Below are 91,997 nucleotides of genomic sequence, written 5' to 3'. Positions count from 1 at the left end.
AACACGCGGCCCATGATCTGCACATCCTGCCTGGACGGCAGGTCGTCCGATCCCTCGCAAGGGCTCAATACGGTCAAAAATCCAACAAGGCCGAGCAGGATTTGTCGTCTCATACTGCCCGCGCGCCTGTTGCAGCTCAAGATGCTGTTGTCTGATAAATTCAGGCATCATATAGAGTTGCGTCCCTTAAGATTTTGTGAAAACATCATATTGTAAGTTGTTTTTCGACGAAATGTTGATGAGAACTCCCTCATTTATGTGACACACTTCGTCGTGGCGGTCCGACTCCGATTTGACCTACCGCTTCCGCGGCGGTCGAGAGAGCGTCCGGAAGTCGGCTCGATCGGCGTCATGGACCCGCCTCTCGGCCGTTGTTGGTCGACATCGGCTCGCGGGGTCGATCCGACGCCTCGTGAACGCCCTGCAGTCCGGACCTCCAGCCCGCCGAAACGCTCTGGACGCTGGTGGACGAGCCCGTCGTCGATACGCTCGTTCCGAACCCGCACAGGCTCATCGGCACCATCACCGAGCGGGGCGGCAATCTCATGAGGCGCCAAGCCGGAGATCGGCTTTCGCACCAACTTCGCCTGGTGGCCCAGAAAGCAAGGCACCGTCCCGATCTTGTGGATCGCGTATCGCTCGGGACCATGCACCTGACGCGGCCGCGGAATTTCCGCTCGGCAGCGGTGGCGGGCCGTGGGCGGCGCATCATCCCCGGTTCAGCGCCGACAAGCGTGTCATGCAGGAAATTCAGCAATCCTGAGATTTCTTTCAGTTCCTGGGATGCCATCGCTGATCTATCTGCCTGACACAGCGCGGTTCAGCGCGAGATCGCCGCCGACAGAAGCCGCGACCGACAATCGCCGAGCCTGCCTTGCCGATGGCGAGAGGTCGGCTGCATGCGGCCGCTCCGGTCGCGGGCACGATGGGAGGACGACGTGCGGGAACCTGTGCTGGACGTAGCCCATCTCGGCCACATCGAACTGCTGACACCCAAGCTCGAGGAGAGCCGCGCCTTCTTCGTCGACGTGCTCGGCATGACCGAGAGCGGCCGGCGCGGCGGTTCCGTTTATCTCCGGGCGTGGGACGACTACGAGCGATACTCGCTCCAGCTCACTGCCGCGACGGTGCCGGCCCTCGGCCACGCCGCCTTCCGGGCTCGGTCCCCCCAGGCGCTAGCGCGCCGCGTCGAGGCGATCGAGCGCACCGGCCTCGGCATCGGCTGGCACGAGGGCGAGCTCGGCCACGGCCCCGCCTACCGCTTCCACGATCCCGACGGCCACACGATCGAGATCTACTACGAGACGGAATGGTACGAGGCGCCCGAGGCGCTGCGGCCGGCCCTGAAAAACCAAGCCCAGCGCCATCCCGCGCGCGGCGTCGGCGTCCGTCGCCTCGACCATTTCAACTGCCTCGCCGTGGACATCGCGGCCAACCGCCGCTTCTTCGAGGACAACCTCGGCTTCCGCTTGACCGAGCAGATCGTGCTCGACTCCGGCGTCGAGGCCGGCATGTGGCTCACCGCCACCAACAAGAGCTACGATTTCGCCTACACCCGTGAAGCCCACGGCATCCGCGGTCGCTTCCACCACGTCACCTACGCGCTCGACAGCCGCGAAGCGGTGCTCCAGGCCGCCGACGTGTTCCTGGAGGCCGGCGTGCCGATCGAGACGGGGCCGCACAAGCATGCCGTGCAGCAAACCTTCTTCCTCTACGTTTTCGAGCCCGGCGGCCATCGCGTCGAGGTCGCCAACGCGGGGGCACGCCTCGTGCTCGCGCCGGACTGGAAGCCGATCCGCTGGACCGAGGCGGAGCGCCGGAAGGGCCAGGCCTGGGGCCTGAAGACCATCGACACCTTCCACACTCATGGCACGCCGCCGCTGCCACGCGAGCATGGCGGCCCGGCCGACGACGGGTCGGAGGACCTCGCGGGGGACGGCATCGCGTCCTGAACGCTTGAGCCGACAACAGCCGCGAAGACGGCGCAACATGGGGAGACGAAGCGTGGCACGCACGGTGGACATCGAAAGCTATATCGACCAGAGACCCATCTCGGCCTACCAATGGCTGCTGGTCGCGATCTGCTTCCTGGTCGTGGTGGCCGACGGCATGGACGTGGCCATCATGGGCTTCGTCACCCCTCCCATCCTGCAGGACTGGGGCGTGTCGCGCGCCGCCTTCGGCCTCGTGATCAGCGCCGCGCCCTTCGGCCTCGTCTTCGGCGCCCTGCTGGCCGGCCCTTCATCGGACCGCTTCGGCCGCAAGCCCGTGCTGGTGGTTTCGGTGCTGGCCTTCGCGGTGCTGACGCTGCTGGCGGCCTTCGCGGCGACGCCCGGCGAGATGGCCGGCCTGCGCTTCCTCGCCGGCATGGGCATGGGTGCGGCCATGCCCAACACCACCACGCTGCTCAGCGAATATGCCCCCCTGCGCCGCCGAGCGCTGATGATCACGGTGATGTTCACCGGGTTCAACCTCGGTTCAGCGCTGATCGGCTTCGCGGCCGGCGCCCTCGTCCCGATCTATGGCTGGCGCTCGGTGATGGTGCTGGGCGGGGCCGTGCCGCTCGCGCTCGTGCCGATTCTCGTGCTGGTCCTGCCCGAGTCGGCGCGGCTCCTGGCGCTGCGCGGCGCCCCCCCGTCGCGCATCGCGGCGACGCTGGGCCGGGTGACGGGCTCGCGCTTCGCGGGCGACGAGGCCTTCGTCTCGGCCGAGCCGCCGCTCGCCACCAGGACGCCCATCGGCGTGCTGTTCTCGCCGGGCTTCGGCGCCGTCACGGCCGCGCTGTGGCTCACCTACTTCATGGGGTTGCTCGTCATCTACCTGCTGACCGGCTGGCTTCCCACGCTGATGAAGGACGGGGGCGTGTCGATCTCGACCGCCGTCAACGTGACCGCGATGTTCCAGATCGGCGGCACCGTCGGGGCCGTCCTGGTCGGCTGGGTCATGGACCGCACGCGGCCGGCCCCGGTCATCGCCGCCGCCTACGCGGGCGGAGCTTTGTTCGTGCTCCTGGTCGCCGTTTCGGGCCTGCTGGCGCCCGCCCTGGCGGCGCTGGTCTTCGCGGCCGGCTTCTGCATGAGCGGCGCGCAGACGGGCCTCAACGCCTTCGCGCCCGGCTGCTACCCCACGGCGGCCCGCGCCACGGGGGTGAGCTGGATGCTCGGCATGGGCCGCTTCGGCTCCATCGTCGGCTCGCTGGTCGGCGGTACGCTGCTGAGCCTCGGCTGGGGCTTCTCGGCCATCCTGTCGCTGCTCGCCGTGCCGGCGCTCTGCGCCGCCGTCGCGATCCTGCTCACCCAGGCGCGCCGGGGCATCTCAGCCCCGGTCGAGGCCGCCGCCCACCGGACAGGGCACTGAACGGACGGAGTCAGCGTTCCATGATCATCGACTGCCACGGCCACTACACCACGGCACCGAAGGCGCTGCAGGACTGGCGCGATCGCCAGGTCGCCGCCATCAACGACCCTTCGGCCCGGCCCAGGGCGTCGGAGCTCCGCATCTCCGACGACGAACTGCGCGAGTCGATCGAGGCGAACCAGCTGAAGCTGATGCGCGAGCGGGGGCTCGACCTGACGATCTTCTCGCCCCGGGCGAGCTTCATGGCGCACCACATCGGCGACGTTTCCGTGTCGTCGGAATGGGCCGCCATCTGCAACGAGCTGTGCTTCCGCGTTTCGGAGTTGTTCCCGGACCACTTCGCCGGCGCCGCCATGCTGCCGCAGAGCCCCGGCGTGGACCCGAAGACCTGCATTCCCGAGCTCGAGCGATGCGTGCGCCATTACGGCTTCGTCGGCATCAACCTCAACCCGGACCCGTCGGGCGGCCACTGGCGCAGCCCGCCGCTGACCGACCGGCACTGGTATCCGATCTACGAGAAGATGGTCGAGTTCGACATCCCGGCGATGGTGCACGTGTCGACGAGCTGCAACGCGTGCTTCCATACCACGGGCGCTCACTACATCAACGCCGACACCACGGCGGTGATGCAGCTCATCGAGGGTGACCTGTTCCGGGACTTCCCGGGCCTGCGCCTGGTGATCCCGCACGGCGGCGGCGCCGCGCCTTATCACTGGGGTCGCTACCGCGGCCTCGCCCAGGCGCTGAAGAAGCCGCTGCTGACGGAGCACCTGTTCGACAACGTGTTCTTCGACACCTGCGTCTACCACCAGCCGGGCATCGACCTGCTGACGAAGGTGATCCCGGTCGACAACATCCTGTTCGCCAGCGAGATGATCGGCGCCGTGCGCGGGGTCGATCCCGAGACGGGGCACAACTTCGACGACACGAAACGCTACGTCGATGCCACGACGAACCTCGGCGAAGCCGACCGCCGCAAGGTTTTCGAGGGCAATGCGCGCCGGGTCTATCCGCGGCTCGACGCGGCCCTCAAGGCCCGCGGACATTGAAGGGGAGCACCATGACCGAACTCGGCATTGTCAGGCGCAACATCGCCCGCGCCGACCGCGGACACACCGACCGGCTGGCAGCCTTCGGCGCCACCACGGTGCACGAGGCCATCGGGCGCGTCGGGCTGATGAAGCCCTACATGCGGCCGATCCAGACCGGCGCTCGCATCTCCGGCACGGCCGTCACCGTGCTGCTGCAACCGGGCGACAACTGGATGATGCACGTCGCCGCCGAGCAGATCCGGCCCGGCGACATCGTCGTCGCGGGCGTCACGGCCGACTGCACGGACGGCTATTTCGGCGACCTGCTCGCCACGAGCTTCATGGCGCGCGGGGCGCGCGGACTCGTGATCGACGCCGGCGTGCGCGACGTGGCGACCCTGAAGGAGATGGGCTTCCCGGTGTGGAGCCGCTGCGTGTCGGCCAAGGGCACCATCAAGGCGACGCTGGGATCGGTCAACGTGCCGATTGTCTGCGCCGGGGCCGCCGTGCAGCCGGGCGACGCCATCGTGGCGGACGACGACGGGATCGTGGTGGTGCCCGCCGCCTGGGCGGCGCGGGCCGCCGAGGCCGCGGCGAAGCGCGAGGCCAACGAAGGCGACAAGCGTGCCACCTTCGCTTCCGGCGTGCTCGGCCTCGATTACTACAAGATGCGCGAACCGCTGGCCAAGGCGGGGCTCCGTTACATCGACTGATCGTCCGGACCGCCGCTGGCCGTTCGGCCCCGCGGCATCGACGGGACGGGAAACGCCGAGGCGGGGGACATCATGGCGGTGGATGGCGCGGCGATGGGACGACCGACCCTGAAGGACGGGCTGGCGACCGGGGAAGGTGCGGGCCCGGGACGGACGGTTTCGGCGGGGCTGCTCGGCGGCCTCATCGGCGCCGCCGCGATCTGGGTTTACGAGGGCGTGCGGGACGGGCTCGGGGCGATGGCCTATCCGCTCGGCACGGCCATCCACGTCGCCTTCGCGCTCGCCCGGGGCGGGCCCTTCGCGCTGATCTGGCCGGCCTTCCGCCGCCGCGGGGTCGAAGCCACCCTGGTCGCACTGTTCTACGCCGTCGCGGCCTGGGTCGTCACGCACCTTGCCGTCGCGGTCACGTCGTCGAGCCGCCCCGATGATCTCGCCCCCGACGTCGTCATCGGTGGGGCCCTGTCGCACATCGTCTTCACCGTCCCGCTCGCCTTGGGGGTGAAGCGCTGGCTCGGCTGAACCGGCCTTTCTGCCATCCCTTCGTCCGTATTCAGCTCGCCCGCTGCCCCAGCGGGATGGCACCGGAGCCTCCATGTCCGATCGTCTCACGGTCCTGTCCTCGATGGCGACGCGCAGCGTCTTGGCCGAACTCGCGCGGGACTTCGAACTGGCTGCGGGCGCGCCGGTCGCGCTCGAAGCGACGGGCGGCGTCGATGCCGCGAAGCGGGTCCGCGCCGGCGGAAGCGTCGACGTCGTGGTGCTGGCCGCGCCCGTGATGGAGCAGCTCGAGCGCGAGGGGCACCTGGTCGACGGGAGCCGGGCGGACGTGGCCCGGTCCGGCATGGCGATCGCCGTTCCCGCGGCCGGTCCGCGTGTCGACGTCGGCGATGCGGCCGCCGTGCGCCGGGCGATGCTGAGCGCCCGCCGGGTCTCCTATTCGACGGGGCCGAGCGGCGACCACGTCCGGGCGCTCTGGCGTTTCTGGGGCATCGACGACGCGATGGCGGCGAAGTCTCTGCAGGCGCCGCCCGGCGTGCCCGTCGCGGAGCTCCTCGCCCGGGGGGACGCCGACCTCGGCTTCCAGCAGCTCAGCGAATTCGTCGGCGCGCCCGGTATCGCCGTCCTCGGGCCGTTGCCGGCCGAGATCCAGGCCGTGACGACGTTCTCGGCGGCCGTTTCGCGCGCCTCCACACGCCCGGGAGCGGCCCGCGCCTTCGTCGGCCACCTCGCTTCGCCCGCTGCGGCCGCCGCCAAGCGCCGGCAGGGCCTGGAGCCGGCCTGAGGCCCCTCCCGCCCCTCCCCCATGCGTGCAGCGCCGACATTCAAGGCCGCTGCTTGCGGGCCCAGCCGGGCCCGAGTCCCGCGTCGACAGGATTTCAAATGCCCCTCCGATCCGATCCACCCCTTTCGACGCCCCCCGTGCCGGTGGAGGCGGAGGCCCTCCGCGCGACCGACGGACGTGATCGCCGCGGCGCCCTCGGCTGGTACTCGGAGCTCGACCGCGTCGAGCGGCGCACCTATTGGGCCTGCTTCGCGGGCTTCGGCCTCGACGCCATGGATTCGACGATCTATGCCCTCGTCATCCCGGCGTTGATCGCCACCATCGGTCTCACCAAGCCCCAGGCGGGCGCCCTGGCGACGGCGTCGCTGGCCGGCGCCGCCGTCGGAGGATGGGGCGCGGGGCTTCTCGCCGACCGGATCGGGCGCGTGCGCGTGCTCCAGCTCACCATCCTCGTCGTGGCGGCCTTCACGCTCGCGGCCGCTTTCGCGGGCGGCTTCGACACGCTGCTCGTCATCCGATTCCTCCAGGGCCTCGGCTATGGCGGCGAGGCGGCGGTGGGCGGCGTGCTGATCAGCGAGGTGGTGCGCCCCGCCCTGCGCGGGCGGGTGGCTGCCTCGGTGCAGAGCAGTTACGCGGTCGGCTACGCGGTGTCGGTCGGCCTCTTGCCGGTGATCTCGTCCCTGTTTCCGGAAGCCGTCGGCTGGCGCGTGTTCTTCGGCATCGGCATCGTGCCGGCCGTGCTGGTGCTGTTCATCCGTCGGCTCGTGCCCGAGTCGGGCCTCTACCAGGACGCGCGCCGCGCCGGCGCCGTCCCGCCCCCGTTCTGGGCCATCTTCGCGCCGGCGCACTTGCGCCGGACGCTCGCCGCCACCGTCATGTCGACGGGCATCTTCGGGGGCGCCTATGTGATGATCACCTGGTTGCCGACCTACCTGCGGACGGCGCTCGGCTTGTCGGTCGGCACCAGCGCCGGCTATCTCGCGATGAACATCCTCGGCTCGCTCGTGGGGCCGCTCGGTTTCGGCTGGCTGTCCGACCGCTTGGGCCGGCGGCCGGCCTTCATGATCTTCCTCGTCCTGCAGGCCGCCAACGTGGCGGTGCTCCTGCTCGCCCCGATCGGCCTCGGCGCCACCGTGGCACTGAGCTTCTTCCTCGGCGCCTTCCAGGGCGCGCTCGCCTCCGGCATGCTGCCGACATTCTCCGAACTGTTCCCGACGGAGGTCCGCGCCAGCGGCCAGGGCTTCTGCCTCGGGGGCGGGCGCGGCTTCGGCTCGGTCGTTCCGGCGACAGTCGGCGTGCTGGCTGCCGCGGGCCCGCTCGGGGCTGCCATGGGTGGCTGCGCCCTCGTGTCCTACGCCGTGGCCTTCGCTGCCGCCCTGCTCCTCCCCGAGACGGGCGGCGCAGACCTGCATGACGGCTCGAAGGCGTGAGCCTGCTTCCCGAGGCGGCCCCGACGGCGCGCCCGGTGAACCGGCTGGACGCGGCAGGGCGGGCATGCTCCCGTCGTGCCGACCATCGGAGCGACACGGATGAGGATCGACTTCCTCGGCTTGGAGGCTTTCCTCGGCATCGCGAACTGGGGCAGCTTCAACGCGGCTGCGGCGCACCTCAACCTGTCGCAGACGGCGCTGAGCCACCGGCTGAAGAAGCTCGAGGACGACCTCGGTGTCGCCCTGCTGGCGCGCAGCACCCGGAAGGTGACGCTCACGGCGGCTGGCGCCGAGCTGCTGCCGACGGCGCAGCGCCTCATCGAGGAGATGACGCGCTCGCTCGACATCCTGCGGACTGCGGGGCGAGACCGTCAGGAGCAGTTCGCGATCGGTTGCCTGCCGACCATCGCCAAGCATCACCTGCCACGCGTGCTGCGCGACTTCGCGCGGCTGCAGCCGGGCGTGGGCGTCAAGGTCTTCGACAACTCCGCTTCCGAGATCGTCGAGCGCGTCCGGAGCGGCGAGGCCGAATTCGGCGTCACCATCGCGTCGACCGGCCGCTGGGACCTGGAAGTCACGCCGCTCATCAAGGAGCCTTTCGTCCTCGTCTGCCCGTCGGCCCACCCGCTCGCGGGCCGCTCCAGCGTCGGTTGGTCCGAACTCGAGGGCGTGCCCCTGATCAGGATCAGCGCCCAGACGGGGAACCGGCTGCTGATCGACGACGCCCTCGGCGGCCGACGAGAGCGGATGATCTGGAAATACGAGGTCCAGCACGTCGGGACGGCCATCGGCATGGTGCAGGCCGGCGTAGGCCTCACGGTGGTGCCGCGGCTCGGCATCGACCTCGCCGACGACCCCGGCATCGCGGCCGTGCCGTTGAAGAACCCGAGCGTGGTGCGCTCGATCGGCCTTCTGGCCCGCCGCGAGCAGCCCTTGACGCCCGCGGCCGGCGCGCTCGCGCGCTTGTTGACGGCGAGCCTTCGCGCGGAACACTGAGCGTGGGGGGCGCTCCGTCGCGGCGTCCGGCTCCTCGGCCCATCGAGCGCCGTGAAGTCTGGGCGGGCGGGGCGCCGATCCCGTGACGGTGGCCGTCGACCTGGTCCTGGGATCGCTCAACCTCGCGCAGCTGCACGCCTTCACGGTCATCGCGGAGCGAGGCAGCGCGAGCCGTGCCGCGACGCATCTTCTCCGCGCCCAGTCGGCCGTGACGCGATCGCTGCGGGAACTCGAGGTCGCGCTCGGCGAGCCGTTGATGGAGCGATCCCCCTCCGGCATGCGTCCGACGTCCGTCGGCGAGGCGGTCCTGGAGCGCGCCGTCCGCGTGTTCGCCGAGTTGCGGGGGCTCGCTCCACGGCGCGCCCCGCAGCCGGTGCGCGAGATGCGCGTCCCGCCGGGAGCGATCCCGTCCTACCTCCTCAACACCCGCCGCCTGCAGTCGCTCGTCGCCCTGGTGCGCCACCGGCACATGCAGAGCGCCGCGCAAACCTTGGGCGTGAGCCAGCCGGCGGTCAGCAGCGCCATCAAGATCCTCGAAGCCGGCCTAGGCTCGCCCCTCTTCGACCGCACCGCGCGCGGCCTGCGGCTGACGAGCGATGGCGAGGCCTTCGTTTTCCGCGTCCGCCGGGCCCTGAACGAGCTGCGCCACATTCCCGAGGACGTCGCGGCGGTGCGGGGCAGCATTCGCGGTTCCGTCACGGTCGGCGCGCTGCCCTTCGCCCGCACTATGATCCTCCCGGAAGCCGTCGCGCATGTGCGGCGCGACTACCCGGGCGTCCATGTCGTGACGGACGAGAGCGCCTACGAAGCGCTGCTCGCCGGCTTGCGGGCCGGCGACGTCGATTTCATCATCGGGGCCCTGCGGCCCGCCGCCACGGGAGGAGATGTGCGGGCCGAGGCGCTGCTCGGGACAGGCATGGTCGCGCTGACCCGCCACGGTCACCCCCTGGCGGGCGAGCGCGGCCTGACGCCGGACCGGCTCGCCGGCGCGGACTGGATCCTGCCGCGCCGGCACACGCCCGCCCGCGCCATCCTCGACGCGCTGTTCACGCGCCTGCACCTACCTCCACCCCTGGCCGCCGTCGAGACGGGCGACCTTGCGATGATCCGCGGGCTCCTGATGCGCACCGACATGGTCGCCGTGCTGTCGGCGCAGCAGGTGCACTACGAGCTACGGGCCGGGCAGTTGGCGATCCTCGACGTGCCTCTCGCCCACACGGAACGCGAGATCGGCCTGACGATGCGCGCCGCCGGCGAGCCGTCGCCTGCCGCGCGCAGGCTGCTCGACGCCATCCGCGCCGTCGCCCGGCAGACCTGAACCTTGGATCGAGGTTTGCATCCGCGATAAGCAGAACAGGCGGCGCGTTCAACGCTCGGCATGGGGGCGCGGCGACCCGCCCTCCTATGGTCGACCCAACACGATGAAAATCGAGGCGGGGACGGATGGGCGCGCTGCGGAAGGTCTACGTCCAGGTGCTGGTCGCGATCGCCCTGGCGATCATGTTCGGCTTGGCGGCGCCGCACGAGGCCGTGGCGATGAAGCCCCTCGGCGACGGCTTCGTCGCGCTCCTGAAAATGATGCTCGGGCCGATCATCTTCTTCACGGTCGTCCACGGCATCGGTCACATCCGGGATTTCAGGCGGCTGGGCCGCCTCGGCTTCAAGACGTTCCTCTACTTCGAGGTGGTCAGCACGCTGGCGATGCTGACGGGCTTCGCCGTCGTCAACATCGTGCATCCCGGCGTGGGATTGCATGCGGGCGCCCTGAGCCCGACCGCGGGCGCCGAATCCGTGATCAAGGCGGCCACGTCGGGCGACTTCTCGCTCGTCGCCTTCCTGTCCTCGATCATCCCGCGCACGCTGGTCGCAGCCTTCGTTTCCGGCGACATCTTGCCCGTGCTGTTCGTTTCGCTGCTGGTCGGCTTCGCCCTGGCGGCCTGCGGCACGCCCGACTGGGCCCTGTTTCGGCTGATCGACGAGGCGCAGGCGGTCGTCTTCAAGATGCTCGGCTTCATCATGCACGTGTCGCCGCTCGGTGCCTTCGGCGCCATGGCTTTCGCGGTGGGCAGCTACGGCGGCGTTACCCTGCTCTACCTGCTGGGCTACATCCTGACCTATTACGCGAGTGCGCTGATCTTCGTCGTCGTCGTCCTGGGCTCCGTCGCGGCGCTGGCCGGCTTCTCGATCTTCAGGATCCTGTCCCTCATCAAGGAAGAGGCCGTCCTGGCGGCCGGCATGGCGGCGAGCGAGGTCGCCTTCCCGCGGCTCGTGGTCAAGCTCGCGGAGGCCGGCTGCGACGAGGTCGTGGTGGGGTTCGTCCTGCCGGCGGGCTACAGCTTCAACATCGATGGCGCGTGCCTGTACATGGCCTGCGGGATCGGCTTCATCTCCCAGGCGACCGATACGCCGCTCGCTCTCGAACAGCAGCTCGGCCTCCTGGCCGTCATGCTGCTGACGTCCAAAGGGGGCGCTGGCGCGGCGGGCGGCGCGCTCGTGAAACTCGCCGCGACGATCCAGTCCTCGCGCGCGCTCCCCATCTCGGGCGTGGGCCTGCTGTTCGGCATCGACCGTATCCTGGCCATCGCCACGTCCACCACCAACGTCATCGGCAACTCGGTCGCCGTGCTCGTGCTGTCGAAGTGGGAAGGCATGTTCGACATGCGCAAGTTCGACGCCTGCGTGGGGGCCCGCGCCCCGCGCCCTGCCGAGCCAGGGTCCGCCGAGCCGCGCGAGACCCGCATCTGACTCGGCGCGTCCGCATCCATCGTCGCGCGAGCCCGGCATGCCGCGCGACCCATCGAGGCAGCGGGCGGCCTGTTGCCGCTTCCGGAGATCAAACATGAAAATCGCATTCATCGGTTTCGGCGAAGCGGCACGCGCCTTCTCCGACACTCTCTCGCGGACGGCCGACGTCGACATCCTCGCGACCTACGACGTGCGCCAGGACGAGAGCGTGGCTTCTGCCGCGACCGGACGTGGACTGCGCTTCGAGCCCGACGTCGGGAGAGCCATCGCGGGGGCCGACTGGATCTTCAGCGCGGTGACGGCCGACCGGAGCCTCGATGCCGTGCAGAGCGCGCTGGACCACCTCGTGCCGGGCCAGTTGCTCATCGACATCAATTCCGTATCGCCCGGGCGCAAGCGGCGGTCGGCCGAGCTCGTGACGGGCTGCGGCGCGGCGTACCTCGACATGGCCGTCATGGCGCCGGTCCACCCGCGCGGCCATGCCACTCCCGTTCTGCTCGCTGGCGCGACCGCCGACGAGTCGCGCGGCACCTTCGAGCACCTGGGCTTCGCGTTCGAGGTCATCGGCGTCGACGCCGGGACGGCGACGGCCATCAAGATGGTCCGCTCGATGTTCGTGAAAGGACTCGAAGCCCTGACTGTCGAGACGCTGCTCGCGGCCGCGACGGCGGGCTGCTTCGATCGCGTGTTGGACTCGCTCGCCGCGACGTACCCGGGCCTCGGCTGGCCGGACAATGCCCGCTACATGTTCGAGCGGACGCTCCACCACGGCCTGCGCCGGGCGGCCGAGATGCGGGAAAGTGCGATCACCTACGACGAACTCGGTTACGTCGGCGCCCTCGCCGACAGGATCGCCGACGTTCAGGAGCGAATGGGCCGGGTTCCCGCAACGGATCTTCCTGCCGGCCCGCTTGAGGCTGCCGTCGCCCGGATCGCGACGCTCCGGCACGCCACGACGCATGATTGATCGCGACCGCGACGACCGCTTCAGGTGAAAGCCCCGACGCGACGATGGAAGCGGTCCTCACAGCATTGCCGGGCCTGAAGGGCCGCTTCCGAGAGGCCAGCATTCGACCGGCTGTGCTCCGGATGGGTCGGTTCCGGCCGACGGAGGGGGGATGCGACGCGAGCGGCGCTGCCCGGCGGAAAGCGGGGCCTTTGTGATGCTGCCGCGCTGCCGTGAAGGCGGCCGGAGGTGATCGGCGCAGGGGGGCGTCGTGCGGTCGGCGGCGGGCGAGCGAAGAAGCCGGGCGGCGGCGGGGGCCTTCCCGTCCCGGCCAAGTGTTTCCGCTCACCTTTTCGCCTTCGGGCAGTCTCGGTATCGAGCCGATACCGAGCGCCCTTCGACCCCGGCGTCCGCGCCGCGCCGCCGGCGGCCCGCCTGTCTGGAAGGCCCGTCGGGTCGGGACGGCCTCCGCGCGCGGACGGCGAGCGATGGGGACGGCGAAGTCGCGGAAGAAAAATCCCGTTGACGGATGCAGCAGAAAGCGTCGACACTCCTGTCGATCGCTCCCTGTAGACAGCGCTCGAAGCATCGGGCGGCCCGTGTCAGGTCCGGCACAAGTCTCTTCCGGCGCGGGAAGCTTGTCGGACCGGTCAGTCGTCGGCGGTTCGGAGGAACGGGCGGCGGTCCGATGCCGGTCGAGGCGCCGGAGTCGGCATGAGGTTTGCACAATGAGCTCGGTCGAAGCACCTTCACCTGGCGTCCCCCCGATCACGATCGTGAGAAGCGAACGTTCATGAAAACTGCAGAGCCGCCGTCACCCGGCCCGTCGGGCCTCATCGTCGACCGCCGACAGCTGCTGGCGGGCGCCGGCGCGCTCGGACTGGCCTTGGGTCCGATGGGTGGCCTCGCCCGCGCCGAGGACGCGCCCAAGAAGGGCGGCACGCTGCGCATGGGCATGGAGGGCGGCAGCGCCTCGGACAGCCTCGACTTCCGCACCTACACGGATTCCATCCACATCTCCTACGGCTACCAGATCTTCAACGGCATGGTGGAGATCGCCCAGGACGGCACCGCCACGGGCGAACTGCTGGAATCCTGGAGCACGAAGCCCGGCGCCACCGAATGGGTGTTCGACGTGCGCAAGGGCGTCACCTTCCATTCGGGCAAGACGCTCGACGCCGACGACATCATCTATTCGCTGAACCTGCACCGCGGCGAAACCAAGTCGCCCGCGAAGGACCTGCTCAGCGCCATCGCCGACATCCGGAAGCTCGGCCCGAACCAGGTCGGCATCACCCTCTCGTCCGGCAACGCCGACCTCCCCTACAACCTGTCCGACTACCACGTCCTCGTGGTGCCCAACGGCTTCTCCGACTGGTCGAAGCCCGACGGCACGGGCGCCTACGCGCTGGAAACCTTCCAGCCCGGCGTCAAGGTGGTGACCCGGAACACCGGCCGTTATTGGAAGCCGAACCGCGCCTGGTTCGACAGCATCGAGATCCGCTACATCCCGGACGTCGCCGCCCGCACGCAAGCGCTCATCTCGGGCCAGGTCGACGCCGTCAACCGCCTCGATCCGAAGACGGTCGGCTTCGTGCTGAAGTCCCCCAAGGTCGACGTCGTGCAGAGCAAGGGTTCGGGCAACCGCTTCGCCTTCGTGGCGCATTGCGACGACCCGAGCTTCGCGTCCAACGACACCCGCATGGCGCTGAAATACGGCATCGACCGGCAGAAGATCGTCGACACCGTCTACAAGGGCTACGCGTCGATCGGCAACGACACGCTGATCGCCCCCTCGAACCCTTATTTCGTGCCGAACACCCCGCCGCACAGCTACGACCCCGACCGGGCGGCCTCCCTCTACAAGAAGGCGGGCAGCCCGCCCCTGCAGCTCCAGGTGTCGGAGGGCGCCTTCTCGGGGGCGACCGATTCCGCGGTGCTGTTCCAGGAATCGCTGAAGAAGGCCGGCATCAACCTCGACCTCAAGCGCGTTTCAGCCGACGGCTATTGGGACAACGTGTGGCTCAAGGCGCCGTTCTGCGCCGTCTACTGGGGCGGGCGGCCCAGCGTCGACCTGCAGCTGTCGCAGACCTTCTTCTCGACCGCCAACTGGAACGACTCGCATTGGCGCGACCCGGGCTTCGACAAGCTGGTGGTGGCGGCCCGCATCGAGCTCGACCCCGCCAAGCGCAAGAGCATGTATGCCGAAGCCCAGCACATGATCGCCGACACCGGCGGCATGATCTGCTACGCGGTCGGCGACTACCTCGACGGCTATGCCAAGAAGGTGAAGGGCGTCGTCCCCCACCCGCGCTACGACATGGCCGACCAGCGCGCCGCCGAGAAGGCCTGGTTCGCCTGACCGGCCGCGAGCGGGCGCCGTCCGAGCGGGGAGCGGGATGAGGTTCCCCCGCTTGTCCCAGGGGCGTGCCGGGGCAGGCCCGAGGCTTCCACGCCCCTCGGGGGCGCCGGGCGGCCGGCCGTGCCGCCGCCGCGGTCCTTCCACGTCCGTGATCCGAAAGGCCCCTTCGTGATCCGCATGATCCTGTCGCGCATCGGTCTCGGGCTGCTCACGCTGCTCGTCGTGTCGATCGTGATCTTCGTGCTGACGCAGATCCTGCCGGGCGATACCGCCACATCGGTGCTGGGCCAGAACGCCACCCCCGAAACGCTCGCGGCCTTCCGCCACGAACTCGGGCTCGACCGGCCGGCGGCGCTGCGCTACCTCGCCTGGCTCGGCGGGGTGCTGCACGGCGACTTCGGCGTGGCGCTGACCAACAAGCAGGACATCGTGGAAGTGCTCGGGCCGCGCTTCAGGAACACGCTGTTCCTCGCCGGCTACGCGGCCCTGATGGCGCTGCCGCTGGCGGTGGGCTTCGGCATCCTGGCCGCCATCCGCGAAGGCCGCCTGACCGACCGGCTCGCCAACATCGTGGCGCTGCTGGCCATCTCGATGCCGGAGTTCTTCGTCGGCTACCTCTTGATCCTGAACCTGTCGGTGAACCACGAATGGTTCCCGTCGCTGGCGACGGTGGGCACCGACACGCCCTTCGGCGAGCGCGTCTGGGCCGTGACGCTTCCGGCCGTGACCCTCACCTTCCTGGTCACCGCCCACATGCTGCGCATGACGCGCAACTCCGTGCTGTCCACCATGTCGACCGCCTATGTCGAGATGGCGTTCCTGAAGGGGCTCAGCCGCGCCCGCGTGGTGACGCGCCACGCCCTGCCCAACGCCGCATCGCCCGTCATCTCGGTGATCGCGCTGAACCTCGCCTACCTCGTGGTGGGCGTGGTGGTGGTGGAGAACGTGTTCACCTACCCGGGCGTCGGCCAATACATGATCGACGCGGTGTCCAAGCGCGACGTGCCGGTGATCGAGGCCTGCGGCATCGTCTTCGCGGGCGTCTTCATCACGCTGAACACCTTCGCCGACGTGATGGCGATCGTGCTGAACCCCCGCCTGCGCCACCCCCGGTGAGGAGGATCGCCCGATGACCATCTTCGGCCACAAGGCGCCCCTCACCGCGGTGGTGGGCCTGGCCATCATCCTGCTGAACCTCCTCGTGGCGCTGGCCGGCCCCTACCTCGCCCCCTACGGCGAAACCCAGGTGGTGGGCGGGGGCTGGGACCCGGCTTCGGCCGCCGCCTGGTTCGGCACGGACCAGATCGGCCGGGACATGTTCACGCGGCTCGTCTACGGCGCCCGCATGACGATCGGCATCGCCTTCGTCACCACGATCCTGTCCTTCGCCATCGGCATCACGCTGGGGCTGGTGGCGGCCGTGGCGGGGCGCTGGGTCGACGCGCTGATCTCGCGCGCCGTCGACGTGGTGCTGTCGATCCCGCTGCTGATCTGGGCGCTGATGATCCTCAACGTGCTCGGGCAGTCGCTGTTCTCGCTGGTGTTCACCATCGGTTGCCTCGATTCCACCCGGGTGTTCCGCCTCGCCCGGGCGCTCGGCCTCAACCTCGTGTCCCTCGACTTCGTCGAGGTGGCGCGCATGCGCGGCGAGGGGCTGTGGTGGGTGATCAGCCGCGAAATCCTGCCCAACGCCGCCGCCCCGCTGATGAGCGAGTTCGGCCTGCGCTTCTGCTTCAACTTCCTGTTCATCGCGGCCCTGAGCTTCCTCGGGCTCGGCGTGCCGCTGCCCTATGCCGACTGGGGCGGCATGGTGAAGGACAACGTGGGCGGCATCTCCTTCGGCCTGCCCGCCGCCCTCTATCCCGCGGCCGCCATCGCGCTGCTGACGGTGGGCATCAACCTCGTGGTCGACTGGTTCCTGTCGATCGACGCGCGCCCGTCCGGCGCCCAGGCCGAGATGTGAGGGCATGGCGATGGCCGACGACCGGATCCTGTGCCTCGAAAAACTTCGGGTCGAAACCATCGCGGGCCGGGTGCTCGTCGACGACGTGGACGTCGAGCTGAAGCGCGGTGAGATCCTCGGGCTGATCGGCGAATCCGGGGCCGGCAAGTCGACGATCGGCTTGGCGTCGATGGCTTACGCGCGGGCCGGCATGCGGATCACCGGCGGCACCATCACGCTGGCCGGGACCGAGCTGCGCGCCTCCACCGCCCTCTACCGCCGCCACACGCGGGGCAAGAGCATCGCCTACATCGCGCAAAGCGCCGCGGCCTCGTTCAACCCCGGCATGACGCTGATGGACCAAGTGTGCGAGGCGCCGGTGGTGCACGGCGTGATGGGGCGCGCCGAAGCGGAAGTCTACGCGAAAAAGCTGTTCCGCACCCTGCAGCTGCCGAACCCGGACACGATCGGGGACCGCTATCCCCACCAGGTGTCGGGCGGGCAGCTCCAGCGCGTCATGGCCGCCATGGCGATGAGCTGCCGGCCGGACGTGATCGTGCTCGACGAGCCCACCACCGCGCTCGACGTGACGACGCAGATCGAGGTGCTGGCGCTGTTGCGCGACCTCATCGCGGAGTTCGGCACCGCCGGCCTCTACATCACCCACGACCTCGCCGTGGTGGCGCAGATCGCCCACCGCATCATGGTGCTGCGCCACGGCAAGACGATCGAATGCGGCGACACGGTGCAGATCCTGGAGCACCCGCGCACCGACTATTGCCGGGCGCTGGTCAACGAGCGGCGCGACGCCGAGCACCTGACGCTGTCGGTGCCCGATCGGGCGGCACCGCCGATCCTGCGGGTGCGGGACGTGACGGCGGGCTACGGCACGGCCGCGGCGGCCCGGAACGCCGTCGCGGTGGTGAAAAACGCCTCCTTCGACCTCGCCAAGGGGGAAACGCTGGCGATCGTCGGCGAGTCGGGCTCGGGCAAGAGCACGATGGCGCGGATCGTCACCGGCCTGCTGCCGCGCTGGAGCGGCGACATCGAGCTCGCGGGGAAGAGCCTGCCGCCGGCGCTGGGGCGTCGCCCGAACGACATCCTGCGCCGCCTGCAGATGGTGCACCAGATGCCCGACACGGCGCTGAACCCGCGCCAAACGCTGGCGCAGATCATCGGCCGGCCCGTGGCGCTGTTCTTCGGGCGGGGCCGCGCCGAGGTGCGGGCGCGGGTGCTGGAGCTGTTGCGCCTCGTCGGCCTGCCGGAGGAGTTCGCGGACCGCAAGCCCGGGCAGCTGTCCGGCGGGCAGAAGCAGCGGGTGTGCATCGCCCGCGCGCTGGCGGCCGAGCCCGAGGTGATCATCTGCGACGAGCCCACCTCCGCGCTCGACCCGCTGGTGGCCGAGGAGGTGCTGAAGCTGCTCAAAGGCCTGCAGGACCGGCTCGGCCTCGCCTACGTGTTCATCACCCACGACCTCGGCACGGTGCGGCGCATCGCGCACCGCACGGCCGTGATGCTGAAGGGCGAGATCATCGCGCAGGGCCCGACGGAGCAGATCTTCTCGCCGCCCTACCACCCCTACACGGAGAAGCTGATCCTGTCGGTGCCCGAGATGCACACGACCTGGCTCGACGAGATCCTGCAGAAGCGCGGCGGCGCGGCCGGGCTGGTGGCCGGCGCGGCGGAGCGCCCGGCCGAGGTGACGCCCGCGGCGCGGGCCGCCGCCGCGGATGCCGGCGCGGTGGCCGAAACCGAGCGGATGGCGGCGCGCGAGGTGCTGGGCGAGGGGCGCGGCGCGGCGGGGCTGGAGGCGCTGCAGACGGAGGTGCGGAACCTGAAGGGGATGATGGAGATCTGAGGGGGCGGGGCGCGACGGCGATGGTCGCAGGGTCGGTCGTCGACGGCGGTGGTCAGGCGGGAGTTCAGGCCTTCGCGAGCCGTTCTGCGGCGGTCGCATGGGGCACGCCCTCTCCCAACGTAGTTCCGATCAGCGCGGCGGCGGCTCGGGGCGACAGTTCGGACGTGTCCAGATCGAGATCGTAGATGCCCGGAGCATGGACCGCCTCCTGCCAGGCCAGGATGGGGGCGGGAATGGGCCGGTCGGCGCCGCCTCGCTCGTAGACGCCTTCCCGGCCTGTTTCAGGACGGCTACGACGCTCGAGGACCGTGGGAAGGGGGCAGCGCACTCCGACGATCGGAACTGGCAGGCCGTCCAGCCGGCGCATGCTGTCGCGGAGGAGGTGGAGGGGTTTCGAGTGGGCGTCGTGATGGCCGATGTCGACCACGACGTTCAGCCCCAGCCGGCTGTGGGCCGCGACCGAGTCGTAGAGCGCGGCGAAGAGGATCGGCAGATGCGCTTCGATGTCCGGTCTTTCGCCGCCGGGGCGTAGACCGATGGCCGGCCACAGCGCCGCCGGGACCGCTCGCAGATAGGTGTCCACCCCGAGGTTGATCCAGATGCCGTCGAGCTGCTCCTGGATCGCCGCCGCGATGCTGGATTTGCCGGACCGAGGCGCGCCGTTCAGCACGACGATCCATCCTGGAGCCCGCGCCGCTCCTGGATCGACCATCAGTGGGAGCTTCGGATTTTCGATGGCCACGTCCCGCCCCTGTCCCTCGTCGACTCCGTCTCGCCTGCGATGCGGGATGCGAACCCCTACGGCCGCCCTCCCGCGTCCACCGGGTAGAGCCGCGGGAACCAGCGCTCCACGGCATCGACGGGGAGCCCCAGCCGGAGCGGTGCTCGGCTGCTCTCTCCGACTAACATACCCCTCTGAACGAGCGCCGAGGTTATTTTCCGTGCCGCCCGCTCCTCGTAGTCGGTGAGGAGCGGAACGCGCGATCGCTCCACCTCGCCGGCTAACACCGCTTCGCGCAGAACCGTGAAACTGCCGCGAGGCAGGCGCTTCGCCCGTACCTCCTCCTCGATATGCACTTCGATCCGACGATCGAGCGCCTCCGGCTCCATGAGCCCGCCCATGAAGCCGACCTGGTCGACCGCGCGCTCCAAAAAGAAGCGGGCGAAGGCAATGAGGCCGCGTTGGGTGAGGTTGCCCCTCCCGTCTCGGTCGCCTTCACGAGGATTGTCGGCGCCCATCAGAAGTTGCTTGTATCGTACGTCCTCCCTGGCGAGGCCCCGTGCCACCGACCAAAGGCTGGTGCCGACCTCCAGCCTCTTCAGAAGAGCATGCGACATCAGCCGCGCGACACGTCCGTTCCCGTCCAGAAAGGGGTGGATCCACAGGAAGCGGTGATGCACGGCACCGACCGCCTGGATCTTGCGGATGCGCGATGAGCGGGCGCCATAGGCCTGATCGAACCGGGCCAGAAACCGCGGGAGGTCGCCGTGCGGTGGGGGGATGTGCCGACCCACCTGGACGTCCCGCTCCCGGAGCCGCCCCGGGATCACCGGCAGGCGCTCGCCCGTGGCGGGACTCTCGACCCATAGCAACTCGTCCGGCAGCCGGCTGCAGAACTCCTCGTGAAGCCAACAGGCGTAGGCGGACGTCGCGGGCCATACCGGCGGATCGCGCCCCTCGTCGATGAGCCTCTGCACATGGATATGCGCGAGAGCTTCGTGCTGGAGGTTTCGCTTGCGCGGCTCGTTCGAGAAATCGTTCGCCAGGGCCCGGTCGATGTCGCGAGGATGGGTGTCGTGACCCTCGATCAGGTTGGAATAATAGCAGTTCATCGACCGCACGAGCGTGCCGACCGACTCACGCAGGATCGGGTGCATGCGCTTGGCGAGACCGTTGGATTCGGCCAGCAGCGTGGCGGCAATGTCCTCGAGCGCGAGCTCGGACTCCTCCACCAGCATCGGCTCCATGGCGCTGACTTCCATGTGCCCATCATGCCGGTTTTCATGCCGGATGCACAGGTTTGATCTTTCTACGGAAACCATTGCATTCGCCGGCTCCTGTGCCGGCTTTCGTGCCGCCAACCGGCGCTTGTCGCACCCTGCGACGCTGCCTGCTGCTCGTCCGGACTGCGGCCCCGGAATCGGAAGCGCAGACAGGTCGTCTCCGCCCCGCCGCTCAGCGCACCCCCACGCTCCGCCCCGCCGCCTCTGGCCGCTCCATCCCCGCGTGCTCCCGCGCCAGCGCCGCCATCGCGTCCCGCACCGCCCCCTCGGCCGCGACGCTGCGCCCCGCCGCCGTGTCGACGTGGAGCAGCATCTGCTCGGCGCTGGCCAGCTCCGTCCCGTCGCCCGCGCGGCGCAGGCGGTGGAACAGGTGCAGCCGTTTGCCGTCGGCGCCGAGCACCTGCGTGTCGACCGCGAGCGCCTCGCCTTCGCGCGCTTCGCCGCGGTGCATGATGTGCGTTTCCACCGTGTAGAAGCTGCGGCGGGTCGCCAGATAGGCGGCGTCGACGCCGATGCGGCGGAGCAGCGCGTCCGTGGCCTCGCCGAAGCATTGCAGGAAGCGGTGCTCCGTCATGTGGCCGTTGTAGTCGATCCAGTCCGGCGGCACCGCCCCGGCCCAAGTCTGCGGGAGGGTGTCCTGCGGGAGGGTGTCCTGTGGGAGCGTGTCGCGGGCCGCGCCGCCGGCGGGCTCCCGCCCCCGCAGCGCCCGCTCGTGCGAAGCCACCACGGCGCCCGCCGCATAGTCCTGCCCGCGCAGGCCGGAGAGCACCGCCACGAGGCAGTCGTCGCGCTTGCGCTCCAGGTCGCGGATCGACGCGCCGGCCGCCTGCGCGTCCGACTGGTCCGACACGCGGTCGACCAGGGCGTCGGTCAGCTCCGGGGCCACGAGCTTCGTCCAGGGCAGCTTCAGCGCCGGGCCGAACTGCGCGAGGAAGTGGCGCATCCCGGCTTCCCCGCCCGCGAGCCGGTAGGTCAGGAACGTGCCCATGAAGCTCCAGCGCAGGCCGGCGCCGTAGCGGATGGCGTCGTCGATCTCCTCGGTGGTGGCGACGCCGTCCGCGACGAGCCACAGGGCTTCGCGCCACAGGGCTTCGAGCAGCCGGTCGGCCACGAAGCCGTCGACCTCCTTGCGCACGCGCAGCACCCGCAGGCCGACTTGTCCGTAGAGCGCCGCCGCGCGGTCCAGCGCGGCGGGGGCCGTGCGCTCGCCGCCGCAGACCTCGACGAGCGGCAGCAGGTAGACCGGGTTGAACGGGTGCCCGACGACGAGCCGCTCGGGGTGCGCCATGCCGGCGGCGAGCCGCGTCGGCAGCAGGCCCGAGGTCGAGGAGGCGACCACGACGTCGGGCGCCGCCGCGGCGTCGATCTCGGCGAGCACGCGGACCTTGAGGTCCTCGACCTCGGGCAGGCTTTCGACGACGAAGCTCGCGCCCGCCGCCGCGTCGGCCACCGAGGCGGCGATGCGCAGCCGCCCTTCCGGCACGGCCACGCCCGGCATCAGCTTCGCCCGCGCCCGGCGGGCGTTGGCCAGCACGGCGTCGAGCTTGCGGGCGAGGCCCGGGTCGGGGTCGAAGACCGCGCAATCGTGGCCGTCGAGCAGGAAGCGCGCCGCCCAGCCGGCGCCGATGACGCCGCCGCCGACGAGGCCGATGGAGTCGCGCGCGCTCATGCCGGCCCCCGCAGGTTCAACAGCCGGCGCACGGCGGCCGGGCCCATCACGCTCCCCCCCATGGCGGTGAGGACCGTGGCGGCGCGCTCCACCAGCGCGCCGTTGGTGGCGAGCACGCCCCGGTCGAGCCACAGGTTGTCCTCGAGCCCGACGCGGACGTTGCCGCCCGCGAGCGCCGCCATGGCGACGTAGGGGAGTTGCCGCCGCCCGATCGAGAAGGCGCTCCACACGGCCCCGGCCGGCAGGCGGTGGACGAGCGACATCAGCGTCAGCGGGTCGTCGGGCGCGCCGTAGGGGATGCCGAGGCAGAGCTGGACCATCGCGGGGCCGTCGACCAGCCCCTCCTTCACCAGGTCGTTGACGAAGACGAGGTGGCCGGCGTCGAACACTTCGAGCTCGGGGCGGACCCCCAGGGCCTGCACCTGCCGCGCCATGGCGCGCAGGGTGGCGGGCGTGTTGGTCATGACGTAGTCGCCGAGCGCGAAGTTCATCGTGCCGCAGTCGAGCGTGCAGATCTCGGGGCGGAGCGCCGCCACATGGGCCAGGCGCTCGGTCGGGCCGACCATGTCGGTCTGGGCCGGGTCGAGGGGCAGGGGGTGCTCGCCCGCGCCGAACACCACGTCGCCGCCCATGCCGGCGGTGAGGTTGAGGATCACGTCCGTGCCGGAGGTCCGCACGCGGTCCACCACCTCGCGGTACAGCGGCAGGGCGCGGGACGCGCGGCCGGTGTCGGGGTCGCGGACGTGGATGTGGGCGATCGCGGCGCCGGCGCCGGCCGCCTCGATGCAGGCGTCGGCGATCTGCTTCGGCGTGACGGGGACGTGGGGGCTGCGCCCCGCCGTGTCGCCCGCGCCCGTGACCGCGCAGGTGATGAAGGTGCTGGGGTTCATGGACGAGGCTCCGGGTCCCGATGCGGCAGGATCCCGCGGCCGGCGTGCCCCGGCTGCACGGCGCCCGACGCTTCGCCGTCCGGAATGCGACGCCGAGACGGTTTCGAAAAGCCCCCGGCCTTTCGCGGGGCGTGGGGCGGAGCCCCGCAGACGGCCGGTGCAGCAGAACCCCCCTCGACGCGCGCCGAAAAGGCCGCGATCTTGCACGGGCGCGGCGATGCGAGGGGGCCCCGTGGACGAGCCGGACGACGTCGACATCACCGAGAACCTGTGGATCCCGCTCGCCGACGGCACACGCCTCGCGGCGCGGATGTGGCGACCGCGCGGGGCAGGGCCCGTGCCGGCCGTGCTCGAATACATCCCCTACCGCAAGCGCGACGGCACCCGCGGCCGCGACGACCCGATGCACGGTTTCTTCGCCGCCGCCGGCTATGCGGCGCTGCGCGTCGACATGCGCGGCTCGGGCGATTCCGACGGGCTGCTCCACGACGAGTACCTGCTCCAGGAGCAGGACGACGCGCTGGAGGTCATCGCCTGGATGGCCGCCCAGCCCTGGTGCGACGGGTCCGTCGGGATGATGGGCAAGAGCTGGGGCGGCTTCAACGCGCTGCAGGTGGCGGCGCGGCGCCCGCCGGCGCTGAAGGCCATCGTCACGGTGTGCTCCACCGACGACCGCTTCGGCGACGACATCCACTTCAAGGGCGGCTGCCTGCTCAACGACAATCTGTGGTGGGGCGCCATCATGCTGGCCTACCAGGGCCGGCCGCCCGACCCCGCCATCCGCCCCGATTGGCGCGAGCGTTGGCTGGAGCGGCTCGACGCCATGCCGTTCTGGCCCGCCCTGTGGCTGGCGCACCAGGCGCGCGACGATTATTGGCGCCACGGCTCGGTCTGCGAGGATTGGGGCGCGATCCGCTGCCCGGTGCTGGCGGTCGGCGGCTGGGGCGACGCCTACACGGATGCGGTGCCGCGGCTGATGGAGCACCTGACGGTGCCGCGCAGGGCGCTCGTCGGCCCCTGGGCCCACGTGTACCCGCAGGACGGCAGCCCCGGCCCCGCCATCGACTTCCTGGGCGAATGCGTCCGCTGGTGGGACCAGTGGCTGAAGGGCCGCGACACGGGCGTCATGGACGAACCGGCGATGCGGGCCTTCATCGAGGACTGGCAGGCGCCCTCCTCGACGCGGCTCCACGCCCGAGGCCGCTTCGTCGGCGAGGCGGACTGGCCGAGCCGCGCCATCCACCCCCGCCGCTTCGGCCTCGCCCCGGGGCGGCTCGTCGACGGCCCCCCGCAGCCCGGCGCGCTGTCGGTCCGCTCGCCGCCGTGGACCGGCACCGGCGGGGGCGAGTGGATGGGCACCGGCGTGCCGGGCGAGCGGCCGACCGACCAGCGCATGGACGACGGATTGTCGCTCTGCTTCGACACGGAGCCGCTGGCCGAGCCGATCGAGATCCTCGGCAACCCTGCCGTCGACCTCGTGCTCGCCTCGGACCGGCCGCAGGCGCAGCTGGCCGTGCGGCTCTGCGACGTGGCGCCGGACGGATCCTCGCTGCGGATCTCCTACGCGGTGCTGAACCTCGCCCACCGCGACGGGTCGGAGGAGCCGCGCCCCCTCGTGCCGGGCGAGGCCGCGCGGGTGCGGATCGCGCTGAAGATGTGCGGCCACCGCGTGCCCGCCGGCCATCGGCTGAGGCTCGCCCTGTCGACCGCCTGCTGGCCGCTCGTGTGGCCGGCGCGCGACGCCGCGACCCTGACGGTCGCGTGCGGCGACGGCCTGCTCGCCCTGCCGGTCCGCGCGGACACCGGCGGCGAGGTGTCCTTCGGCCCGCCCCGCCACGGCCCCGCCGCGCCCACGACGGTCCTGGCGGAGGGCCGGGCGGCCCGGCGGGTCGCCTTGGACCTCCTCGCCGACACCGCCACGGTCGTCACCGAGGCCGAGGGGGGCCTCTTCGGCGAGGGCGCGATGCGCTTCGACGACATCGGCACGGAACTGTCGCACGACCTCACCCGCACCCTCACGGTCGGGCGCGACCCGCTTTCAGCCGAAACCCGCATCGTGCAACGCTACGCCATGGGGCGCGACGGCTGGCGCATCCGGATCGAGACCGAGACGGCGATGCGCGGCGACGCGGACAGTTTCACGATCGAGGGCGAGCTGCGCGCCTACGAGGGCGACGCGCTCGTCCGCACCCGGGCGTGGCATGAGCGCATCCCCAGGGGCGATCTTTGACGGCGCGATCTTTGACGGGAGGCCGCATGTCCGACGACCCGCTGCTCCAGCCGTACCGGCTCAAGCACCTCACCTTCCGCAACCGCCTGCTGTCCACCGCCCACGAGCCCGCCTACACGGAGGAGGGCATGCCGAAGGGGCGCTACCGCCTCTACCACGCCGAGAAGGCGAAGGGCGGCATCGCGCTGACGATGATCGGCGGCTCGGCCGTGGTGGCGCCGGACAGCCCGCAGGCCTTCGGCAACATCCTGCTCTACCGGGACGAGGTGGTGCGCTGGCTCGGCGAGCTCGCCGACGACGTGCATTCGCACGGCGCCGCCGTGATGATCCAGATCACCCATCTCGGCCGCCGCACCACCTGGGGCAAGGCGGACTGGCTCCCGGTGCTGGCGCCGTCGAGCGTCCGCGAGCCCGCCCACCGCGCGTCCCCCAAGGCCATGGAGGACTGGGACATCGCCCGCGTGGTGGCCGACTACGCCGATGCCGCCGAGCGCGTGAAGGCGGCCGGGCTCGACGGCATCGAGGTCGAGGCCTACGGCCACCTCCTCGACCAGTTCTGGTCGCCGCTCACCAACAAGCGCGACGACGGTTACGGCGGCAGCCTCGACAACCGCCTGCGCTTCGGCCTGGAAGTGCTCGGCGCCATCAGGAAGCGCGTCGGGCCGGACTTCGTCGTGGGCGTGCGCGCCGTGGCGGACGAGGACCAGGAGGGCGGCATCACCCGGGAAGAGGGGCTCGGCATCGCCGGGCGGCTGCAGGCGTCCGGGCTGATCGACTTCGTCAACGTCATCCGCGGCCACATCGACACCGAGGAGGGGCTGAGCCACGTCATCCCCAACATGGGCGCCCGCTCGGCGCCGCACCTCGACTTCGCCGGCGAGGTCCGGGCGGCCACGCGCCTGCCGACCTTCCACGCCGCCCGCATCCAGGACGTCGCCACGGCGCGCCACGCCATCGCGTCGGGCAAGCTCGACATGGTGGGCATGACGCGCGCCCACCTCGCCGACCCCCACATCGCCCGCAAGATCGCCGAAGGGCGCGAGCATACCATCCGCCCCTGCGTCGGCATGGGCTATTGCATCGATTCCATCTATTCCGGCCAGGCGGTGTGCATCCACAACGCCGCGACGGGCCGCGAAGCGGGCGTGCCCCACGTCGCGCCGCGGTCGCCCGGCCCGCGGCGGCGCGTCGTGGTGGTGGGCGCGGGGCCGGGCGGGCTGGAGGCGGCGCGGGTCGCGGGCGAGCGCGGCCACGAGGTGCTGGTGCTGGAAGCGGCGTCGCAGCCCGGCGGCCAGGTCCGCCTCGCCGCGGCCCTGAAGCGCCGCCGCGAGATCATGGGCATCGTCGACTGGCGGATGAGCGAGTGCGAGCGCCACGGCGTGGCGTTCCGCTTCGACACCTACGCCGAAGCCGGGGACGTGCTGGCGGAGGATCCCGACGTCGTCGTGGTGGCGACGGGCGGGCTGCCGGACACCGGGTTCCTCGACGCGGGCGCGGAGCTCGCCACGACGGGGTGGGACCTGCTGTCGGGGGCCGTGCGGCCCGCCGCCTCCGTGCTGGTCTACGACGAGGACGGCGCCCATCCCGGCATGACGGCGGCCGAGTTCGCCGCCGGCACCGCCGCGGCCCTCCAGGTGGTGACGCCCGAGCGCACGCTCGCCCCCGACGTCGGGGGGACGAGCTTCCCGGCCTATTTCAAGGCGCTGAGCGTGGCCGGCGCGGAGGTGACGCTGAACCTGCGCCTGAGGAGCCTGGAGCGGCGCGGCAACCGCATCGTGGCGCGCTTCTTCGACGACTACGGCCGGCGCTGGATCGAGAAGGAGGCCGACCAGGTCGTGGTGGAACACGGCACGGTGCCGCTCGACGAGCTGTATCTCGCCCTGAAGCCGGGCTCCGCCAACCTCGGCGAGGTCGACCACGCGGCCCTGCTCGACGGCCGCCCGCAGGGCGTGGTGCGCAACCCGGAGGGCCGGTACCGCCTGTTCCGCGTCGGCGACGCGGTCGCGGGCCGCAACATCCACGCGGCGGTCTACGACGCGATGCGGCTGATGAAGGACCTGTGACGCGCGGGCCGCCGGGCGCCCAGGCGCGGCCGGGATCGCGGGGCGAAGCCATCGGACGGATGTCGTGGCGTCGGGGTCGCGACGGCGCGGAGCGGGGAGACTGGGGCATGGCGGAGGGGCGGGGCGCGGGCATCGCCATGGTGTTGGCGGCGGGGCTGATCTACAGCACCGCCGGCCTGTTCACCCGCGCGCTGGCGCTCGACGCCTGGACCATCCTGGGCTGGCGGGCCGTCTTCGGCACCGCCTTCATGCTGGCCTGGATGGGGGTCGAGAACGGCCGCGGGACCCTGCGCGCCTTCGCGCTGCCGCCGGCCAGCCTGCTGCTCACCGTGCCGGTGGCGCTGTCGGGCCTGTGCTACATCGTGGCGCTGAAGCTCACCACGGTGGCCGACGTGATGGTGGTCTACGCCGCCATGCCCTTCGTGACGGCCCTCGTGGCCTGGGCCTGGGTGGGCGACGTGCCCGACAGGCGGCTGATGACGGCGGGCGCGATCGCGCTTCTCGGCATCGCCGCCATGGTGGGCGGCGGCGCGGCGCAAGGGTCGCGCCTCGCCGGCATGGCCTTCGCCTTCGGCATGGACGTCGGCATGGCGGTGATCCTGGTCAACGCCCGCCGGGGCGCCCGGGCCGGCAACGCCGTCTACACGCTCGGCACGGCGCTGAGCGGCGTCGTCGGCTTCGCGCTGGCGCCGCGGCCGGCCGTGAGCGCGGGCGACCTCGCCCTGCTGGCGCCCTTCGGGCTGCTGACGATCGGCCTCGCCATGGCGCTCTACATGGCGGGCGCGCGGCGCATTCCCGCCGCCGAGGTGGGGCTGATCAGCATGCTCGACGTCGCGTCCGGGCCCGCGCTCGTGTGGCTCGCCTTCGGCGAGGATCCCGGCCCGACGACGGTCGTTGGCGGCGCGGTCGTGGTCGGGGCGCTGCTGTGGCACCTCGCGCCCGACATGCGGCGGCTCCTGCGCCCCGCCTGACGGGGCGGCGGGCACCGTCGGCCGCGCCAAGGGTCGAGCAGGCCCTCAGGCCTGTCCCCGGATGGGGGTCATCCGCAGGTCGAAGGCGTTTCCGGCGTCGCCCAACGCGGCGCGCAGCCGCCCGACCAGCTCCGGCCCCCGCATCAGCGCCACCACCCGGTCGACGTCGGGGCCCGTTTCGCGGTCCTCGTCGAGCCGCGGGACCGCGTCGCGCATCGCCGCGTGCAGGATCCGCGTGACGGGGGCGAGGTGGGGCGGGGCGCGCAGGTCGACCGCCTGGGCGGCCACCAGCGCCTCGATGGCCACCAGCATCCGCAGCGGCTCCAGCTGCTCGCCGAGCTTGCGGATCGTCAGCGGCGTCTGCGGCGCGTGGTCCTCGACGCCGTCCGACACCGGCAGGGCGTCGAGGCTCGCCGGCATGGCCTTGAGGCGGACTTCCGCGTGCAGGGCCGCGGCCGTCTTGCCGAGCGCGTTCAACCCCGCCGAAGCGCCGCCGACCGGCGACAGGTAGCGGGGCAGGCCGGTCATCCGCGCGTCCAGCATCTTGGCAGCCCGCCAGGCGACGCCGGTGGCGAGCTGCGCGCCCGCGATGGCGAGCGCGTCGAAGGCCAGGGCGATGGCGGGGGTGTGGAAGTTGGCGGTCGACAGGATGAGGCCGTCGTCGGCGAGCACCAGCGGGTTGTCGGCGGCGGCGTTGACCTCGGTCTCGACGCTTTCGACCGCGGCCTCGAAGGCGGCGAGCGCGGTGCCGACCACGGGGGCGAGGGTGCGGAAGCTCAGGGCGTCCTGGACCGAGCGCGCGGCGCCGGGCGCGTGCAGCGCGCTCCCGTCGAGCGCGGCGCGGAACAGGGCGGCGGCGCGCTCCTGCCCCCGCGCGGGCCGGGCCGACGCGAGCCGGGGATCGAAGATGCGCGGGTTGGCGGCATAGCCCTCGCAGGACAGCGCCGCGACGGCGGCGGACAGGAGCGCGAGGTCGGCCCAGTCGCGCAGCACCGCGACGGCGTGGCCGCAGCTCACCGCGCTGGAGTTGAGGATCGCGAGCCCGTCCTTGGCGGCGAGGCGGGCCGGGGCGAGGCCGGCTTCGGCCAGCGCCTCGGCGGCGGGACGCCGGGCGCCGCCGACGAACACTTCGCCCCGCCCGATCGCCGCCAGGCCGATGTGGGCGCAGAGGCCGAGGTCGGCGGCGCCGATCGAGCCCCGGCCCGGGATCACGGGGGTGAGGCCGGCGTCGAACATCGCCACCAGGAGGTCGAGCACCGCCGGGCTGATCCCCGAGCCGCCGGCGGCCAGCCCGACGATGCGGCACAGCAGCATGAGCCGCGCGACCGGCTCCGGGAAGGGCTCGCCCACGCCGATCGAGCGCCCGCGGACGAGCTGCACCTGGAAGGCCTCGACCTCGCCGGGCGTCAGCCGATAGGCGAGGTTGCCGCCGAGCCCGGTGTTGAGGCCGTAGACGGGCTCGTCGCCGCCGGCATGGCGCTCGACGACCGCCCGCGCGGCGGCGACCCGCGCCCGCGCGGCCGCGGACAGCGTCACCCGTCGGCCCGGCCGCGCCGCGGCCTCGACCAGGCCCAGGCCGAAGGGGACATCGCCCAGGACATGCGTCGTCACGTCGGATCCTTCCCGCGGGCCCTCGCCCCGGGGCGGGTTCGTGCGCCCGGCGCGCCGTTCAGAACACCATCTGCCCGCTCCAGGCCGCGGCGTCGGGGACGGGGAAATCCCGCGCCCTGGCCAGGACGTCGACCAGGGCGTCGGCGATGTGGTGCAGGGCGGCGGCGGGGCCGTAGCCCAGCACCACCCCCACCGACACCGTCACGGCCAGCATGAAGGCGTTCCAGGTGATCCGGTCGAAGGCCGAAACCTCGCCGTTGTGCGATGCGACATGCGGGGTGGAGCGTCGGCGGATCATGGTCGGCCCTCGTGAGATGGGCCTCCTTCTACGCCATCGGCCCGCCTCGGGATGCCGGCGCGGGCGTGACGCTGCCATGCCGATGCTGCATCGCAACATGGCGCGTTCCCGCTCCGCCCGCCCGCGCGGGCGGAGCGGGAACGGCTCACAGGACGGTCTGGACCCAGCCGAACGGGTCGGGCGCGATGCCGCGCTGGATGTCGGTCAGGGCCGTGCGCAGGCGCTTGGTGATCTCGCCGGCGTTCTCGCCGCCGCCGATCGCGAAGCCGCCGTCGGGCGTCTTCACCGTGCCGATGGGGGTGATCACCGCGGCGGTGCCGCAGGCGAAGGCTTCGCGCAGGCGCCCGCTCGCGGCGTCGGCGCGCCACTGGTCGAGGGAATAGGGTTCCTCGCGCACCGGGATGCCGTCCCGCCGGGCCAGCGCCATGACGGAGTCGCGGGTGATGCCGGGCAGGATGGTGCCGAGCGGCGGGGTGGCGAGCGAGCCGTCGTCGAAGGCGAAGAAGATGTTCATGCCGCCGAGCTCCTCGACCCAGCGGCGCTCGGCCGCGTCGAGGAACACCACCTGGTCGCAGCCGTGGCGCGCGGCTTCGGCCTGGGCGACGAGGCTCGCCGCGTAGTTGCCGCCGCATTTGGCGGCGCCCGTGCCGCCCGGCGCCGCGCGGGTGTAGTCCTGCGACACCCACACCGACACGGTTTCGGCGCCGCCCTTGAAGTAGCGGCCCACCGGCGACGCGATCACCATGTAGAGGTATTCGGCGGACGGCTTGACGCCCAGGAACACCTCGCTGGCGAACATGAAGGGGCGAAGGTAGAGGCTCGCGCCGGCCGTCGTGGGGATCCAGTCGCGGTCCACCGCGACGAGCTGGCGGACGGATTCGACGAACAAATCTTCGGGCAGGGCCGGCATGGCGAGGCGCGCGGCCGATTCCGCGAAGCGCCGGGCGTTGGCTTCGGGCCGGAACAGCGACGCGCCGCCGTTGCCGGTCGCGTAGGCCTTCATGCCTTCGAAGATTTCCTGGGCGTAGTGGAGCACGGCGGCGGCGGGATCCATGGGGATCGGCGCGCGCGCTTCCACGCGGGCGTCGTGCCAGCCACGCCCTTCCGAATAGTTGATCACCACCATGTGGTCGGTGAAGACGCGGCCGAAGCCGGGGTTGGCCAGCAGTTCCGCCCGGCGTTCTGCGGGCACGGGCGACGGGTGCGGGTGCAGGGCGAAGCTCGGGCCTGGGCCGGGGATCTGTGACGACATGGGCTCCGCTCCGGGCTGGTGACCGCGGGAAGGGGGCGCCGGGGTCGGCGGCCCGGAGGGCCGGGCGTCGGCCCGTGCGCCGCGGTGGGTCGCGATGTAACGGGCCGGGGCGGCCCCGTCAAAGGGCGCGTGGCGCAGAGCGGTCGGGGCGTGCCGAGGCACCGGCCCGCGCCCCGGCGCCCTGCGGGGCCGCGGCGGGCGGTTTCCCCCGACCCCGGCCTTTCCCGCTCACGCCGGAGGCGATCCCCCGCCGATGGACATGCTTTGCCCGTCGCGGGCCGCGAACGTGCCGGCGCGGGCCGCGGCGGCCTCGGCTTCGATGCGCGCCATGACGGCGTCGTCGTGGGACGGGTCGTGGTGGAACAGGGCGAGCCGGCCCACGCCGGCGGCTTCGGCCAGCGCGACGGCCTGCCGCCAGGACGAGTGGCCCCAGCCGCGCCGGCCGCCGATCTCGGACGGCGTGTAGCTCGCGTCGAGCACCAGCAGGTCGAGCCCGCGCGCCAGGGCGACCAGCGCCGGGTCGGGCGCGTCGCCGGCCGCCTCGTGGTCGGTGAAATAGCCGAAGGAGCGGCCCCCGAAGTCCACCCGGTAGGCGGTGGCGCCGCCGGGGTGGTTCAGCGACGCGGTGCGGAGGGCCACGCCGTCGCCCATGTCGAAGCCGTCGCCGGCCTGGAAGTCGCGGTAGACCAGCGTCGCCGCGAAGGTTTCGGGCGTGATGGGAAAGAGCGGACGGGTCATCAGCTGGGCCACGGCGTCGTGCAGGTGCTCGTCGCTGTCGCGGTGGCCGGTCCACAGCCGGATGGTGGTGTCGCGCCGGAACGCGGGGGCGAAGAAGGGCAGGCCGATGAGGTGGTCGATGTGGCAATGGCTGACGAGCAGGTCGAGCGCGCCGGCGCGCCCGTCGTCGACGAGCCGGCGCCCGAGCGGGCGGATGCCGCTGCCGGCGTCGAACACCAGGGTGCGGCCCCCGCAGCGCAGCTCCACGCAGGCCGTGTTGCCGCCGTAGACCGCGAATTCCGGGTCGGGGCAGGGGATGCCGCCGCGAACGCCCCAGAACTTGACCCACATGTCGGCCGTCATCGCGGGAGTCCGGAGGGGCGCGTCGGCCGGAAGGCCCGGGGCGCGGTGGCGGCCATTGTGGCACGGATGGGCCCGGGACGCGAGGGCCGGCGAGCGGTCGGGCCGGCACCGCGTCCCCGCGTCGGCCACCTCGGCGGGGCCGGGGCGGGACCGCGCCACCGCGTCGCGCGGTCGACATCCGCCCGCATTCCGTGCTCCATTGGGCGGCCGCGACGCCGCACCGGCGGCCGCCGGATCGGATCCCCGGGTCGAGAGCGACGATGGCCGAAGGGCGTCACCATCCCTACAAGGACCAGCCGGCCCGCGCGTTCTGGCGCCGCAGCGTGGAGGGCGTCCACCCGCTGGAGATCGGCGGCTGGTACCGCAGGAAGTTCTCGCTGGAAGGGCGCCGCCTCGCCACCGGCGGGTCCTGCTTCGCGCAGCACATCGGCCGCGAGATGAGGCGCCGCGGCGCCGACTACCTCGACGTCGAGCCCGCCCCGGGCTTCCTGCCGCCCGCCCTGCACCTCGACCACGGTTACGGCATCTATTCGGCCCGCTACGGCAACCTGTACACGGCGCGCCAGCTGCTCCAGCTCCTGCAGCGCGCCGCGGGCGAGATCGACCCCGTCGACCGCGCCTGGGTGCGGGGCGACGGCTTCGTCGATCCCTTCCGTCCCAACATCGAGCCCGGCGCGGTCGGCACCGCCGAGGAAGTCGAGGTGCTGCGCCGCCACCACCTCGCCCGCGTGGTCGAGCTGTTCGAGCGGACGCAGGCCTTCGTGTTCACGCTGGGCATGACCGAAACCTGGATGTCGAAGGAGGACGGCACGGTGTTCCCCGTGGCGCCCGGCACGGGCGGCGGCGAATGGGACCCGTCCCGCTACAGCTTCCTGAACCTGTCCTTCACCGACATCCTGGCCGACATGGAGGCCGTGATCGCCCGGCTGCGCGCCATCAACGGGGACATGCACTTCCTGTTCACCGTCAGCCCGGTGTCCATCATGGCGACCGCCACGCCCGACCACGTCGTGGTGGCCAACACCTATTCGAAGTCGCTGTTGCGCGGCGTCGCCGGCGCCCTCGCCGACAAGTACCCCTTCGTGGACTATTTCCCCGGCTACGAGATCACCACCGCGCCGCCCATGCGGGCCATGTTCTACAACAGCGACATGCGCACCGTTTCGGCTGCCGGCGTGCGGCACGTCATGGAGCACTTCTTCGCCGAGCACGCGCCCGCGGCCCCGGGCCCCACGCGCGTCAAGGTCGGCGCCGCCGCCCCGGTGCCCCCGCGCCCGGCCGCCGCGGAGGATGCGGAGCGCGTGCTCTGCGACGAGGAGATCGCTTCGGTGTTCGGGCGCTACTGATGGCGGACGTCCTGGTCTTCGGCGACAGCCACACGGCCGCGCTGCGCCGCGGGCAGGTCGCCGTCGAGGCGGAGGGCGCCTGGCCCGCCGGGCTGCGCCTGTGCGTGCGCCCGCTCGGGGGCGGCCATCTCGCCACCGAGCCCTTCTTCGCCGACCGCGGCGACCACGCCGAGGTCACGCTGCCGGAATACCGCCGCCAGTTCGACCGGCTGCCGTGCGCGGACGACCCCCCCGACAGGATCTTCGGCGTGTCGGCCCTTCTGCACCCGGTGCGGTTGTGGCGCGGCGCGGCCTGGCAGGACTTCGCCCCGGCCGACATGGACCTGCCGGGCGCGGCACCCGTGTCGAGCGGCACCATCCGGCGCCTCGCCCTCGACGACCAGCGTCCGATGCTGGAGCTCGTGGCGCTGCTGCGGCGCATCGGCCGGCGCGTCTTCGCCATCGAGGCCCCCCGCCCGTTCCGCCACCACCCCGCGCTGCGCAGGACGCCGGCGGCCGTGGTGATGCGCGTCGACCGGCTGTACCGCGCGACGATCCGGGCCGAGCTCGACCGCCTCGGCGTGCCCGTGGTCGACGTTCCGGACCGCTGCCTCGACGCCGAAGGCTTCACCCTCGCGGAGTTCGGCCAGCCCGGCGACCCGCACCACGGCAACGAGGGCTACGGCGCGATCATGATGCGCGAGGTGCTGGCTCATCTCCGCGTCGACGGGCCGAGCCCGCCCCCCATGCTTCACGAAGGATGAGCCCCCCATGAGCCTCGTCGAAACCGATCCCGCGCCGAAGCCCGGCATGCGCGCCAAGGTGATCGAGGAATATGCCACGCTGTTCCGCACCCACGCGCTGGCCGGCCCCGTGCTGGAGATCGCGGGGGGCTCGCGCGATGGCGCGGTCGCCGGGGCGCCCTTCCTGGCGGGCTTCGAGCGCCATGTCGTGGTGGCGGACGGCGGCGGCGAAGCCGGCGGCGTCCATTTCCACAAGGGCGAGCCCAACGACCTCGCGCCGCTGTTCGACGACGGCTGCTTTTCGGCGGTGATCTGGGACCGGGCGCTGGAGCGCGACCCGCGCTTCTGGCTCACGGCCGCCGAGATCCGCCGCGTCCTGGCGCCGGGCGGTTCGCTGGTGGTCTGCACGCGGGGCTTCGGCAAGGCCAACAAGTTCGGCGTCAAGGTCGTGGGGGGCAGCGGCAACCCTATCTCCTTCATGACCGCCACGGCGGCCCTGTCGGCATCGGGGCCCGACCACCTGCGTTTCAGCCCGCAGGGGCTGCGCCGCGTCGTCCTCGACGGCTTCGACGTGAAGGAGCTGCGCTCCTCCTTCATGACGCCCCACCTATTCGCGGTGGCGCAGAAGCCGCGGTGAGGGCCTCGCGCGCCCTCGCGGCCGCGCTCGCCTGCGCGGCGGTCGGCCTTTCGGCCCCGGCGCGCGCCGGCGACTTCGCGGACCTCCGCTACGGGCCGGACCGGCTGCAAAGCCTCGACCTCCACGTGCCGGACGGCGGCGGCCCGGCCCCCCTCGTGGTGTATTTCCACGGCGGGGCCTTCGTGGGCGGCGACAAGCACCCCTGCGCGCCGCAGCTCGTCGCGATGCTGGCCGCCCGCGGCATCGCCTTCGCCTGCGCGGACTACCGGCTCGCGCCCGCGGTGCGCTTCCCCGCACCCATGCAGGACGGCGCGCGCGCCGTGCAGTGGCTGCGGGCGCATGCGGGCGACTACGGCCTCGACCCGTCCCGCGTGGCCCTGATGGGCCTGTCGGCCGGCGCCGGCGTGGCCTTCTGGGTCGCGTTCCATCCCGACGGCGCCGACCCGTTGTCGCCCGACCCGGTGCTGCGCCAGCCGACGGGCGTGTCGGCCGTGGTGACGGCCAACGCCCAGGCCACCTACGACCCGGCCGACATCGCGGCGCGCTTCCGCACCGACCGCCTGCCGCGGTGGCTGGCGCAGTTCTACGGCGCGGGTTCGACGGCCGAGCTCGGCGACGCGCGCTTCCGCGCCGCCGAAGCCGACGCGTCGCCGATCCACACGATCCACGCCGGCGCGCCGCCGGTCTACAGCTGGTACGGCAAGGCCGCCGAGCCGCTGCCGGCCGATGCGTCCCCCGCCGACTACGTCCACAGCCCGGCCCAGGGCGATCTGCTGGCCGAGGCGGCCCGCGAGCGCGGCGCGACGCTGACGCTGCGCACGGCCGCCGACACGGGCGGCTGGCGGGGCTTCCTCGGCGAAGCCGTGCCGTTCCTCGCCGACCACCTCGGCCGCTGATCCCGGCCGAACCCGGGCCGGCCGCATCGACCCCCGGGGTGAGCTGTGCTAAGCGGGCCTCCGCGAGGGCGGCCCACGGAGGCCCGCTTCTCCCCGCAAGGGGGAAGGGCGGGACGGCGTGGGGAAGCCCGCGCGGTCGCGCCGAGCGGTGGCCCCAGCCGGATCCGCGGGCGGGCGGCGACCCTTCGAACGGCACGGCATGACGGTTTCGGACCCTTCCGCCCGGGATGAAGCGCGCGACGCGGCATCGGCCGGCGTCGCGGCCTTCCGCCGCCGGGACTTCGCCGCCGCGGCGGCCCGCTTCGAGGCCGCGGTCGCGCTGGCGCCCGCCGAGGCTGCCCCCCGCCTGTGTTCCGCCCGCGCCCTCGCCCTCGCGGGCCGGCTCGCCGACGCCCGCCGCGCCTGCGACGAGGCCGCGCGCCTCGACGGCGCGGACGTCCGCGCGCCGCTGCTCGCCGCCCGCCTCGCCGCCCGCGCCGACGACGGCCGCGCCCGCATCGCCCATCTCAAGGCCGCCGCGGCGCTGCGCCCCGGCGCCGTGGCGCTGCGCCTGCAGCTCGCCGCGGCGCTCGGGCGCCGCCTCCAGCACCGGCCCGCCCTGGCGGCCGTCGCGGAAGCGCTGGCGCTGGCGCCCGCCGACCCGGCCGTGCGGCTCGCCGCGGCGCGCTGCCACCTCGCCCTGAACGCCCTCGACGCCGCCGCCGGGGAACTCGCGCTTTCGGGCACCGGGGGGCCGCTCGAGCCCGAGCGCGAGCGGCTGCGCGCCGACCTCGCGCTGCGTCGCGAGCGCGCCGGGGGGCCGGCGGCCGGCGTCGCCCCGGTCGCGGCGGCGGGATCGCCGCCGCCCGCGGTCGCCCCGCCCGCCCCGCCCCGCCCGGCCGTCGCCCTGGCGGACGTGGAAGCGTCGGTGACGGCCGCCACGCTGCGCCGGATCGACCGCGCCCGCCGCCGGCCGCGGCTGACGGACCACCTGCTGATCCTGCGCGCCCTGGTGCTGCGCGACCTGCGGGCCCACCACCGCAACGGCGTGCTCGGCGCGCTGGTCGAGCTCGTGCGGCCCGCCGTGGTGGTCTTCGTGCATTATTGGCTGTTCTATTTCCTCAAGAGGCCCATGCCGGGGCAGATCCCGATCGAGGTCTACGTGCTGGCGGGCTTCTCCACCTGGTTCGCCTTCCAGGCGACCTGGGCCGGCGCCGCGACGGGCGGCAGGTGGCCGGCCGGCGCCACGGCGTGGCCGGGCATCACCGACATGCACCTGCGCGTCGCCAAGGCGGCCTGGGGGCTCATGCTCAACCTGTCGTTCTGCCTGCTGGCGCTGCTGCCGCTGGAACTGTTCGGCCTCGACATGCCCCTGCCCGACGTGCCGGAAACATGCCTCGTCTTCGCCATGGCGGGCGGCTCGGGCTTCGGGCTCGGCCTCACCCTGGAAGGGCTCGGGCGCCGGCTGTCCTTCGTCAAGACATTCGAGAAGCTGCTCACCTGGGCGCTGTTCATCAGCTCGGGCCTGTATTTCTCCATCGCCACCACCCCCGCCCTGGTGGCACGCTATTACTGGTACGACCCGCTGCTCCACCTCCTCGAGCACGAGCGCCACGCCTTCGACCCCGGCTATCCGGTGGCGCTGCTCGACCTGCGCTATCCGGCGCTCTTCACCGTGGGGCTGCTGGTCACGGGCCTCCTCGTCTACCGGAGCGCGGGTTGCCCGGATCACGACTGATCCACCTCATCGACGCGGCGAAGAGCTTCCCGCGCGTCGGCGCGTCGCCGCACGTCGTGCTGCTCCCCGGCACCATCAGCCTGCCGACCGACGGGCGGCTCGGCGTGCTGGCGGGGCGCAAGGCGGGCAAGACCACGCTGCTGCAGCTCCTGGCCGGAACCGTGAAGCCGGACGGCGGGGCGGTGACGGGCGCCGATCCCATGTCGCCCGCCGTCAACGCCGCGCCGCTGATGCACCCGGGGCTGAGCGCGGTGGAGAACCTGCGCTTCCTGGCGCGCGCCTACGGGTTCGACGCCGACGGCCTGCTGACCGCGGCCGTGTCGCTCGCCGGCTCCGACATGCTGCTCGACCGGCCCTTGAAGGGGCAGGACGGGGCCAAGCGGCGCAATTTCGAGGCGGCGACCACATTTGTGATCCCTTTCGGTTGCTATCTCGTCGACGAGGTGAGTCAGATCGACCCGGAGGTGATGGCGCGCTGCTTCGCCCTGGCGGCGCATCGGCGCGCCGGCGTGATCTTCTCGACGTCGCAGCCCCGCTTCGTGGTCCAGCACGCCGAGGCGGCCGTCACGCTGCGCGACGGCGTGCTGAAACTGTTCGCCGAACCGCGCGACGCGGTCGAGGATCACGATACCGGCAGGCACGGATGAGCGACGCCCCATGAGCGACCCGCGATGAACGAGGTGGACGATACCGGGACCGCCGTCGTCAGGGCCGGGCCGGACGGGAAGCCCGCGGCCCCGGCCCGGCCCGGCCGCGGGCTCGGGCCGCGCCGCGCCGCCGCCGCGCCGGCGGAGGCCGCGGCGGGCGGCGCGGTGGGCTGGCCCGCCACCGCCCAATATGCCGTCGCCCTGGTGGAGCGCCGCCGCTCGCGCTCGCGCCGCCTCCTCGCCTGGTTCACCCTGGTCGTGCTGCTGCCGACGCTGCTGACCGCGCTCTACACGCTGTTCGTCGCCACGCCCCGCTACACGTCCGACTTCGAGCTGACCTACCAGACCTACCGCGGCCCTTCGAGCCTCGCGTCCGGCCTCGTGCAGAGCGTCACCGGCACGGCGCAGAGCAACACGGTCGACCTCGGCACCATCGTCTACGAATACCTGCGCTCCTCGACCCTGGCCGACAGGCTCGACCGCGACCTCGACCTGCGCCGGCATTTCGACGCGTCGCACATCGACTGGCTGTCGCGGCTCGAACCGGACGCGTCGCGCGAAACCTTTCTCGACTACTTCCGCTCCCGCGTTCAGGTGAGCCAGGGGCTCGGCGGCTACATCAAGGTGGAGGTCGACGCCTTCGACCCCGCCTTCGCCCAAACGCTCGCCAAGGCCATCGTGACGGCGGCCGACGGCATGGTCGACGACCTGACCTCCCGCGCCCGCGCCAACGAGGTGAAGTTCGCCGAAGCCGAGCTCGGCCGGGAAGAGGAGCGCGTGCGCAAGGCCCGGGTCGCCCTGACGGAGTTCCAGAACAGGCAGGGCGACCAGGACCCGACCCGCGCCGCCAGCCAGCTCGGCACCATCGTGGGCTCGATCGAGGGCCAGCTCGCCGACGCGCGAGGCCAGCTCACCGGCGTCGCGGGCCAGCTGGCGCCGAATTCGCCCATCGTCGTGCAGCTGAAATCCAGGATCGCCGCGCTGGAAGGCCAGCTGAAGTCGGAGCAGGGACGCCTCGCGTCCGACAGGCCCGCGGCGTCCGGCGCCGCTGGAACCGTGGGAGCCGCTGCGGCGGCGCCCTATTCGCAGGTCCTGAACGACTACCAGGCGCTCCAGCTCGAACAGGAGTTCGCCAAGAACGCCTACATGGCGGCGCAGCAGGGGCTCGTCGTGGCGCGGGCGGATGCCGCCACCAAGCAGAACTACCTCGTCGACTTCATCCCGCCCGACCTGCCGGAGCACGAAAGCTACACCTTTCCCGTCGAGGCCACCGTGACGGTGTTCCTGTCGGCGCTGCTGCTCTTCGCCTTCGGCAGCCTCGTGATGGGCGCGGCGCGCGACCAGATCATGGGCTGAGGCCGTTTCCCCCGCGGCGCGGCCGGCCGGGCCCACGAAGCGTGTCCTTTCGGCCGCTCCCGGGGGCTTTCGCAACCCAGCGCGGTGGATGGCCGGGGCGGGTGGCTGGCCAAGCGCCGCGGGCGAGGTTACGGAACCCTGAAGATCGACGGGAACTCGCCGCGTGGGGGCGCAGGCTTCATCGGAGCGTTGGGATCCATGTCTTCCAGGTCGGCGGCTGCCGTCGGGTGCGCCCTGCTGCTGGGCGCCGCGACCCTGAGCGGCTGCTCGGAGCTGCCGAGCGCGGCACCCACGGCCGTGGAGTTCATCGCCCCCGGCGCCGTCTCGGGGAACCCCGGCTACGTGCTGCTCGACCTCGACCCCACGGTGGCGAAGGCGATCTCGAGCTACCGGCGCGCGGGCCTGTCGTCCCTGGGGGCCGACGTGTACCGGCCGTCGCTGGTGTTGAAGCCGGGCGACGTCGTCGCCGTCACGGTGTTCGAGGTCGCGCCCATCCCCCTGTTCGGCGCCGCGCCGGCGCTGAACGGCCCCGCCGACAAGGGCGCCCCGGTGGGCGGCCACACCGCGACGCTGCCGGCCCAGGTGGTGGAGCAGGATGGCACCGTGCCGGTGCCCTTCGGCGGCACCGTGAAGGTGGCGGGGCTCACGCCCGCCCAGGCGGGCCGCGCCATCGCCCGGTCGCTGGACGGCAAGGCCACCAACCCGCAGGTCCTGGTCAGCCTCGTCAGCTCCACGGTCAACACGGCGTCGGTCAACGGCGACGTCGGCAAGCCCGGCCTCGTGCCCATCACGCTGCGGGGCGAGCGCGTGCTCGACGTCATCGCCGAGGCGGGCGGCCCCAGGGACCCGCCCTTCGACACGGACGTGCAGCTCGTGCGCGGCGGCCGCGTGGCGCGGGCGACGATGCAGAGGCTCGTCGAGGACCCGCGCGAGAACATCCGCATCGAGCCCGGCGACAACCTGGTGCTGATCCGCAACCCGCGGAGCTTCTCCGTGCTGGGGGCGGCGCTGAAAGTGTCGCAATACGATTTCAACGTCGAGCGCGTGACCCTGGCCGAGGGCGTGGCGCGGGCCGGGGGCGGCAACGACGCCATCGCCAACGTCGGCCAGATCTTCCTGATGCGCTTCGAGCCCCCGGCGCTGGTGAGGACCCTGCTGCCGCCCGGCGACCCGCGGCTGACGGCGCTCGCCGGCAAGGTCGAGCCCGTGCCGGTCGTCTACCATTTGGACCTGCGCGCCGCGTCCGGCTACTTCATCGGCCAGTCGGTGCAGATGCGCGACAAGGACACGGTGCTGATCACCAACGCCGACGCGGTGGAGCTCAGCAAGGCGGTGCAGATCATGCGCGGCATCGCCGGCATCTACTACGACTTCCGCGGGCCCGTGACGACCACCACCACGACGGCGCGCCGCGTCATCACCAGCACGAGCGACGGCGGGGGAGGGGAGTGAGCGACACCCAGGAGGCGGCGGCGTGATCCCGCCCCGCCGGACCCACGTCAACCGCGGCCCCATGGCGGGCCAGCGCCGCCGCGTGCGCGTGCTGCAGTCGCTGCGGCTCGGCGGCTTCTGGTCGAAGCTGCAGGCGCCGTTCCGCTTCGCGTCCGTGCTGCTCCTGCCGTGGCTGCGGGCGCGGCTGAGCCTGCGGGCGCTGGAGCTCGTGGCCGGGCCGGCCTCGGCGCCGGCCGGGCGGGCCCTCGTGGTGGTGGCGGCCCACCACGGCGACCACGCGCTGGCCCAGGCCTTCCTGGCGCACCACCGCGGGCTCGGCGCGAAGCATTTCGTGTTCCTCGACCTGTCGTCCGACGGCGGGCTCGCGGGGCATCTCGGGGCCGAGCCCGGCTGCGCGGTGTGGCGACCGCGCGCCGGCCCCGGGGGCGGCAAGGCGCTCACCTGGCTCAACGGGCTGCGCGGGCGCTACGCCACCGGCCGCTGGTGCCTGTCCCTCGCCACGACCGACGCCTTCGTGTTCTACCGGTGCGAAAGCCGCAGCCTCGGGGACTTCACCGAATTCCTCGATTCCGAAAGCCGCGAGCACGTCTACGCGCTGGTGGTGGAGATGTACGGGGAGCGCCCGGCCGCCGAGCTGGCGGCCGAAGGCGCGCCGCCCGCGGCGCTCGACCGCTTCGACGCCTTCGGCTTCGTGACGCTGGACCCCGGGCGGTTCCGCAACGTCATCGTGCGGGGCGGGCTGCAGCGCCGCACCCTGCACCGGACGAAGCCGCGGCAAAGCCCGGCGCTGAACCGCGTGCCGCTGGTGAAGTGGCAGTGGTTCTACGGCTACGTGGCCGGGACGCGGCTGGTCGTGCCCGCCTACCTCAACAGCCCGCACACGCCCTGGCATTCGAGCCCGACGGGCTGCATCCTGCGCTACGCGCTGCTGGCCCGGCCCGAAACCCTGGAGGTGGCGGCGCGCCACGAGGCGGCCGTGACGGTGAAGGACGGCGGCCTCGCCGCCTATCCGGGGCTGCTGAAGCTGCGCGACGCGTCGCCCCTGGGGGACGCGAGCCGCCGCTACCGCACCACGCGGGACCTCGTGGACGCCGGGTTGCTGAACCCGGGGCAATGGTTCTGAACGGGTTCGCCGAAGGCTACCTGACGAGGTTCGCCGCGATCTCGCAGGCCTTGGCGGTGGGGCGGCCCGTGCCGTCGACGAGGCCGGGTTTGGCCATCCAGGCCACCACGCCCTCCACGCCGCCCTCCACCGCCTGGTCCATGCCGGGCAACCCTTCGACCTGCCCGCGGCTCCACAGCGCCGGGTTCTCGCTCGACCACACGGGCCGGCCGCCGGCGGCCTCGACCAGCGCCCCCCAGGCCGCCGCGGTGGCGCCCGCGTCCTTGTCGGCGTTGTGGGAGCCCACGATGTCGAACAGCGCCGCGACGGCGGGGTCGCGCGCGAGGCTTTCCGCGGAGCGGCCGACGTGCTGCCGGTCCGGCCCCATCAGCAGCACCGGCACCGTCAGCTTCGCCCGCACGAGGCGGGCGACCCGGGCGATGCGGCGGTTGTCGAGCCCCGCCTCGTTGAACGGCGACAGCACGTCGGGCCGGAACGCCGCCGCGTAGTCGGCGATCCAGGACGCGTAGCGGTCGTCCGACCAGCCCACGAAGGGCTTCATCCCCACCGACATCGGGCTCGCGTAGATCGACAGCCCGAGGCTTCGCGCGGAGGCGAGGACGTCGCCGTAGAGCGGCGGGTAGTCGGCCGCGCCGGCATAGGCCGGCACGATCGGCAGCCGCACGCCGTTGACGCCCGCCTCGCCCGCCAGCCCGTCCAGCACCGCGCGGTAGTTGGCGCGGGTGAGGGCGGTGGCGGGCGAATACAGCTCGTGTTCGGGGAAGGACGTCTTCAGGTCGGCGAGGTAGTGCCCCACCCGGCCGGCGTAGCGCCGCGCCGCGGGCGGCGACGCGGCCGGGCAGGGCGGTGCCGCTTCCCCGGGCCCGGCGGACAGCAGGCCGAGCCCCAGCGCCAGCGACGCCGCGACCCGGCGGGTGGGGGAAGCCTGCATCGTGTCATCCTTCTCGAGGGCGTCGGTCACAGCAGCGCCAGGGCGTTCGACACTTCGCCGCCGCCTTGGCCGCCGCCTTGCCCGCCCCCTGGGCCGCCGCCCTGTCCCAGCACGTCGAACACCACCGGGTCGATGCCGCCGCGCACCAGGAGGTCGATCACGCCGCGGCGCCGCGCGCGGAAGTCTTCCACGGCCGCGACGCGCTCGGCTTCCAGCGCTTCGGGCGTGATGTCGATGCGGACGCCGAGGCAGGTTTCCAGCCGGCTCAGCCAGTCGGGGCCGATCCGCCGGGGGTCGAACTTCTGGGCCCAGCCCTTGGGGCGGGCGTCCACGGCGGCCTTGAAGCGCCGGTCCGCCGCGCCGCCCTGGCTGTGGAACGCCTTGAGGAACACGCGGAAGCGGTGGGCCGCGGCTTCGGCCGGCATCTCGTCCAGCGCCGCGGGGTCGAAGGGCGCGCCCAGCGCCGGGTGGGGGCCGCCGAGCGCCTCGGAGAAGGCCACCAGCGGATCGCCGCCGAGCTGCGCCAGCCGCACGTCGGGGCGCCCCGCCAGCTCCTCGGCGACGGATCCGCCCTGCTCGGCCCGCAGCAGGAAACCGGTCGAGCGTTCGGGCTCGGCCCGCACCACGTCGGTGAGGAAATCGACGCCCGACATGTTGCGCATCTCGACGTCCGCTTCGCCGTAGGACGCGAAGGCTGAGGCCCGGTCGGCGAACTCGATGGCGGCGGGGTGGAACAGCTGGCCGTGCAGCCGCACGTTCGCGGCGCGCGACAGCACGCGGTGGGCGAAGCCGAGCTCGGCCGTGCTGGTGCCCACCACCGCGAAGCAGGGCTTGGCCACGCGCCGGTTCGCCGCCCAGCCGCGCTCGCCCCCGCCCGCCAGCGGGCGGTTCGGCGGCCCGTCGCGGTGGGCGAGGCGCCAATCGTCGTATTCCGTGGAGCGCAGCCCCACGTCCTCGTCGATGAAGGGCTTCGCCCGGCGTTCACCGCGCCAATAGGGGTCGAGCAGGTCGCGCAGCGCCATGTCGTGCGACGACAGCTTGCGCGCCATGAAGAAGCGCTGGCGCGTCAGGTAGTCGAGGTGGTCGGCGTGGTACACCACGGGGTAGCCGTAATCGGTGAACTGGTAGAGCGTCAGCGGGCAGTTGATGATGCGGTGGTCGGGCACGACCTGCCGCACCAGGGTTTGGAAGAACAGCTCGTCCGGCACCAGCGTGGTGCGGAAGAAGGCCAGCACGTCGGGCCGGCGCGCGATCTCCATCACGGCCTGCAGGGTCGGCCAGGTCAGCACCCACCATTGCGAGCCGAGGTGGGGGACCATGTCGGCGACGAAGCGGCGCTTCAGCCCGAGCCGCCGCTGCAGGCGGAACAGCCGGTCCGTCAGGAGGGGGCGTTCGCGCCAGTTGAAGGGCCAGCGGTACTGGTAGCGCTCGCGCTGCGGGCCGCTCTTCACCCACTTCACGGTGTCGGAGGGCACGCTCTCGATGAACTCGTCGCCGCGGTTGCGCTCCAGGAAAGCGTCGAGCTCGGCGGCGGAGCGGATCGGATAATCCATCGCGCTCATCAGGTAGACGTAGTCGGGCGCCCAGCCGGCTTCCGCGACCGCCTCGACGGCGTTGAGCGTCGCCTGCACCACCGACCACTCGCCCCAGCCGACCCGGACGCGCCGGGCGAAGCGCACGCGGTCACCCAAGGCCGCCAGCGACGCCTTCAGCGCGTTGAACTCGGCTTCCGGCACCTTGGCGTCGTAGTGGATCACCATGCGGTGGCCCGTGGCCGTCAGGGTCCGGGCCACGCGGGCGACGAGCGACGCCGCGTTGTGGGCCAGAAGCACGAACACGATCTGCAACCGCTTCTCCCCCTTCCGCGCCCCGCCGGGGGTGGGCTCCCGTAACACGGTTCGGACGCCGCGATCCACAGGGGACGGCGCTCGGGACGGCCGCGGCGGGGCCGGGCCGCTCCCGCGGCCCGCGGCGGATCCGCGCGAGAATGAACGTTCATTGACTCGCCCTGACTGAACGTTCATTATCGCTGCATCAGATGGAGCCCGACGATGATCGCGCTGAACCCCACCGACCTCGACATGCCCTCGCCGAACGCGCTCCGCGCCGCCGTGGCGGCGCGCCGTTTCGCAGCTCGGCGGGGGCGCGCGCTGGCGGTGGCGCGGGCCGCCTTGGCGCCGGCCGTCCTGCTCCCCGCGGCCCTGCTGCTGCTCGGCTGCTGCGCCCTGCTCGCCGTGACGGGCGTGGGGCCGGCGAGCTGGCAGGCCCGGCTCTGCGCCGAAGGCGGGCCCCAGCCGGCGTCCTGCGCGGCGCCGGCACCCGGGCGCGACGCGGCGCGGGCGCCGGGCTGGGCGGACCCGTCCCGGTGACGGCGGCGCCGGCGGTCGATCCCGGCGGCCTCCCCGCCGACCGGCACGGGCGCATCCTCGATGCCGCCGAACGCTGCCTCGTCCGCAACGGCTTCGACCGGACGACGATGCAGGACATCGCCCGCCAGGCCGCCATGAGCCCCGCCAACCTGTACCGCTACTTCGGCTCCAAGGAGGCGCTGGTCGTCGGGCTCGTCGAGCGCGAACACCTGCGGGGCGCCGCGCTCGTCGAGCGGCTCGGGCGCGAGGGCGACGGGCGCGCGGCGGTGCTGGGCGTGATCGACGCCTATTTCGGCCGGATTTCGCGCGACCATGCCATCCTCCGCCTGGGGATCTGGTCGGAAGCGACCCGCAACCCCGCCATAGCGGCCCTCGTGGCGCGGACCGAGGAGGACGGCCGCGCCTGGTTCGTCGGTGCCCTGTCCCGGCTCTTCGGCCCGGCGGGCCGCGACCCGGCCGCGTTCCACGCGGAACTGGCCGTCGCCTTGAAGGGGATCGTGGTCAGCAAGGCCGTCCTGCCGGAATACGATCCCGCCCCGGCGGTGGCCCGCCTCCGCGCCGCCCTGGACACCGGCCCTTCGGGGTGGCATGCCGCCAGCCCCGAAACCGGGTCATGAGGCCAGCGGCCGAGGGGTTCGGCCGTCGGCGCGCGCGAACGCATGCCGCCGCTCGTGCGGCGCAACGCGCCCGGGATGCGCCAGCACGTCCATCCCCTCTATGACGCGCCGATCCCGCCACCGATGGGCGCCGTTCCGGCCGTGTCGCCCCCCATCCCCATCCCTATCGTGTTCCAACCGAGGCTTCCCGCCATGACGCGTCTCGTTTCCTTCCGGCTCGCGGCCACGCTCGCCGGCACCGCCGCCCTCGCCTGCTGCGCCGCCGGTTCGGCCTTCGCGGCCGACGCCACCGGCACTTGGCTCACCGAGGACGGCCGCGGCCGCATCCGCACCGAGCATTGCGGGCCCGGCAAGGCGGACCTGTGCGGCTACGTGGTGTGGATGAAGGAGCCCATGGACGAGAAGGGGAAGCCGCGCCTCGACGAATCCAACCCGGACGCCAAGAAGAAGGCCCGTCCGGTGCTCGGCCACGAGCTGATGACGGCGTTGAAGCCCGCCGACGAGGGCCGCTACGAGGGCAAGGTCTACAATGCCGACAACGGCAAGTCCTACGACGTGAAGGTGTGGAGCGAGGAGCCGGCCGAGCTGTCCGTCAAGGGCTGCCTGTTCTCCTACCTGTGCAAGACGCAGTCCTGGAAGCGGGTGAGCGACGTGGTGCCGGGCCAGCTGGTGGGTGCGACCGACGCCGCCGGCGGCCCGCGCTCGGACCGCTGACCCGGTTTCCGGACGGATGGACCCGCGCCCGCACCCAGGGTGGCGCCCGTCGCGGGGCGGCCGGTGAGGGCGCGGCCGCCCCGCCCCTCGCCGTGCGGGCCCGCCGGCGACGGCCGCGCGACCGCACCCTCCGGCGCCGGTCGCGACCTCCCGAACGGCGGCGGGCGGCCGCGGCGCGGTTCCGCTCCGGGCGGCCGGCAGGCTCTGGTGGTCGACGGCGCCTGCTATGTGCTGGCGAGCCTCGCCGTGCTGGGCATCGTCGAGCTGTTGTACGGGGCGGGCTGACGCGTCGCCCCGTCCCTCACGCCAGCAGGTCCACCGCCGCGATCAGCCGCGCCACGTCCTCGTCGCGCGACAGGCGATGGTCGCCGTCCTTGATCAGGGTGATGCTGACGGGGTCGGAGGCGAGGTGCTCGACGAGCCGCATGGCGTGGGCCCACGGCACGTCCTCGTCCCGCATGCCCTGCAGGATGTGGACCGGCCCGTGCGAGCGGATCGGGCCGCCGAGCAGCAGGTGGTCCCGCCCGTCCTCGATCAGCGCCCGCGTCACCGGATAGGGTTCGGGGCCGTAGGGCGACGGCCGCATCCAGCGGCCGTTCTCCTCGATCTCGCGCCGGACCTCGGGGCCGAACCGCTCCCACATCAGCGCTTCCGTGAAGTCCACCGCGGGGGCCACCAGGACCAGCCCGGCGATGCGGTCCGCTTCGCCGGCCCCGGCCAGCGCCCGCGCGGCCAGGAGCGCGATCCACGCCCCCATCGACGAGCCGACCAGCACCTGCGGCCCCGCGCTCAGCGCGCGGATCGCCGCCAGGGCGTCGTCGAGCCACAGGCCGATCGTGCCGTCCTCGAAGCGGCCGTCCGAGGCCCCGTGGCCGGAATAATCGAAGCGCAGGCAGGCGCAGCCCCGCCCGCCCGCCCAGTGGTCGAGCGCCACGGCCTTGCCGGACGTCTGGTCGGACTTGAACCCCCCGAGCCACACCAGGCCGGGCCCCGCCCCCCCGTCGGCCGCCGGGCGCGCCGACACCGCCAGGCGGCGCTCGCCGCGAACCGTCCGCACGGGGAGCATTGTCGGCGGGGCGTCATGCGGCATAATCAGGGCACCGATCGGGAAGGCTTCATCCATGTGCACGAAACACCGTAGGCCCTGATGCCGCAAGCTTCCCCGAAGGGATCCGAGGATCTCGCCGGCGCCACCGTGCTGCAGATCATCCCCTCGCTCGACGCCGGCGGCGCGGAGCGCACCACCATCGACATCGCGGGCGCGCTGGTGGAGGCCGGCGGCCGGGCCCTGGTGGCGAGCCGCGGCGGCCGGCTCGTCAGCGAGCTGCAGGCGCGGGGCGGCATCTGGATCCCGTTTCCCGCCGGCGCCAAGAACCCCGCCGCCATGGCGTGGAACGTCGGGCGGCTGGCGCGGCTGATCCGGCTCGAACGGCCCGCGGTCGTCCACGCCCGCTCGCGCGCGCCCGCCTGGGTGGCGCTCGGCGCGGCGCGCCTCACCGGCGTGCCCTTCATGACGACCTTCCACGGCGCTTACGGGGGCACGAGCGCGCTGAAGCTGCGCTACAATTCCGTGATGGCGCGGGGCGACGTCGTGATCGCCAATTCGGACTACACGCGCGGGCTCGTCACCTCGCTGTATCCCTGGGCGGTGCCGCAGGTCGAGGTGGTCCACCGCGGCACGGACCTGCGCCAGTTCGCCCCCGCCGCGGTGGCGCCGGCGCGGGTGCAGAAGCTGCGCTCCGATTGGGGCGTGGAGGTCGGCGACCGCGTGGTGCTGCTCGCCGCGCGGCTGACGTCGTGGAAGGGCCACCGCGTGCTGATCGAGGCGGCGCGCCTGCTGAAGGCGGCCGGGCTCGCCGACACCAGCTTCATCCTGGCCGGCGACCCGCAGGGCCGCGACCGCTATGCGGCGGAACTCGATGCCGCGGTGGACGACGCCGGGCTGCGCGGGGTGGTGAAGCGCGTCGGACACGTCGCCGACATGCCGGCCGCCTTTCTCGCCGCCAGCGTCGTGGCGGTGCCGTCCACCAAGCCGGAAGCCTTCGGGCGCTCCGCCGTCGAGGCCCAGGCGATGGGCACGCCCGTGGTGGTGTCGGACCACGGCGCCGTTCCCGAAACGGTGCTGTCGGTCCCCCGCGTCGCCGCCGAAGCCCGCACGGGCTGGTGCGTGCCGCCCGACGACGCCCGCGCCCTGGCCCTGGCCATCGGCGAAGCCTTGGCGCTCGGCGCCAGCGCGCGGGACGGCATGGCGCGGCGCGCCCAGGCGCACGTGGCCGAGCATTTCTCGCTGGAACGGATGGAGGGCGCGACCCTCGCCCTCTACCGCGACGTCATCGCCGGGCGGCGGCGGGCGGCTTCGACGGCCCCTTCGCCGCAGGCGGAAAAGGGCGCCGCCGCGAAGCCGTGACGGGGCCTGCCCGGCGCGGATCGCGCCGCCGGGCGGGTCGCCGACGGAAGCGTCCGGCGGGGCCGGGCGATATCGTCCCGCCGCCTTGCGGCGGGACTGAGCGATGCCTTACTTCTTGCCGAAGTTGATGCCGGCGAAGCGCGAGTTGAAGCGCGACAGGCGGCCGCCGCGGTCCATCAGCTGCTGGGAGCCGCCGGTCCAGGCGGGGTGGGTCTTGGGGTCGATGTCGAGGTTCAGCGTGTCGCCTTCGGAGCCCATCGTCGAGCGGGTCATGAAGTCGGTGCCGTCGGTCATCACCACCTTGATCATGTGGTAGTGGGGGTGCGTCGCGTCTTTCATCGGGGTCCTCGGTTGTCGTCACGCAGGGCGGCGTGAGGACCCGATCGAAGCCCTCGTGGTATTCGCCATGCACGAAAAGATGGTGCGCGCCTATAAACCAGACGCGCGCCGAAGGCCAGCCCGCCCGGACCGGCGGGCCGGACGAAACCGCAGCGGGGACGCATGAAACGCAACAGGGGAACCGGGGACGCGGCGCGGGCGCCGCGCGGCTCGCTCAAGGCCTTGAAGCCGCTGCTGCCCTACGTGCGGCGCTACCGCGGGCGGATCGCGCTCGGCGTTCTGGCCCTCGCGGTCGCGTCCGCCGCCACCCTCGTGGTGCCCGAAGCCGTGCGCCGCCTCGTCGACTTCGGGTTCTCGGAAGACCGGGCCGGCGTCATCAACGCCTACTTTTCCGCCATGGTGGCGGTGGTGGCGGTGCTGGCCCTGGCGTCGGGCGCCCGCTACTACCTCGTGATGACGCTGGGCGAGCGCATCGTCGCCGACCTGCGTTCCGACCTCTACGCCCACCTCACCCGGCTCGACGCCGGCTTCTTCGACCGCTCGCAGACGGGCGAGCTCGTGTCCCGCCTCACCGCCGACACCACCCAGCTCAAGGCCACCTTTGGCTCCTCGGCGTCGGTGGTGCTGCGCAACCTGTTCCTGTTCGTCGGCGCCGTCGCCATGATGGTGGAGTCGAGCCCGAAGCTGTCGGGCTTCGTGCTGCTGGCCATCCCCGTCATCGTGCTGCCGCTGGTGCTGTCCGGCCGCGGGGTGCGCCGGCGGTCCCGCGCCGCGCAGGACCGCCTGGCCGACGCCATGTCGTTCGCCACCGAGAACCTCGGCGCCATGCGCACCGTCCAGGCCTTCGGCGCCGAGGGCGTCTCGACCGCGCGTTTCGACCGCGCCGTGGAGGGCTCCTACCGGGCGTCCGCCCTGGCGTCCCGCGCGCGGGCGCTGCTGACCGTGGTGGCGATCTTTCTCGCCTTCGGCAGCGTCGTCGGCGTGCTGTGGTTCGGCGCCCACGAGGTCATCGCCGGCCGCATGTCGGGCGGGCTGCTGTCGCAGTTCGTGCTCTACGCCGTGTTCGGCGCCAGCGCGCTGGGCCAGCTCAGCGAGGTGGTGAACGAGATTTCGGCTGCGGCCGGCGCCGCCGGGCGGCTCAGCGAGATCCTGGCCATCGCGCCCGCCATCGCGGCGCCCGCCGTCCCCGCCCCGCTCCCGCGGCCGGCGCGCGGCTCCATCGCCTTCGAGCGCGTCGGCTTCCGCTATCCCACGCGGGACCGCGACGCCGTGGTGAGCGACCTGTCCTTCGCGGTGCGGCCGGGCGAGCGGGTCGCCATCGTGGGGCCGTCGGGCGCGGGCAAGTCGACGCTGTTCCAACTGCTGACGCGCTTCTACGACCCGACCGACGGCCGCGTCCTCGTCGACGGCGTGGACCTGCGCGACGCGGATCCCGCCGCCGTGCGGGCCCGCATCGCGCTGGTGCCGCAGGACCCGGCGATCTTCTCCGCCTCGGTGGCCGACAACATCCGCTTCGGCCGGCCCGGGGCCAGCGACGAGGAGGTGCGCGCCGCCGCCGAGCGCGCCGCCGCCTGGGACTTCGTTTCGGCCATGCCGGACGGCGTCGAAACGCTCGTGGGCGAGCGCGGCACGACCCTGTCGGGCGGCCAGCGCCAGCGCCTCGCCATCGCGCGCGCCATCCTGAAGGACGCGCCGATCCTGCTGCTCGACGAGGCCACGAGCGCGCTCGACGCCGAAAGCGAGACGCTGGTGCAGCGCGCGCTCGACGAGGTGATGCGCGGCCGCACGACGCTGGTGATCGCCCACCGCCTCGCCACCGTGGTGACGGCCGACCGCATCCTGGTGATGCAGGGCGGCGCCATCGTGGAGGAGGGCACCCACGGGTCGCTGCTGGCGCGCGACGGCCTCTACGCCCGCCTGGCCCGGCTGCAGTTCGACGCGCAGGGGCCGCGGGCGTCGTCGTCCGCCGCCGCGGCGGAATAGGGCGGCGCGCATCGCCCGCTTTCGAAGCGGGGCGGAGCAGGATTGCATGGGTTTCCGCCGCGATCCTGCTTAGGATGGCGGCCAACCGATTCGACCGAAGGCGATCCCATGCCGGCTCCGAAGAAAGTCGCGTTCCTGTCGAAGGAATATCCGCCCTACGTGTACGGGGGCGCCGGCGTCCATGTGGAATACCTGGCGGCGGCCCTGGCCAAGACGGTCGACGTCGAGATGCGCTGCTTCGGCGACCAGTCGAGCACGGACGGCCGGCTGACGGTGCGGGGCTACCCGCAGTGGGACGAAACCAAGCGCGGCACCGACCCGCGCTTCGTCGGCGCCGTGGACGCCTTCGCGCGCTCCCTCGCCATGGCCAAGGACACGCTCGACGCCGACCTCGTCCATTGCCACACCTGGTACACCGACATGGGCGGGGTCATCGCCGCCAATCTGTGGGGCATCCCCAACGTCCTCACCATCCATTCGCTGGAGCCGCTGCGGCCCTGGAAGGTCGAGCAGCTCGGCAACGGCTACCACCTGTCGGCCTGGATGGAGCGCACCGCGATCGAGGAAGCGGACGGCATCGTGGCGGTGTCGCGCGAAACCAAGGCCGACGTGCTGCGCCTGTTCGACGTCGACCCCGAGCGGGTTCATGTCATCCACAACGGCATCGACCTCGACGAATACCGCTCCGTCGCGGGCACGGACGTGCTGACCCGCTGCGGCATCGACCCGTCCCGCCCGTTCCTGCTCTTCGTCGGCCGCATCACCCGCCAGAAGGGCATCATCCACCTCGTCAACGCCATCCCCGAGATCGATCCGTCGCTGCAGATCGTGCTCTGCGCCGGCGCGCCCGACACCCCCGAGATCGCGCGCGAGATGGCGGACGGCGTCGAAAAGGCGGCGGCCGAGCGTCCCGGCGTGATCTGGGTGCGCGAAATGCTGCCCCGCGCCGACATCATCCAGCTTTACAGCCACGCGGCCGTGTTCTGCTGCCCCTCGGTCTACGAGCCCTTCGGCATCATCAACCTCGAGGCCATGGCCTGCAACACCGCCGTGGTGGCCACCAGCGTCGGCGGCATCCCCGAGGTGGTGGTGCCGGAGGAGACCGGCCTGCTGGTCGACCCCGGCCTGGCGCCCGGGACCTTCGATCCCGCGGACCCGGCCGGCTTCGCGTCCGACCTCGCCGCCGCGGTGAACCGGCTCGCCGCCGATCCCGCGCTGCGCGAACGGTTCGGCGCGGCCGGGCGCAAGCGCGTCGAGGCGCATTTCTCGTGGGACGCCATCGCCGAACAAACGCTGGAGATGTACGGCAAGGTCCTGGAACGGCACGCGGCGCGCGCGAAGCCCTGAGCGGCGGGCGTCGCCGCCGGACCCGGGGGCGTGCCCGCGGCGACGCCCCGGAAGGTGGGGCGACGTCCGGGCCGGGGCCCTCGGGCTTGCTCTCGCGCCGGTTTGGACCAGGATGGCCGCGACCCTTCCCGCCGGAGCGACAGCCTTGATCCAGTCCGACGCCGTCGGCCCCCTCCCTCCACCGCCCGAGGACGCGGCCGCCACCCTCCAGGTCGCCACGACGCAGTCGATCGCCCTGAAGGCGGTCGCGACCCGCCGCGAGCACGACCTGCTCGGCGAATCCGACGTGCCGGCCGAAGCCTATTGGGGCATCCACACCAAGCGGGCGGTCGAGAACTTCCCCATCACGGGCGTGCCGGTGGGGCACTTCCCGGATTTCGTCCGCGCCCTGGCGCTGGTCAAGCAGGCGGCGGCCCGCGCCAACCGGCGCCTCCACCTGCTCGACGACGAGAAGGCCGCGCATATCGACGAGGCCTGCCGGCTGATCGCCGAGGAGAACCGCTTCCACGACCAGTTCGTGGTCGACGCCGTGCAGGGCGGCGCCGGCACCTCGACCAACATGAACGCCAACGAGGTCATCGCCAACGTGGCGCTGGAGCTGATGGGGCGCACGCGCGGCGACTACGCGGCGCTCCATCCCAACGACGACGTCAACATGGCGCAGTCGACCAACGACGCCTATCCGACGGCGCTGCGGCTCGCCATCATCCTGGCGACGGCGCCCCTGGTGCGGGCGCTCGGCGACCTCAGCTTCGCGTTCCGCACCAAGGCGGTCGACTTCGCCGACATCGTGAAGATGGGCCGCACCCAGCTCCAGGACGCCGTGCCGATGACGCTCGGCCAGGAGTTCGACGCCTTCGCGGTGACGATCAAGGAGGACGTGGCGCGGCTCGGCGACCTGTCGGCCCTGTTCCGCGAGGTCAACCTCGGCGCCACCGCCATCGGCACCGGCATCAACGCCGACCCGCGCTACGCCGCCCTCGCCGTCGAGGAGCTGGCGCGCTCGAGCGGCCAGCCGATGGTGCTGGCCACGAACCTCATCGAGGCCACCTCGGACATGGGGGCCTTCGTGCTCTTCTCGGGGCTGCTGAAGCGCATCGCCGTGAAGCTGTCGAAGATCTGCAACGACCTCCGGCTGCTGTCCTCCGGCCCGCGCACGGGCTTCGCCGAGATCCGCCTGCCGCCCGTGCAGGCGGGGTCGTCGATTATGCCCGGGAAAGTGAACCCGGTGATCCCCGAGGTGGTCAACCAGGTGGCCTTCCTGGTGATCGGTCACGACCTCACCGTCACCATGTGCGCCGAGGGCGGCCAGCTCCAGCTCAACGCCTTCGAGCCCACCATCGGCTATTGCGTCCTCAACTCCATCAAGATGCTGACGGCGGCCATCGACACGCTGACGGTGCGCTGCGTGGCCGGCATCGAGGCCGACCGCGCCCGCTGCGAAGCGCTGGTGCAGGGGTCGATCGGCATCGTCACGGCGCTCGGGCCGGCGCTCGGCTACGAGGCCTCGTCGCGCATCGCCCGGCGTGCGCTGGCGGAGAACCGCGGCGTCGCCGAACTGGTGCTGGAGGAAGGGCTGCTGACCCCGGCCGAGCTCGACACTCTGCTGCGCGTCGAGGCCATGACGCTGCCTTCGCGTCCGAAGCGCGTGCGCCCGCCGGAAGGCTGAGCGGGATGGCGCGCGGGCCCGCCCCCGCCGGCCTGACGGGCGCGCCAGCCGCGGGGGGACGTCAGAACAGGCTGAGCTGTTCCCCGTGCGGGGTGGGGGCGCGGAACAGGTCGTTGCGCAGCTTGGCGCGGGTCTTCGGGAAGCCGAGCTTGGCGGCGGCGATCTCGAAGCGCCGGCCCAGCATCCAGGCGTAGGGGCCCGTCCCCGTCATGCGCTTGCCCCAGGTCGCGTCGTAGTCCTGGCCTTCGCGCATCGACTGCACGAGGCCCATCACGTGGCGCAGCTTGTCGGGGAAATGCGCCAGCAGCCAATCCCGGAACAGGTCGCGCACTTCCAGGGGCAGCCGCAGCACCACGTAGCCCGCCTCGACGGCGCCGGCCTGCCGCGCCGCCTGCAGGATGGCCTCCATCTCGTGGTCGTTGACGGCCGGGATCATCGGCGCGGTCATCACCGTCACGGGGATGCCGGCCTCGCTCAGGCGCCGGATCGCGTCGAGGCGCTTGCGCGGCGCGGGGGCGCGGGGCTCCATGAGGCGGGCGAGCTCGGGGTCGAGCGTCGTCACCGACACCGCCACCTTGACCAGCCCCTTCGCCGCCATCGGCGCCAGCAGGTCGATGTCGCGCGCCACCAGCGCGGATTTCGTGATGATGCCGATCGGGTGGTCGCAGCGGTGGAGCACTTCGAGGATGGAGCGCATCACCTTCCGTTCCCGCTCGATCGGCTGGTAGGGGTCGGTGTTGGTGCCGATCGCGATCGTGCGCGGCTTGTAGTTCGAGGCCGCCAGCTCGCGCTCGAGCCGCCCCGCCGCGCCTTCCTTGGCGAAGAGCCTGGTTTCGAAGTCGAGCCCCGGCGACAGGCCCACGAAGGCGTGGGTGGGCCGCGCGAAGCAGTACACGCAGCCGTGTTCGCAGCCCCGGTAGGGGTTGATCGAGCGGTCGAAGGAGATGTCGGGCGAGTCGTTCCGGGTGATGACGGTCTTGGGCCGCTCGACCGTGACGCTGGTGACGAAGCTCGCCGGATCCGGCGCCGAAGCCTCGTCCTGCGGCTCGGCGATGCGCTCCTCGGTTTCGAAGCGCCCGGCGGGGTTCGACACCGCGCCGCGGCCGCGGCGCCGGTTCGCCAGCACGTCGTCCAGCGACAAGGGTTGCGCCCGGCGGGGGGACGGCTCGGCCCTGCGGGCTTGGGAAGGAAGCTCGGCCCTGCGGGCCGGGGGGAAGGGCGGCGGCGCGATCGGCGTCCCGCCGACATCGAAACCGGTCAACATCGGCGCTCTCCGGGCTCGGACGACGCCGGGATCCGCTGTGGATAACCCCGGCCGTGTCGGAACAGATAGAGAACGTCTTCCGAGGCGTCAATCGCCGAATCGCGGGCTCACGGACGGGGTTCGGGCGGCTTCGCGGGGTGGTCGTCCGCGACGTGCGGAGGCGCTTCGGCGGCGTGGTGCGGGGCCGGGGCGGCGGCCTTCGGCGGGCCGCCGGCCGGGGTGGGGGCCGCGACCATGCAGCGGGCGTAGCGCAGCGGGCGGGCGATCTTGAGGCGGGCCGCCTGGCGCCGCATCTGCATCAGGTCCGGCCCCAGCATCCGGATCGTTTCCGTGTAGTTGCCCGGGCGCTCGGCCTTGCGGCACTCCTCGAAGATCTCGAACTGCCCGCCGCCCGTCGCCACCTTGCGGAAGGTGCAGTGGCCGGTCGGGAAGGTCACCTCGTGGGCCGTGTAGGTGCGCACGCGGGGCGCATTGGCGGCGCAGACGCGGTTCGCCCGCACCCATGTGCCCTCGAACGGGTACGACGGTTCTGCGGCGCGGGCCGGGGCGATCGCGACCCCCGCCAGCAGCAGGCCGAGAACCGCGGAGCGTGTCGCGTCACTCGTCATTGTAGGAGTTCATCTCTTCGAGCGGCACGGTCTTGGCCATCGTCAGGCGCGGGTCGTAGCGCACGCCGTCGGCGTCCAGGAAGGCGATCCCGGCCCCCTCGAAGGTCGTGCGAAGGCGCGCCGATGCGATGCCTTCCTGCCCGCCGCGCTCCAGCTGCGCCACGTCCTCGGGCGACAGCCCCGCCTCCTTGGACAGCTCCTCGGCCGTCATGTCGAGGGCGGCGCGCGCCATCCGGACCTGCACAGGTGTCATCGCGTGTTTCCCCTCGTCGATCCGCCGCGGCGGCGCCGTCACGGTGGCGCCGGGATTCCATCGCAGAGCGTCGCCGGGTTCATCATAGGGCGATGCCGGAACACCGGCAACGCCGCGCCGTGGCACCGGACTTGCTGCGGAAGCCCGACTGGCGGGGAGGATCGTGGGGGATGGGTGAAGGGGTGCCGTCGCAGCTGCCGTCCTGCCGCGCCGCGCCGGCCGCGGGGCGGCCGCGCCCGATCCTGGTCGTGCTGCACCAGGAACAATCGACGCCCGGCCGCGTCGGGCGCCTCCTGCGGGCCATGGGCTACGGGCTCGACATCCGCCGCCCCCGCTTCGGCGACCCTCTCCCCGGCACGATGGCGCACCACGCCGGCGCGGTGATCTTCGGCGGACCGATGAGCGCCAACGATCCCGACCCCTGGATCAAGGCCGAGATCGACTGGACCGCCGTGCCGCTGCGCGAAGGGGCGCCGCTGCTCGGCCTCTGCCTCGGCGCCCAGATGATCGCGCGCCAGCTCGGCCAAAGCGTCGGCCCGCACGCGGACGGCCACGTCGAGGTCGGCTACTACCCCATCTCGCCCACGGCGGCGGGCGACGCTCTGGCGGGCGAGCCCTTCCCGCGCTGGGTGTACCATTGGCATCGCGAGGGCTTCCGCCTGCCGCCGGGCGCTGAAGCCCTGGCCAACGGCACCGATTTCGAGTGCCAGGCCTTCCGCCACGGCCGCAACGCCGTCGGCCTCCAGTTCCACCCGGAAGTCACCTACGCGATGATGAGCCGGTGGATCGTGCTCGGCCACGAGACGGCCTGCGCCAAGAACGCCCGGCCGGTCCACCAGCACCGGCCCGATTGGTTCCTGCACGACGCGCCGGTGGCGCGCTGGGCCGGCGCCTTCCTCGAAGCCTGGGCGGCCGGCGCCCTGCCGCCGCAGCGGGCCGCCGAAGCCGGCGCGCTCCGCGACCGCCGCGCGGCCGGAGAGGCCCTCGTCACGCCGATGTGATCGGGCCGCCGTCGACCTCCGCCCCCGTCCCGCATTGTAGATCCGAGACGGACATCGGGAGGGGATCATGCCGGCTTATCGGCTCATGAGCACGCGCCACCACCCGGACGGATCGGTGGAAACGCCCTCGGCCGTCGAGCTCGCCGCCTGCGACGATCACGACGCCGACGAGCAGGCCCGCCGCTACCCGCTCGAGGATTTCGTCGAAGGGGCCGATTACGCCTGGCTCGTGGACGAGCGCGGTTCCGTCGTTTGCGCCTTCGCGGTGGCGGTCGGCCGCTGCGCGTGACGGCCGAGCGCCGCGAACCGCGTCGCCGTGGCATTCGTCCTCCGGGTTCCCTATGTTCGGAGCGAACGGACGGGGAGACGGCGTGGGCGAGGCGACGAGACGGGGGTTGTACGGCAGCCCGATCGAGGGGTTGAGGATCGACGTCGCGGGGGCGGAGCAGCTGTCGCCGCTCGTTCCCGGCGCGGAAGCGCTGGACGGGCTGGCCGAGGGGTCGCTGGGCGGGCTGGTCATGGTGGCGCCGCCCGGCACCGTCGAGCGCCGGCACGCGGTGGCGCTCGGCCTGCGGGCGCTGGCCCCCGGCGCGCCCTTCACCATCCTGGCGTCGAAGGACAAGGGCGGTTCCAGGCTCGGCGACGAGCTCGACGCCTTCGGCTGCCGGTTCGAGGAGACCGGCAAGCGCCATCACCGCATCTGTTCCGGCCTTCGGCCCGAGGCCCCCGTGGGGCTCGACGCGGCGGTCGCCGCCGGGGCGCCGCGCCTCGTCGAAGCGCTGGGCCTGTGGTCGCAACCCGGCATCTTCTCCTGGGACCGCCTGGACCCCGGCTCCGCCCTGCTGATCGAGACCCTGCCGGCCTTGTCCGGGCGCGGCGCGGATTTCGGCTGCGGCATCGGCGTGCTGAGCCACGCCGCGCTGGCTTCGCCCAAGGTGAAGGGCCTGACCCTGATCGACATCGACCGCCGCGCCGTCGAGGCCGCGACGCGCAACGTCGGCGACGCGCGCGCCACCGTGCGCTGGGCCGACCTGCGCACCGGCCCGCAGGGGCTCGCCAACCTCGACTTCGTGGTCATGAACCCGCCGTTCCACCAGGGCGGGATCGAGGACCAGGGCCTGGGCCAGGGCTTCGTGGCGACGGCCGCCAAGGCGCTCCGGCGCGGCGGCGCCCTGTGGCTCACCGCCAACCGGCACCTGCCCTACGAAGGGGTCCTGAAGCCGCTGTTCGGCCGCGTCGAGGTGCGGGCGGAGGCGCGCGGCTTCAAGGTCTTCGAAGCCCGGACGTGACGGCGCCCATCCGCCTGGACCGGCTGCTCGGCAACCTGGGCTACGGGTCGCGGCGCGACATCATGGTGCTGTGCCGCTCGGGCCGCGTCCTGCTCGACGGCGCCCGCGTGGCCTCCGCCGACCTCAAGGTCGCGCTGGAACCGGGCTTGGCGGCGCGGCTCACGGTCGACGGGGCCGCCCTCGACCCGCTGCCCGGCCTCGTGCTGGCGATGAACAAGCCGCTCGGCGTCACCTGCTCGCACGGGGACGCCGGCCCCCTCGTCTACGACCTGCTGCCGGAGCGCTGGCGTCGGCGCGACCCGCCGCTGTCGAGCGCCGGCCGGCTCGACAAGGACACGTCCGGGCTCCTGCTGTTCACCGACGACGGCGCCCTGCTGCACCGGATCATCTCGCCCCGGAGCGAGACGACGAAGCGCTACCGCGCCACCCTGGCCGAGCCGCTTCGGCCGGATGCCGCCGCGGTGCTGGCGACGGGCACGCTGGTGCTGCGGGGCGAGGACAGGCCGCTGCTGCCGGCCCACCTCGTCCTCGAAACCCCCACCCTCGCGGTGGTGACGGTGGCGGAAGGGCGCTACCATCAGGTGCGGCGCATGTTCGCGGCCCTCGGCAACCGCGTGGTCGATCTGCACCGCGACCGCATCGGCGCGCTCGACCTGCCCGGCGACCTCGGTGCCGGGCAATGGCGGCCCCTTTCGGGCGCCGAGGTCGCGGCGGCCCTGGCGCCCGCGGTTCCTCTTTAACATAGGATAGGGGACGACATGGTGCCACAGTGCGGTTCCGCCCGTGGCGTCGCCGGGCGGCACCGCCTATCTCGACAAGACCGCAACCCAGGTGGACTTCCATGCTCGACAGGCTGTGGCGACGCCTGCTCTGGCCGGCTGTGATGCGAGACGCAGATCGCCTGATCGAAGCGCACGGCCGCGGCGCCTACGGCTTGGCCCGCCTCGGCGCCACCGCGTCGCACGAGATGGACGGCCATGGCCATTGGTGCAGCGTCGCCCGCGAGATCGCCCGCCGCCTGGAACAGCAGTATCGGGCCAGGCAGAGCTGAGCGCCGCAGGGCGCTCCGTCCGTCCCACGCCACGGGCCGCCGACACGGCGCCCCCGCCGGGATCGCGTCCCGGAAGGGCCGAGCCTCGATCGCGACGCCCCATCGGCTGAACCGACAGACGTGGACGTCGCCGGTCGAAAGGCCTGCGACGATGCTCCGACGATCGAAGCCGGGCGTCCGAGCATCGCACGGTCCGGCATCCGATGCCGCCGACCGCGCCATGCTCGGCCGCGACTCCGCAGCCTCAGGACGACGGGGGTGCGGACGCCCCGATTCGGGGGCGTCCCGCGCGGGCGCAGGATGGGGGAGGGTCCGGTCGGGCCGCCGGGCCGGGGATCAGAACTCCAGGCAGATCTTGCCGAAATGCGCGCCGCTTTCCTGGTGGCGGAAGGCGTCGGCGAGGCCGTCCAGCGGGTAGGTGCGGTCGATGACCGGCTTCACCCCCATGGCGTCGATGCCGCGCACCATGTCGCGCTGCTCGCGCCGGCTGCCGACGATGAGGCCCTGCAGCCGCGCCTGCTTCAGCATGAAGGCGCCGGTCGGGACTTCGCCGCCCCGCCCCGTCAGCACGCCGATGAGGGCGATGTGGCCGCCCACCCGCACGGCCGCGATGGATTGCGGGAGCGTGCCGGGCCCGCCCACCTCGATGACGTGGTCGACGCCGCGCCCGCCCGTCGCGTCGCGCACCCGCGCGCCCCATTCCGGGTGGGTCTTGTAGTTCACCGTGGCGTCGGCGCCGAGGGCCCGCGCGCGATCCAGCTTCTCGTCCGACGACGATGTGGCGATCACCGTCGCCCCCATGGCCTTGGCGAACTGCAGGGCGAAGATCGACACGCCGCCCGTCCCCAGCACCAGCACGCTGTCGCCGGCCTTGATCCCGCCGTCGACCACCAGCGCCCGCCACGCCGTCAGCCCCGCGGTGGTCAGGGTCGCGGCTTCGGCGTGGCTGTAGCCCTTGGGGGCGAGCGTGAAACAGGAGGCCGGCCCGGTGAAGGCTTCGCGGGCGTAGCCGTCGACGCCGTCGCCCGGCACGGTGGCGAAGTCGCTGAGCGTGGCGGGGCCGTCCTCCCAGGTCGGGAAGAAGCAGGACACGACGCTGTCGCCGGCCGCGAACCCGGCCACGCCGGCGCCCACGGCCTCGACGGTGCCGGCGCCGTCCGACATCGGGATGCGGCCGTCGGCCTTCCAGCCGGGGCGGCTCGCCACGCCGTAATCGTGGTAGTTCAACGAGGACGCGTGCAGGCGCACGCGGATCTCGCCGGGGCCGGGGTCGCGGGCGGCCTCCAGGTCGAAGGGCTGGAGGTTGTCGAGGCCGCCGGGGGACCGCAGGCGCATGGCTTTCATCGTGGGCTTCTTCGAGGTTCTGGGTCGGGCGACGGAGGCGCGCCCGGCGTCCGACAACGAGCGGGACGGGCCGAAGTCTCCCCCGCGCCGGGGAGGTGTGGGCAACGCCCCGGCCGGCGCCGCCGGCCGGGCGCAGCGCCTTGCGCCCGGGTGCGCGATCGGCTGTGGTGCACCCGCACCGGGATCGCTCGGGCGAGGGTCGCGTGACATGTCAGACGCCGGCGAATTCCGGTTCCAGATCGACGACGCGGCGGCCGAGCCGCTCCCGATGGCGCGGCTGGCCGACCTGCTGCGCGACCTCGCGGTGATCTTCGGCGAGCGGGGCGCGGTGCGGTTCGCCGGCACGGGGGCGGCCGTGCCGGTCATCCGGGTCGAGCGCGGCGCGCTGCCCGCCGTGCGCGACCGCATCGCCGCGGTCGCCCGCGGGGCGGGGCCCGCCGACGCGATGCGGGCCTACCACGCGCTCGACGACAGGCTGGGGCAGGGAAGCCTCACCGCCACCCTGCTCGACGCCGCGGGCGAGGCCGTGCTGCTGTTCCCTGGGCGCGGCGACGCCGACGCGGTCCAGGTCCGGCAGGACGGCAGCATCGACGGCGAGGTCGTGCGCGTCGGCGGCCAAAGCGAGGAAGCGCGCATCCTGCTGCGCGCCGGCGACGAGGTGCTGGCCGACATCACCGCGTCGCGCGAGCTCGCCAAGGAGCTGGCCCGCCACCTCTACGAGCCCGTGCGCCTCCACGGGCCGGGCCGCTGGACGCGGCTCAGCGGCGGCCATTGGGTGCTGGACGGCCTGAGGGTGGAGCGCTTCGACGTCCTCGCCGACGCGCCGCTGCCGGACGCCTTGGCGGCGCTGCACGCGCTCCAGGAGCGGTGGGACGGCCCCGCCGCCCGCCGCGGGGGGGACGCGGCGTGAAGGTCGTGGTCGACGCGGACGTCCTGGAACTGCTGCTGCGGCCCACCCAGGCCGCCGCCCCGCGCGACCCCGCCACCGGCGAGGAGGTCGTGGCGTGGCGGGCCCGGCTCGGCGAGCTCGTCGCCCGCCTCGAGGAGGACCGGAGCAGCATCGTCATCCCGACGCCGGTGCTGGCGGCGCTCCTCGTGCGGGCCGGCCGCGCCACCGACGCCCTGCTGCGCCGCATCGAGGCGCGCCGGGCCTTCCAGGTCCAGGCCTTCGACATCCGGGCCGCCGTCGAGGCCGCCGCGATGGCGCGGGACGGCGGCGACGCGGGAGCCGCATCGGCCGCCTCCGAGCGCGCCCGGCAGGTGGTCGCCATCGCCCGGGTGAACGGCGCGGCGCGGATCTACGGCGACGACCCCGCCGTGCGGGCGCTCGGCCGCCGCCATGGGTTCGACGTCGTCGGCCTCGCCGACCTGCCGCTGCCCGCCCAGGGGCGCCTCGACCTCGGCGATCCGACGGGGTGAGCACCGTGGCGCTGGGCGCCGCGCCGGGGTAGACGGGGGCACAGACCGGGAACGCGCTCGACCTCATGGCCTACCGCTTCGTCCACGCCGCCGACATCCACCTCGACAGCCCGCTGAAATCGCTGGCGCTGCGCGACCCCGCGCTGGCGGAGCTGATCGGCAACGCCACGCGCCGCGCCCTCGTGGCGATCGTCGACCTGTGCCTCGACGAGGGCGTCGACGCCCTGATGCTCGGCGGCGACCTTTACGACGGCGACCAGACCTCGATGAAGACGGCGCGCTTCCTCGCCGGGCAGCTCCGCCGCCTCGACGAGGCCGGCATCCGCACCTTCGTCATCCGCGGCAACCACGACGCCCTGTCGCGCATCACCCGCGAGCTGACCTTCCCGGACAGCGTCAAGGTGTTCGGCGGCCGCGCCGAGGCGGTGGCGGCGGGGGGCGCCGGGGCGGGCTTCGACGTGGTGGTGCACGGCTTGAGCTTCCGCGAGCCGCACGCCGCCGAAAGCCTGCTGCCGAAATACCGCGCCCCCACCGCCGACGCGGTCAACATCGGCCTGATGCACACGAGCCTCGGGGGCCACGACGGCCACGACCGCTACGCCCCCTGCACGGTGGCGGAGCTTCAGGCGGCGGGCTTCCATTATTGGGCGCTCGGCCACATCCACCGGCGCGACGTCGCCCAGGCGCGCGGGCCGGGCGGCCCCGCCGTGGTGATGCCCGGCATGCCGCAGGGCCGGGACATCAACGAGGCCGGCGCCAAGACCGTGGCGCTGGTGACGGTGGGCGACGACCGCGGCGTCACGGTGGAGCACCGGCGGACGTCCGTGGCGCAGTTCGAACGCGTGGCGGTCGACCTCGACGGCGTCGCCGACTGGGGCGGCGTCGCGCGGGCCATCGACGCCGCGCTGGGCGTCGCGCGGGACGCCGCGCCGTCCGAGCACCTCGTGGCGCGCCTGAAGGTGACGGGCACGACGCCGCTGGCCTGGCGGCTGCGGCGCGAGATCGACCTGCTCAAGGCGGAGGCCGACGAGCGCGCCGCCGCGCTGGGCGCCACCTCCATCGAGAAGATCGAGGTGGCGAGCCTGGTGCCCGGCCCGGCGCCGGGCGCGCCGGGCGACCCGCTGCACGAGCTGCGCCGGCTGATCGACGAGGACGTGCTGCGGTCGAACGGGTTCCGCACCGAGATCGAGGCCGTCGCGGAAGAGCTGCGCGCCGCCCTGCCGCCCGAATGCCGCGGCATCCTGGGCACCGATCCGGCGGGCTTCGCGGCGGCGCTGGCCGCCGTCGTGGCCGAGGGCACCGAGGACGTGCTGGCGCGGCTCGGCACGCCGCCGGACGCCGGGGACCGCTGATGCGCCTCGCCCGACTCGACCTCACCCGCTATGGGAAGTTCACCGACCGCGTGCTCGACTTCGGGGCGCGGGTCGACGGCCGCCCCGACCTCCACCTCGTCTACGGCCCCAACGAGGCCGGCAAGTCGACCGCCTTCGCGGCCTTCCTCGACCTGCTGTTCGGCATCGAGGCGCGCAGCCGCTACAACTTCCTCCACCCCTACAACGCCATGCGGGTGGGCGGGGCGATCGAGTTCGCCGGGGGCGCGCAGGAGCTGTTCCGCGTCAAGCGCACCGGCGCCAGCCTGTTCGACGCCGCGAGCCGACCCCTGTCGGAAGCGCTCGTGCAGGGGGAACTCGGCGGCATCGACCGCGCCGCCTACCGCACCATGTTCTCGCTCGACGACGAGACGCTCGAAGCCGGCGGCGACAGCATCCTGGCGAGCAAGGGCGACCTCGGGCAGCTCCTGTTCTCGGCCAGCGCCGGCCTGGCGGAGCTCAGCCGCACGCTGGGCGACCTCCGCGTCGAGGCCGACGGCTTCCATCGCCCGAAGAAGCACGGCACCGCGCTGTCCGAGCTGAAGGCGCGGCTCGCCGACTGCAAGGCGCGCCGCGACGCGATCGACACCTTCGCGACCCAGTACGGGCAGCTCGCGGCCGGGCGCGACCGCGCCGAGGCGGCCTATGCCGAAGCGCGTTCGGCGCTCGCGGCCGCCCGCACGCGCCACGACGCGGTGGCGCGGCTGCTCGGCGCCCTGCCGCGCCTCGCGGCCCTGCGCGACATCCGGCGCGAGCTCGCCCCCCTCGACGCGCTGCCGGACGCGCCGGCGGGCTGGGCCGACGAACTCCCCGACCTGCTCCGCCGCGAGATCGCCCTCGACGAGCAGCTGCGCAGCCTCGACGGCGAGATCGCGCGCCTCGGCGCCGAAACCGACGCCGTGGCCCTCGACGCCGCCGCGATGGCGCTCGCCCCGCGGGTGGACCGCATGGCCGAGCCGAGGGCGCGCCACCAGGCCGCCGCGCGCGACCTGCCCGAGCTGCGGCCGAAGCTGCGGGACGCCGACCGCGCCGTGGCCGACCTCCTCCACCGGCTCGGGCGCCCCGCGGGCGAGGATCCGGCCCGCGCCGTGATCCCGGCCGCCGCCGCGGGAGCGTTGCGCGGGTCGATCGAGCGGCGCTCCGGCGTCGCCGCCCGGCTCGCCGCGGCGGTGGCCGAGCGCGACGAAGCGCAGCGGCTCCTCGCCGAAGCGCGCGGCAGGCTGGGCGACGCGGCTGCGGACGGCGCCGGCCTCGACCGGCTCGCCGCCGCGGCGGCGTCCTCGCGCGGGGGCGACGGCGCGGCGCGCCTGCGCCTGGCCGAGCGCGCCCTGCCGCGCCTGGCCGACGCGCTCGACGAGCGGATGCGCGACCTCGCGCCCTGGGCCGGCGACGGCGCGGCGCTGGCGGCGCTGCGGCTGCCCGACGTCGCCGCCTTCGAGGCGCTCCTGGCCGCGCGGGCCGACGCCGAAGCGCGGCTGGCGCGGGCCGCCGAGGAGGCGGGGCGGCTCGGGGCCGAGCGCGACCGCCTCCGGGCCGAGGCCGACGCGCTGGGCGAGGTCGCGGGCGTGGTCGGGGACGGCGAGGCCGTGGCGCTGCGGGCGGCGCGCGAGCGGGCCTGGGCGGAGCTCCGCGCCCGGCTCGACGCCGCCAGCGCGGAAGCCTTCGAGGACCTGATGCGGCGCGACGACATCGTCACCGGCGCGCGCTTCGGCCGGGCGGGCGACGTCGCGAAGCTGCACCAGCTCCACCTGTCGCTCGCCACCCTGGAGGTGGACCGCATCGCGGCCGAAGGCCGGCGCGACGCCGCGGCCGGCGCCCGGGACGCCGCTTCGGCCGCCGTGGCGGACGCGCTGCGGCCGGTCGTGCCGCCGCTGCCCGAAAGCTTGACCGCTCGGCTCGGCCCCTGGTCGGCGCGGAGGGCCACGGCGCTGGCGGCGGTTGCGGCGCTGCGCGACGCCGAGCGCGACCGCGCCGAAGCGGCGGCCGACCTCGCCTCAGCGCGCGACGCGATCGCGGCGGCGCTGGCGGGAGCGGGCGTGGCCCACGACCCGGCCGCGCCGCTCGACCGGCTCCTCGCGGCGGCGGACGCGGCGCTCGACCGCGCGTCGGCGTCGAAGGCGCTGCGGGCCGCCGCCGAGGACCGGCGCCGCGACGCCGAAGCGCGCGCGCGGGCGCTGGCCGAGGCGGAAACCGCCGAAGCGACATGGCATGCCGCCTGGGCCGAGACCTGCGCGGCGGCGGGGCTCGACGGGACGCCGTCCGTCGACGCCGCCGGCGAGGTGCTGAAGGCCGCCGCCGAAGTCGCGCCGCTGATCGGCGCCCGCGCGTCGCTGGCCGAGCGCGTCGCCGCGGCGGAGCGGGACGGGGACGCCTTCGCGGCCGAGGTGGCGGCCGTCGGCGCGGCGCTCGGGATCGCCGGGGACGCGCCGCTCGGCGAGCGCGACGACGCGATCGTGCGGCGGATCGCGGACGCGCGGCGGCTCGCCGAAGCGCGGGCCGGGGCGGAGCGGCGGCTGGCGGACGCGCGCGAGCGGCGCCGGATCGCCGCCGAATCCGCCGGGGCGCTGGCGCGGCGCGCGGGCGCCATGGCGGAACACTTCGGGGTCGGCACGCTGGCGGAGGTGGACGGCAAGCTGCGCGGCGCGGCGCGGCGCGAGGAGCTGCGCCGACAGGCCGAGGCGGCGGCGCGGGAGATCCGGGACGCGCTCCGCGTCGCCGATCCCGCGGCCGCCGAAGCGGCGCTCGACGGGCTCGACCGCGCGGCGCTGGACGCGGAGCGGGCCGAACTCGAGCCGCGGCTCGCCGACCTCGACGAGCGGGCGCGCGAACTCTTCGCCGCGAACGCGCGGGCGGCCGACGCGCTGGACGCCGTGGGGGGCGACGACGCGGTGGCGCGGATCGAGGCGGAGCGGCGCACGGTGCTGCTCGAGGTCGAGGACCAGGCGCGCCGCTACCTCCGGCTCCGCGCCGGCGTGGCGGCGGCCGAAGCCGCGCTGCGCGCCTACCGCGACCGGCACCGCAGCGCCATGATGGGCCGCGCTTCGCGGGCGTTCCGCGACGTCAGCCGGGGCGCCTACACGGGGCTCGCCACCCAGCCCGAGAAGGACGCCGAGGTGCTGCTCGGCGTTGCGGCGGACGGCTCGACCAAGCTCGCCACCGACATGTCGAAGGGCACGCGCTTCCAGCTCTACCTGGCGCTGCGCATCGCGGGATACCACGAGTTCGCGGCGACGCGCCGGGCCGTGCCCTTCGTGGCCGACGACATCATGGAAACCTTCGACGACTTCCGCGCCGAGGAAGCGTTCCGGCTGTTCGCCGACATGGCGGAGGTCGGGCAGGTCATCTACCTCACCCACCACCGCCACCTGATCGACCTCGCCCGCGCGGCCTGCCCGGCCGTGACGGTGCACGACCTGACGGCTCCCGCGTGAAGCGCGGGGCCGCCGGTCCCCCGCATGCGGGGGCGACATCGCGGGGCCACGGCGTCGTCACACCGCCGCGGCAAAGCTCGACGGCCCCCGCGCCGAACGGCGCGGATCCCAGCGGAGGACATACCGGAATGACCCCAGGACGTTTCGACCGACGGCGCATCGCCCCGATGCTCGTCGCCGCCGCGCTCGCCGTGCCGCCCGCCCAAGCCTTCGCCCAGGCCGCCGCCGCCGAGCCGGCGCCGAAGCGCGCGGCGGCAGCGCGGAAGGCTCACCCGAAGGCGCCCGCCAGGCCGGCGGCCCGGGCGGCCGCGGCTCCCGCGGCCCGGTCGCCGATCCTGGGGACGGGCGGCGGCGCGGACGAGGCGGCGTCGCTGGAGCGCCGGCGCAGGGCCTTCTTCGCCGACAAGCCCGACGAGGGCGGGGCGGAGCAGCCCGGCCGGCCGGCCGCCGGCGTCACCCTCGGCGGCGGCGGGGGGATCACGCCGGGGATGGGCTTCAGCTTCTGAAGCCGCACCCCCGGCCAGGGGGCGTCAGGGCGCGTAGTCGAGCGTCATGTTCGTGACGCCGGCGGCGACGTTCACGCCGGTCTCGGTCTGCACCGACAGGGGCTGCAGCGTGAGGCCGCCATCGAGGCCACCGAAGAGCGCGTTGGTGCCGATGCCGGCGCCCACGCTGGCCGAGGCCGAGGCGCCCTTGAACGAGCCCGCGAGCGAGCCCGGCCCCACGGCGCCGCCGGCCGACGCCACGTCCCAGGTCAGCTGGCCGGGTCCCTGGGTGCCGAGCTGAAGGCCGAAGCTGTTGATGGTGCCGATGTAATGCTGCCGCGGGGCGCCGTTGGCCGGCGAATATTCGCAGTTCAGCCCCTTGCTGGACGTGATCACGAAGCCGGTGCCGCCGGACACGTTGCAGAAGAGCTGGCCCACCGGGCCGGCGAAAGCGGCCGAGGGGGCGAGCGCCGCGCCGGCGAGGAGGGCCGCGGCGAGGGCCGGGATGCGAAGCGTCATGGGATGGTTCTCCGGCGCCGGTCCCGCGGGCCGGAGGAGCCGGTCCGGGGCGCTGGGGCGCGCCCCGCGTCAACAGGCGGGGGCCGGTCGAGATCCATCCGGGGAAGCGCTTTCCCGCCCGGCTGTGGCGCCCGCGCCTCATCGCCCCTGGGCCGAACCGCGAATGTCCGCTCGCGAATGTCTGCTGAAGGGGGCGAACCTTCGGGGCCGCTCGGCCGTTGTGACGGCCTCACCCCGGGGGCACCGATGAGCGACGACCTCAGATCCATCCCGGGCGCGTCCGGCCCCGAAGCCGAAGCCCTGCTCACCAAGGCGGTGCGGTGCCGCCGCCTCGCCGCCCAATCGCTCGACGCGCGGGCCGCGGAGGCCTTGAAGGCGCTGGCGACGGAATGCGAGGCCGAAGCGGCCGGGATCGCGGGACGGCGTCGCGTCCAGGCCGCCTGACGCGGGCCATGACCGCCGTCGACCGGGGCCCGATCGACCGGCGATCCGCGGCGCTGCTGGCGCTGATGGCCCCCTTCGCCGCCGTCGCGGCGGCTTCCGCGCAGGCGCCGCTCGCCCCGCCGTTCCCCGCCCCGCCGGTGGCCGTCGCGCGCCCGCCGGGCGGCGGGCCGCGCGACATCGCCATGCTGGTCTATCCCGGCCTCACGGCGCTCGACCTCGTCGGCCCGCAATACATGTTCGCGGCGCTCGACGGGATGCGGGTGCACCTCGTCGGCAGGACGCTGACGCCGGTGACGAGCGACACGGGGCTGGTGCTGACCCCCACGCTGGACTTCGCGTCCTGCCCGGCCGACCTCGCGGTGCTGTTCGCGCCCGGCGGCACCGACGGCACGCTGGCGGCCATGCGGGATCGCGACACGCTCGCCTTCCTGGCGGATCGGGGCGCGCGCGCCGGCCGCGTCGCTTCCGTGTGCACGGGCTCGCTCCTGCTCGGCGCGGCGGGGCTGCTCCGGGGCTACCGGGCGACCTCGCATTGGGCGGCGCGACCCGTGCTGGCGGGTTTCGGCGCCGTGCCGACCGACGCCCGCGTGGTGCGGGACCGCGACAGGGTCACGGGGGCGGGCGTCACGGCGGGGCTCGACCTCGGGCTGGCGATGGTGGCGGAGCTGCGGGGCGATGCCTACGCCGAACTCGTCCAGCTCGGCTGCGAATACGATCCCCGGCCGCCCTTCGCGGCGGGTTCGCCCCACACCGCGCCGCCCGCCGTCACGGCCGAGATGACGCGGCTCCTGTCCGGCTTCGTCGCCGCGGCGGGGCGCCTCGCGGCGGAACGGCCGCCCGGCGTCGCCCCGACCTGAGCCCGCCCGCCCCCGGCTTGACCGCGCCCGCGCGGGGATGCGAGACGCGGCGACGCCCTCCTCCACCCCGTGAGCCCGCATGACCGCCAGAGCCCTCGACCTCCTCTGCCTGGGGAACGCCATCGTCGACGTCCTCGCCACCGTCGACGACGCCTTCCTGGCGGGGCGGGAGATCGCCAAGGGCGGCATGAACCTCATCGACGAGGCCCGCGCCGAATCCCTCTACGCCGCCATGGGGTCCACCGTCATCGTGTCGGGCGGCTCCGCCGCCAACACGGCGGTCGGCGCCGCGATGCTCGGCGCCGCCGCCGCCTTCGTCGGCAAGGTGCGGGACGACGAGGTGGGCGGGTATTTCACCCGCGACCTGCGCTCCACCGGCGTCGGCTTCGCCACATCCCCCGCCGCCGACGGCCCCGCCACGGCGCGCTCCTACATCCTGGTGACGCCCGACGGGCAGCGCACCATGAACACCTACCTGGGCGCGTGCCAGAACCTCACGGTCGCCGACGTCGACCCGGCGCTGGTGGCGTCCGCGGGCGTCACCTACCTCGAAGGCTACCTGTGGGATCCGCCCCACGCCAAGGACGCCTTCCGCAAGGCCTCCGAACTGGCCCACGCGGCGGGGCGGCGCGTGGCGCTGTCGCTGTCCGACAGTTTCTGCGTCGGCCGCTACCGGGCCGAGTTCCTCGACCTGATCCGCTCGAAGAAGGTCGACATCGTGTTCAGCAACGAGGACGAGCTCCTGGCCCTCTACGAGACGCTGGACTTCGACGCCGCCGTGGCGGCGCTCGGGGCCGATTGCGGGCTCGCCGCCGTCACGCGCGGGGCCGCGGGCGCCGTGGTGGTCGAGCCCGGCCGCGTGCGCGGCGTGCCGGCTTCGCCGGTCGAAGCCGTGGTGGATTCGACCGGCGCCGGCGACCTGTTCGCGGCCGGCTTCCTGGCGGGGCTGGCGCGGGGGCGCGACCCGGCCGACTGCGCCCGGCTCGGCACCCTGGCGGCCGCCGAAATCATCGCCCACGTCGGCGCCCGGCCCGTGGCCGACCTGGCCGACCTGGCCCGCCACGCGGGCTTCCCGGGCTGAAAGGCCCGCCACGCGGGTTTCCCGGGCTGAAAGGCCGTGGATGGACGCCCTTCCCCGCGAAGGCGGAGGGGAATCCATCGATGTCGTCGAAGGGCGTTCGGGCGCGAGTCCGACGCCTTCACCCATCCCGAGCCCCCGGTGCCCGCTTCGGCGGGCGCCTTCACGCTGTCGGGCGATCCCGACGGCCGCCGACGGCGTCGATCAGGGCCGGCAGGGACCGGATCAGCGCCGCGGAATCGAACGGCTTCTCCCACAGCGGCACGCCCCGGTAGGACGCCGGGATGGAGCACCGGTCGTAGCCCGTGGCGAACACGAAGGGCGTGCCGCGGGCGCGCAGCGCTTCGGCCACCGGATACACGGCCTCGTCGTGCAGGTTGATGTCCAGCACGGCGGCGTCGAGCCGCTCGGACGCCATGAGGGACAGCGCTGCCGGCCCGTTCGGCGCCGGCCCGACCACGATGGCGCCGGCGCCCCGCAACGCCGCCGCGATATCGTCGGCGACGAAATACACGTCCTCCACCACGAGGATGCGCCGGCCGGCCAGGGGAGCGTCCGATGTCGAGGGGGGCATGGGGCAGGGACCCGAAGGGCAGGGGCGGCGTCGTCCGCCCCATTAGCAGCGCCGGGGCCCGCCCGCGCAACCGCCGCGGCGGGCTTCGGTCCGCCTTCGCCCGCGAGGGCGGAGCCGCTCGCGGCCCGAGCCCGCCCGGCGCCTGCGGCCGGTGGAAACACGGGGCCCGATGCGGCATGGTCGGGGCCTTGCCGCCACGCCGACGGAGCCGCCCGTGTCATCCTTTCCGAGCCTCAGGGCCGCGCTGCTGTCCAACGACGAGGCGGCCCGCGTCATCGTGTTCGAGGACATCGAGCTCCAGGTCCGCATCGGCGCCTACGAGAGCGAGCGGCACGCGCCGCAGCGGGTGCGGGTTTCGGCCGAGCTTCTCGTCGTCCCCGCGGCCCCGCTGGGCGCGGACCGCCTGGCCGAGGTGGTGGACTACGACGCGATCCACCGCGACATCGCGGCCCTGGCCGGCGCGCCGCACGTCGATCTCCAGGAAACGCTGGCCGAGCGGGTCGCGGCCCTGTGCCTGAAGCCGCGCGACGTGGCGGCGGTGGAAGTCTACGTCCGCAAGGTCGACGTGTATCCGGACTGCCGCAGCGTCGGCATCCGGGTGCTCCGGACGCGCCGCGACGCTTGACGGCCGGGGCGGCGGCGCGCCTTCGCGCCCGCCGCCCGTCGAACCCTCAGCCGGGGCCCCGTTCGCCCCGTGGCGCGCGGAGCGGCAGCGCCGCCGCTTTATGTGCATGCAATTTCGCGATCCGCCCAACATTCCCGCAGGGCGGGACGGGCCGGACGATTGCCGGCGCGAACCAATCTGCATAGGTTCGAGGGATGGAGACCGCCCCCCTCCCGAACCCCCCGTCGGCCGCCGCGGCCGGCCTGCGCGCGCTGGTCCTCGAACTCGGCCGCTTTCCCGACCGCCCCCTGCCGACCGAGCGCGACCTGTCGTCCCGTTTCGGCGTGGGGCGCCGCGCCATCCGTCAGGCCCTGGCCGAGCTCGCCGCCGAGGGCCGCGTGTGGCGGCGGCAGGGCAAGGGCACGTTTCCCGGGCCGGCGCCGGCCGTCGTGGTGCCCACCGTGCACCGCATGGCGGCCCGCACCAGCTTCGTCGAGGTGATGGAGGTGCGGCTGTCGATCGAGCCGGAGCTGGCCAGGCTCGCGGCCGAGCGCGCCACCCCCGAGCAGGCCGCGCTGATCGGCAGCCTCGCCCGACGCACCGTCGCCCAGACGGTCGACAGGCCGCCGCCCGAGATCGAGGACTGGGACGGCGCGCTGCACCGCGCGGTCGCGGAGGCGGCCGGCAACCGGCTGTTCCTCGACCTCTTCGTCATGGTCGACCGCATCCGCCGCGACCCCGCCTGGCAGGGCGCCCGGGCGGGCGTCCGCACGCCGGACCGGTTGCGGCGCAGCGCCGACGAGCACCTCGCGATGGCCGACGCCATCGCGCGGCGCGACCCGGCGGAAGCCGCCCGCGTGATGCGCCACCACATCGGCACGCTGCGCGACGCCCTCGTCGCGGGTGCCGGCGATGCCTGAGCCCGCCGCCGCCCCCGTCCTCCGCGTCGAGGACCTCACGGTGCGCTTTCCCGGCGTCCCCGCGGCCGTGGTCGACGGCGTTGGCTTCGCGGTCGGCCGGGGCCGCACGCTGGCGATCGTCGGGGAATCGGGCTGCGGCAAGAGCGTGACGTCGCTGGCCCTGATGGGGCTGCTGCCGCCCGCGGCGCGCGTGTCGGGCCGGGCCCTGTTCGCCGCCGCCGGGGGCGGGGTGGACCTCCTGAGCATGCCGCCCCGCGCCCGCGCCGACCTGCGCGGGAACCGCGTCGCCATGGTCTTCCAAGAGCCCATGACGTCGCTGAACCCGGCCTTCACGGTCGGCGACCAGATCGCCGAAGCGGTGGTGCGCCACAGGGGCGTGACGCGGGCGCAAGGCCTCGCCCGGGCGCGCGAGGTGCTCGACCTCGTCCGCATCCCGGCCGCGGCCGAACGGCTGCGGGCCTACCCGCACGAGCTCAGCGGCGGCATGCGCCAGCGCGCCATGATCGCCATGGCGCTCAGCAACGATCCCGAGCTGCTGATCGCCGACGAGCCCACCACGGCGCTCGACGTCACCATCCAGGCCCAGATCCTGTCGCTGATCGCGCAGCTGCAGAAGGACACCGGCGCGGCCATGATCCTCGTGACGCACGATCTCGGCGTCGTGGCCGAGGTCGCCGACGACGTGGCGGTGATGTATGCGGGCCGCGCCGTCGAGGCCGGCCCGGTGACGGACATCTTCGACGATCCCCAGCACCCCTACACGATCGGCCTGATGGGCTCGATGCCGGCGCTGGGCCGCCGGACCGGCCGGCTCGCCACCATCCCGGGCGCCGTGCCGCTGCCGGCCGACCTGCCGCCGGGCTGCCGCTTCGCCACCCGCTGCCCCTTCGCGGACGCCCGCTGCGCGGCCGAGCGGCCGCCCGAGCGCGCCTTCGGCCCGGCGCACCGGGCCGCCTGCTGGCACGCGCCGCTCGAATCGCTGGGAGCCGCCGCGTGATCCTGTCCGGCGAGCGCCCCATTCTCGAAGCCGTCGCGCTGACGAAGCATTTCGCCGGCCGGCGCCGGCTGTTCGGGCGTCCCGCGGCGGTGCGGGCGGTCGACGGCGTCAGCTTGCGGGTGCGGCGGGGCGAAACCCTGGCGCTGGTGGGCGAATCCGGCTCGGGCAAGTCGACGCTCGGCCGGCTGATGCTCGACCTGATGCCGCCGACCGCCGGCGACGTGCTCTACGCCGGCCGCAACGTCGGCGCGCTCCCCGCGGCCGAGCGGCGGGCGCTGCGGCGCGAGCTCGGCATCGTGTTCCAGGACCCCTTCGCGTCCCTCAACCCGCGCATGAGCGTGGCCGACATCGTGGGCGAGCCGATCTGGCTGCAGGGGGACCTGTCGCGCGCGGACCGCCGCGCCGAAGCCTCCGCCCTGCTGCGCCGGGTGGGGCTGCGGCCGGAGCACGGCGACCGCTACCCGCACGAGTTCTCGGGCGGCCAGCGCCAGCGCATCGGCATCGCGCGGGCCCTGGCGTCGCGGCCGAAGCTGCTGCTGGGCGACGAGCCGGTGTCGGCGCTGGACGTGTCGGTGCAGGCGCAGGTCGTCAACCTGCTCGAGGACCTGAAGGCCGAGTTCGGCCTGACGCTCCTGGTGGTGGCGCACGGGCTCGGCGTCATCCGCCACATGAGCGATCGCGTCGCCGTGATGTACCTCGGGCAGATCGTCGAGCTGGCGCCCGTCGACGCGCTGTTCGACGACCCGCTCCACCCCTACGCCCAGGCGCTGCTCGCTTCCGCGCCGAACCCGAGCCCGCGCGCCCGCAAGGCCCGCGTCCTGCTCGAAGGCGACATCCCCAGCGCCACGCGGCCGCCGCCCGGCTGCCGCTTCCACACCCGCTGCCCGCACGTGCGGCCCGTCTGCCGCGAGCTCCAGCCCGCGCTGGAGGAGGTGGCGGGCGGCGGACTCGCCGCGGGAGGGCGCGCCGTCGCGTGCCATTTCTGGGCCGAGCTCGCGGGCGCCGGCGCCGGCGCGCGCGCCGCACTCCCGTCGCCCGCCTTCGCGCGGCGCCTCGCCCTCTTCGAGGCGCGGTCGAAGGCCGCCGCCCCCGCCGAACCCGCCCCATCCCGAGGACCTGCCCCATGACGAAGACGACCGGATTATCGCTCGCCGCGCTCCTCCTCGCCGCCCCGCTGCTGGGGGCCCACGGCGCCGCGGCGGCGCCGGGCCTGAGGATCGGCCTGCAGGAGGACCCGGACTTCCTCGATCCCGCCCGCGCCCGTTCCTACGTCAGCCGCATCGTCTTCGCGTCGCTCTGCGACAAGCTGATCGACACGACGCCGGACCTGAAGTTCGTGCCCCAGCTCGCCCTGTCCTGGACGTGGTCGGCCGACAACAAGACCCTGACGCTGAAGCTCCGCCCCGGCGTGACGTTCCAGGACGGCGAGCCCTTCGACGCCGAAGCGGTGAAGTTCAACCTCGACCGCTACCGCACGATGCCGGAAAGCCTGCGCAAGAGCGAGATCGCCAGCATCGACCACGTCGACGTCGTCGATCCCCTGACGGTGAACCTCGTGCTGAAGCAGCCGGACGCCGCCCTGGTGGCGCAGCTGACCGACCGGTCCGGCATGATGATGGCGCCGAAGGCGACCGCCACCGGCAACCCCACGGCCAACCCGGTCTGTTCCGGCCCCTTCACGTTCACCGAGCGCGTCGCCCAGGACCGCATCGTGCTGGACAGGTTCGCGAACTACTGGAACGCCGGCGCCTACCATTTCGACCGCGTCACCTTCATGCCGATCCCGGACACGACGGTCAGGCTCGCCAACCTCCAGTCCGGCGGCCTCGACATGATCGAGCGCATGGCCGCCACCGACGTGAAGACCGCGCAGGCCGACCCGAAGCTGCAGGTGCTGTCGATCCCGGGCCTCGGCTTCATGACGCTGGAGTTCAACGTCACGGGCGACAACGCCAAGACCCCGCTGGGGCAGGACAAGCGCGTGCGGCAGGCTTTCGACCTCGCCATCGACCGCGACGCGCTGAACGGTGCCGTCTACGAGGGCCGCTTCACGCCGGGCTACCAGCCCTTCGCCCCGGCCAGCCCCTATCACCTCGAGCAGCCCGTGCCGGGCCGCGACGTCGATAAGGCGAAGGCGCTGCTCAAGGCCGCGGGCGTGACCGCGCCCCTGACGGTGAAGATGACGGTGGCCAACAGCACGGATGCGCAGCAGCTCGGCCAGGTGATCCAGGCCATGGTGGCCGAGGCCGGCTTCGACCTCCAGCTCCAAACGACGGAGTTCGCCACCCTCCTGTCGCAGAACGGCGCCGGCAACTTCCAAACCACGATGGTGGCCTGGTCCGGCCGCGTCGACCCGGACGGCAACATCCACCAGTTCGTCACCTGCAAGGGTGGCCTCAACGACATGAAGTACTGCAACCCCGAGGTCGACGCGCTGCTCAACGGCGCCCGCGGTGTGACGGACCCGGCCGAGCGCAAGGCGAAATATGCCGCCGCGATGAAGATCGTCGAGGACGACAAGCCCATCACCTACCTCGACTTCGAGCCGCGCATCTTCGGCGCCACGAAGGCGCTGCACGGCTTCGTGCCGCATCCGGACGGCATGATCCGGCTGCAGAACGTGACGCTGGACAAGTGAGCGCATCCCGCACGCGCGCCCTTCTCCCGCCTGCCGGGGACGGTGCCTCTGCGGGGCGGAAGCGGAGGAGGGGAGCCGCCACGGTCGCGTGTTCCCCCATCCGTCGCGGCCGCGCGCCGACACCGCTTCGCGCGAGGGGGAGAAGGGGACGTCCCCCGTGCTGAGCTTCATCGCCCGGCGGCTCGCCCTCGCGATCCCGACGCTCGTCCTCGTGTCGCTCTTCACCTTCTCGCTGCAGAAGCTGCTGCCGGGCGACCCCGTGCTGGCGCTCGCCGGCGAGGAGCGCAGCCCCGAGACGCTGGCGATGCTGCGCCACAAATACCACCTCGACGACCCCGCGCCGGTGCAATACCTGCACTGGATCGGCGGCGTGCTGCACGGCGACCTCGGCGTGTCGCTGAAGACGGAGCAGCCGGTCACGCAGATGATCGGGCAGAAGCTGCCCATCACGGTCGAGCTCGCCGTGCTGGCCATGGGCATCGCGCTGCTCATCGGCATCCCGGCCGGCGTGATCGCGGCGGTGCGCAAGGGCACGGCGACCGACCTCGCCGCCAACGTGGTGGCGCTGGCCGGCATCTCGGTGCCGTCCTTCTGGCTCGGCGTGCTGATGATCCTGCTCTTCGCCGTGAAGCTGCACTGGCTGCCGGCCTCGGGCTTCGCGCCGCTGTGGGAGGACCCGCTGCAGAACCTCCGCACCCTGCTGATGCCCTCGCTCGTCATCGGGGCGGCGCTCAGCGCCTCGCTGATGCGCCACACCCGCGGCGCCATGCTGGCGGTGCTGCGCGCCGACTACATCCGCACCGCCCGCGCCAAGGGTCTGCTGTCGCCCGCCGTGATCCTCAAGCACGCCTTCCGCAACGCCCTCGTGCCCATCGTCACGCTGGTGACGCTGCTGTTCGGCGAGCTGATCGGCGGCGCCGTGCTGACCGAGCAGGTCTTCACCATCCCGGGCTTCGGCAAGATGATCGTCGACGCCGTCTTCACCCGCGACTACGCGGTGGTGCAGGGCGTGGTGCTCTGCGTCGCCTGCGCCTTCGTGGGGCTGAACCTGCTCGCCGACGTGCTCTACGTGCTGATCAACCCGCGCATGAGGGCAAGTTCTTGAGGTCCGCAGCATGACCGACGTCGCCCTGCCGGCCCGTGCCGTGCCGCGTCGCCCCCGCAGCCGCGGGCTCGCGGCGTTTCTGCGAAACCGTGCCGCCGTGGCGGGGGCGGTCGTGGTGGCGCTGTTCGTCGCCGTGGCGGTGCTGGCGCCGCTGATCGCCCCCTACGACCCGCTGAAGACCAACTTCCTGCTGATCCGCAAGGCGCCCTCGGCGGCGCACTGGTTCGGCACCGACGACCTCGGGCGGGACATCCTGTCCCGCCTGGTGTTCGGCGCGCGGGCGTCGCTGCTGGCGGGCTGCATCTCGGTCGCCATCGCGCTCGGCATCGGCGTGCCGGTCGGGCTCGTGTCGGGCTATTTCGGCCGCTGGATCGACGCGGTGCTGTCGCGGGTGGTGGAAGCGCTGCTGTCCTGCCCGTTCCTGGTGCTCGCCATCGCGCTCGGCGCCTTCCTGGGGCCGAGCCTCGGCAACGCCATGATCGCCATCGGGCTCAGCGCCATGCCGATCTTCGCGCGGCTGACGCGCGGGCAGGTGCTGGCGGTGAAGGCGGAGGACTACATCGAGGGCGCCCGCGCCATCGGCCTGCCGGACCGCTGGATCATCCTGCGCTACGTGCTGCCCAACGCCCTCGCCCCCATCGTGGTGCAGGCGACGCTGGCGATCGCGGGCGCCATCATCGCGGAAGCGAGCCTGTCCTTCCTGGGGCTCGGCCAGCAGCCGCCGGCGCCCTCCTGGGGCTCGATGCTCAACACGGCGAAGAACTTCCTCGATGCGGCGCCGTGGATGTCGATCTCGCCGGGGGCGGCGATCTTCGCCGCCGTGCTCGGGTTCAACCTGCTCGGCGACGGCCTGCGCGACGCGCTCGATCCCAAGGAAGGGTGAAGGCAGGCGCCCGCCGCTCCCCTCCATCACGAGACCAGCTCAGGGCCCCGCCCTGAAACCCGCCGAAGGGGCAGCCCTTCGGACTCCAGTTCAGTCGAGAGCGCCATGAGCAACATCAACCCCGGCCGCTTCACCACCCGCCCCGAGATTCAGGGCACCTTCGGCGTCGTGTCGACCACGCACTGGATCGCCACGGCGGTCGGCATGTCGATCCTGGAGCGGGGCGGCAACGCCTTCGACGCCGGCTGCGCGGCGGCCTTCGCGCTGCAGGTCGTCGAGCCTCACCTCAACGGCCCCGCCGGCGATGCGCCGCTCATCCTCCACGCCGCCGGCGCCCCCGAGGCCGAGGTGATCTGCGGCCAGGGCCCCGCGCCGGCCGGCCTGACGGCCGCGCATTGCCGCGACCTCGGGCTCGACCTCATCCCCGGCACCGGCATGCTGGCCGCCTGCGTGCCGGGCACCTTCGACGCGCTGATGCTGATGCTGCTCCGCCATGGCAGCATGGGGGTGAGCGACGTGCTGGCCCCCGCCATCGGCTACGCCCGCCACGGCCAGCCCATCGTCGAGCGCACCGCGGCGACGATCCGCACCGTGGAAGGGCTGTTCCGCGACCATTGGACGACGTCGGCCGACGTGTACCTGCCGAACGGCGCCGTGCCCGAGCCCGGCACGCTGTTCCGCAACCCGGCCCTGGCCGACACCTACGAGCGCATCGCCCGCGAAGCCGAGGCCGCCGGCTCCCGCGAGGCCGGCATCGCCGCCGCCCGCCGCGCCTGGTCCTCCGGCTTCGTCGCCGAAGCGATCGACCGCTGGTGCCGCACCGAGGACGTGATGGACGTGTCCGGCCGCGCCAACCGCGCCGTGATGACCGGCGACGACATGGCGGGGTGGGAGGCCACCGTCGAAGCCCCCGTCGGGCTCGACTACGGCCGCTACCGCGTGCTGAAGGCCGGCTTCTGGAGCCAGGGGCCGGTGGCACTGCAGCAGCTCGCCCTGCTCAAGGGCTTCGACCTCGACCGGCTCGACCCGACGGGCCCCGATTTCGTCCACCTCGTGGTAGAAGCCTCCAAGCTCGCCTTCGCGGACCGGGAAGCCTTCTACGGCGATCCCGCCCACGTCCCCGTGCCGGGCGACGTGCTGCTGTCGGACAGCTACAACGCCGAGCGCCGCGCCCTCATCGGCAGCCGGGCCTCGACCGAGCTGCGCCCGGGCACGATCCCGGGCTTCGGCGGCCCGGTCGACGCGCGCGCCACCGACGAGGGCCGGGTCGCCGTGGGGTCGTCGGGCGCCGGCGAGCCCACGGTCGGGCGGCTCGGCACCACCCGCGGCGACACGGTGCATTTCGACGTCGTCGACCGCTGGGGCAACATGGTGGCGGCGACGCCCTCGGGCGGCTGGCTGCAGTCCTCGCCCGTCATCCCGAGCCTCGGCTTCGGCCTCGGCACCCGCGCCCAGATGTTCTGGCTGGAGGACGGGCGGCCGTCGTCCCTCGCGCCCGGCCGGCGGCCCCGCACCACGCTGTCGCCGACCTTGGCGCTGCGCGACGGGAAGCCGTACCTCGCCTGGGGCACGCCGGGCGGCGACCAGCAGGACCAGTGGATCCCCCAGTTCTTCCTGCGCCACGTCCACGCCGGGATGAACCTGCAGGAGGCCATCGACGCGCCGGCCTGGCATTCCGAGCATTTCCCGTCGTCCTTCTGGCCGCGGAAGTCGCGCCCGAACCGGCTCGTGGTGGAATCGCGCCTGCCCGCCGCGACGGTGGAAGAGCTGCGCCGCCGCGGCCACGCCTTGGAGGTGGGCGATCCCTGGTCGGAAGGGCGGCTCGTCGCGGCCTCGCGCGACCCGGACGGCCTGATGCGCGCCGGCGCCAACCCGCGCGGCATGCAGGGCTACGCGGCGGGGCGGTAGAGCGCATCGATCACCCGGCCGGGCTCCGCCCGGCCACCTCCTCCGAGGGCGGGGGAGAAGGGAAACAGGAGCCGTCATGCCGACCCACCACGACATCCCCGTCACCCACGACCACATGGTGTGGGGCACGCTCGACCCCGCCGCCCCGCCCGTGCTGCGCGTGGCCTCGGGCGACACCGTCACGCTCGGCTCCTTCCCGGCCGGCGGCGCGGCGAGCCTGCCGCCGGATCCGTCCCGCGTGCCCCCGGCCTACCGCGCCGCCCTCGACGGCATGGCGCAGGGCCTCGGCCCGCATTTCATGACCGGGCCGGTCTTCGTCGAGGGCGCCGAGCCCGGCGACGCCCTGCAGATCGACATCCTCGACGTGCGGGTCAGCCAGGACTGGGGCTTCGTGTCGATCCTGCCGCTGCTCGGCACGCTGCCCGACGAGTTCACGTCCTACGAGACGATCCATCCCGAGGTCGACCATGCGCGGGGCGTCTGCGTCATGCCCTGGGGCACCGCGATCCCGCTCGAGCCCTTCTTCGGCATCCTCGGCGTGGCGCCGCCGCCCGCCTGGGGCCGCTGCGGCTCCTCGGTGCCGCGCGCCTTCGGGGGCAACATGGACAACAAGGAGCTCAAGGCCGGCACGACGCTCTACCTGCCGGTGTTCAACCCCGGCGCCCTGTTCTTCGCCGGCGACGGCCACGGCGTGCAGGGCGACGGCGAGGTCTGCATCACCGCGCTGGAAACGGGCGTCACCGGCACGTTCCGGCTGACGGTGCGCAAGGACATGCCGCTCGAGCGTCCCTTCGCGGAAACGCCGGCGCACCTGATGTCGATCGGCCTCGACGAGGACCTCGACGACGCCGCCAGGCAGGCGGTGCGCGAGATGGTCGACCACGTGTGCCGGCGCACGAGCCTCACCCGCAACCAGGCCTACATGCTGTGCTCGCTGGCCGGGAACCTGCGCGTGACGCAGCTCGTCGACGGCAACAAGGGCGTCCACATGCTGCTCGCCAAGGACCTCCTGTGACGGTCGGCCCGCGCTGCCTGATCGTCCAGCCCGTCCACGCCGACGGGCTCGACAGGCTGCGGGACGCCGGCATCGAGCCCGTGCTCTGCCCCGAAGCCTCGACCGGGGCCGTGGCCCGGCTGCTGCCCGGCTGCGTCGCCGCGGTCACGCGCGACTTCGGCTTCTCCGCCGCCTGCTTCGCGGCGGCGGACGGGCTGCGCGTGCTGGCGGTCCACGGCGCGGGCCACGACGCGGTCGACAAGGCGGCGGCGACGCGCGCCGGCGTGCTCGTGTGCAACGCGCCGGGCCACAACGCCCGCTCGGTGTCGGAGCTGGCGTTGGGGCTGGCGCTGGCGGCGGCGCGCCTCGTGCCCGCCGCCGACCGCGACGAGCGGGCGGGGAAGCGCGGCTTCCGCGAGCGCCACAGGTCGGCCGAACTCGGCGGCAAGACGGCGCTGATCGTCGGCTGGGGCGCCACCGGGGCGGGGCTCGGGCGCATGCTCCACGCGGCGCTGGGCATGCGGGTGCTGGTGTTCTCGCCCCGTGCCGCCGACACGGGCGGCTTCCCGCGCGTGGCGACGCTGGAGGAGGGGCTGGCGCAGGCCGACCTCGTGTCGCTGCACACGCCGATGCGCGACGAAACGCGGGGGATGATCGGCCATGCCGCGCTGGCGCGGGTCAAGCCCGGCGTCCTCCTGGTCAACACCGCCCGGGCCGGGCTGGTGGACGAGGCCGCGCTGGCGGAAGCGGTGGCCGACGGCCGCGTCGCCGCGGCGGGGCTCGACGTGTATTCGCACGAGGCGCCGCGCGGGCCGCTGGCGGCCACGGACCGGGTGATCTTCACGCCGCATCTCGGCGGCGCCACCGATGAGGCCCTGCGGCGCATGGCGGCGGCTTCCGCCGCCATCGTGATCGAGGCGCTCGCCGGCGGCACGCCCGCCACGGCGCTCAACGCGCCGGTGGGCGTCTACGCGGCGCCGGCCGCCGCCGGCGGCTGACGGTCCACCGCGCCGCGGTCGACCGGACCGCCCCCGACCCGGCCCGCGCGTCACGGGTCCGTCGGCAGCCCTTCCTCGCGCCCCGGCACCGACATGTCGAAGGCGTTGAGCAGCACCGACACCAGGCAATAGCCGCCCACGAGGTAGACGAGCTCGCCCGTCCCCTCCTCGCCGAAGGTCCGGACGGCGCGCCGGTACGTGCTTTCGGGCAGTTGCCGGCCGGCGGCGAGCGCCGCCGCGACGTCGTAGGCCGCCGCTTCCTCCTCCGTCAGGTCGGCCGGGCGCCCGCCCGCCGCGATGGTGGCGATCTTGTTCGGCGACAGGCCGGCGCCGTCGGCGACGCGCTCGTGGGCGTAAAGCTCGTAGCGGCTGTTGAAGGCCGCGCCCGTGACCAGGATGGCGACCTCGTGGGCGGGCTTCGGCAGCGTCGAATGGTGGATCAGCGCCTTGGTGTAGTCCCAGGCCGGCCCGCCGAAATGGGGAAAGCGCAGCAGCGCCGGGAAGGGGCCGACCAGCGCGCCGTCGGCCCGCGTCGACACGAAGCCCTTGAGGTGCTTCGCCACCCCGGCGGCCATGTCGTCGTGGAGTTCGCGCAGGTCCGGGTCCATGTCGGCGGGGGGGATCGGTGGCGTTCGCATGGTGGCTCCTGTGGGTCGCGGGACGGCCGCCGACCTGTCTTGGGTTTCGCGCGGGCTTCGGCGAGCCGGGACGGGGGCTGGCCCGCCGGTCAGGCGCCCGCGGCGCCGTTCAGCGGGTTGTCCGGGTCCCAGCCGTAGCGCAGCGTTTCGAAGCGCATCGAGCGCGCGTCGACGAGCAGCAGCCGGCCCAGCAGCCCGTCGCCGAAGGGGACGATGCAGCGGATGGCTTCCAGGGCCATCAGCGAGCCGACGAGGCCCGTCAACGCCCCGAGCACGCCGGCCTCGGCGCAGGTCGGCACGGAGCCCTCCGGCGGCGGGCTCGGGAACAGGCAGCGGTAGGTCGGGTTGGGGCGCCCGTCGGGGCCCGTCTCGTGGGGCTTCAGCACCGTCACCGACCCGTCGAAGGTGCCCACCGAGCCCGTCACCAGCGGGCGCCCCGCCCGGAAGCAGGCGTCCGACACGGCGTAGCGGGTGGTCCAGTTGTCGGAGCCGTCGACCACGAGGTCGTAGGCGGCGGCGAGCGCTTCCGCGTTGTCGGCCGTGATGCGGTGCGGGTGGAGCTCCAGCGCGACATGCGGGTTCAGCTTCGCCAGCGCTTCGGCGGCGGCCTCGACCTTGGGGCGGCCGACGTCCGGGGTGGAGAACAGCACCTGGCGCTGCAGGTTCGACAGCGACACGTGGTCGTGGTCGATCGCGCCGAGCGCGCCCACGCCGGCGGCGGCGAGGTAATGCAGCACGGGGGCGCCGAGCCCGCCCGCACCCACCACCAGCACGCGCGCCGCCTTGAGCCGCGCCTGGCCGGGGCCGCCGATCTCCCGCAGCACGATGTGGCGGGCGTAGCGCTCGATCTCTTCCGTCGACAGGTTCATGCGCCGGCGCCCCTCACGCTATAGGTCCCCCGCCGCTGTAGTCGCGGGGCGGCGGGGACGCAAACGGGGGGACGGATGAGGATCAGGGCCGGGGATGCGCCGCTCCCCTTCATGGTGGCGAACCGCGGCGTGGCGCTGGCGCTCGGGCTGACGGCGGCGGTCGTCGCGCTGTTCGCGCTCGCGCCCGGGCTCGACCTCGCGGCGGCGGAGCTCTTCTACGCGGGAGGCGGGCGCTTCGCCGCCGCGACGCCCGCCGGCGAAGCGCTCCGCCGGCTGTTCTCCCTCGCCCCCTTCGCCCTGCTGCTCGGCGCCGGGGCGCTCCACGCCCTCCGGCGGCGGGGCTCGCGCCTGCCGGCGCCGACCGGCCGCGCGCTGCTCGTGCTGGCGCTGAGCCTGGCGCTCGGGCCGGGGCTGCTGGTCAACGTCGCGCTGAAGGACCATTGGCACAGGCCGAGGCCCGTGCAGGTGGCCCGGTTCGGGGGCGGCGATGCGTTCCGGCCGGTGGGACTGCCCGGCGGGGACTGCGCGCGCAACTGCTCCTTCGTGTCCGGTGAAGGGGCCTCGTCGTTCTGGAGCGTGGCGCCGGCCCTGATGGTGGCGCCCCCGTTCCGCGCCGCCGCGCTCGCCGCGGCCCTGGCCTACGCCGCCGCCACCGGGCTGCTGCGGATGGGGTTCGGCGGCCATTTCCTGTCCGACACCCTGCTGGCGGCGCTGTTCACCTGGCTGGTGATCGCCGCGGTGTGGCGGGCCGTCCTGGGATTCCGCAGCCCGCGGGCCGATCCTTAAACCCTTTGTTAACCACGCGGCCCGACAGTGACGATCAGTTAACCAGACCTTCGGACATTCGCGAGGCCCCATGTCGCCCCATCACCCGTTCCTCCGCACCCAGGACACGACTGACGGCGCCGCCCGGGGCGACCGCAGCGTCGGGCAGGACCTCGACAACATCTTCCGGCTGACGGCGGCGCAGCCCCAGGCCGCCCAGGGCCAGGCCGCCCAGGGCCAGGCCCCCCAGGTCCAGTCCGCCCCGGCCGCGCCGCAGCAGGCCCCCGAGCGCGGGCGCGCCGCGGATTCGCGCCGCATCACCCCGCCCGACCTCGATGCCGCGCTCGACATGCTCAACCGCGCCGCCAAGGCGATGGACCTGATGCAGTCGCGCTACCAGCAGATCGAGGACTACGCCAAGGGCGTCGCCGACCGGGCCGAGAAGGACATCGCGGTGGCCTATGCCCAGGCGCGCGAATGGGAGGTGCGGGCCGCCGGCGGCGAGAACAAGCTCGAAGAGCTGCGCCAGCGCGCCGAAGCCGCCGAGCGCCGCGCCGATGCGGCCGAGCGCAACGCCCGGGAAGCGCGCGACTGGCTCGAATGCTTCTACGACCGGATCGTCACGTCCTTCGACACCCGCACCTTCCTGAAATCCCAGGCCGCCTGACGCCGCACCGCGGGACAGGTCCCGAAAGGCATCCCCGTTCGGCCCGCCGGCTCCTCGCCGCGCGGGCCGTGCCGCGTGGCCGGACAGGCCCGCAGTTCGGGCGAATCACCCCCGAATTTCCCGCCGTCCCGGTAACCTTTCGTCAACCACCGCCCGTCAGACTCGTCGACTGTGGCCCCCAGGGGACGCCGGGCGGCGGTTCGCCGCCCCGGATCAAGCATGGACGGGACAGGCCGCGCGCGGCGTCCCGAGCAAGACGGAGAGTCCCGATGAGTGAAGCCTCGCTTCTTCGCGCCCTGGCCGACCGGCTGGACGAGCTCGAATCCTTGAAGCTGTTCCCCGCCGACGTGACCGATCCCGGCACCGTCACGGTGGAATGGACCGCCAGCAGCGACCACCCCGGCTACGCCATCCTCAGCCAGGCCATCTCCTCCATGGTGGAGCAGCACTGGAACGCCCTGCGGTCGCAGGTCGTGAAGAAGAAGGAGACCGAGGTGTCGACCACCCGCAAGGAGTGGATGGACATCGCCGCCGCGCCGGCCGCCCCCGAGGCCCCCGCCGCCGACGGCCTGGCCGCCGCCATGGGCCCGTCCCGCGTGCAGCTGGTCCAGCGCCAGGCCTGAACCCGCGGCGAGCCCGGCCCCGGCGGCCGGGCGGCAGGAACCGACGACCAACGCGTAAAGCCGCCCCCTGGGCGGCTTTTTCGCGTTCGGCGCGACCTCCGGGCGGTTCGCATGCGCCCGGCGTCGCGTTGTCGCGCGGTTCGAACGCCGGGCGTCACTGACGGTAGTGCTGGATCCGGGTGGTCCGCAGGCCCGCCAGGCCGTGCTGGTCGATCGACATCTGCCAGGACAGGAACTCGTCCACCGTCAGGGTGTAGCGCGAGCAGGCTTCCTCCAGCGACAGCAGGCCGCCGCGCACCGCCGCCACCACCTCGGCCTTGCGCCGGATGACCCAGCGCTTGGTGGACGGTGGGGGGAGGTCGGCGATCGTGAGGGGGCTGCCGTCGGGCCCGATCACGTATTTCGCCCTGGGGCGATGCATGTCTACCATTGTGTCACTCGCGAACTCGACTCTTGCGAACGATCCGAAGCTAGAAGCGGCAGCTTAAGAGTTGGTCACCTCAACTCCCTGCATTTCAATAGGTTTTTGGTTTCGAAGGCGTGAAGGGCCCTGTTTTCGTGCTGTGCCAGACCTGCCGGATCGCTGCCTTGCGCGAGGCTTTCCCCTCGCGAAAGGCGGCGTTTCGCAGTCGCCCGGCCAGCTTCCGTTCAGGTTCGGCGGGGCTGGATAAAGGGGGCCGAAGGGGCTAGATCCGTCGGGAAGATTTCGAGGGTTTCGCGCCGCTGTTGCCGATGCATCACACTTTAGCCCCCAACTCGCTCGACCTCGCCAAGCCGCCCTCCGAAACGCGGGTCGTGGTGGCGATGTCGGGCGGCGTGGATTCGTCGGTGGTCGCGGCGCTGCTGAAGCGCGACGGGTACGACGTCGTCGGCATCACGCTGCAGCTCTACGACCACGGCACGGCGACGGGCGCCAAGGCCAAGAGCTGCTGCGCCGGGCGGGACATCCACGATGCCCGCGCGGTCGCGGCGCGGCTCGACATCCCCCATTACGTGCTCGATTACGAGAGCCGCTTCCGCGAGAAGGTGATCGCGCCCTTCGCCGACAGCTATCTCGCGGGGGAAACGCCGATCCCCTGCGTGAGCTGCAACCAGCACGTCAAGTTCGCCGACCTGCTCGACACCGCGCTGGACCTCGGCGCCGACGCCATGGCGACCGGGCATTACGTGTCGTCGCGCGCCGTCGGCGGCGGGCGGCGGGCGCTGTACCGGGCGCACGAGCGCGACCGGGACCAGAGCTATTTCCTTTACGCCACCACCCAGGCCCAGCTCGACGTCCTGCGCTTCCCGCTCGGCGGCCTGACCAAGGCCGAAACGCGCGACCTCGCCCGCGGCTTCGGCCTGGACGTCGCCGAGAAGGCCGACAGCCAGGACATCTGCTTCGTGCCGACGGGGCGCTACACCGACCTCATCGCCAAGCTGCGGCCCGAAGCCGGGCAGGGGGGCGAGATCGTCGACCTGCGCGGGCGCGTGCTCGGGCGGCACGGCGGCATCATGAACTACACGGTCGGCCAGCGGCGCGGGCTCGGCCTCGCCGAATCCACCGCGGGCAACGGCGAGCCGCTGTTCGTCGTGCGGCTCGATGCGGCGCGGGGGCGCGTGGTCGTCGGGCCCCGGGCGGCGCTCGGCACCGCCGCGGTGTCGCTGCGGGACGTGAACTGGATCGGCGACGGCGCCTATGCGGACGGAGCCCGCGTGGCGGTGCGCCTGCGGTCGACGCGCCCGCCGGTCGCCGCCGTGCTGCGCGGGACCGCCGACGCGGCCCGCGTCGAGCTCGCCGAGCCCGAAGGCGGCGTGTCGCCGGGGCAGGCCTGCGTGTTCTACGACGGCACCGACGACGGGGCCCGCGTGCTCGGCGGCGGCGTCGTGCGCGCCACCGTGTCGGCGGCCGACAGCGAAACGAGGGCCGTCGCGTGACCGTCGCCGAACGATCGAGGGACAAGGCCGCCATCACGGAGGCCGGGCAGGTGGTCGAGGCCTACGGGCGCTGGGCCCCGGTCTACGACCTCGCCTTCGCGGCCGTGATGCGCGCGGGGCGGACCGCCGCCGCCGAGGCCGCCAGCCGGGCCGCGGGCCCGGGCGGCCGCATCGTCGACATCGGGGTGGGGACGGGGCTCGAACTGCCCATGTTCGATTCCCGCACGCGGATCACCGGCATCGACCTGTCCGAGCCCATGCTGCGCGGGGCGCAGCGCCGTGTGGTGCGCGAGAAGCTCGGCCACGTCGAGGGGCTCCTGGTGATGGACGCCACGCGGCTCGCCTTCCCGGACGGGTGCTTCGACGCCGCGGTCGTGCCCTACGTCCTCACCGTGGTGCCGGAGCCGCACCGCATGATGGACGAGGTGCGCCGCGTGGTGCGGCCGGGGGGCGAGATCGTGCTGGTCAACCATTTCGGCGCCGACCGCGGGCCGGTGGCGGCGGTGGAGGGCTGGCTCGGCAAGCGCTCGGCGTCGCTCGGCTGGCACCCGCAGTTCCCCTTCGCGGTGCTGGGCGACTGGATCCGGGCGACGCCCGGGATGCTGCTCGTCGAGCGGCGGCGCATCCGCCCGTTCGGCCTGTTCAACCTCGTTCGGCTGCGGCGCGAAAACTGAAGGGACCGCGAAGGGCCCCGGCCCTTCGCCGGGGCCTGGGGCGGCGCGTCGAAGGGGTTCCGCGGCGGTCGCCCCGGGGGCGCCGCCGAGGATGCCGAGCAGAACCGGGCGCGGGCCCGGGACGACGGGAGGAAGCGGGCCATGCTGATCCACGACGACGCGCGCGCCGCAGCCCTGCAGGCCCGCCGCCCCCCGGCGGCGGCGCTCGAAACGGTGCTGGGCGCCCTCGCTGAACGGTTCGGGGACCGCTTCTCGCGCAACCGCTCCGTGCTCGACCAGCACGGCCACACCCGGACCCAGATCCGGCTCGAAGCGCCCGACGGCGTGGTGTTCCCCCGCACCACCGCCGAAGTCGCCGAAGTGGTGACGCTCTGCGCCCGGCACCGCGTGCCGGTCATCCCCTACGGCACCGGCACGTCCCTGGAAGGGCACGTCAACGCGCCCTTCGGCGGCATCTCGATCGACACGTCGGGCATGAACCGGGTGCTCGCCGTGCACGCCGAGGACCTCGACTGCGTGGTGGAGCCCGGCGTCACCCGCAAGGCGCTGAACCTGCACCTGCGCGACCACGGGCTGTTCTTCCCCATCGACCCCGGCGCCGACGCGTCGCTCGGCGGCATGGCGGCGACGCGCGCTTCGGGCACGAGCGCGGTGCGCTACGGCACCATGAAGGACAACGTCCTGGCGCTGGAGATCGTCACCCCGCAGGGCGACGTGATGCAGACGGCGCGGCGCGCCAAGAAGTCCTCCGCCGGCTACGACCTCACGCGGCTGATGGTCGGCTCAGAGGGGACGCTGGGGGTGATCACCGGGATCACGCTGAAGCTCAGCGGCATCCCCGAGGCCACGGCGGCCGGCGTGTGCCCCTTCCCCAGCGTGAAGGCGGCCTGCGACGCGACGATCCTCACGGTCCAGTCCGGCATCCCGGTGGCGCGGATCGAGCTGCTCGACGCCCTGCAGGTTCGCGCCTGCAACCTGTATTCGAAGCTCGGCCTGCCCGAAACGCCGATGCTCTTCGTCGAGTTCACCGGCACGCCGGCGGGCGTGGCCGAGCAGGTGGAAAGCTTCGGCGCCATCGCGGAGGAGCTCGGCGGCGGCCCCTTCGACTGGGCGACGCGGCCCGAGGACCGGTCGCGCCTGTGGCAGGCGCGCCACGACGTTTATTGGGCGAGCTTCACGCTGCGGCCCGGGGCCAAGATCATCTCGACCGACCTGTGCGTGCCGATCTCGCGCCTGGCGGACTGCGTTTCCGCCACCCAGGCCGACATCGCCGCCACGGGCCTGGTGGCGCCGATCGTCGGCCATGTCGGGGACGGCAACTTCCACCTCGGCCTGCTGTTCGACGATGCCGACGCGGACGAGATGGCCCGCGTCGACGCGTTCCTGGACCGGCTGGTGCGCCGCGCCCTGGCCATGGAGGGGACGTGCACCGGCGAGCACGGCGTCGGGCAGGGGAAGGCGGGCTACCTCGCCGAGGAGCACCCGCCGGCCGCGCTGGCGATGATGCGCGCCGTCAAGGCGGCCATCGATCCGCTGGACATCATGAACCCGGGCAAGATCCTGCCGCTGGACGGGTGATCCGCATCCCGCCGGGCGAGGGCGGCGGGCCGTCGCGGCGGCGGGCCTGGGCCCTTCCGAGTCGCGGGGCGATCCCGTGGCCGCGGCGACCGTTGCCGCCCTGAAACGCCTCGACGCTCACGCGTCTGAATGCTACCGTCAGTTTGTCGTCCCCGGTCCCGGATCGACATGGAGGGTTGCATGGCTGGAACCTCGCCCGCAGCCGGGATGTCCGCCCCGCGCATCGACCGCGGCGCGTTCCGCCGCAACCGGCAGCACAAGAGCGCCGTCAACGCCGAGCAGGCCGAGACCGCGTCGCGCACCGCCATCGTGCTGGGCGGCGGTGCGCCCAACATGGCCCTGATGGCGGGGGCGCTGGCGGCCTTCTCCGAGCGGGGCATCACCTTCGACGTCGTGTCGACCTCGGGCGCGGGGGCCTTGGCGGGCCTGCTGTGGCTGGCCCCGAAGGGGGCCGCGCCGGCCGACGCCCTGCGGGCCGTCACGACCATGAGCGTGGCCGATTCGATCTACCGCTGGTTCCCGGTCAACTACAAGGTGTTCAACAAGCCCGGCCCCGTCGCCGACCTGTGGCGGGCCGCGGTGGCGGCGAACCCCTTCCTGCGCACGGACGCGCGCCTCTACGAGACGGCCGCGCCCTACGCGATCTGGTCCGACCTGCAGGCCTTCGTCCTCGCGGCGCTGACGCCCAGCGGCCTCGGCGCCGGCAGCCTCGGGCTCTGCGCGCCCCCGCCCTTCGCCGAAGCGATCATCGACTTCGACCGCTTGAAGGCGATCGCGCCGTATTTCTACATGAACGCCTACAACATCGACGCGCAAAGGATCGACGATTTCTCCAAGGAGGTCATCACCGCCGACCACTTCCGCGCCGCCCTGGCGTTTCCCTTCATCTACGGCCCCTACACGCTGGACGGGACGCGCTATTACGAGGGCGCGGTGGTGGACTGCCTCGATCACGTCCGTCAAGGTGGTGGAGTTTGGTCTGGTGCTCACCGCGGCTCCTGACGGGTCTCAGGCTGCGATGTGGGTCAAGGTCGCCGGCTCGTCGGTGCGGCCGGCCATAGTTTCGAGCGTCATGTAGCGGTGCTGGAGCTGCCACTCGTCGTTCTGTTCGAGCAGGATGGCTCCGACAAGCCGCTTGATCGAGTCCTCGTTAGGGAAGATGCCGACGACGTCGGCGCGGCGCTTCACCTCCTTGTTCAGCCGTTCGATCGGGTTGGTCGAATGGAGCTT

88 protein-coding genes are annotated in these 91,997 nt (G+C 73.2%); 66 read left to right on the top strand and 22 right to left on the bottom strand.

Annotation, left to right across the window (positions count from 1 at the left end; genetic code table 11):
* The first annotated feature begins 464 nt into the window (after nt 1–464).
* From D3273_RS17390 to D3273_RS17315, 16 genes are all read left to right on the top strand, one after another.
* Entirely contained in the window at nt 465–809 is a 345-nt protein-coding gene (locus tag D3273_RS17390; protein ID WP_129228158.1) for a hypothetical protein, read from the top strand.
* Nucleotides 810–899: 90 nt separating this feature from the next.
* Nucleotides 900–1,952 (top strand): catechol 2,3-dioxygenase, encoded by a 1,053-nt coding sequence (locus tag D3273_RS17385; protein WP_129228157.1) that lies wholly within the window; start codon nt 900–902, stop codon nt 1,950–1,952.
* Nucleotides 1,953–2,004: 52 nt separating this feature from the next.
* Nucleotides 2,005–3,357 (top strand): MFS transporter, encoded by a 1,353-nt coding sequence (locus D3273_RS17380; RefSeq protein WP_207210809.1) that lies wholly within the window; start codon nt 2,005–2,007, stop codon nt 3,355–3,357.
* 20 nt (nt 3,358–3,377) lie between these two features.
* On the top strand, nt 3,378–4,406 hold the full coding sequence (locus D3273_RS17375; RefSeq protein WP_129228155.1) for an amidohydrolase family protein: 1,029 nt from the start codon (nt 3,378–3,380) through the stop codon (nt 4,404–4,406).
* 11 nt (nt 4,407–4,417) lie between these two features.
* Nucleotides 4,418–5,101 (top strand): 4-carboxy-4-hydroxy-2-oxoadipate aldolase/oxaloacetate decarboxylase, encoded by a 684-nt coding sequence (gene ligK / locus D3273_RS17370; protein ID WP_129228154.1) that lies wholly within the window; start codon nt 4,418–4,420, stop codon nt 5,099–5,101.
* A gap of 93 nt (nt 5,102–5,194) precedes the next feature.
* The gene (locus D3273_RS17365; RefSeq protein ID WP_207210808.1) at nt 5,195–5,620 is read left to right on the top strand and encodes a hypothetical protein; all 426 of its coding nucleotides are present in this window, start codon (nt 5,195–5,197) and stop codon (nt 5,618–5,620) included.
* A gap of 73 nt (nt 5,621–5,693) precedes the next feature.
* Nucleotides 5,694–6,383: a substrate-binding domain-containing protein gene (locus D3273_RS17360; protein ID WP_129228153.1), complete on the top strand. Its 690-nt coding sequence runs from the start codon at nt 5,694–5,696 to the stop codon at nt 6,381–6,383.
* A 98-nt stretch (nt 6,384–6,481) separates the two neighbouring features.
* Nucleotides 6,482–7,813: an MFS transporter gene (locus D3273_RS17355; protein ID WP_129228152.1), complete on the top strand. Its 1,332-nt coding sequence runs from the start codon at nt 6,482–6,484 to the stop codon at nt 7,811–7,813.
* A gap of 99 nt (nt 7,814–7,912) precedes the next feature.
* On the top strand, nt 7,913–8,809 hold the full coding sequence (locus D3273_RS17350; protein WP_129228151.1) for a LysR family transcriptional regulator: 897 nt from the start codon (nt 7,913–7,915) through the stop codon (nt 8,807–8,809).
* Nucleotides 8,810–8,891: 82 nt separating this feature from the next.
* Nucleotides 8,892–10,127 carry a LysR family transcriptional regulator gene (locus D3273_RS17345; RefSeq protein ID WP_207210807.1) on the top strand — a complete coding sequence of 412 codons (1,236 nt, stop codon included), beginning with the start codon at nt 8,892–8,894 and terminating at the stop codon, nt 10,125–10,127.
* A gap of 125 nt (nt 10,128–10,252) precedes the next feature.
* The gene (locus D3273_RS17340; protein ID WP_129228149.1) at nt 10,253–11,554 is read left to right on the top strand and encodes a cation:dicarboxylate symporter family transporter; all 1,302 of its coding nucleotides are present in this window, start codon (nt 10,253–10,255) and stop codon (nt 11,552–11,554) included.
* A gap of 94 nt (nt 11,555–11,648) precedes the next feature.
* Entirely contained in the window at nt 11,649–12,521 is an 873-nt protein-coding gene (locus D3273_RS17335) for an NAD(P)-dependent oxidoreductase (protein ID WP_129228148.1), read from the top strand.
* Between the two features lie 772 nt (nt 12,522–13,293).
* Nucleotides 13,294–14,862, top strand: coding sequence for an ABC transporter substrate-binding protein (locus tag D3273_RS17330; protein ID WP_129228147.1), 1,569 nt, complete (start codon nt 13,294–13,296; stop codon nt 14,860–14,862).
* 177 nt (nt 14,863–15,039) lie between these two features.
* Nucleotides 15,040–15,978 (top strand): ABC transporter permease, encoded by a 939-nt coding sequence (locus tag D3273_RS17325; RefSeq protein ID WP_207210811.1) that lies wholly within the window; start codon nt 15,040–15,042, stop codon nt 15,976–15,978.
* Between the two features lie 13 nt (nt 15,979–15,991).
* Entirely contained in the window at nt 15,992–16,825 is an 834-nt protein-coding gene (locus D3273_RS17320; protein ID WP_129228145.1) for an ABC transporter permease, read from the top strand.
* Nucleotides 16,826–16,835: 10 nt separating this feature from the next.
* Nucleotides 16,836–18,662, top strand: coding sequence for an ABC transporter ATP-binding protein (locus D3273_RS17315; RefSeq protein ID WP_129228167.1), 1,827 nt, complete (start codon nt 16,836–16,838; stop codon nt 18,660–18,662).
* Nucleotides 18,663–18,726: 64 nt separating this feature from the next.
* Here the strand turns inward: D3273_RS17315 and D3273_RS17310 are convergent, their stop codons facing one another.
* From D3273_RS17310 to D3273_RS17295, 4 genes are all read right to left on the bottom strand, one after another.
* A complete protein-coding gene (locus D3273_RS17310; protein ID WP_129228166.1) occupies nt 18,727–19,374 on the bottom strand; it encodes a chloramphenicol phosphotransferase CPT family protein in 648 nt (215 codons plus the stop codon).
* Nucleotides 19,375–19,460: 86 nt separating this feature from the next.
* Nucleotides 19,461–20,645, bottom strand: a complete 1,185-nt coding sequence (locus D3273_RS17305) for a Fic family protein (RefSeq protein WP_207210806.1) — start codon at nt 20,643–20,645, stop codon at nt 19,461–19,463.
* Between the two features lie 193 nt (nt 20,646–20,838).
* Nucleotides 20,839–22,335, bottom strand: coding sequence for a carnitine 3-dehydrogenase (locus tag D3273_RS17300; RefSeq protein WP_129228144.1), 1,497 nt, complete (start codon nt 22,333–22,335; stop codon nt 20,839–20,841).
* Nucleotides 22,332–23,225 (bottom strand): beta-keto acid cleavage family enzyme, encoded by an 894-nt coding sequence (locus D3273_RS17295; protein WP_129228143.1) that lies wholly within the window; start codon nt 23,223–23,225, stop codon nt 22,332–22,334. The genes D3273_RS17300 and D3273_RS17295 overlap by 4 nt, the downstream gene beginning before the upstream one ends.
* 232 nt (nt 23,226–23,457) lie before the next feature.
* On the opposite strand from D3273_RS17295, the gene D3273_RS17290 reads away from it, so the two are divergent.
* The 3 genes from D3273_RS17290 (at nt 23,458) to D3273_RS17280 (ending at nt 28,489) form a co-directional block, all read left to right on the top strand.
* Nucleotides 23,458–25,455: a CocE/NonD family hydrolase gene (locus D3273_RS17290; RefSeq protein ID WP_245501238.1), complete on the top strand. Its 1,998-nt coding sequence runs from the start codon at nt 23,458–23,460 to the stop codon at nt 25,453–25,455.
* A 26-nt stretch (nt 25,456–25,481) separates the two neighbouring features.
* Entirely contained in the window at nt 25,482–27,518 is a 2,037-nt protein-coding gene (locus D3273_RS17285) for an oxidoreductase (protein WP_129228141.1), read from the top strand.
* Nucleotides 27,519–27,625: 107 nt separating this feature from the next.
* Nucleotides 27,626–28,489, top strand: a complete 864-nt coding sequence (locus D3273_RS17280; RefSeq protein WP_165359541.1) for a DMT family transporter — start codon at nt 27,626–27,628, stop codon at nt 28,487–28,489.
* Nucleotides 28,490–28,534: 45 nt separating this feature from the next.
* Here D3273_RS17280 and D3273_RS17275 read toward each other — a convergent pair whose 3' ends face one another.
* The 4 genes from D3273_RS17275 to D3273_RS17260 all read right to left on the bottom strand — a co-directional run bounded on the left by D3273_RS17275 (nt 28,535) and on the right by D3273_RS17260 (nt 32,730).
* Nucleotides 28,535–30,100, bottom strand: coding sequence for an HAL/PAL/TAL family ammonia-lyase (locus D3273_RS17275; RefSeq protein WP_165359540.1), 1,566 nt, complete (start codon nt 30,098–30,100; stop codon nt 28,535–28,537).
* Between the two features lie 58 nt (nt 30,101–30,158).
* Complete coding sequence (locus D3273_RS17270) at nt 30,159–30,398, bottom strand: hypothetical protein (RefSeq protein WP_129228138.1); 240 nt, start codon at nt 30,396–30,398, stop codon at nt 30,159–30,161.
* Nucleotides 30,399–30,543: 145 nt separating this feature from the next.
* Nucleotides 30,544–31,650 carry a branched-chain amino acid aminotransferase gene (locus tag D3273_RS17265; protein WP_129228137.1) on the bottom strand — a complete coding sequence of 369 codons (1,107 nt, stop codon included), beginning with the start codon at nt 31,648–31,650 and terminating at the stop codon, nt 30,544–30,546.
* 228 nt (nt 31,651–31,878) lie between these two features.
* On the bottom strand, nt 31,879–32,730 hold the full coding sequence (locus D3273_RS17260; protein ID WP_129228136.1) for an MBL fold metallo-hydrolase: 852 nt from the start codon (nt 32,728–32,730) through the stop codon (nt 31,879–31,881).
* A 260-nt stretch (nt 32,731–32,990) separates the two neighbouring features.
* Here D3273_RS17260 and D3273_RS17255 point away from each other — a divergent pair, with 260 nt between their 5' ends.
* The 9 genes from D3273_RS17255 to D3273_RS17220 all read left to right on the top strand — a co-directional run bounded on the left by D3273_RS17255 (nt 32,991) and on the right by D3273_RS17220 (nt 42,626).
* Entirely contained in the window at nt 32,991–34,076 is a 1,086-nt protein-coding gene (locus D3273_RS17255; RefSeq protein ID WP_129228135.1) for a GSCFA domain-containing protein, read from the top strand.
* Nucleotides 34,076–34,819, top strand: a complete 744-nt coding sequence (locus tag D3273_RS17250; protein ID WP_129228134.1) for a hypothetical protein — start codon at nt 34,076–34,078, stop codon at nt 34,817–34,819. The genes D3273_RS17255 and D3273_RS17250 overlap by 1 nt, the downstream gene beginning before the upstream one ends.
* 7 nt (nt 34,820–34,826) lie before the next feature.
* Nucleotides 34,827–35,435 (top strand): class I SAM-dependent methyltransferase, encoded by a 609-nt coding sequence (locus tag D3273_RS28330; RefSeq protein ID WP_165359539.1) that lies wholly within the window; start codon nt 34,827–34,829, stop codon nt 35,433–35,435.
* Nucleotides 35,432–36,331 (top strand): alpha/beta hydrolase fold domain-containing protein, encoded by a 900-nt coding sequence (locus D3273_RS28325; RefSeq protein ID WP_165359538.1) that lies wholly within the window; start codon nt 35,432–35,434, stop codon nt 36,329–36,331. Before D3273_RS28330 ends, D3273_RS28325 begins: the two co-directional genes overlap by 4 nt.
* A gap of 199 nt (nt 36,332–36,530) precedes the next feature.
* Complete coding sequence (locus tag D3273_RS17240) at nt 36,531–38,048, top strand: hypothetical protein (protein ID WP_129228132.1); 1,518 nt, start codon at nt 36,531–36,533, stop codon at nt 38,046–38,048.
* Entirely contained in the window at nt 38,030–38,695 is a 666-nt protein-coding gene (locus tag D3273_RS17235) for a hypothetical protein (protein WP_129228131.1), read from the top strand. The genes D3273_RS17240 and D3273_RS17235 overlap by 19 nt, the downstream gene beginning before the upstream one ends.
* A gap of 24 nt (nt 38,696–38,719) precedes the next feature.
* Nucleotides 38,720–40,051 carry a KpsE/RkpR family capsule polysaccharide export protein gene (locus D3273_RS17230; RefSeq protein ID WP_129228130.1) on the top strand — a complete coding sequence of 444 codons (1,332 nt, stop codon included), beginning with the start codon at nt 38,720–38,722 and terminating at the stop codon, nt 40,049–40,051.
* A 198-nt stretch (nt 40,052–40,249) separates the two neighbouring features.
* A complete protein-coding gene (locus D3273_RS17225; RefSeq protein WP_129228129.1) occupies nt 40,250–41,503 on the top strand; it encodes a polysaccharide biosynthesis/export family protein in 1,254 nt (417 codons plus the stop codon).
* 22 nt (nt 41,504–41,525) lie between these two features.
* On the top strand, nt 41,526–42,626 hold the full coding sequence (locus D3273_RS17220; RefSeq protein WP_129228128.1) for a glycosyltransferase family 2 protein: 1,101 nt from the start codon (nt 41,526–41,528) through the stop codon (nt 42,624–42,626).
* A gap of 16 nt (nt 42,627–42,642) precedes the next feature.
* Here D3273_RS17220 and D3273_RS17215 read toward each other — a convergent pair whose 3' ends face one another.
* Together D3273_RS17215 and D3273_RS17210 are read right to left on the bottom strand one after the other, a co-directional pair.
* Nucleotides 42,643–43,557 carry a hypothetical protein gene (locus D3273_RS17215; RefSeq protein ID WP_129228127.1) on the bottom strand — a complete coding sequence of 305 codons (915 nt, stop codon included), beginning with the start codon at nt 43,555–43,557 and terminating at the stop codon, nt 42,643–42,645.
* Nucleotides 43,558–43,583: 26 nt separating this feature from the next.
* The gene (locus D3273_RS17210; RefSeq protein ID WP_245501240.1) at nt 43,584–45,395 is read right to left on the bottom strand and encodes a beta-1,6-N-acetylglucosaminyltransferase; all 1,812 of its coding nucleotides are present in this window, start codon (nt 45,393–45,395) and stop codon (nt 43,584–43,586) included.
* A 213-nt stretch (nt 45,396–45,608) separates the two neighbouring features.
* Between D3273_RS17210 and D3273_RS29245 the strand changes: the two genes are divergently transcribed.
* From D3273_RS29245 to D3273_RS17195, 4 genes are all read left to right on the top strand, one after another.
* A complete protein-coding gene (locus tag D3273_RS29245; protein WP_245501237.1) occupies nt 45,609–45,926 on the top strand; it encodes a hypothetical protein in 318 nt (105 codons plus the stop codon).
* On the top strand, nt 45,923–46,543 hold the full coding sequence (locus tag D3273_RS17205; RefSeq protein WP_245501236.1) for a TetR/AcrR family transcriptional regulator: 621 nt from the start codon (nt 45,923–45,925) through the stop codon (nt 46,541–46,543). The genes D3273_RS29245 and D3273_RS17205 overlap by 4 nt, the downstream gene beginning before the upstream one ends.
* A gap of 192 nt (nt 46,544–46,735) precedes the next feature.
* The gene (locus D3273_RS17200; protein ID WP_129228124.1) at nt 46,736–47,257 is read left to right on the top strand and encodes a DUF2147 domain-containing protein; all 522 of its coding nucleotides are present in this window, start codon (nt 46,736–46,738) and stop codon (nt 47,255–47,257) included.
* 63 nt (nt 47,258–47,320) lie between these two features.
* Entirely contained in the window at nt 47,321–47,542 is a 222-nt protein-coding gene (locus tag D3273_RS17195; protein WP_129228123.1) for a hypothetical protein, read from the top strand.
* A 16-nt stretch (nt 47,543–47,558) separates the two neighbouring features.
* Here the strand turns inward: D3273_RS17195 and D3273_RS17190 are convergent, their stop codons facing one another.
* Complete coding sequence (locus tag D3273_RS17190) at nt 47,559–48,323, bottom strand: alpha/beta hydrolase (RefSeq protein ID WP_245501235.1); 765 nt, start codon at nt 48,321–48,323, stop codon at nt 47,559–47,561.
* Between the two features lie 81 nt (nt 48,324–48,404).
* Here D3273_RS17190 and D3273_RS17185 point away from each other — a divergent pair, with 81 nt between their 5' ends.
* Nucleotides 48,405–49,664: a glycosyltransferase family 4 protein gene (locus tag D3273_RS17185; protein ID WP_129228122.1), complete on the top strand. Its 1,260-nt coding sequence runs from the start codon at nt 48,405–48,407 to the stop codon at nt 49,662–49,664.
* A gap of 108 nt (nt 49,665–49,772) precedes the next feature.
* Here D3273_RS17185 and rpmE read toward each other — a convergent pair whose 3' ends face one another.
* Complete coding sequence (gene rpmE / locus D3273_RS17180) at nt 49,773–50,003, bottom strand: 50S ribosomal protein L31 (RefSeq protein WP_129228121.1); 231 nt, start codon at nt 50,001–50,003, stop codon at nt 49,773–49,775.
* 162 nt (nt 50,004–50,165) lie between these two features.
* Here rpmE and D3273_RS17175 point away from each other — a divergent pair, with 162 nt between their 5' ends.
* From D3273_RS17175 to D3273_RS17165, 3 genes are all read left to right on the top strand, one after another.
* Nucleotides 50,166–51,986, top strand: coding sequence for an ABC transporter transmembrane domain-containing protein (locus D3273_RS17175; protein WP_129228120.1), 1,821 nt, complete (start codon nt 50,166–50,168; stop codon nt 51,984–51,986).
* A 108-nt stretch (nt 51,987–52,094) separates the two neighbouring features.
* The gene (gene glgA / locus D3273_RS17170; RefSeq protein WP_129228119.1) at nt 52,095–53,333 is read left to right on the top strand and encodes a glycogen synthase; all 1,239 of its coding nucleotides are present in this window, start codon (nt 52,095–52,097) and stop codon (nt 53,331–53,333) included.
* Nucleotides 53,334–53,445: 112 nt separating this feature from the next.
* Nucleotides 53,446–55,002 (top strand): aspartate ammonia-lyase, encoded by a 1,557-nt coding sequence (locus tag D3273_RS17165; protein WP_129228118.1) that lies wholly within the window; start codon nt 53,446–53,448, stop codon nt 55,000–55,002.
* A 61-nt stretch (nt 55,003–55,063) separates the two neighbouring features.
* Here D3273_RS17165 and D3273_RS17160 read toward each other — a convergent pair whose 3' ends face one another.
* The 3 genes from D3273_RS17160 to D3273_RS17150 form a co-directional block, all read right to left on the bottom strand.
* Complete coding sequence (locus D3273_RS17160) at nt 55,064–56,266, bottom strand: PA0069 family radical SAM protein (RefSeq protein WP_129228117.1); 1,203 nt, start codon at nt 56,264–56,266, stop codon at nt 55,064–55,066.
* 107 nt (nt 56,267–56,373) lie between these two features.
* Nucleotides 56,374–56,874 (bottom strand): hypothetical protein, encoded by a 501-nt coding sequence (locus D3273_RS17155; protein ID WP_129228116.1) that lies wholly within the window; start codon nt 56,872–56,874, stop codon nt 56,374–56,376.
* Nucleotides 56,864–57,127 carry a transcriptional regulator gene (locus tag D3273_RS17150; protein ID WP_129228115.1) on the bottom strand — a complete coding sequence of 88 codons (264 nt, stop codon included), beginning with the start codon at nt 57,125–57,127 and terminating at the stop codon, nt 56,864–56,866. The genes D3273_RS17155 and D3273_RS17150 overlap by 11 nt, the downstream gene beginning before the upstream one ends.
* 170 nt (nt 57,128–57,297) lie before the next feature.
* Here D3273_RS17150 and D3273_RS17145 point away from each other — a divergent pair, with 170 nt between their 5' ends.
* From D3273_RS17145 to D3273_RS17125, 5 genes are all read left to right on the top strand, one after another.
* Nucleotides 57,298–58,128 carry a glutamine amidotransferase gene (locus tag D3273_RS17145; RefSeq protein WP_129228114.1) on the top strand — a complete coding sequence of 277 codons (831 nt, stop codon included), beginning with the start codon at nt 57,298–57,300 and terminating at the stop codon, nt 58,126–58,128.
* A gap of 67 nt (nt 58,129–58,195) precedes the next feature.
* Entirely contained in the window at nt 58,196–58,417 is a 222-nt protein-coding gene (locus tag D3273_RS17140) for a hypothetical protein (RefSeq protein WP_129228113.1), read from the top strand.
* 52 nt (nt 58,418–58,469) lie between these two features.
* Nucleotides 58,470–59,417 (top strand): class I SAM-dependent methyltransferase, encoded by a 948-nt coding sequence (locus D3273_RS17135; RefSeq protein WP_129228112.1) that lies wholly within the window; start codon nt 58,470–58,472, stop codon nt 59,415–59,417.
* Complete coding sequence (locus tag D3273_RS17130; RefSeq protein ID WP_245501232.1) at nt 59,414–60,157, top strand: pseudouridine synthase; 744 nt, start codon at nt 59,414–59,416, stop codon at nt 60,155–60,157. The genes D3273_RS17135 and D3273_RS17130 overlap by 4 nt, the downstream gene beginning before the upstream one ends.
* Before the next feature lie 101 nt (nt 60,158–60,258).
* Nucleotides 60,259–60,468, top strand: a complete 210-nt coding sequence (locus tag D3273_RS17125; protein ID WP_129228111.1) for a hypothetical protein — start codon at nt 60,259–60,261, stop codon at nt 60,466–60,468.
* 336 nt (nt 60,469–60,804) lie between these two features.
* On the opposite strand, the gene D3273_RS17120 is transcribed toward D3273_RS17125, so the two are convergent.
* Nucleotides 60,805–61,812 (bottom strand): zinc-dependent alcohol dehydrogenase family protein, encoded by a 1,008-nt coding sequence (locus D3273_RS17120; RefSeq protein ID WP_129228110.1) that lies wholly within the window; start codon nt 61,810–61,812, stop codon nt 60,805–60,807.
* 208 nt (nt 61,813–62,020) lie between these two features.
* On the opposite strand from D3273_RS17120, the gene D3273_RS17115 reads away from it, so the two are divergent.
* The 5 genes from D3273_RS17115 to D3273_RS17095 all read left to right on the top strand — a co-directional run bounded on the left by D3273_RS17115 (nt 62,021) and on the right by D3273_RS17095 (nt 68,538).
* Nucleotides 62,021–62,722, top strand: coding sequence for a hypothetical protein (locus D3273_RS17115; RefSeq protein ID WP_129228109.1), 702 nt, complete (start codon nt 62,021–62,023; stop codon nt 62,720–62,722).
* Complete coding sequence (locus D3273_RS17110; protein WP_129228108.1) at nt 62,719–63,231, top strand: hypothetical protein; 513 nt, start codon at nt 62,719–62,721, stop codon at nt 63,229–63,231. The genes D3273_RS17115 and D3273_RS17110 overlap by 4 nt, the downstream gene beginning before the upstream one ends.
* Nucleotides 63,232–63,296: 65 nt before the next feature.
* Nucleotides 63,297–64,583, top strand: coding sequence for a metallophosphoesterase family protein (locus tag D3273_RS17105; RefSeq protein ID WP_129228107.1), 1,287 nt, complete (start codon nt 63,297–63,299; stop codon nt 64,581–64,583).
* Nucleotides 64,583–68,032 (top strand): YhaN family protein, encoded by a 3,450-nt coding sequence (locus D3273_RS17100; protein WP_165359536.1) that lies wholly within the window; start codon nt 64,583–64,585, stop codon nt 68,030–68,032. Before D3273_RS17105 ends, D3273_RS17100 begins: the two co-directional genes overlap by 1 nt.
* A gap of 128 nt (nt 68,033–68,160) precedes the next feature.
* Entirely contained in the window at nt 68,161–68,538 is a 378-nt protein-coding gene (locus D3273_RS17095) for a hypothetical protein (protein ID WP_129228105.1), read from the top strand.
* 24 nt (nt 68,539–68,562) lie between these two features.
* On the opposite strand, the gene D3273_RS17090 is transcribed toward D3273_RS17095, so the two are convergent.
* On the bottom strand, nt 68,563–69,036 hold the full coding sequence (locus tag D3273_RS17090) for a DUF992 domain-containing protein (protein WP_245501231.1): 474 nt from the start codon (nt 69,034–69,036) through the stop codon (nt 68,563–68,565).
* A 246-nt stretch (nt 69,037–69,282) separates the two neighbouring features.
* Between D3273_RS17090 and D3273_RS17085 the strand changes: the two genes are divergently transcribed.
* From D3273_RS17085 to D3273_RS17075, 3 genes are all read left to right on the top strand, one after another.
* Nucleotides 69,283–69,480 carry a hypothetical protein gene (locus D3273_RS17085; protein ID WP_129228104.1) on the top strand — a complete coding sequence of 66 codons (198 nt, stop codon included), beginning with the start codon at nt 69,283–69,285 and terminating at the stop codon, nt 69,478–69,480.
* Nucleotides 69,481–69,488: 8 nt separating this feature from the next.
* A complete protein-coding gene (locus tag D3273_RS17080) occupies nt 69,489–70,337 on the top strand; it encodes a DJ-1/PfpI family protein (protein WP_129228103.1) in 849 nt (282 codons plus the stop codon).
* 79 nt (nt 70,338–70,416) lie between these two features.
* Nucleotides 70,417–71,418, top strand: a complete 1,002-nt coding sequence (locus D3273_RS17075) for an adenosine kinase (protein ID WP_129228102.1) — start codon at nt 70,417–70,419, stop codon at nt 71,416–71,418.
* 160 nt (nt 71,419–71,578) lie between these two features.
* Here the strand turns inward: D3273_RS17075 and D3273_RS17070 are convergent, their stop codons facing one another.
* Nucleotides 71,579–71,989: a response regulator gene (locus tag D3273_RS17070; RefSeq protein WP_129228101.1), complete on the bottom strand. Its 411-nt coding sequence runs from the start codon at nt 71,987–71,989 to the stop codon at nt 71,579–71,581.
* 214 nt (nt 71,990–72,203) lie between these two features.
* On the opposite strand from D3273_RS17070, the gene D3273_RS17065 reads away from it, so the two are divergent.
* The 10 genes from D3273_RS17065 (at nt 72,204) to D3273_RS17020 (ending at nt 83,036) form a co-directional block, all read left to right on the top strand.
* Nucleotides 72,204–72,614: a dihydroneopterin aldolase gene (locus D3273_RS17065; RefSeq protein WP_165359535.1), complete on the top strand. Its 411-nt coding sequence runs from the start codon at nt 72,204–72,206 to the stop codon at nt 72,612–72,614.
* A 194-nt stretch (nt 72,615–72,808) separates the two neighbouring features.
* On the top strand, nt 72,809–73,513 hold the full coding sequence (locus D3273_RS17060) for a FadR/GntR family transcriptional regulator (protein ID WP_129228099.1): 705 nt from the start codon (nt 72,809–72,811) through the stop codon (nt 73,511–73,513).
* Nucleotides 73,506–74,510, top strand: coding sequence for an ABC transporter ATP-binding protein (locus D3273_RS17055; RefSeq protein ID WP_129228098.1), 1,005 nt, complete (start codon nt 73,506–73,508; stop codon nt 74,508–74,510). Before D3273_RS17060 ends, D3273_RS17055 begins: the two co-directional genes overlap by 8 nt.
* The gene (locus D3273_RS17050; RefSeq protein WP_245501230.1) at nt 74,507–75,637 is read left to right on the top strand and encodes an ABC transporter ATP-binding protein; all 1,131 of its coding nucleotides are present in this window, start codon (nt 74,507–74,509) and stop codon (nt 75,635–75,637) included. Before D3273_RS17055 ends, D3273_RS17050 begins: the two co-directional genes overlap by 4 nt.
* A complete protein-coding gene (locus D3273_RS17045; protein WP_129228097.1) occupies nt 75,634–77,148 on the top strand; it encodes an ABC transporter substrate-binding protein in 1,515 nt (504 codons plus the stop codon). Before D3273_RS17050 ends, D3273_RS17045 begins: the two co-directional genes overlap by 4 nt.
* 157 nt (nt 77,149–77,305) lie before the next feature.
* Entirely contained in the window at nt 77,306–78,253 is a 948-nt protein-coding gene (locus tag D3273_RS17040; protein WP_129228096.1) for an ABC transporter permease, read from the top strand.
* A gap of 10 nt (nt 78,254–78,263) precedes the next feature.
* The gene (locus D3273_RS17035) at nt 78,264–79,136 is read left to right on the top strand and encodes an ABC transporter permease (protein WP_129228095.1); all 873 of its coding nucleotides are present in this window, start codon (nt 78,264–78,266) and stop codon (nt 79,134–79,136) included.
* A gap of 105 nt (nt 79,137–79,241) precedes the next feature.
* Nucleotides 79,242–81,044 (top strand): gamma-glutamyltransferase family protein, encoded by a 1,803-nt coding sequence (locus D3273_RS17030; RefSeq protein WP_129228094.1) that lies wholly within the window; start codon nt 79,242–79,244, stop codon nt 81,042–81,044.
* Between the two features lie 76 nt (nt 81,045–81,120).
* The gene (locus tag D3273_RS17025) at nt 81,121–82,059 is read left to right on the top strand and encodes an acetamidase/formamidase family protein (RefSeq protein ID WP_129228093.1); all 939 of its coding nucleotides are present in this window, start codon (nt 81,121–81,123) and stop codon (nt 82,057–82,059) included.
* Nucleotides 82,056–83,036, top strand: a complete 981-nt coding sequence (locus D3273_RS17020) for an NAD(P)-dependent oxidoreductase (RefSeq protein WP_129228092.1) — start codon at nt 82,056–82,058, stop codon at nt 83,034–83,036. Before D3273_RS17025 ends, D3273_RS17020 begins: the two co-directional genes overlap by 4 nt.
* A 50-nt stretch (nt 83,037–83,086) precedes the next feature.
* Here D3273_RS17020 and D3273_RS17015 read toward each other — a convergent pair whose 3' ends face one another.
* Both D3273_RS17015 and moeB read right to left on the bottom strand, forming a co-directional pair.
* Nucleotides 83,087–83,674 carry a carboxymuconolactone decarboxylase family protein gene (locus D3273_RS17015; protein WP_165359534.1) on the bottom strand — a complete coding sequence of 196 codons (588 nt, stop codon included), beginning with the start codon at nt 83,672–83,674 and terminating at the stop codon, nt 83,087–83,089.
* A gap of 89 nt (nt 83,675–83,763) precedes the next feature.
* The gene (gene moeB, locus D3273_RS17010) at nt 83,764–84,543 is read right to left on the bottom strand and encodes a molybdopterin-synthase adenylyltransferase MoeB (protein ID WP_129228091.1); all 780 of its coding nucleotides are present in this window, start codon (nt 84,541–84,543) and stop codon (nt 83,764–83,766) included.
* Nucleotides 84,544–84,618: 75 nt separating this feature from the next.
* Between moeB and D3273_RS17005 the strand changes: the two genes are divergently transcribed.
* The 3 genes from D3273_RS17005 to D3273_RS16995 all read left to right on the top strand — a co-directional run bounded on the left by D3273_RS17005 (nt 84,619) and on the right by D3273_RS16995 (nt 86,598).
* Nucleotides 84,619–85,329 carry a phosphatase PAP2 family protein gene (locus tag D3273_RS17005; RefSeq protein WP_129228090.1) on the top strand — a complete coding sequence of 237 codons (711 nt, stop codon included), beginning with the start codon at nt 84,619–84,621 and terminating at the stop codon, nt 85,327–85,329.
* A 70-nt stretch (nt 85,330–85,399) separates the two neighbouring features.
* On the top strand, nt 85,400–85,975 hold the full coding sequence (locus D3273_RS28320; RefSeq protein WP_165359533.1) for a hypothetical protein: 576 nt from the start codon (nt 85,400–85,402) through the stop codon (nt 85,973–85,975).
* A gap of 269 nt (nt 85,976–86,244) precedes the next feature.
* Nucleotides 86,245–86,598 (top strand): hypothetical protein, encoded by a 354-nt coding sequence (locus tag D3273_RS16995; protein ID WP_129228089.1) that lies wholly within the window; start codon nt 86,245–86,247, stop codon nt 86,596–86,598.
* A gap of 154 nt (nt 86,599–86,752) precedes the next feature.
* Here the strand turns inward: D3273_RS16995 and sciP are convergent, their stop codons facing one another.
* Entirely contained in the window at nt 86,753–87,028 is a 276-nt protein-coding gene (sciP, locus tag D3273_RS16990) for a CtrA inhibitor SciP (RefSeq protein WP_129222012.1), read from the bottom strand.
* Nucleotides 87,029–87,330: 302 nt separating this feature from the next.
* On the opposite strand from sciP, the gene mnmA reads away from it, so the two are divergent.
* From mnmA to D3273_RS16970, 4 genes are all read left to right on the top strand, one after another.
* Complete coding sequence (gene mnmA / locus D3273_RS16985) at nt 87,331–88,515, top strand: tRNA 2-thiouridine(34) synthase MnmA (protein WP_129228088.1); 1,185 nt, start codon at nt 87,331–87,333, stop codon at nt 88,513–88,515.
* A complete protein-coding gene (locus D3273_RS16980) occupies nt 88,512–89,189 on the top strand; it encodes a class I SAM-dependent methyltransferase (RefSeq protein ID WP_245501229.1) in 678 nt (225 codons plus the stop codon). Before mnmA ends, D3273_RS16980 begins: the two co-directional genes overlap by 4 nt.
* 141 nt (nt 89,190–89,330) lie before the next feature.
* Nucleotides 89,331–90,767: an FAD-binding oxidoreductase gene (locus D3273_RS16975; RefSeq protein ID WP_129228087.1), complete on the top strand. Its 1,437-nt coding sequence runs from the start codon at nt 89,331–89,333 to the stop codon at nt 90,765–90,767.
* 180 nt (nt 90,768–90,947) lie between these two features.
* On the top strand, nt 90,948–91,769 hold the full coding sequence (locus D3273_RS16970; protein WP_165359532.1) for a patatin-like phospholipase family protein: 822 nt from the start codon (nt 90,948–90,950) through the stop codon (nt 91,767–91,769).
* Between the two features lie 6 nt (nt 91,770–91,775).
* Here D3273_RS16970 and D3273_RS16965 read toward each other — a convergent pair.
* The coding region (locus D3273_RS16965; protein WP_207210805.1) for a transposase at nt 91,776–91,997 on the bottom strand (222 nt) is incomplete at its 5' end.

Source organism: Lichenibacterium minor (assembly GCF_004137685.1).
Taxonomy (GTDB): Bacteria; Pseudomonadota; Alphaproteobacteria; order Rhizobiales; family Beijerinckiaceae; genus Lichenihabitans; species Lichenihabitans minor.
Note: the sequence above shows the minus strand (reverse complement) of the source record. Positions and strands in the feature narration are given on the sequence as shown.

What these genes read in the sequence shown, in the direction of transcription:
- D3273_RS17285 (WP_129228141.1), top strand. Translation starts at nt 25,482, where the DNA reads ATGTCCGACGACCCGCTGCTCCAGCCGTACCGGCTCAAGCACCTCACC.
- D3273_RS17120 (WP_129228110.1), bottom strand. Translation starts at nt 61,812, where the DNA reads ATGAAAGCCATGCGCCTGCGGTCCCCCGGCGGCCTCGACAACCTCCAG.
- D3273_RS17225 (WP_129228129.1), top strand. Translation starts at nt 40,250, where the DNA reads ATGTCTTCCAGGTCGGCGGCTGCCGTCGGGTGCGCCCTGCTGCTGGGC.
- D3273_RS16970 (WP_165359532.1), top strand. Translation starts at nt 90,948, where the DNA reads ATGGCTGGAACCTCGCCCGCAGCCGGGATGTCCGCCCCGCGCATCGAC.
- D3273_RS17215 (WP_129228127.1), bottom strand. Translation starts at nt 43,557, where the DNA reads ATGCAGGCTTCCCCCACCCGCCGGGTCGCGGCGTCGCTGGCGCTGGGG.
- D3273_RS17335 (WP_129228148.1), top strand. Translation starts at nt 11,649, where the DNA reads ATGAAAATCGCATTCATCGGTTTCGGCGAAGCGGCACGCGCCTTCTCC.
- D3273_RS17155 (WP_129228116.1), bottom strand. Translation starts at nt 56,874, where the DNA reads ATGACGAGTGACGCGACACGCTCCGCGGTTCTCGGCCTGCTGCTGGCG.
- D3273_RS17340 (WP_129228149.1), top strand. Translation starts at nt 10,253, where the DNA reads ATGGGCGCGCTGCGGAAGGTCTACGTCCAGGTGCTGGTCGCGATCGCC.
- D3273_RS17140 (WP_129228113.1), top strand. Translation starts at nt 58,196, where the DNA reads ATGCCGGCTTATCGGCTCATGAGCACGCGCCACCACCCGGACGGATCG.
- D3273_RS17030 (WP_129228094.1), top strand. Translation starts at nt 79,242, where the DNA reads ATGAGCAACATCAACCCCGGCCGCTTCACCACCCGCCCCGAGATTCAG.
- D3273_RS17060 (WP_129228099.1), top strand. Translation starts at nt 72,809, where the DNA reads ATGGAGACCGCCCCCCTCCCGAACCCCCCGTCGGCCGCCGCGGCCGGC.
- D3273_RS17255 (WP_129228135.1), top strand. Translation starts at nt 32,991, where the DNA reads ATGGCCGAAGGGCGTCACCATCCCTACAAGGACCAGCCGGCCCGCGCG.
- D3273_RS17190 (WP_245501235.1), bottom strand. Translation starts at nt 48,323, where the DNA reads ATGCTCCCCGTGCGGACGGTTCGCGGCGAGCGCCGCCTGGCGGTGTCG.
- D3273_RS17310 (WP_129228166.1), bottom strand. Translation starts at nt 19,374, where the DNA reads ATGGTCGATCCAGGAGCGGCGCGGGCTCCAGGATGGATCGTCGTGCTG.
- D3273_RS16975 (WP_129228087.1), top strand. Translation starts at nt 89,331, where the DNA reads ATGCTGATCCACGACGACGCGCGCGCCGCAGCCCTGCAGGCCCGCCGC.
- D3273_RS17265 (WP_129228137.1), bottom strand. Translation starts at nt 31,650, where the DNA reads ATGTCGTCACAGATCCCCGGCCCAGGCCCGAGCTTCGCCCTGCACCCG.
- D3273_RS17085 (WP_129228104.1), top strand. Translation starts at nt 69,283, where the DNA reads ATGAGCGACGACCTCAGATCCATCCCGGGCGCGTCCGGCCCCGAAGCC.
- D3273_RS17185 (WP_129228122.1), top strand. Translation starts at nt 48,405, where the DNA reads ATGCCGCAAGCTTCCCCGAAGGGATCCGAGGATCTCGCCGGCGCCACC.
- D3273_RS28330 (WP_165359539.1), top strand. Translation starts at nt 34,827, where the DNA reads ATGAGCCTCGTCGAAACCGATCCCGCGCCGAAGCCCGGCATGCGCGCC.
- D3273_RS17115 (WP_129228109.1), top strand. Translation starts at nt 62,021, where the DNA reads ATGTCAGACGCCGGCGAATTCCGGTTCCAGATCGACGACGCGGCGGCC.
- D3273_RS17135 (WP_129228112.1), top strand. Translation starts at nt 58,470, where the DNA reads ATGTTCGGAGCGAACGGACGGGGAGACGGCGTGGGCGAGGCGACGAGA.
- D3273_RS17150 (WP_129228115.1), bottom strand. Translation starts at nt 57,127, where the DNA reads ATGACACCTGTGCAGGTCCGGATGGCGCGCGCCGCCCTCGACATGACG.
- D3273_RS17315 (WP_129228167.1), top strand. Translation starts at nt 16,836, where the DNA reads ATGGCCGACGACCGGATCCTGTGCCTCGAAAAACTTCGGGTCGAAACC.
- D3273_RS17350 (WP_129228151.1), top strand. Translation starts at nt 7,913, where the DNA reads ATGAGGATCGACTTCCTCGGCTTGGAGGCTTTCCTCGGCATCGCGAAC.
- D3273_RS17015 (WP_165359534.1), bottom strand. Translation starts at nt 83,674, where the DNA reads ATGCGAACGCCACCGATCCCCCCCGCCGACATGGACCCGGACCTGCGC.
- ligK (WP_129228154.1), top strand. Translation starts at nt 4,418, where the DNA reads ATGACCGAACTCGGCATTGTCAGGCGCAACATCGCCCGCGCCGACCGC.
- D3273_RS17280 (WP_165359541.1), top strand. Translation starts at nt 27,626, where the DNA reads ATGGCGGAGGGGCGGGGCGCGGGCATCGCCATGGTGTTGGCGGCGGGG.
- D3273_RS17025 (WP_129228093.1), top strand. Translation starts at nt 81,121, where the DNA reads ATGCCGACCCACCACGACATCCCCGTCACCCACGACCACATGGTGTGG.
- D3273_RS17145 (WP_129228114.1), top strand. Translation starts at nt 57,298, where the DNA reads ATGGGTGAAGGGGTGCCGTCGCAGCTGCCGTCCTGCCGCGCCGCGCCG.
- D3273_RS17365 (WP_207210808.1), top strand. Translation starts at nt 5,195, where the DNA reads ATGGGACGACCGACCCTGAAGGACGGGCTGGCGACCGGGGAAGGTGCG.
- D3273_RS17200 (WP_129228124.1), top strand. Translation starts at nt 46,736, where the DNA reads ATGACGCGTCTCGTTTCCTTCCGGCTCGCGGCCACGCTCGCCGGCACC.
- D3273_RS17160 (WP_129228117.1), bottom strand. Translation starts at nt 56,266, where the DNA reads ATGTTGACCGGTTTCGATGTCGGCGGGACGCCGATCGCGCCGCCGCCC.
- D3273_RS16995 (WP_129228089.1), top strand. Translation starts at nt 86,245, where the DNA reads ATGAGTGAAGCCTCGCTTCTTCGCGCCCTGGCCGACCGGCTGGACGAG.
- D3273_RS17125 (WP_129228111.1), top strand. Translation starts at nt 60,259, where the DNA reads ATGCTCGACAGGCTGTGGCGACGCCTGCTCTGGCCGGCTGTGATGCGA.
- D3273_RS17035 (WP_129228095.1), top strand. Translation starts at nt 78,264, where the DNA reads ATGACCGACGTCGCCCTGCCGGCCCGTGCCGTGCCGCGTCGCCCCCGC.
- D3273_RS17045 (WP_129228097.1), top strand. Translation starts at nt 75,634, where the DNA reads ATGACGAAGACGACCGGATTATCGCTCGCCGCGCTCCTCCTCGCCGCC.
- moeB (WP_129228091.1), bottom strand. Translation starts at nt 84,543, where the DNA reads ATGAACCTGTCGACGGAAGAGATCGAGCGCTACGCCCGCCACATCGTG.
- D3273_RS17260 (WP_129228136.1), bottom strand. Translation starts at nt 32,730, where the DNA reads ATGACGGCCGACATGTGGGTCAAGTTCTGGGGCGTTCGCGGCGGCATC.
- D3273_RS17300 (WP_129228144.1), bottom strand. Translation starts at nt 22,335, where the DNA reads ATGAGCGCGCGCGACTCCATCGGCCTCGTCGGCGGCGGCGTCATCGGC.
- D3273_RS17295 (WP_129228143.1), bottom strand. Translation starts at nt 23,225, where the DNA reads ATGAACCCCAGCACCTTCATCACCTGCGCGGTCACGGGCGCGGGCGAC.
- sciP (WP_129222012.1), bottom strand. Translation starts at nt 87,028, where the DNA reads ATGGTAGACATGCATCGCCCCAGGGCGAAATACGTGATCGGGCCCGAC.
- D3273_RS17270 (WP_129228138.1), bottom strand. Translation starts at nt 30,398, where the DNA reads ATGATCCGCCGACGCTCCACCCCGCATGTCGCATCGCACAACGGCGAG.
- D3273_RS17230 (WP_129228130.1), top strand. Translation starts at nt 38,720, where the DNA reads ATGAACGAGGTGGACGATACCGGGACCGCCGTCGTCAGGGCCGGGCCG.
- D3273_RS17090 (WP_245501231.1), bottom strand. Translation starts at nt 69,036, where the DNA reads ATGACGCTTCGCATCCCGGCCCTCGCCGCGGCCCTCCTCGCCGGCGCG.
- D3273_RS17325 (WP_207210811.1), top strand. Translation starts at nt 15,040, where the DNA reads ATGATCCTGTCGCGCATCGGTCTCGGGCTGCTCACGCTGCTCGTCGTG.
- D3273_RS17375 (WP_129228155.1), top strand. Translation starts at nt 3,378, where the DNA reads ATGATCATCGACTGCCACGGCCACTACACCACGGCACCGAAGGCGCTG.
- mnmA (WP_129228088.1), top strand. Translation starts at nt 87,331, where the DNA reads ATGCATCACACTTTAGCCCCCAACTCGCTCGACCTCGCCAAGCCGCCC.
- D3273_RS28320 (WP_165359533.1), top strand. Translation starts at nt 85,400, where the DNA reads ATGTCGCCCCATCACCCGTTCCTCCGCACCCAGGACACGACTGACGGC.
- D3273_RS17105 (WP_129228107.1), top strand. Translation starts at nt 63,297, where the DNA reads ATGGCCTACCGCTTCGTCCACGCCGCCGACATCCACCTCGACAGCCCG.
- D3273_RS17005 (WP_129228090.1), top strand. Translation starts at nt 84,619, where the DNA reads ATGAGGATCAGGGCCGGGGATGCGCCGCTCCCCTTCATGGTGGCGAAC.
- D3273_RS17355 (WP_129228152.1), top strand. Translation starts at nt 6,482, where the DNA reads ATGCCCCTCCGATCCGATCCACCCCTTTCGACGCCCCCCGTGCCGGTG.
- D3273_RS17385 (WP_129228157.1), top strand. Translation starts at nt 900, where the DNA reads ATGCGGCCGCTCCGGTCGCGGGCACGATGGGAGGACGACGTGCGGGAA.
- D3273_RS17240 (WP_129228132.1), top strand. Translation starts at nt 36,531, where the DNA reads ATGACGGTTTCGGACCCTTCCGCCCGGGATGAAGCGCGCGACGCGGCA.
- D3273_RS17175 (WP_129228120.1), top strand. Translation starts at nt 50,166, where the DNA reads ATGAAACGCAACAGGGGAACCGGGGACGCGGCGCGGGCGCCGCGCGGC.
- D3273_RS17070 (WP_129228101.1), bottom strand. Translation starts at nt 71,989, where the DNA reads ATGCCCCCCTCGACATCGGACGCTCCCCTGGCCGGCCGGCGCATCCTC.
- D3273_RS17250 (WP_129228134.1), top strand. Translation starts at nt 34,076, where the DNA reads ATGGCGGACGTCCTGGTCTTCGGCGACAGCCACACGGCCGCGCTGCGC.
- D3273_RS17075 (WP_129228102.1), top strand. Translation starts at nt 70,417, where the DNA reads ATGACCGCCAGAGCCCTCGACCTCCTCTGCCTGGGGAACGCCATCGTC.
- D3273_RS17100 (WP_165359536.1), top strand. Translation starts at nt 64,583, where the DNA reads ATGCGCCTCGCCCGACTCGACCTCACCCGCTATGGGAAGTTCACCGAC.
- D3273_RS17305 (WP_207210806.1), bottom strand. Translation starts at nt 20,645, where the DNA reads ATGGAAGTCAGCGCCATGGAGCCGATGCTGGTGGAGGAGTCCGAGCTC.
- D3273_RS17330 (WP_129228147.1), top strand. Translation starts at nt 13,294, where the DNA reads ATGAAAACTGCAGAGCCGCCGTCACCCGGCCCGTCGGGCCTCATCGTC.
- D3273_RS17095 (WP_129228105.1), top strand. Translation starts at nt 68,161, where the DNA reads ATGACCCCAGGACGTTTCGACCGACGGCGCATCGCCCCGATGCTCGTC.
- D3273_RS17055 (WP_129228098.1), top strand. Translation starts at nt 73,506, where the DNA reads ATGCCTGAGCCCGCCGCCGCCCCCGTCCTCCGCGTCGAGGACCTCACG.
- D3273_RS29245 (WP_245501237.1), top strand. Translation starts at nt 45,609, where the DNA reads ATGATCGCGCTGAACCCCACCGACCTCGACATGCCCTCGCCGAACGCG.
- D3273_RS17360 (WP_129228153.1), top strand. Translation starts at nt 5,694, where the DNA reads ATGTCCGATCGTCTCACGGTCCTGTCCTCGATGGCGACGCGCAGCGTC.
- glgA (WP_129228119.1), top strand. Translation starts at nt 52,095, where the DNA reads ATGCCGGCTCCGAAGAAAGTCGCGTTCCTGTCGAAGGAATATCCGCCC.
- D3273_RS17165 (WP_129228118.1), top strand. Translation starts at nt 53,446, where the DNA reads ATGGCCGCGACCCTTCCCGCCGGAGCGACAGCCTTGATCCAGTCCGAC.
- rpmE (WP_129228121.1), bottom strand. Translation starts at nt 50,003, where the DNA reads ATGAAAGACGCGACGCACCCCCACTACCACATGATCAAGGTGGTGATG.
- D3273_RS17080 (WP_129228103.1), top strand. Translation starts at nt 69,489, where the DNA reads ATGACCGCCGTCGACCGGGGCCCGATCGACCGGCGATCCGCGGCGCTG.
- D3273_RS17320 (WP_129228145.1), top strand. Translation starts at nt 15,992, where the DNA reads ATGACCATCTTCGGCCACAAGGCGCCCCTCACCGCGGTGGTGGGCCTG.